Annotated in this window: 79 protein-coding genes and 1 tRNA gene; 40 read left to right on the top strand and 40 right to left on the bottom strand. The window is 73.2% G+C overall.

Features of this window, described 5'->3' with window-relative positions; translation table 11 throughout:
• Positions 1-131 precede the first annotated feature (131 nt).
• Positions 132-1,787, top strand: a complete 1,656-nt coding sequence (locus tag ACFVS6_RS31465) for an amidohydrolase (RefSeq protein WP_389709195.1) — start codon at positions 132-134, stop codon at positions 1,785-1,787.
• A gap of 69 nt (positions 1,788-1,856) precedes the next feature.
• Entirely contained in the window at positions 1,857-2,285 is a 429-nt protein-coding gene (locus ACFVS6_RS31460) for a hypothetical protein (RefSeq protein ID WP_389709193.1), read from the top strand.
• Between the two features lie 19 nt (positions 2,286-2,304).
• On the opposite strand, the gene ACFVS6_RS31455 is transcribed toward ACFVS6_RS31460, so the two are convergent.
• Complete coding sequence (locus tag ACFVS6_RS31455) at positions 2,305-2,967, bottom strand: acetate uptake transporter (RefSeq protein ID WP_389709191.1); 663 nt, start codon at positions 2,965-2,967, stop codon at positions 2,305-2,307.
• Positions 2,964-4,082, bottom strand: coding sequence for a DUF3533 domain-containing protein (locus tag ACFVS6_RS31450; protein WP_389709189.1), 1,119 nt, complete (start codon positions 4,080-4,082; stop codon positions 2,964-2,966). Before ACFVS6_RS31450 ends, ACFVS6_RS31455 begins: the two co-directional genes overlap by 4 nt.
• Positions 4,083-4,240: 158 nt before the next feature.
• Between ACFVS6_RS31450 and ACFVS6_RS31445 the strand changes: the two genes are divergently transcribed.
• Both ACFVS6_RS31445 and ACFVS6_RS31440 read left to right on the top strand, forming a co-directional pair.
• Positions 4,241-7,858: a DNA polymerase III subunit alpha gene (locus ACFVS6_RS31445; protein WP_389709187.1), complete on the top strand. Its 3,618-nt coding sequence runs from the start codon at positions 4,241-4,243 to the stop codon at positions 7,856-7,858.
• Positions 7,855-8,856 carry a hypothetical protein gene (locus ACFVS6_RS31440; protein WP_389709186.1) on the top strand — a complete coding sequence of 334 codons (1,002 nt, stop codon included), beginning with the start codon at positions 7,855-7,857 and terminating at the stop codon, positions 8,854-8,856. The genes ACFVS6_RS31445 and ACFVS6_RS31440 overlap by 4 nt, the downstream gene beginning before the upstream one ends.
• Before the next feature lies 1 nt (position 8,857).
• Here the strand turns inward: ACFVS6_RS31440 and ACFVS6_RS31435 are convergent, their stop codons facing one another.
• On the bottom strand, positions 8,858-9,964 hold the full coding sequence (locus ACFVS6_RS31435; RefSeq protein ID WP_389709184.1) for an acyl-CoA dehydrogenase: 1,107 nt from the start codon (positions 9,962-9,964) through the stop codon (positions 8,858-8,860).
• A 206-nt stretch (positions 9,965-10,170) separates the two neighbouring features.
• On the opposite strand from ACFVS6_RS31435, the gene ACFVS6_RS31430 reads away from it, so the two are divergent.
• The gene (locus tag ACFVS6_RS31430) at positions 10,171-11,031 is read left to right on the top strand and encodes an esterase/lipase family protein (protein WP_389709182.1); all 861 of its coding nucleotides are present in this window, start codon (positions 10,171-10,173) and stop codon (positions 11,029-11,031) included.
• A 101-nt stretch (positions 11,032-11,132) separates the two neighbouring features.
• Here ACFVS6_RS31430 and ACFVS6_RS31425 read toward each other — a convergent pair whose 3' ends face one another.
• The 4 genes from ACFVS6_RS31425 to ACFVS6_RS31410 all read right to left on the bottom strand — a co-directional run bounded on the left by ACFVS6_RS31425 (position 11,133) and on the right by ACFVS6_RS31410 (position 15,222).
• Complete coding sequence (locus ACFVS6_RS31425; protein ID WP_389709180.1) at positions 11,133-12,227, bottom strand: lytic polysaccharide monooxygenase; 1,095 nt, start codon at positions 12,225-12,227, stop codon at positions 11,133-11,135.
• A gap of 235 nt (positions 12,228-12,462) precedes the next feature.
• Positions 12,463-13,701 (bottom strand): serine hydrolase domain-containing protein, encoded by a 1,239-nt coding sequence (locus tag ACFVS6_RS31420; protein ID WP_389709179.1) that lies wholly within the window; start codon positions 13,699-13,701, stop codon positions 12,463-12,465.
• Positions 13,702-13,795: 94 nt separating this feature from the next.
• A complete protein-coding gene (locus ACFVS6_RS31415; RefSeq protein ID WP_389709177.1) occupies positions 13,796-14,281 on the bottom strand; it encodes a DUF402 domain-containing protein in 486 nt (161 codons plus the stop codon).
• Entirely contained in the window at positions 14,278-15,222 is a 945-nt protein-coding gene (locus ACFVS6_RS31410; RefSeq protein ID WP_389709175.1) for a GNAT family N-acetyltransferase, read from the bottom strand. The genes ACFVS6_RS31415 and ACFVS6_RS31410 overlap by 4 nt, the downstream gene beginning before the upstream one ends.
• Before the next feature lie 71 nt (positions 15,223-15,293).
• Between ACFVS6_RS31410 and ACFVS6_RS31405 the strand changes: the two genes are divergently transcribed.
• A complete protein-coding gene (locus tag ACFVS6_RS31405; RefSeq protein ID WP_388903445.1) occupies positions 15,294-15,680 on the top strand; it encodes a GntR family transcriptional regulator in 387 nt (128 codons plus the stop codon).
• 129 nt (positions 15,681-15,809) lie between these two features.
• Here ACFVS6_RS31405 and ACFVS6_RS31400 read toward each other — a convergent pair whose 3' ends face one another.
• Positions 15,810-16,907 carry a DUF5925 domain-containing protein gene (locus ACFVS6_RS31400; protein ID WP_389709173.1) on the bottom strand — a complete coding sequence of 366 codons (1,098 nt, stop codon included), beginning with the start codon at positions 16,905-16,907 and terminating at the stop codon, positions 15,810-15,812.
• 205 nt (positions 16,908-17,112) lie between these two features.
• Between ACFVS6_RS31400 and ACFVS6_RS31395 the strand changes: the two genes are divergently transcribed.
• Positions 17,113-17,916 carry an SGNH/GDSL hydrolase family protein gene (locus ACFVS6_RS31395; RefSeq protein WP_389709210.1) on the top strand — a complete coding sequence of 268 codons (804 nt, stop codon included), beginning with the start codon at positions 17,113-17,115 and terminating at the stop codon, positions 17,914-17,916.
• A gap of 17 nt (positions 17,917-17,933) precedes the next feature.
• On the opposite strand, the gene ACFVS6_RS31390 is transcribed toward ACFVS6_RS31395, so the two are convergent.
• A complete protein-coding gene (locus ACFVS6_RS31390) occupies positions 17,934-19,646 on the bottom strand; it encodes a serine/threonine-protein kinase (protein WP_389709171.1) in 1,713 nt (570 codons plus the stop codon).
• 246 nt (positions 19,647-19,892) lie between these two features.
• Here ACFVS6_RS31390 and ACFVS6_RS31385 point away from each other — a divergent pair, with 246 nt between their 5' ends.
• Positions 19,893-20,162 carry a hypothetical protein gene (locus ACFVS6_RS31385; protein ID WP_281205829.1) on the top strand — a complete coding sequence of 90 codons (270 nt, stop codon included), beginning with the start codon at positions 19,893-19,895 and terminating at the stop codon, positions 20,160-20,162.
• Between the two features lie 48 nt (positions 20,163-20,210).
• Here the strand turns inward: ACFVS6_RS31385 and ACFVS6_RS31380 are convergent, their stop codons facing one another.
• A complete protein-coding gene (locus ACFVS6_RS31380) occupies positions 20,211-21,494 on the bottom strand; it encodes a CaiB/BaiF CoA transferase family protein (protein WP_389709169.1) in 1,284 nt (427 codons plus the stop codon).
• Between the two features lie 103 nt (positions 21,495-21,597).
• Entirely contained in the window at positions 21,598-22,719 is a 1,122-nt protein-coding gene (locus ACFVS6_RS31375; protein WP_389709208.1) for a type ISP restriction/modification enzyme, read from the bottom strand.
• Positions 22,720-22,879: 160 nt separating this feature from the next.
• Between ACFVS6_RS31375 and ACFVS6_RS31370 the strand changes: the two genes are divergently transcribed.
• Positions 22,880-23,044 (top strand): hypothetical protein, encoded by a 165-nt coding sequence (locus ACFVS6_RS31370; protein WP_389709168.1) that lies wholly within the window; start codon positions 22,880-22,882, stop codon positions 23,042-23,044.
• Positions 23,045-23,101: 57 nt separating this feature from the next.
• Here the strand turns inward: ACFVS6_RS31370 and ACFVS6_RS31365 are convergent, their stop codons facing one another.
• Entirely contained in the window at positions 23,102-23,851 is a 750-nt protein-coding gene (locus ACFVS6_RS31365) for a GntR family transcriptional regulator (protein WP_389709166.1), read from the bottom strand.
• Positions 23,852-23,989: 138 nt separating this feature from the next.
• On the bottom strand, positions 23,990-25,312 hold the full coding sequence (hmgA, locus tag ACFVS6_RS31360) for a homogentisate 1,2-dioxygenase (RefSeq protein WP_389709164.1): 1,323 nt from the start codon (positions 25,310-25,312) through the stop codon (positions 23,990-23,992).
• Positions 25,313-25,461: 149 nt separating this feature from the next.
• Here hmgA and ACFVS6_RS31355 point away from each other — a divergent pair, with 149 nt between their 5' ends.
• From ACFVS6_RS31355 to ACFVS6_RS31320, 8 genes are all read left to right on the top strand, one after another.
• Positions 25,462-27,591, top strand: coding sequence for a right-handed parallel beta-helix repeat-containing protein (locus ACFVS6_RS31355; protein ID WP_389709162.1), 2,130 nt, complete (start codon positions 25,462-25,464; stop codon positions 27,589-27,591).
• Between the two features lie 154 nt (positions 27,592-27,745).
• Positions 27,746-28,615 (top strand): hypothetical protein, encoded by an 870-nt coding sequence (locus ACFVS6_RS31350; protein ID WP_389709206.1) that lies wholly within the window; start codon positions 27,746-27,748, stop codon positions 28,613-28,615.
• Positions 28,612-30,156: a hypothetical protein gene (locus ACFVS6_RS31345; protein WP_389709161.1), complete on the top strand. Its 1,545-nt coding sequence runs from the start codon at positions 28,612-28,614 to the stop codon at positions 30,154-30,156. Before ACFVS6_RS31350 ends, ACFVS6_RS31345 begins: the two co-directional genes overlap by 4 nt.
• An 81-nt stretch (positions 30,157-30,237) precedes the next feature.
• Entirely contained in the window at positions 30,238-30,858 is a 621-nt protein-coding gene (locus ACFVS6_RS31340) for a TetR family transcriptional regulator (protein WP_389709205.1), read from the top strand.
• A gap of 303 nt (positions 30,859-31,161) precedes the next feature.
• Positions 31,162-33,489: a molybdopterin-dependent oxidoreductase gene (locus tag ACFVS6_RS31335; protein WP_389709159.1), complete on the top strand. Its 2,328-nt coding sequence runs from the start codon at positions 31,162-31,164 to the stop codon at positions 33,487-33,489.
• A 73-nt stretch (positions 33,490-33,562) separates the two neighbouring features.
• Positions 33,563-35,086, top strand: coding sequence for a CitMHS family transporter (locus tag ACFVS6_RS31330; RefSeq protein WP_389709157.1), 1,524 nt, complete (start codon positions 33,563-33,565; stop codon positions 35,084-35,086).
• Positions 35,087-35,184: 98 nt separating this feature from the next.
• On the top strand, positions 35,185-36,597 hold the full coding sequence (locus ACFVS6_RS31325) for an aldehyde dehydrogenase family protein (protein ID WP_389709155.1): 1,413 nt from the start codon (positions 35,185-35,187) through the stop codon (positions 36,595-36,597).
• 23 nt (positions 36,598-36,620) lie between these two features.
• On the top strand, positions 36,621-37,700 hold the full coding sequence (locus ACFVS6_RS31320; RefSeq protein WP_389709154.1) for a zinc-binding dehydrogenase: 1,080 nt from the start codon (positions 36,621-36,623) through the stop codon (positions 37,698-37,700).
• 266 nt (positions 37,701-37,966) lie between these two features.
• Here ACFVS6_RS31320 and ACFVS6_RS31315 read toward each other — a convergent pair whose 3' ends face one another.
• Positions 37,967-38,611 carry a TetR/AcrR family transcriptional regulator gene (locus ACFVS6_RS31315; RefSeq protein WP_389709152.1) on the bottom strand — a complete coding sequence of 215 codons (645 nt, stop codon included), beginning with the start codon at positions 38,609-38,611 and terminating at the stop codon, positions 37,967-37,969.
• 78 nt (positions 38,612-38,689) lie between these two features.
• On the opposite strand from ACFVS6_RS31315, the gene ACFVS6_RS31310 reads away from it, so the two are divergent.
• The 3 genes from ACFVS6_RS31310 (at position 38,690) to ACFVS6_RS31300 (ending at position 40,986) form a co-directional block, all read left to right on the top strand.
• Positions 38,690-39,841, top strand: a complete 1,152-nt coding sequence (locus tag ACFVS6_RS31310) for an acyl-CoA dehydrogenase family protein (protein WP_389709150.1) — start codon at positions 38,690-38,692, stop codon at positions 39,839-39,841.
• Between the two features lie 59 nt (positions 39,842-39,900).
• Positions 39,901-40,206, top strand: coding sequence for a YiaA/YiaB family inner membrane protein (locus tag ACFVS6_RS31305; protein WP_389709148.1), 306 nt, complete (start codon positions 39,901-39,903; stop codon positions 40,204-40,206).
• A gap of 132 nt (positions 40,207-40,338) precedes the next feature.
• Positions 40,339-40,986: a TetR/AcrR family transcriptional regulator gene (locus ACFVS6_RS31300; RefSeq protein ID WP_389709146.1), complete on the top strand. Its 648-nt coding sequence runs from the start codon at positions 40,339-40,341 to the stop codon at positions 40,984-40,986.
• Here the strand turns inward: ACFVS6_RS31300 and ACFVS6_RS31295 are convergent.
• Positions 40,977-41,438 (bottom strand): MaoC family dehydratase, encoded by a 462-nt coding sequence (locus ACFVS6_RS31295; RefSeq protein ID WP_389709203.1) that lies wholly within the window; start codon positions 41,436-41,438, stop codon positions 40,977-40,979. The two genes, ACFVS6_RS31300 and ACFVS6_RS31295, sit on opposite strands and share 10 nt — an antisense overlap.
• 134 nt (positions 41,439-41,572) lie before the next feature.
• Here ACFVS6_RS31295 and soxR point away from each other — a divergent pair, with 134 nt between their 5' ends.
• Positions 41,573-42,022 (top strand): redox-sensitive transcriptional activator SoxR, encoded by a 450-nt coding sequence (gene soxR / locus ACFVS6_RS31290; RefSeq protein WP_389709144.1) that lies wholly within the window; start codon positions 41,573-41,575, stop codon positions 42,020-42,022.
• Positions 42,023-42,046: 24 nt separating this feature from the next.
• Here soxR and ACFVS6_RS31285 read toward each other — a convergent pair whose 3' ends face one another.
• From ACFVS6_RS31285 to ACFVS6_RS31270, 4 genes are all read right to left on the bottom strand, one after another.
• Positions 42,047-42,883: a 3-keto-5-aminohexanoate cleavage protein gene (locus ACFVS6_RS31285; RefSeq protein WP_389709142.1), complete on the bottom strand. Its 837-nt coding sequence runs from the start codon at positions 42,881-42,883 to the stop codon at positions 42,047-42,049.
• Positions 42,880-43,479, bottom strand: a complete 600-nt coding sequence (locus ACFVS6_RS31280; RefSeq protein WP_389709140.1) for a hypothetical protein — start codon at positions 43,477-43,479, stop codon at positions 42,880-42,882. Before ACFVS6_RS31280 ends, ACFVS6_RS31285 begins: the two co-directional genes overlap by 4 nt.
• Before the next feature lie 147 nt (positions 43,480-43,626).
• Positions 43,627-44,982: a serine-threonine protein kinase gene (locus ACFVS6_RS31275; RefSeq protein ID WP_389709201.1), complete on the bottom strand. Its 1,356-nt coding sequence runs from the start codon at positions 44,980-44,982 to the stop codon at positions 43,627-43,629.
• A gap of 258 nt (positions 44,983-45,240) precedes the next feature.
• A complete protein-coding gene (locus ACFVS6_RS31270; RefSeq protein ID WP_389709138.1) occupies positions 45,241-46,503 on the bottom strand; it encodes an exo-beta-N-acetylmuramidase NamZ domain-containing protein in 1,263 nt (420 codons plus the stop codon).
• Positions 46,504-46,701: 198 nt separating this feature from the next.
• Here ACFVS6_RS31270 and ACFVS6_RS31265 point away from each other — a divergent pair, with 198 nt between their 5' ends.
• From ACFVS6_RS31265 to ACFVS6_RS31255, 3 genes are all read left to right on the top strand, one after another.
• A complete protein-coding gene (locus ACFVS6_RS31265; protein ID WP_389709136.1) occupies positions 46,702-47,475 on the top strand; it encodes an SDR family oxidoreductase in 774 nt (257 codons plus the stop codon).
• Positions 47,476-47,600: 125 nt separating this feature from the next.
• Complete coding sequence (locus ACFVS6_RS31260) at positions 47,601-49,349, top strand: class I adenylate-forming enzyme family protein (RefSeq protein WP_389709199.1); 1,749 nt, start codon at positions 47,601-47,603, stop codon at positions 49,347-49,349.
• Positions 49,350-49,409: 60 nt separating this feature from the next.
• Positions 49,410-50,021 carry a TetR/AcrR family transcriptional regulator gene (locus ACFVS6_RS31255; RefSeq protein WP_389709134.1) on the top strand — a complete coding sequence of 204 codons (612 nt, stop codon included), beginning with the start codon at positions 49,410-49,412 and terminating at the stop codon, positions 50,019-50,021.
• A 13-nt stretch (positions 50,022-50,034) separates the two neighbouring features.
• On the opposite strand, the gene ACFVS6_RS31250 is transcribed toward ACFVS6_RS31255, so the two are convergent.
• Entirely contained in the window at positions 50,035-51,144 is a 1,110-nt protein-coding gene (locus ACFVS6_RS31250) for an alkene reductase (RefSeq protein WP_389709132.1), read from the bottom strand.
• A gap of 60 nt (positions 51,145-51,204) precedes the next feature.
• Here ACFVS6_RS31250 and ACFVS6_RS31245 point away from each other — a divergent pair, with 60 nt between their 5' ends.
• Positions 51,205-51,585 (top strand): MerR family transcriptional regulator, encoded by a 381-nt coding sequence (locus ACFVS6_RS31245; protein ID WP_389709197.1) that lies wholly within the window; start codon positions 51,205-51,207, stop codon positions 51,583-51,585.
• 14 nt (positions 51,586-51,599) lie between these two features.
• On the opposite strand, the gene ACFVS6_RS31240 is transcribed toward ACFVS6_RS31245, so the two are convergent.
• The 9 genes from ACFVS6_RS31240 to ACFVS6_RS31200 form a co-directional block, all read right to left on the bottom strand.
• Positions 51,600-52,253, bottom strand: a complete 654-nt coding sequence (locus tag ACFVS6_RS31240) for an acetate uptake transporter (RefSeq protein ID WP_389709130.1) — start codon at positions 52,251-52,253, stop codon at positions 51,600-51,602.
• A gap of 277 nt (positions 52,254-52,530) precedes the next feature.
• Entirely contained in the window at positions 52,531-53,730 is a 1,200-nt protein-coding gene (locus ACFVS6_RS31235; protein ID WP_389709128.1) for a S8 family serine peptidase, read from the bottom strand.
• A 190-nt stretch (positions 53,731-53,920) separates the two neighbouring features.
• Positions 53,921-55,165, bottom strand: coding sequence for an acyl-CoA dehydrogenase family protein (locus ACFVS6_RS31230; RefSeq protein ID WP_389709125.1), 1,245 nt, complete (start codon positions 55,163-55,165; stop codon positions 53,921-53,923).
• Positions 55,166-55,174: 9 nt separating this feature from the next.
• Positions 55,175-56,215, bottom strand: coding sequence for a phosphotransferase family protein (locus tag ACFVS6_RS31225; protein WP_389709123.1), 1,041 nt, complete (start codon positions 56,213-56,215; stop codon positions 55,175-55,177).
• A gap of 201 nt (positions 56,216-56,416) precedes the next feature.
• Entirely contained in the window at positions 56,417-57,328 is a 912-nt protein-coding gene (locus ACFVS6_RS31220; protein ID WP_389709121.1) for an MBL fold metallo-hydrolase, read from the bottom strand.
• Between the two features lie 87 nt (positions 57,329-57,415).
• On the bottom strand, positions 57,416-57,712 hold the full coding sequence (locus ACFVS6_RS31215; protein ID WP_389709119.1) for a hypothetical protein: 297 nt from the start codon (positions 57,710-57,712) through the stop codon (positions 57,416-57,418).
• A 105-nt stretch (positions 57,713-57,817) separates the two neighbouring features.
• Positions 57,818-58,135 (bottom strand): DUF202 domain-containing protein, encoded by a 318-nt coding sequence (locus tag ACFVS6_RS31210; RefSeq protein WP_389709117.1) that lies wholly within the window; start codon positions 58,133-58,135, stop codon positions 57,818-57,820.
• Positions 58,132-58,530, bottom strand: coding sequence for a YidH family protein (locus ACFVS6_RS31205; RefSeq protein WP_389709115.1), 399 nt, complete (start codon positions 58,528-58,530; stop codon positions 58,132-58,134). The genes ACFVS6_RS31210 and ACFVS6_RS31205 overlap by 4 nt, the downstream gene beginning before the upstream one ends.
• Before the next feature lie 9 nt (positions 58,531-58,539).
• Entirely contained in the window at positions 58,540-59,070 is a 531-nt protein-coding gene (locus tag ACFVS6_RS31200; protein WP_389709113.1) for an NUDIX hydrolase, read from the bottom strand.
• Between the two features lie 78 nt (positions 59,071-59,148).
• Between ACFVS6_RS31200 and ACFVS6_RS31195 the strand changes: the two genes are divergently transcribed.
• Positions 59,149-60,804 (top strand): FAD-binding dehydrogenase, encoded by a 1,656-nt coding sequence (locus ACFVS6_RS31195; RefSeq protein ID WP_389709111.1) that lies wholly within the window; start codon positions 59,149-59,151, stop codon positions 60,802-60,804.
• Positions 60,805-60,814: 10 nt separating this feature from the next.
• Here ACFVS6_RS31195 and ACFVS6_RS31190 read toward each other — a convergent pair whose 3' ends face one another.
• Positions 60,815-61,264 (bottom strand): ASCH domain-containing protein, encoded by a 450-nt coding sequence (locus ACFVS6_RS31190; RefSeq protein WP_389709109.1) that lies wholly within the window; start codon positions 61,262-61,264, stop codon positions 60,815-60,817.
• Between the two features lie 256 nt (positions 61,265-61,520).
• On the opposite strand from ACFVS6_RS31190, the gene ACFVS6_RS31185 reads away from it, so the two are divergent.
• From ACFVS6_RS31185 to ACFVS6_RS31175, 3 genes are all read left to right on the top strand, one after another.
• On the top strand, positions 61,521-62,471 hold the full coding sequence (locus tag ACFVS6_RS31185; protein WP_389709107.1) for a hypothetical protein: 951 nt from the start codon (positions 61,521-61,523) through the stop codon (positions 62,469-62,471).
• A 65-nt stretch (positions 62,472-62,536) separates the two neighbouring features.
• Entirely contained in the window at positions 62,537-64,081 is a 1,545-nt protein-coding gene (locus ACFVS6_RS31180; protein WP_389709105.1) for an APC family permease, read from the top strand.
• Positions 64,082-64,299: 218 nt separating this feature from the next.
• Positions 64,300-65,739 (top strand): amino acid permease, encoded by a 1,440-nt coding sequence (locus tag ACFVS6_RS31175; protein WP_389709103.1) that lies wholly within the window; start codon positions 64,300-64,302, stop codon positions 65,737-65,739.
• A 124-nt stretch (positions 65,740-65,863) separates the two neighbouring features.
• On the opposite strand, the gene ACFVS6_RS31170 is transcribed toward ACFVS6_RS31175, so the two are convergent.
• Positions 65,864-65,948: transfer RNA gene (locus tag ACFVS6_RS31170), tRNA-Leu, on the bottom strand.
• 167 nt (positions 65,949-66,115) lie between these two features.
• Between ACFVS6_RS31170 and ACFVS6_RS31165 the strand changes: the two genes are divergently transcribed.
• The 3 genes from ACFVS6_RS31165 (at position 66,116) to ACFVS6_RS31155 (ending at position 68,873) form a co-directional block, all read left to right on the top strand.
• Entirely contained in the window at positions 66,116-67,441 is a 1,326-nt protein-coding gene (locus ACFVS6_RS31165) for a M20/M25/M40 family metallo-hydrolase (protein WP_281205872.1), read from the top strand.
• Positions 67,442-67,592: 151 nt separating this feature from the next.
• Positions 67,593-67,826, top strand: coding sequence for a chaplin ChpH (chpH, locus tag ACFVS6_RS31160; RefSeq protein ID WP_362877285.1), 234 nt, complete (start codon positions 67,593-67,595; stop codon positions 67,824-67,826).
• A 159-nt stretch (positions 67,827-67,985) separates the two neighbouring features.
• Positions 67,986-68,873: a chaplin gene (locus ACFVS6_RS31155; RefSeq protein ID WP_389709100.1), complete on the top strand. Its 888-nt coding sequence runs from the start codon at positions 67,986-67,988 to the stop codon at positions 68,871-68,873.
• A gap of 39 nt (positions 68,874-68,912) precedes the next feature.
• Here ACFVS6_RS31155 and ACFVS6_RS31150 read toward each other — a convergent pair whose 3' ends face one another.
• Positions 68,913-69,101, bottom strand: coding sequence for a DUF5703 family protein (locus tag ACFVS6_RS31150; RefSeq protein WP_281205875.1), 189 nt, complete (start codon positions 69,099-69,101; stop codon positions 68,913-68,915).
• A 47-nt stretch (positions 69,102-69,148) separates the two neighbouring features.
• Here ACFVS6_RS31150 and ACFVS6_RS31145 point away from each other — a divergent pair, with 47 nt between their 5' ends.
• A complete protein-coding gene (locus ACFVS6_RS31145; protein WP_389709098.1) occupies positions 69,149-69,820 on the top strand; it encodes a hypothetical protein in 672 nt (223 codons plus the stop codon).
• Between the two features lie 71 nt (positions 69,821-69,891).
• Here ACFVS6_RS31145 and ACFVS6_RS31140 read toward each other — a convergent pair whose 3' ends face one another.
• Together ACFVS6_RS31140 and ACFVS6_RS31135 are read right to left on the bottom strand one after the other, a co-directional pair.
• Complete coding sequence (locus ACFVS6_RS31140) at positions 69,892-72,225, bottom strand: ATP-binding domain-containing protein (protein ID WP_389709096.1); 2,334 nt, start codon at positions 72,223-72,225, stop codon at positions 69,892-69,894.
• Positions 72,222-73,205 (bottom strand): aldo/keto reductase, encoded by a 984-nt coding sequence (locus ACFVS6_RS31135; protein WP_389709094.1) that lies wholly within the window; start codon positions 73,203-73,205, stop codon positions 72,222-72,224. The genes ACFVS6_RS31140 and ACFVS6_RS31135 overlap by 4 nt, the downstream gene beginning before the upstream one ends.
• 109 nt (positions 73,206-73,314) lie before the next feature.
• Between ACFVS6_RS31135 and ACFVS6_RS31130 the strand changes: the two genes are divergently transcribed.
• Together ACFVS6_RS31130 and ACFVS6_RS31125 are read left to right on the top strand one after the other, a co-directional pair.
• Positions 73,315-74,364: an LLM class F420-dependent oxidoreductase gene (locus ACFVS6_RS31130; RefSeq protein WP_281205879.1), complete on the top strand. Its 1,050-nt coding sequence runs from the start codon at positions 73,315-73,317 to the stop codon at positions 74,362-74,364.
• A 242-nt stretch (positions 74,365-74,606) separates the two neighbouring features.
• Complete coding sequence (locus ACFVS6_RS31125; RefSeq protein WP_389709092.1) at positions 74,607-75,395, top strand: ferritin-like domain-containing protein; 789 nt, start codon at positions 74,607-74,609, stop codon at positions 75,393-75,395.
• Between the two features lie 21 nt (positions 75,396-75,416).
• Here ACFVS6_RS31125 and ACFVS6_RS31120 read toward each other — a convergent pair whose 3' ends face one another.
• Complete coding sequence (locus ACFVS6_RS31120; RefSeq protein WP_389709091.1) at positions 75,417-76,409, bottom strand: magnesium and cobalt transport protein CorA; 993 nt, start codon at positions 76,407-76,409, stop codon at positions 75,417-75,419.
• 53 nt (positions 76,410-76,462) lie between these two features.
• Between ACFVS6_RS31120 and ACFVS6_RS31115 the strand changes: the two genes are divergently transcribed.
• The 4 genes from ACFVS6_RS31115 to mshC all read left to right on the top strand — a co-directional run bounded on the left by ACFVS6_RS31115 (position 76,463) and on the right by mshC (position 79,976).
• Complete coding sequence (locus ACFVS6_RS31115; RefSeq protein ID WP_389709089.1) at positions 76,463-77,170, top strand: histidine phosphatase family protein; 708 nt, start codon at positions 76,463-76,465, stop codon at positions 77,168-77,170.
• Between the two features lie 75 nt (positions 77,171-77,245).
• Positions 77,246-77,836, top strand: coding sequence for a DUF3090 domain-containing protein (locus ACFVS6_RS31110; RefSeq protein ID WP_281205883.1), 591 nt, complete (start codon positions 77,246-77,248; stop codon positions 77,834-77,836).
• Positions 77,800-78,636: an SCO1664 family protein gene (locus tag ACFVS6_RS31105; protein ID WP_389709087.1), complete on the top strand. Its 837-nt coding sequence runs from the start codon at positions 77,800-77,802 to the stop codon at positions 78,634-78,636. The genes ACFVS6_RS31110 and ACFVS6_RS31105 overlap by 37 nt, the downstream gene beginning before the upstream one ends.
• A gap of 110 nt (positions 78,637-78,746) precedes the next feature.
• On the top strand, positions 78,747-79,976 hold the full coding sequence (gene mshC, locus ACFVS6_RS31100; protein ID WP_389709085.1) for a cysteine--1-D-myo-inosityl 2-amino-2-deoxy-alpha-D-glucopyranoside ligase: 1,230 nt from the start codon (positions 78,747-78,749) through the stop codon (positions 79,974-79,976).
• A gap of 74 nt (positions 79,977-80,050) precedes the next feature.
• Here mshC and ACFVS6_RS31095 read toward each other — a convergent pair whose 3' ends face one another.
• The 5 genes from ACFVS6_RS31095 to ACFVS6_RS31075 form a co-directional block, all read right to left on the bottom strand.
• Complete coding sequence (locus ACFVS6_RS31095) at positions 80,051-81,175, bottom strand: PAC2 family protein (RefSeq protein ID WP_389709083.1); 1,125 nt, start codon at positions 81,173-81,175, stop codon at positions 80,051-80,053.
• Positions 81,176-81,302: 127 nt separating this feature from the next.
• On the bottom strand, positions 81,303-82,910 hold the full coding sequence (locus ACFVS6_RS31090) for an FAD-dependent oxidoreductase (protein WP_389709082.1): 1,608 nt from the start codon (positions 82,908-82,910) through the stop codon (positions 81,303-81,305).
• A 38-nt stretch (positions 82,911-82,948) separates the two neighbouring features.
• Entirely contained in the window at positions 82,949-84,475 is a 1,527-nt protein-coding gene (gene glpK / locus ACFVS6_RS31085; protein ID WP_389709080.1) for a glycerol kinase GlpK, read from the bottom strand.
• 79 nt (positions 84,476-84,554) lie between these two features.
• The gene (locus ACFVS6_RS31080) at positions 84,555-85,337 is read right to left on the bottom strand and encodes an MIP/aquaporin family protein (protein WP_281205888.1); all 783 of its coding nucleotides are present in this window, start codon (positions 85,335-85,337) and stop codon (positions 84,555-84,557) included.
• A 325-nt stretch (positions 85,338-85,662) separates the two neighbouring features.
• Positions 85,663-86,430, bottom strand: a complete 768-nt coding sequence (locus tag ACFVS6_RS31075; RefSeq protein ID WP_389709077.1) for an IclR family transcriptional regulator — start codon at positions 86,428-86,430, stop codon at positions 85,663-85,665.
• 252 nt (positions 86,431-86,682) lie between these two features.
• Here ACFVS6_RS31075 and ACFVS6_RS31070 point away from each other — a divergent pair.
• A partial coding sequence (locus ACFVS6_RS31070; RefSeq protein ID WP_389709076.1) for a homocysteine S-methyltransferase family protein occupies positions 86,683-88,379 on the top strand: 1,697 nt, incomplete at its 3' end.

The following is an 88,379-nucleotide window of genomic DNA, read 5'->3' as shown; positions in this document are numbered from 1 at the left end:
GACCTCACCCTGCTGGGCTCGGTGGTCGCCGGGCTCACCTACTGGGCCATGGCCCGGCGCGTGCCCTCGTACGCCCCGGCCGCCTGACGCGGCCCCCTTCCCTCCCACCCCCTGCACAGGAGCACCACCCCATGGCACAGCAGCCCTTCCCCGCAGACCTGCTGCTCACCGGAGCCCGCATCCACACCGTGGACGCGGAGCTGCCCGAGGCGGAGGCCCTCGCCGTGCACGACGGCCGGATCGTCTGGGTGGGCCCCGACACCGGGGCCGACGCCTGGGCCGGTCCGGACACCGAGCGCATCGACGCCGGCGGGAAGCTGGTCCTGCCCGGCTTCATCGACGCCCACAACCACGTCCGGCTCGGCTCCGACGACGCCTGCGTCCAGCTGGCCGGGGTACGGACCCTGGACGCCATCCTCGACCGCATCGGGACCTGGCACGAGGCCCACCCCGACGCCCCCTGGATCGAGGCCGAGGCCTTCGACTACTCCGCCATCCCCGGCGGCCGGATGCCCTGCGCCGCCGACCTCGACCCGGTCACCGGCGACACCCCCGCGATCGTCCTCTCGTACGACGTGCACACGGCCTGGCTGAACACCGCCGCCATGCGCCGCCTGGGCGTCACCCGCGAACGCACGGACCTGCCGTTCGGCACCGCCGCCGTGGACCCGGCGACCGGCGAGCCCACCGGCTTCGTCAAGGACTTCGCGATCAAGGGACTCTCCCGGGACGGCCACCGCGCGCTGCGCGACCTCGGCGTGCCGTGGGCCTCGCCCGACCGGCAGTACGGGCGCCTCGCCAAGAGCCTCGACGACGCCATCGGCTTCGGCATCACCACCGTCGTGGAACCGCAGAACTCCCTCGACGACCTCGAACTGTACGAGCGGGCCCGCGCCGAGGGCCGGCTGCGCTCGCGGATCGTCGCCGCGCTGTTCCACCCGCGCGGCACCACGGAGGAGGAACTCGACGCCTTCGCGGCCGCCGCCCGCAGGTACGCCGGGGACCGGCTGCGGGTGGGCCCGCTCAAGCTGTACATCGACGACGTGGTGGAGCCCCGCACGGCCGCCCTGCTGGAGCCGTACACCGGCTGCGGCAAGCACCGGGGCGAGACCTTCTACCCGGCCGAGGAGTTCGCGGAGCTGCTGGCCGGGCTGGACGCGCGGGGCTTCCAGTGCTTCGTCCACGCCACCGGCGACCGGGGCATCCGCACGGTCCTCGACGCGGTGGAGCACGCCCGCACGGTCAACGGCCCGCGCGACGCCCGCCACCAGGTCGTGCACGTCGAGTGCCTGGACCCGGCGGACGTGCCCCGCTTCGCGGAGCTGGGCGTGGTCGCCTGCATGCAGCCCCGGCACTGCGCCCCGGAGATCGCGGGCCCCGGCCAGGACTGGGCGGAGAACGTCGGCGAGGACCGCTGGCACAAGGCCTGGCCGATGCGGAGCCTGCACGAGGCGGGAGCCGTGCTGGCCTTCTCCAGCGACTGGAACGTGGCCGAGATGGATCCCATGGTCGGCATCTACACGGCGGTCACCCGCCGCCCGCTGGACGGCGGGGACCCGTGGCAGCCGGCCGAGACGGTGGACGTGCGGACGGCCGTGTACGGCTACACGATGGGCTCCGCCCACGCCAACTTCCTGGAGGCCGACCGGGGTTCACTGACCGTGGGCAAGGCCGCCGACTTCGTCGTCCTGTCCCGCGACATCCTCGCCATCGCCCCGGAACGCATCCCCGGCACGGTCGCCGAGACGGTGGTGGTGGCGGGCGAGGTGGTCCACCGGATCGGCTGACGCCGGTCCCGGGCCCTTCGTAGGGTGGAGCGCTGCCGGCGCGGCAGCGCTCTTCGGGGGGCGGGGACGATGGAATTGTTGATCGAGGCGGCACTGACGGTGCCGCTCATATGCGCCGTGGCACTGGCGGGGTGGCTGACGCGCAGGACGGTGGCCCGCCGGGCCGAGGCGCGGACGGCGTCCGCCGCCGGCGGCGCGGTCGTGCCGATCCCCTGCCGGGCGCGGTGGCGGCAGGGCGCCCGACGGCGGATCTTCGGGTACGGGAAGCTCGGCCCCGGCGCGGACGGCACGGGCGCGGTCTTCAAGGCCCCGCTGCGCAGGGCCGTCGTGCTGCCCTGCGGCGGCCGGGCCGCCGCCCGGACCGGCCTGCGCCCGGGCATGCACATGCTGGAGTACCGGGCCCCCGACGGCCTGCGCATCGACTTTTGGGTCCACGACGCGGAAATCGACCGCGCCGCCCGCATTTTGCGGATCCCGGACCCGGCCGACTTCCACTGACCCGGGGACCGGGCACGGCTCAGGTCTCGGGGTGCTCCTCGGGGGCGAGGAAACGGCCCATCGGCAGCACCTGGCGGCCCCACGTGCTCGCCATGATCTGCCCCGCCAGCAGGTACGTCGCCCCGAGCGCGGCCAGCAGCCCGCTCCAGCCGGTGATCCGGTTCCAGATCACCGAGCCGGTGAAACCGCTGATCGTCATCGCGACGAACACGACGAGGACGCAGGTGAACGTGGACAGCAGCACCAGGTGGATCCGCCAACTGCCGAGCCACAGGACGAACACCACGAACACCCAGGGCAGCGTGAACAGCCCGCTGACGTCCCCGCGCAGCGCCGGATCGGTGGCCGGCAGCACCCACTGGATCAGGCAGGCCTTCGCCATCCAGAAGAGTCCGAAACCGCCGAAGACGGTGGCGTGCCAGGTGTCGCCGCGCTGTGCCTGGAACAGCCCCGCCAGCAGCTGGGCGAGCCCGCCGATGAAGAAGCCGACCAGCGGCAGCACCGAGTGGCCCAGCTCCTCGGGGAAGACGCCCGCGTCGATCCCGGTGGCGATGACGGTGACCACGATGAACCCGGTGAGACCGAGCGCGCCCAGCTGCGCCTGGGCGCTGGGCTCCATCCGTTTGACGGAGACGGCCTGCGCTGCCGGGCCCTGACGGTTGCGGAAGACCGGGGTGTTCACCGCCCCGGGGTTCCGTCGTCGGCGAACCGGGCGACGGAGGGCGAGTCGTCGGGGAGCCCGCTGCCCACGGCGGCTCCCGGCCTGCCCTTGCGGAAGATCGCGCAGGCGAGCGTGACCGCCGAACCGACCACCGCCCAGGCCGCCAGCACCAGCATCGGGGTGCCCGCTCCGTTGCCCTTGAAGTAGGCGATGGAACGCGCGGCGTAGGTGCCCGCGCCCGGTGGCAGGGCCGGACCGATGGTGCTCCAGAACGGCGGGAGCAGCGGGTACGGGTAGGCGCCTCCCGCGCTCGGATTGCCGAACACGACGACCAGCAGGATCGCCAGGCCGATGCCGACGACGCCCGCCAGCCCCTGGAAGGCCAGGGTGATCGCGCCGACCGCGAAGACGACCAGGGTGCCGAGGCCCCACAGGCCCATGAGGGAGCCGGGCAGCGCGTCCAGGACCGGGCCGGCGATGACCGCGCCGAGCAACCCGGCGGCGATCGCGTACGCGAGGAGCGCGCCGAGCCGGATGACGGCGCGGGCGGAGTTCGCGGGCCGGGCGCCGGCGCTGATCGCGAGGATCGCGGCGCACAGGTACCCGCCGACGCACCAGCCGACGACGAGGTAGAAGGAGCTCAGGCCGCGTCCGTCACCCGCGGCGGACGGGGCCACGTCGGTGACCCGGACGGTACGGCCCTGGCTCTTCTCGGCGAGGCCGACGACCTCCTCGATGGCCTGGGAGAGGGCGGCTCCGGCGCCTCCCGCGACGAGCAGCCGGTCGGTGGTGCCCTCGGGGTCGACGACCAGGGCCCCGTCCACGTCGCGGTTCTGGATCAGCCGGACGGCGTCCACCTCGTTCGTGGCCACCCGGGTGTCGAGCGGCTTGCCGGGCAGGCCGTCGAGCTGTTGCGCGGTCCGCTGGGCGAGCGGCGCGGAGGGGGCGGCCACGGCGAGCGGGATCCCGCTGGGTTTCGGGTGGTGGAAGGCCCCGATGTAGGAGGTGATGAAGGCCAGCTGGAGGGCCAGTACGCCCAGGACCAGCAGGGCGGCCCGGGTGGTCACGGCGTCCTTGATCTCGGCGAGGAAGCTGCCGGGCGGGCCCGGGTCGGTGCTCGGGGTGGGCTGGGTCATGCCTCCCACGCTCGGCGTGTCGGGGGCGCGGCGCAGCAGGGGAGGACCGAACGGATGATCGAACAAGTGTTTCGCACGGGTATTCGAATTGCTCTATGGTGGAGAGCGGGGGACAGACCGAAGAGCCGGGGGGCATCGAAGGAAGCAGGAGGCCGCGGGTGCCCGGTTTTACGCATCTGCACACCGTCTCGGGGTTCTCCACGCGCTACGGGGCCTCCCACCCCGAGCGACTGGCGGAACGCGCCGTCGAGCGGGGCATGGACGCCCTCGCCCTGACCGACCGCGACACCCTCGCGGGCGCGGTGCGGTTCGCGAAGGCCGCGGCCGGAGCCGGCATCCGGCCCCTGTTCGGAGTGGACCTGGCGGTGGCCCCCGCGGCGTCGGCCGCCGGCACGTCCCCGGGGCTCCCGGCTTCCTCGGCGCCCGCGCCGTCCGGCCCGTCCCCGGTGTCCGCGTCGGCCGGTGTTCCGGTGGGCGAGGCCTCGTACCGGCGGCGCGTCCCGGTCAAGGGCGGGGCCTTCGTGGACGAGTCCGCCGCGCGCGCCGTCTTCCTGGCCCGGGACGGGGCCGCCGGCTGGGCCGAACTGTGCCGGATGGTCACCGCGGCCCACGCGGCGCACCGCGGCGCCGACCCGGGCGCGTCCGGCGCCGCCGTCGCCCCCGGGATCCGCGGCGACGGAGGCGACGGCGGTGGGGCCGACGGGGGCGCCGGCGTCCCCGTCCGCACCGGAACGCCGCTGCTGCCCTGGGACGCCCTGCGCGGCGACGGGGTGTTCGTCCTGCTCGGCCCCGGCTCCGAGGTCGGCCGGGCCCTCGCCGCGGGCCGCCCCGACCGCGCCGCCCGACTGCTCGCCCCCTGGCGGGAGGTCTACGGGGACTCCCTGCGCCTGGAGGCCGTCCACCACGGCCGCACCGGTACCGGACCGGGCTCGCTGCGGCTGGCCGCCCGTACGGTCGGCTTCGCCGCGCAGCAGGGCGTCCCGGCCGTCCTGACCAACGCCGTCCGGTACGCCGACCCGGGACTGGGCCCGGTCGCCGACGTCCTCGACGCGGCCCGCCGGCTCGTCCCCGTCGACCCCCGCGGCCCCCTCGACACCGGCGAACGGTGGCTCAAGGGCCCCGCCGCGATGGCCGAGGCCGCCGACCGGATCGCCGAGGCCGCCGGGCTGCGCCCCGCCGACGCCCGGCGCCTGCTCGCCCGTACCCGGGAGACCGCCGAGGCCTGCTCCGTCGACCCCGAGGACGACCTCGGCATCGGCTCCGTGCACTTCCCCGAGGCCCGCCTCGTCGGCGCCGCCCACCGCACCGCCCAGCGGGTCCTCGCCTCCCGCGCCGCGGCCGGCATGGTGCTGCGCGGCCATGCCGGCGACCGCGCGTACTGGGACCGGATGCACGAGGAGCTCGACGTCATCGCCCACCACGGCTACGCCTCGTACTTCCTGACGGTCGCCCAGGTCGTGGACGACGTGAGGGACATGGGCATCCGGGTGGCCGCCCGCGGCTCCGGCGCCGGCTCCCTGGTCAACCACCTCATCGGCATCGCGCACGCCGACCCCGTCGCGCACGGCCTGCTGATGGAACGCTTCCTCTCCAAACGCCGCCGGGTCCTGCCCGACATCGACATCGACGTCGAGTCCGCCCGCCGCCTGGAGGTCTACCGCCGGATCATCGCCCGCTTCGGCACCGAACGCGTCGCCACCGTCTCCATGCCCGAGACCTACCGGGTCCGGCACGCCATCCGCGACGTCGGCGCCGCCCTGTCCATGGACCCGGCCGCCGTCGACCGGCTCGCCAAGGCCTTCCCGCACATCCGGGCCCGCGACGCCCGCGCGGCCCTGGAGGAACTGCCCGAACTGCGTTCCGTCCGGGGGGAGTCGTACGGTCGTCTCTGGGACCTCGTCGAGGCGCTGGACGCACTGCCGCGCGGCACCGCCATGCACCCGTGCGGGGTGCTCCTCTCCGACGCCTCGCTGCTCGCCCGCACCCCCGTCGTCCCGACCAGCGGGGAGGGCTTCCCCATGTCCCAGTTCGACAAGGAGGACGTGGAGGACCTCGGCCTGCTCAAGCTCGACGTGCTGGGCGTCCGCATGCAGTCCGCGATGGCGCACGCGGTCGCGGAACTGCGCCGGGGGACCGGACGGGAACTCGACCTGGACGACCCGGCGCAGCTGCCGCCCGGCGACCCGGCGACGTACGAGCTGATCCGCTCCGCCGAGACGCTGGGCTGCTTCCAGATCGAGTCCCCGGGCCAGCGCGACCTGGTGGGGCGGCTGCAGCCCGCCACGTTCCACGACCTCGTGGTCGACATCTCGCTGTTCCGGCCGGGTCCGGTCGCCGCCGACATGGTGCGGCCCTTCATCGAGGCCCGGCACGGGCGGGCCCCCGTCCGCTTCCCCCACCCGGACCTGGCCGACGCGCTGGGGGAGACGTACGGGGTGGTCGTCTTCCACGAGCAGATCATCGAGATCGTGCACGTCATGACCGGCTGCGGCCGCGACGAGGCGGACCGCGTCCGGCGCGGGCTGTCCGACCCCGGCTCGCAGGCCCGGATCAAGGTCTGGTTCGCGGCCGCGGCCGCCGGGCGCGACTACTCGCCCGAGGTGATCGCCCGCACCTGGGAGATCGTGGAGGCCTTCGGCAGCTACGGTTTCTGCAAGGCGCACGCGGTGGCCTTCGCCGTGCCCACCTACCAGTCGGCCTGGCTCAAGACCCACCACCCGGCCGCCTTCTACGCCGGACTGCTGACCCACGACCCCGGGATGTATCCCAAGAGGCTGCTGCTGGCCGACGCCCGGCGCAGGGGGGTGCCCGTGCTCCCGCTCGACGTGAACCGGTCGGCGGCCGCCCACCGAATCGAACTGGTGTCCGGTCCGCCGGAGCGGTGGGGGCTCCGCCTCGCCCTCTCCGACGTCCACGGCATCAGCGGTGCCGAAGTCGGACGCATCGAGGCCGGCCGACCCTACGCCTCCCTGCGCGACTTCTGGGACCGGGCCCGCCCCGGCCGTCCCGTCGCCGAACGCCTCGCCCAGGTCGGCGCCCTGGACTGCTTCGGCGCGAACCGCCGTGACCTGCTGCTGCACTTGACGGAACTGCACGGCGCCCAGCGCGCCCAGCGCACCACGGGCACCCAACTCCCCCTGGAGGGAGGCAGGTCAACCGCCCGGGTCGGCCTGCCCGACCTCACCGACGCCGAACGGCTCAGCGCGGAACTCGGCATCCTCGGCATGGACACCTCGCGCCACCTCATGGGCGACCACCACGCCTTCCTCGCCGAACTCGGCGTCACCCCGGCCCGCCGGCTCCGGGACACCGACCACGGGCGGACCGTCCTGGTCGCCGGCGCCAAGGCCGCCACCCAGACCCCGCCGATCCGCTCCGGCCGCCGCGTCATCTTCACCACCCTCGACGACGGCACCGGCCTGGTCGACCTCGCCTTCTTCGACGACAGTCAGGAAGCCTGCGCGCACACCGTCTTCCACTCTTTCCTGCTCCTCGTACGAGGGGTCGTGCAGCGGCGCGGACCGCAGAGCCTCAGCGTGGTCGGAGCGGCCGCCTGGGACCTCGCCGCCCTCGCCGAACTGCGCGACCGCGGCGGCCTGGAAGCCGTCACCGCCCGGCTCGCCGAACCCCTGACCCGGGGCCCCGGCGACTCGGGCCGCCGCATCCACCTCCCGACCGGCTACGAGATGAACCCGTGGGCCGACCTCCGGCCGCCCGGCGAGGGCCCCGCGACCGGCCGCAAGCTGTGGCACTCCAGCCCGGGGAGCGCCGGATGACCGCGATCCTGCACGTCCGCTGCGCCCCCGGACTCCCCGAGCGGGGCTACCGCGACGTCCTCGACCTGCTCCGCGAGTTCTCCCCCCTCGTGCAGGCGCTGCCGCCGCGCGCCGCCCTGGTCCAGGCGCGCGGCGCCCAGCGGTACTTCGCCGCCGACGCCACCCGCATCGCCGAGGTCGTCCGGCTCCGCGCCGTGGCCCGGCTGGGCACCGACGTGCGCATCGGCGTCTCCGCCACCTGGGCCGTCGCCGCCACGGCCTCCGCGCGGATACCCGGACCCGGCGGGATCCTCGCCGTGCCCGAGGACGAGGTCACCGCGTTCCTCGAACCCCTCCCCGTGGAAGCGCTGCACGGACTCGGGGCCCGGCAGGCCGAAGCGCTCCGCGGGTACGGGCTGCACACGGTCGGGGCGCTCACCCGGGTGCCGTCCGGAGTCATCGAACGGATCCTCGGCAAACGGGCCGGCCGTACGGTCGCCGAACGCTCCCGCGGCGTCGACCCCCGCCCCGTCACCCCGCGCGACCTGCCCGCCTCCGCCGCCGTCCGCACCCGCTTCGCCCGCCAGGAACTCGACGGCCCCCACGCCCGGGCCGCCCTGCTCGCCCTCGTGGTCCGGCTCGGCGCCACCCTGCGCGAACGCCGCCAGGCCGCCCGGTCCCTGGCCCTGACCCTCCACTTCGCGGACGGCACCCGCTGGGAGAAGTCCCGTCGCCTCACCGAACCCTCCGGGCACGACGAGGACCTGCGCACCCTCGCGTACCGCCTGATGTGCGCGGCGGGACTCCAACGGGCCCGGCTGGCCGGCATGACGCTCCGCGCCGAGGACCTCACCTGCGCGGCCGCGGTCACCCGGCAGCTCTCCATGGACCCCGTCCGCGAATCCCGCCTCACCGTCGAGGCCGCCGTCGACCGGGCCAACGCCCGCTTCGGCCCGGGCACGGTCAGGCCGGCGTCCACCTTCGCGGCGGGTCACCTGCCCGGGGCGGTCGCGGCCTGACTCACAGGTCTTCGAGCATCAACCGGGCCGTTTCCGTGCGCAGCGAGGTGGTCTGGGCCTGGATCAGGTGGAACTGGGCCTCCCGGGAGAGCCGGCCCGCGGTGTGCCCGTACTGGATCGCGCGGCCACCCGCCACGGCGACGCAGGTCGCGGCGGCCCGCACGGCCAGGTCCAGCGAGGCCGCCCGCAGGGCGAGGCGCTCCGCCGTTCCCTCGCCCGGCGCGAGCTCGTCCCGCAACCCGTACGCCCGCGCCCGCAGCCGGGCCGTCCGCCGGGCGACCCGCAGCCCGAGGTCCTCGTACGGGGGCGACGCGAGCAGGAAGTCGGCCGTGGCCCGCAACTGGCCGAAGATCGCGGGCTGGGCGTCGGCGTTCTCCAGGTCGTACGCCCGGATCCAGCCGGCCCGCGGTTCCCGGCCCAGCACCCGGGCATCGGGCACGTGGACGTCGCGCAGCTCCACGGAAGCCGTGTGCGTACCGCCCATCGCCCACAGCGGGGCCCCCGCGGCGGCGGTCATGCCCCCGTCCGCAACGCGGTCGACCAGCGCCAGGACCACCTCGTCGGAGGCGGTGACGGCCCCGACGAACAGGGAGTCGGCCAGTTCCCAGCCGGTCACCCACGGCGCCCGGCCGGACAACCGCCAACCACCCGGCACCCGTTCGGCGGTGACGGGCGGGCGCGGGTGCCGCAGGAAGGCGAAGCCGGCCGTCGCCCGCCGCGCGCCCCCGGCCAGCGCCGGCAGCCACTCCTCGCGCAGCGCGCCGCCCACCGGACCGTCCGCCGCGAGCAGGGCCTTGGCCAACGGGACGTGCTGGGTCCACACGAACCAGGTCGACGGATCCACCGCCGCCAACACCTCGTGCACCTCCCGGGCCACCTGACGCGGCGTGAGTCCGCCCTCCGGCGCCGGTTCGTATCCGATCAACCCGTACGCCCCGCAGGCGGTCAGCGCCTCCAGGTGCGCGGCGGGCACCCCCTCCACGGCCGTCCGCTCCGCCTCGGGCCGCAGGACGCGCACCGCGGCCTCCGTGACGGCCGCGACGAGCGGATCGGCCGCCAGGTGCGCGGGAGCCGCGAGTTCGGTACCGGCGCCAGGGGCCCTCTGCATGACCGTGCTCATCTCGACCGGGGGTTCGGGGGCGTCCATTGTTCACGAGCGGTGCTGGAGAAGGGCTCGACACGCGATTTTTTACCGACGCGTAACTTCCCTGTCTTGCTACTCGCCCGTAATTTAGCGGCAGCAGCCCCACCTTGTGATCCGGATCACGGGACGAACCCCCACGCATTCCCCTTGACCCGCAAGGAGATCACACGATGCTGCCCTGGAGACGCCTGCTCCGCCCGCTGGCCGTCCTCACCCTCGCCGCCGCCGCACTCGTCGCCCCCACCGGCACGGCACAGGCCGCGACCACCACCAGCAGCGGCTGGAACAACTGGTCCTGCAAACCGTCCGCCGCGCACCCCCGGCCCGTCGTCCTCGTCCACGGCACCCTCGGCAACTCCGTCGACAACTGGCTCGGGTTCGCGCCGTACCTCGTCCACCGCGGCTACTGCGTCTACTCCCTGGACTACGGGCAGCTCCCCGGCGTGCCCTTCTTCCACGGCCTCGGCCCCATCGACAAGTCCGCAGGCCAGCTCGACGTCTTCGTCGACAAGGTCCTCGCCGCCACCGGCGCCCCCAAGGCCGACATCGTCGGCCACTCCCAGGGCGGCATGATGCCGCGCCACTACCTGAAGTTCCTCGGCGGCGCCGCCAAGGTCAACGCGCTCGTCGGCATCGCCCCCGACAACCACGGCACGACCCTTCTCGGCCTCACCAAGCTCCTCCCGTACTTCCCCGGGGCCGAGGACCTGATCAGCACCGCGACCCCGGGCCTCGCCGACCAGATCGCCGGGTCCCCCTTCCTCACCCGGCTCAACGCGGGCGGCGACACCGTCCCCGGCGTGAAGTACACCGTGATCTCCACCCGGTACGACCAGGTCGTCACCCCGTACCGGAGCCAGTTCCTCGACGGGCCCGACGTCCGCAACGTCGTGCTCCAGGACCTGTGCGCCCTGGACTTCTCCGAGCACGTCACCATCGCCCTGACCGACCGGCTCACCTGGCACGAGGCGCTGAACGCCCTCGACCCGGCCAACGCCGAACGGACCACCTGCGCGTCGGTCTTCGACTGACGCGCAGGCGGTCCGCGGCGGGAGGGCGCCGTTGGGGCGGCGCCGTGGATCAAGACACCCGGTCGGGGCCGACGCCCCGACCGGGAGTTCGACGACGGGTCCTAGCGGCCGTGGCGGCCCGACGCCGCCCGGCGGCGGGCCATGGCGAACAGCACGGCCGCGCCCGCGGCCAGCGCGCCCGCACCGGCGATGGCGATCGTCGGCGTGGCGCTGCTGCCGCCGGTCTCCGCGAGGTTGTCGCCCTTGACGGCCAGTGGGGTGGAGGACGCGAGCGGCGCGGGGCCGGCGGCGTGAGCGTTCGTCTTCGGGTCGTCGTCCCCGTGGCCGTTGTGCTCCACCGAGGACTTGGCCGACCCGTCCGCGATCTGCTGGTCCGTCGGGGCCTGCGGCTTGGGCGCCTCCCCACCGGTGGCGGGCGTCGCGGCGACCGGCGTGCCGGGGGCCGAGGAGCCGGTCCCCGGCTTGGAACCGGGCTTCGTACCCGCCGGCACGCTCGCGGAGGCGCTCGGCCCGCCGCCGGGCGCGGGCGTCGTCGTACCGCCGCCCGCGGAACCGCCGTTGTCCTTGCCGAACACGACGTCGGAGCAGGTGTAGAAGGCCTCCGGGCTGTCCGAGCGCTGCCAGACGCTGTAGACGAGGTGGCGGCCGGTCTTCTTCGGGACCGTTCCGCTGAACACGTAGTCGCCGTTCTGCATCCCCGGGTCGGTGACCTTCGCGAACGGCGCCGCCTCCAGGTCGGACCACTTCAGCGGCTTCGTCGGGTCGTACCCGTCCTTCGTCACGTACAGCTCGAAGGAACCCCGGTGCGGGGCGGTGCCCTTGTAGCGGAAGGTGTGCGCGCCCGCGGTCATCGGGCTCGCCGGCCAGTCGGCGCGCGGCAGGTCCAACCCCTTGTACTTGGCGTTGCCGGCCGAGCACAGCTGTCCGTCGGGGATCAGGGACTTGCTCTGCCCGGCCGCGTTCGCGATGTTCACCGCGTTCCAGTCGTAGAACGCCTGCGCCCCGCTCGCCGCGACGGCGGCCTTGCACGCCGCCGACTTCGGGGACTCCGGCCCCTCCGCGTAGCACGCCGCCACCCGGCTCACCGGGTCCGTCATCGAACCGTGGGCCGCCGCGGGCACGGTGGCGTACGCGGCCACCGCGAGCGGGGCGAGACCGACGGCGGCGATCCGGGTGGCGGTGCGGCGTACGGGCATGGGGGAACTCCTTCGGGCACGGGGCAGGGTGCGCCAGTGGACCCGGACTGCGCGGCGCCGCCCCGAATCGGGGCCCGACGCCGTTCCCGGCCCTCCCTGGCACCGCCAAGCTAGCCCGCCGAACGGGCCGTTCCGCCCCCTCGCCCCCACCGAAGCTGATCCTTAGGCTCCACTTAAGGCAGGGACAAGCGGGGGCTCAGGTAACGGGCCCCGTACCCCGTCCCGGGCCGCGGTCTCAGCCGCGGCGCGGGGCCGTGGGCTTGTGGCCCGGGTAGACGTGGGTGGGGGTGACGATGCTCGTGACGGCCTCGCCGAAGAGGGTGCTGGGTTCCTGGCCCTCGTGCAGGTTGTCCGTGTTGAGGAGGACGACCATCGTGGCCCGCGCCTCGGGCAGGTACACCGGGAGGACCTCGTAGCCGGGGATCGAGCCGTTGTGGCCGATCCAACCCTGGATGTCGAAGATGCCCAGGCCGTAGCCGTCGCCCGGGATTCCCATCGGGGTGGTCCGCAGGCGCTCGGCCTGCGTCGCGGGCTTCAGGAGGGCGCCGGTGGCGAGGGTGTGGGCCCAACTGCGCAGGTCGTCCAGGTCGGAGGCCATCGCGCCGGCCGCCCACGCCCAGGAGGGGTTCCAGTCGGTCGCGTCCACGGTCCGGCCGGAGGGCGTCTGGTCGGTGTAGCCGTGCGCGTACGGGACCGGCAGGGCAGCGCCCGTCGGGAAGACCGTGCCACGCAGGCCGGCCGGTTCGATGACGTCCCGCTGGATGACCTCGTGCAACGGCCGGCCCGTCACCTTCTCCAGCACCAGACCGAGGAGGATCAGGTTGGTGTTGGAGTAGTCGAACCGGGCGCCCGGCGCGAACTGTGCGGGGTGCTTGAACGAGTAGTCGAGCAACTGCCGCGGGGCGATGGGCTTTTCCGGCGCGGATTCGAGCCGCTCGACGAAGTCCGGGTCCAGGCTGTAGTTGAACAGCCCGCTGCGCATGCCCGCGAGTTCGCGCAGGGTGATGCGGTCCCCGTTCGGTACGCCCTCGACGTACCTGCCGATCGGGTCGTCCAGGCGGACCGTGCCCCGGTCGACCTGCCGGAGCAGGGCGGTGACGGTGAACGTCTTCGTCTCACTGCCGATGCGGACGTGCAGCCCGGTCGTCATCGGCGCTCCGCTCGCCCTGTCCGCCACGCCGAAGGTCCTGACGTAGCTCCCCTTGCCCGGCGCCCACAGCCCGACGATCGCGCCCGGCACCCCGGTCTCGCGCATGACCCGACGCAGGGCGGCGTCCAGCCGTGCCGCGACGGCCGGCGTGAGCTGCGGGAAATCGGAGTCGGTCCCCGGCGACGGGGCCGCCGCGGCGGCTGCCGCCGGCCGCGCCGGCTGCTGTGCCCCGTGCGCGGGACCCGTGAGCGTCGGGGCGGCGAGCAGGCCGGCCGCCGCGGCGGTCGCGCAGGCACGGCGGAGCCGGATGTGGGCTGGCGTCACGGCAGTCTCCGGTCGTCCGGGAACCCTGCGAACCACCCCAGCGTAGGCCCGCCCCACCCCGGTCGCGCGGTGAGCCGTCGCCGGCCCCCCGGGGCTACGGGAGCAGCGGGGCGAGGCCCTCGGGGGTCCTGGCCCGGTCCTCAAGGGCGTCCAGGGCCTGCACGGCCCGGGTGGCCGCCGCGGGGTCGCGGGTGCGCAGGCCGCTCGCCTCGAACTCGTCCTCGTCCAGCCGCAGGACCGACGCCCCGTCCGCGGACACCCACAGGTCGAGGTCCAGGTCCTCGACCACGATCTCGCCCTCGCGGACCACCGCCGGGCGCGTGATGTCGCAGTACCAACCCTTGAGGACGCCCCCGCCCGTCCACACCTCCTTCACCGCGTACCAGCGCGTGCGCCAGAAGTGTTCGACGAACACGTCGCCGGGTTCGAAGCGCACGAAGCCGAAGTCCTTGACGGTCGCGGCCGCCCACGGGGCGCGCACGGAGATCCGGTCGCCGTCGTCGGCCACCTCCGTCGCCGGATAGCGGATCTTGGTGCGGCCCGCCTTGGTAAGGGTGACCGTCCATCCGGGTGTGTTCATCGCGCGGCTCCCGCCTTCTTCGTCCAGCGCGTCTCGGACGCGCAGATCTCGTACCCGAACCACCTGTTGATGGCGAGCATCGGTTCGTTCCCGCTGTCGTTGCCGGTGAACGCCTCCCGGTAGCCCGCGGCGCGGGCCCGGTGCAGCGAGTCGGTCTTGGCGAGCTTGGCCAGGCCGCGGCCGCGGAAGGCGCGCAGGGTGCCGGTCATCGCCGAGCCGTACCGGGTGGCGCCGTCGGTGTGCGCCGCGGAGAAGGCCGCCACGACGCCGTCGACGAGGACGACCGTGGTCAGTTCGTGGTCGAGGATCGGGTTCGACCAGACGTCGTTCAGCCACTCCTCGTAGTCGTCCAGCCCGACCTGTACGTCACCCGGCTCGTCGGCCGTCGCCTCGGCGTCGGCCCGGTGCAGCGGGCGCGGATCCGCCGCGAAGGCGCTGCCCGGCCGCAGTTCCACCCCGGCGGGCAGGTCGTCGGGCAGCGGCGGCAGCGTGCCGGCCGTCAGGTCCAGGCGCAGGAAGTGGGCCGAACGGCTCGGCCGGTAACCGCGCCGCTCCGCGAACGCCCGGTTCTCCGACTCGTCCAGCACCCAGGTGTACGTGTCCAGCACGTCCAGCGACGCCAGATGCTCCTCGGCCGCCCGGACGAGCAGGCCACCGGCGCCCAGTCCGCGGTGCTCGGGGTCGACGTACGCGTTGAACCAGGCCTGCCCCGGTTCGGTGCCCCGGTGGGCCACGCCCACCGAGACGGTGCCGACGGGCAGTCCCTCCGGGTTCTCGGCGAGCAGGACGCGGTGGTGGCCGTCGGGGTGCGCGGAGGTCAGTTCGTGGGCCACGCCCGCCGCGGTGGTGATGAGGAAGGGGAGCGCGGAGCGGCGCACCCGGACGACGGCTTCGGCGTCGGCGACGTCGCCCGGACGGAGGTCGCGGATCGTGGGGATCATGTGGCCGACGCTACGTCCGCGAGGCCGGGGGCCGCCTCCGAATTACCCGGCGATGGGGGAGAATCGGCGCTGTGACCCCGACGAACCTGAAGATCACCCTTGACGGCGCGGCGGGCTCGCCCGCCCCCTACGAGCAGCTGCGCGCGCAGATCGCCGACCGGGCCCGGTCCGGGAAGCTGCCGGCCGGCTTCAAGCTGCCCACGGTGCGGGGTCTGGCGGAGGAACTGGGACTTGCCGCCAACACCGTCGCGAAGGCGTACCGGGCCCTGGAGGCCGACGGGGTCATCGAGACGCGGGGCCGCAACGGGACCTTCGTCGCGGCGGCCGGGGAAGGCGCCGCCCGCGAGGCCGCCGGGGCCGCGCAGGCCTACGCGGAACGGGCCCACCGGCTGGGCCTGACCCGGGAGCAGGCCCTGGAAGCGGCCACGGAGGCGCTCCGCGCCCGGTACGGGCAGTAGCGCGGCCGCCGCCGGTCAGGCCCTCCGTGCCCGGTACGGGCAGTGGCGCGGGCGCCGAACAAGGCCTCCGCGCCCGGTACGGGCAGGTGCGTGGCCGCCACCGTTCAGGTTCCCCGGGGCGCCCCGGCGTCAGAGGTAGAGGCCCGCTTCCCTGTCGTGGGTCTGCGCCGGCAGGACGGCGGCCGGGCCCGTGCCGCGCCGGAGGGCGAAGAGCTCGGCCAGGGTGGCGCCCTCGCGGGACACGCCCTCGTCCGTGCCGAGCCAGTCCACGGCCTCCCCGTGGGTCAACCGACCCACCTCGATGCGGGCCAGGCAGCGGCCCGGCCGGACCACCGCCGGGTGGAGCCGCTCCAGGTCCTCGTTGGTGGTGACGCCGACCAGGACGTTGCGGCCCTGCCCCAGCAGACCGTCCGTCAGGTTCAGCAGTCGTGACAGCGCCTGGCCGGCGGTGTGCCGGGCCTCGCCGCGGATCAGCTCGTCGCAGTCCTCCAGGAGCAGCAGCCGCCACCGGCCCTTGGCCGTGCCCTCGTCCTCGCCGATCGCGATGTCCATGAGGTAGCCGACGTCGTTGAACAGCCGCTCCGGGTCGAGGACGCAGTCCACCTGGCACCAGTCCCGCCAGGACCGGGCCAGCGTGCGCAGCGCGGAGGTCTTGCCGGTGCCGGGCGGCCCGTGCAGCAGGAGCAGGCGCCCGGCGATGTCGTCCGGGGTGACCTTCATCAGCCGGTCCATCGCCCCGGCCACCGGGGCCGTGTAGTTGGGGCGGACCTCGTCCCAGGTCCCCGCCGAGATCTGCCGGGTGGTGCGGTAGGGGCCGCGGCGCGGGGAGACGTACCAGAAGCCCATGGTGACGTTCTCCGGCTGCGGTTCGGGCTCGTCCTGCGCCCCCTCGGTGGCCTCTCCGAGGACCCGCTCCGCGACCTCGTCGCTGACCGCCGTCACGGTCACGTCGGCGCCGCGGCTCCAGCGGGAGACCAGCAGCGTCCAGCCCTCGCCCTCGGCGAGGGTCGCGCTGCGGTCGGTGTCGCGCGCGGAGCGAAGGACGGTCGCCCGGGGTGGCAGCAGCGTCGCCTCGGCCTTCACCCGTTCGATCGACACGCTCTGCGAGTAGGGCTGTTCGCCGGACGCGAAGCGGCCCAGGAACAACGCGTCGACCACGTCCGACGGCGAGTCGCTGTCATCGACATTGAGCCGGATCGGCAGCGCGGCATGCGGGTCTGCTGGCATGGCGCCCATGATCCGGCACGAACTGGCCTCCTGCACCTGTGTTTCGCCGGAACGAGTGCCCGAATTCCCTCTTCAAACGCATCGGGAGTAAAGATTCCGGCCGGTTCCCACCCCGAACATTCTTGGCATGAACGCTTCCAGAAAGCCCCGGCTGCTTGTACCACGGACTCAGGAGTAACCCCCACAAGGAGCCGCACACATGAGCATGAGAATGTCGCGCTTCGCAGCACTCGCCTCCTCCCTGGTCCTCGCCGCGGGCGCCGCCCTCTTCGGCGCGGGCCAGGCGGCCGCCGCCCAGGCCGACTTCGGTTACGTCGCCCTCGGCGACTCGTACTCCTCCGGCGTCGGCGCCGGCAACTACGACAGCGGGAGCGGCAACTGCAAGCGCACCAGCCGGGCCTACCCCGCCCTGTGGGCCGCCGCCCACTCCCCGCAGACCTTCTCCTTCACCGCGTGCTCGGGCGCCCGTACCGGTGACGTCCTCGCCAACCAGCTCGCGCCGCTCAACTCCGGCACCGACCTCGTCAGCATCACGATCGGAGGCAACGACGCCGGTTTCGCCGACGTCATGACGACCTGTGTGCTCCAGTCCGAGTCCACCTGCGTCAACCGCGTCAACCAGGCCAAGGGATACGTCGACTCCACCCTGCCCGGCCAACTCGACCAGGTCTACAACTCCATCCGCAGCCGCGCCTCCGGCGCCAAGGTGGTCGTCATCGGCTATCCCCGCTTCTACAAGCTGAACGGCACCTGCACCACCGGCCTCACCGAGGGCGAACGCTCCGCCATCAACGGTGCGGCCGACCACCTCAACGCCGCCATCGCCAAGCGCGCCGCCGACCACGGCTTCACCTACGCCTCGGTCGCCGGAGCCTTCACCGGCCACGAGATCTGCTCCGGCAACGCGTGGCTGCACAGCCTCAACTGGCTCAACATCGGCGAGTCGTACCACCCCACGGCCGCCGGCCAGTCCGGGGGCTACCTGCCCGCCTTCAGCTCCAAGGCCTGACGCCCGCGGGCCGCTCCTCAGGCGGCCGGCTCCGGATCCGACGCCCCCGAGGGCGTCGGATCCGGTGACTCCGACGGGTCCGGCGTCCCGGAGCCCGAGGGCGATCCGCCCGTCGGCGTCGGGGTCGGCGTCGGGGTGGGTGTCGGCGTCGGCGTCGGCGTCGGTGAGGGCGCCGCGCAGGCCACCGAGAACCCCAGCCACGCGGACTCCGTCCGCACCGGCTGCCGCACCTCGATCCGCACCGCGTCGTCCAGCGTCGCCCCCGCCCGGTATCCGGTCGCCGTGTGGAAGAGCTGGCGGGTCCGGGGGCCGCCCTCCTCGTACGCGAGGCTCTGCCACTCCTCGCCCGCGACCGACCCGCCGCGCGTGGTCCAGCGGTACTCCAGCACGGCCGGGGTACGGGTCACTTCGAGGGTGGCGGTGAAGGCGGGCGCCCCCGCCGCCGGCGGCGGGCAGTTCCCGGCCCAGGCCGCGCGCAGGGTGTGGGCGTACACGGTGACGGCCTGCGCGGCGTCCGTTTCCGAAGAGGTCGGCGCGGAGGACGGGACGGAGGGGGCCGCGGAGGTCGGGGCCGACGCCGAGGGGGTCACCGCCCCCGCGCCCCGGCCGTCGTCACCGCCCGGGGAGTCCCTGAGCAGCAACCAGGCCAGCACCCCCAGGGCCGCGAGCAGCACCGCGATGCCGAGGGTCAGCACCACCCCCGCGCCGCCCTCCCGAGGGGCCGGTCCACCGTCCGGCCCGGGTCCGCCCGCGCGGCCCGGCCCGGGTACCGGCATCGGTGGCGTCGCCCCGCCGTACGGACCGCCGCCGCCCTCCTGGCGCAGCACCGCGGTGGCCGCCGTCCCGCCGGGCCCGGCCGTCGGACCGCCGGAGTCCCGTACGGCGCCGCCCGCTCCGATGACGCGGAGCATCCGGGTGGCCTCCGCCGCGTCCAGTCGCAGGTCCGGGTCCTTGCGCAGCAGCCCCTCCAGGACGGGCGCCAGGGGTCCGGCCCGGCGGGGCGGCGGCAACTCGCCGTCCACCACGGCCTGGAGCGTCGACAGCGGGGTGTCCTGCCGGAACGGCGAGACGCCCTCCACGGCCGCGTACAGCAGCACCCCGAGCGACCACAGGTCCGACTCGGGCCCCGGGTCGCGGCCGAGGGCCCGCTCGGGAGCCACGAACTCCGGGGAGCCCACGACCTCGCCCGTCATCGTGATCGCGTTGGAGCCCTCCAGGCTCGCGATGCCGAAGTCGCCCAGCACCACCCGCCCGTCGTTGGCCAGCAGCACGTTGGCCGGCTTGACGTCCCGGTGCAGCACTCCCGCCCCGTGCGCGGCACGCAGCGCCGCGAGGACCTGCTCACCGAGGTGCGCCGCCCGCTGCGGGCTCATCGGCCCCTCGGCCTCCAGCACTTCCGCCAGGGACAGCCCGCGCACCAGCTCCATCACGATCCACGGCCGGCCGTCCTCGGTCGCCACGTCGTAGACCGTGACGACCCCGCGGTGCGAGACCCGGGCCGCCGCCCAGGCCTCCCGCTCCAGGCGCCGGTACATGCGGGCCATCCCGGCCGCGTCCATCCCGGCGGGCGCGCGCACCTCCTTGACGGCGACCTCGCGACCCAGTACCTCGTCGCGGGCCCGCCACACGATGCCCATGCCCCCACGGCCGAGCGGGCCGAGCAGCCGGTACCTTCCGGCGACGACACGCGCGGCGTCATCGCTTTCGTTCCCACTCACGCGTACCCCCATGCGTCACCGGGCGATCACTCCAAGTTAGCGCAGGACGCGTTGCGCGGCCCCTGTCGTGACACCACTCTCCACAAGACCCCCCAAGTCGGCCGATTTGTGCGGAGAGTGACGGTCGACTCCGTTGAGTAATCGTCAACTACCCGTAAGGACAGGGGTAATTCACACCACCGGGATACCCGAGCGCGACGCGGGGGCGATAGGGTTAACCTGCCCGGGCCGGGTGCCCTCGTACGGGTGGGGAGAGACATGGAACAGATAGCAATGCGCAGCAGGCCGCCCCGCGTGCCTGCCATCACCTGCGGCAGCAAGGCGACAAGCTCGCGCCTCGACCGCCACCTCGCGGTATTGGGCGGCCCCGCCGTCCCGCACCACGAGGCCGCCGAGGCGACCCTGCTGATGCGTGAGCTCACGTCCCGCGACCACACGCACGTCCAGCGGAGCCGGAGCGCGCGCGTCGCGCTCTTCGCCCCGCTGCGCAGGCTGCGGCGCACGCTCTTCGGCAGCCGCCGCTCGTAACTGCCCCGCAGTGCAGCCGGCCGCTCCGGCCGCACCCGGCCCACGTCCCTACTCGCCGGCGTCTCCCCGGCCTTCGGCGATCACACCGTCCCGGCGCAGCTCCGCGATCTGCGCGCCCGTCATCCCCAGGGCGCGCAGCAGGGGCTCGTCGTGCCGACCGAGCGCGGGCACCGCTCCCATGCGCGGTGCCGCGCCGCCCGGCAGCCCGATCGGCGGCAGCAGGGCCCGCAGCGGGCCCACCGGAGAGTCCACCTCCCGCCAGCGGTCACGCGCCGCCAGCTGCGGATGCCCTGCCAGTTGCGCCACCGAGTTCAGTCGCGCGCAGGCGATCCCCGCCGCCTCCAACCGCCGGACCGCCTCGTCCGCCCCCAGCCGCCCCAGCGCCCCGGCCACCACCGCGTCGGTCCGCCCGCGCCCCTTGGTGCGTGCCGCGTTGGTCGCGAACGCCGGGTCCTCGGCCAGGTCCGGCCGATCCAGTACCTGCCGCGCCAGCCGCCGCCACTCCCGGTCGTTCTGCACCGACAGCAGCACCCGGTCCCCGTCCGCCGTCGCGTAGGCGTCGTAGGGCGCGATCACCGCGTGTGCGAGGCCCGTCCGCGCGGGCTGCTCCCCGCCGTGCATCGTGTGGTGCAGCGGATGCCCCATCCACTCGGCGAGCGAATCCAGCATCGACACCTCGACGGGGCCGCCGCGCCCGGTGATCCCGCGGCGCACCAGCGCGGCGAGGACGCCCGAGAAGGCGTACATGGCCGCGGCGATGTCCGCGGCCGGGATTCCCGCCTTCACCGGCTCGTCGGGGGTGCCGGTCACCGACACCAGGCCCGCCTCGCACTGCACGAGCATGTCGTAGGCCCGCTTGTGGGCGTACGGGCCCTGCGGGCCGTAGCCGGAGATGTCCACGGCGATCAGCCGCGGGTAGCGGGCGCACAGCGCGGCCGCGTCGAGCCCGAGCCGGGCGGCGGCCCCGTGCGCGAGGTTCTGGACGAAGACGTCGGCCCCGTCGAGCAGCCGGTGCAGCACCTCCAGGCCGCGCGGGTCCTTCAGGTCGAGCGTCAGGGACTCCTTGCCGCGGTTGGCCCAGACGAAGTGCGAGGCCAGGCCGTTGGCGGCGGTGTCGTAGGCGCGGGCGAAGTCCCCGCCGTCGGGACGCTCGACCTTGATCACGCGAGCGCCGAGGTCGGCGAGCTGCCGGGTGGCGAACGGGGCCGAGACGGCCTGCTCGACGGCGACGACGGTGAGGCCGGCGAGGGGCAGCGGCTCCTCGGCGCGCGCGTCGGGCCGGGGGCGGGGGTGGGGTTCGTGCTCGGGCCGGGGGTGCGAGTCGGTGTCCATGACACCGATCCCTATCCCGGGACGCCCCGACCTGTCACCACGAAGGGGCCGCGGCCTCCGCGGTTCGCCCCCGTTCGTACCCGTACGCGAACGGAACGGGAGCTCAGAGCAGGGCGAACTGGCCGCCCGGGCCCTCCTCCTGGTGGTCCAGCACGGAAGCGGGCCGCCGGGCGGAGCGCGGCGGCGGCAACACCCCGCCGGCCACGAGTTCCGCGGCCGGCAGCAGCGGCCCCGGGGTGAACGCGGCCCGCTCCGGGGCGAGCTCGGCCAGCAGCGCCAGGGTCGTCACCAGGGCGAGCAGCTCCGAGGTCCAGGCCTGCGGCCACCGGGCGGGGCCCAGCGCGTCCAGCCCGTCCGCGTCCGGCGTCCGGTGCGCGCACCGGGCGGCGAACCACGCCTCCAGCACGCGGACCCCCTGGGCCTCGTACTCCCAGGCCTCGGCCGGCACGGGGGAGACGACGCCGTCCCCGAGGGTCAGAGTCTGCGTCTGCGGGTCGTACCCGAGGCCGTCCGGCCATCCCGTGACCGCCGCCCGGACGTACGGTCGCCGCCCGCCCGGCAGCCTCGGTGGCTCGCCGCCCCGCGCCCCGCGCAGCTGGACCGACAGCAGCCGGTGTCCCAGCTCCAGCCCGGCCCGCCAGCGCTCCGGATCGGCCGCGAGGGGAATCTCGTACCCCCGGGGCCCCGGGCGGCCCGCCGCGAGGATCCAGCACAGTACGTCCTCCGGGGTGACCCAGCCGCCGTGACGCTCGCCCAGCAGGGGCAGCAGACCCGGCGCGAGATTCGGCTCGGCGCCGCCCGGACGCCGGTGCAGCGGCCGGATCCGGCCGAGCCGGCCCGCCGGGAGGTGCGCCGTGACCAGCAGCTCCGGGGTCTCCACCGCGAACAGCTGGTAGCCGTCCCGGACCCGCCACAGCTCCGGCCGCGCCGCGTCGATGAGCCGCTGGTCGGGCAGCAGCCACTGCTCGTCGAAGGGGGCACGGAGCACCCGTACGGGTTCGGGGAAGGGGCCGGGCGCGTCGGCGAACCGTGCCGTCGCGGAACGCTGCCCCGGTAGCGCGGCGGCGCCGGAGGCGGTCGTACGGCTGCGGGACGGGCGGAACAGCCGCTCCCGCTCGGCCCCTTCGGCGCCCGTCAGGGCCGTCCAGCGGGCCCGCAACGTGGCCGCGTCGGGCGCCGCGATCCAGTCCCGGCCCAGGCGCAGGCCGCCCACGGCCCAGGGCATCAGATCGTCCAGCAGCGGGTTCGGCGGCGGTGTCTCAGCGCTCACCCGGCAGATGGTAGCGACGCCCCACGGGCCCGGGCCCCGTCCTGGCCGAAGCGTTACGCTCCTTATGGGGGTACATGCGGCATGTGTGCCCATCCGCATCGACGGAGGAGCGGCCATGAGTCAGTACGACGAGTACTCGACGCCTTCGCAGGCCGAGGGCGAGCGCCTCGACGAGGACATGGACGAGACCCAGCGCAAGCAGCGCCACCCGCAGACCGTGCGCACCACCCCCTCCCAGGCCGAGGGCGAGCGCACGGCGGACGACGACGACCGGAGGTGACGGCGGGGGCGACGGGGTCCCGGGCGCGTCCGGGGCCGGGGTTCGGGGGCCGGGGGTTCAGGGCGCGTCGACCGTGACCGTGAAGGAGAACCGGTCGCCCCGGTACCGGATGCGGGCCACGTCGGCCACCCGTCCGTCCTGGTCGTAGGTGACGCCCGTGTAGTGCAGGATCGGACTCAGCAGCGGCACCCCGAGCAACTCGGCCGTCACGGGGTCCGCCAGCCGCGCCTCGACCGTGTCCGTGATCCGGCTGATCCGGACGCCGACCACGTCGCGCAGCACCTTGGTCATCGGCCACCGCGCCAGGTCGGCCAGGTCCACCCGCTCGGCGAGGTCCGGGCGCACCGCGTTCTCCGCCCAGTTCGAGGGCTCGTCGTCCTCGCCGTCGTAGCGGAGCCTGCGGTACGTGACCACCTCCGGAGTGTCCGGGAAGTGTTCCAGCAGCTCCCCGGACACCGGGGTGCGCTCGTGGCCGAGGATCGTCGTCCGCTCGCCGGACTGCTGCGCCACGATCGCGTCCACCGAGCCCAGCAGCCGTACCGGGGCGCTGCGCCGCGCACCCGGCTCGATGAAGGTCCCGCGCCGCCGGTGCCGGCTGATCAGGCCCTCGCCCTCCAGCTCCTTGAGCGCCTGGCGCATCGTCAGGACGCTCACCCCGTAGTGCTCGGCGAGCTGTTCCTCGGTCGGCAGCCGCAGCGAGGCGTCCGGGGTGCGGCCGAGTATCGAGGCGCGCAGGGACTGCGACACCTGATACCAGAGCGGCAGCTTCCGGTTCAGTACGAGGGAGTCGGGAGCGAAGGCGGTCACGGGTGGTTCTCCGTACGGCTGGCTGGACGTCATGCGGTGCGCGGCGCGAGCGCGGGCGGGAGCGCGGGCGGTGCCGGGGGACCGGGCTCCCGCCCGTCGCCGCCCCGCCGCCCCCGCTCCTGCTCGCGCATGCGCATGTTAGGCCCGGAAGTGGCGTTCGAGACCCTGCCACACGTCGTCGTACGCACGCTGGAGGTGGTCCGCGTCGGCCGCCTGCGGGGTGGCGGTGATCGGCCAGCGGGTCTCGAACATGAAGGCCAGACCGTCGTCGATCTTCTGCGGCTTCAGCTCCGCGGCGCTCGCCCTGTCGAAGGTCTCCCGGTCCGGGCCGTGCGCCGACATCATGTTGTGCAGCGAGCCGCCGCCGGGGACGAAGCCCTCGGCCTTCGCGTCGTACGCGCCCTCGATCAGGCCCATGTACTCGCTCATCACGTTTCGGTGGAAGTACGGCGGTCGGAACGTGTCCTCGCCGACCAGCCAGCGCGGCGCGAACACCACGAAGTCCACGCCGGCGAGCCCGGGGGTGTCGGAGGGCGAGGTCAGCACGGTGAAGATCGACGGGTCCGGGTGGTCGTAGCTGATCGACCCGATGACGTTGAATCGGCGCAGGTCGTACACGTACGGGACGTGCGTGCCGTGCCAGGCCACCACGTCGAGCGGGGAGTGGTCGTACGTCGCGGACCAGAGGTTGCCGCAGAACTTGTTGATCACCTCGGTCGGGCGCTCGCTGTCCTCGTACGCCGCCACCGGGGCCCGGAAATCGCGCGCGGCGGCGAGGCCGTTGGCGCCGATCGGGCCCAGGTCGGGCAGCTCGAAGGGGCGGCCGTAGTTCTCGCAGACGTACCCGCGGGCGGGCCCGCCCGCGGAGTCCAGCGGTTCGACGCGGAACCGGACCCCGCGCGGGATCAGGGCCACCTCGCCGGGGCCGGCGCTCAGCAGGCCGAACTCGGTGCGCAGCAGCAGGCCGCCGCGCTCCGGGACGATCAGCAGCTCCCCGTCCGAGCTGCTGAACACCCGGTCCGTCATCGGGGCGTCGGCGGCGTAGAGGTGGATGGCCATGCCGCTGCGCTGGGCGGCGTCGCCGTTGCCGCCCAGGGTCCACAGACCGGCCAGGAAGTCGGTGCCGGGCGCCGGGTCGGGCAGCGGGTTCCAGCGCAGCCGGTTGGGGTCGGGGACCGCCTCGGTGAAGGGCGCCGTGCGCAGGGCGCCGTTGTCGACGCGGGCGAAGGACGGGTGCGCGGCGGACGGGCGGATCCGGTAGAGCCACGAGCGGCGGTTGTCGGCGCGCGGCTCGGTGAAGGCGCTGCCGCTGAGCTGCTCGGCGTAGAGGCCGAGGGGGGCGCGCTGGGGCGAGTTCCGGCCGTGCGGGAGAGCGCCGGGCACGGCCTCCGAGCTGTGCTCGTTTCCGAAGCCGGTGAGGTATTCCAGCGCCTCCGCCGTCTTCCTGGCCTGCTCACTCATGTGCTGCTCCCGCTCCGTCGAAGGAATCCTATGCCTGACAGTAGGATTCCGCGACCCCGCCGTCAACGCCCCCTCGCCCGAACAGGGGGTCGGACGGATTCCCGCAGAGGGGGATCCGAAAAGATGAACATTGCTCTACTCTCTCGCGCATGTCGTGGACCCGCAGGTTCCCTGCCGTGCCGGCGGCGCTCCTCGCCGCCCTCCTCGCCTTCCTGTCCCTCCTCGTCGCCGCGCCCGCCGCCCGCGCGCACGAGGAGCGCCCCGTCACCTTCCCCGACGGCACCGGATCCGTTCCGCAGTACCGTTCCGCCGAGCCCGACCTGCTCGTCTGCAAGACCGACCGGGCCGCCTTCGAACGCCGCACGGCCGGCTTCCCCGACGCCCTGCGGCAACGCAACCTGGCCCTGTACGAACGGTGCGAGAAGAGCGGCTACCGCCACCTCCAGGAAGCCGTCGACGCCGTCGACCGCCCCGGCATGAACATCGCGATCCTCCCCGGCCTCTACGAGGAGGAGCCCTCGCTCCCGAAACCGACGGGGGAGTGCGCCACCCTCAAGGCCCCCAACTCCTCCTTCGGCTACCAGATCCTGTCCTACGAGCAGCAGGCCCGGTGCCGCCACAACCAGAACCTCGTCGCGATCCTCGGCAAGACCGACCTGCAGATCGAGGGCACGGGCGCCTCCCGCACGGACGTCGTCATCGACGCCAAGTACCAGAAGCTGAACGGCCTGCGCGCCGACCGCTCCAACGGCATCTACTTCCGCAACTTCACCGCGCAGCGCACCACCTTCAACTCGCTGTACGTCCTCGCGGGCGACGGCTTCGTCATCGACGACGTCCTGACCCGCTGGAACGACGAGTACGGCTTCCTGACCTTCGCCAGCGACCACGGCCTCTACAAGAACTGCGAGTCGTACGGCAACGGGGACTCCGGCATCTACCCCGGCAGCGCCTCCAACATCAACGACGGCCGCGGCTACGACGTCCCCCGCTACTCCATAGAGATCACCGGCTGCCGCAGCCACCACAACATGGTCGGCTACTCCGGCACCGCCGGGGACTCCGTCTGGGTCCACGACAACGAGTTCGACCAGAACATGGGCGGCGCCTCGATGGACAGCGCCTTCCCCGGTCACCCCGGCCTCCCGCAGAACCACGCCCGGTTCGAACGGAACCTGATCCACGACAACAACCAGGACTACTACCGCCACGTCGCCGACGGCACCTGCGCCAAACCGCCCGCCGAACGCGGCTACGAGCAGGGCGTGGTCTGCCCGCAGATCTCCATGCCTCCCGGCACCGGCATCATCACCGCCGGCGGCAACTGGAACCTGTACGAGGACAACTGGGTGTACGGGCACAAGCGCGCGGGCTTCTTCCTCAGCGCCGCCCCCGCCTTCATCCGCGGCGAGGAGGAGTGGTCCAAGCAGACCGACACCTCCCACCACAACCGGTACGCCGGCAACGTCCTCGGCAAGGACAAGTCCGGCGCCTCCCGCCCCAACGGCACGGACGTGTGGTGGGACGGCCAGGGCAGGGGCAACTGCTGGCAGGACGGACCCGACGGCTCCACCCCGGCCACCCTCCCGCAGTGCGGAGCCGCCCGCGGCGAGGTCGACGGAGCCTCGGCCCGGCTGGTCGGCGAACCGGTGAAGCTCGCCCAACTGCTCGTCTGCGCCGACTACAACGTCCAGGCGCGCAAACTCCCGGCGGGCTGCGACTGGTACGGGGCCCGCGGCCTGGAGCGCGTCGAGACCCAGCTCGCGCTGGGAGTGGCCGCCGTCCTGCTGCTGGTCGGCGGGGTGCTGTGGCGGCGTCGGCTGGCCGGCTCCCGACTGGGCTCGGCAGCCTCCCTGCTGGGCTTCGCCGGGCTGGCCCTGGACGTCGCCGGATCCACGATGCCCCTCGTGGACACCTTCGTCCCCGCGCTCGCCCTGCTGCTCCTGGGCCTTTGGTGGACGGGCGCCGGACTGGTCCTGCGCGCGGAGCGCCCCTGGCTGGCGCGCCTGACCCTGCTCCTGGGTGCCCTGACCCTGCTCGACGCGTTCGACAAGGCCGTCCTGATGATCCCCTGGACCCCGCTGAGCCCCGCCTGGGTGCGGGCCCTGGTCGCCGTGGTGTGGGTGCTGTGGGCCGCCGTCGCCTCGGCCCGCCCGGGCCCGCCCACCCCGGCCCGGCCCGCGGGCCCGGGCGACGACCCGGAGGGCGACCGGGCCCCGACCCCGACGACCCCGCCCCCACCCCTCACCACGACAACCGCCCCGACCCCGACCCCGTGACCGCCGGACGGACCCCTCCGCCCCGAACGGGCGGCAGCGGCTCGCGTCCCGTGCGCGGGGCGGGCGGAGGGAAGACCGATACGACCCGTACCAGGACCGGAGGTCCGCAGTGAGCGTCCGCCCCGAAGACCGCGTCCGGTGCGACGCGTGCGGGATACCCGCCCGCGTCGCCCGGCCGCCCCGCCGGGCCACCCGTGTCGCCGCGCTGGTGGCCGTCCTCCTGCTGCTCGCGGGCGGCGCGGTCGCGGGATGCGGGGGGCGGGCCACGACCCACCACAAGCCCGGCACCACCCACGAGGAGGCGTCCGGCGGAGCCGGAACCCTCCTGGAGGCCCAGGACGGTACGGGTCACCGCCTGCGCGAGGTCCCCGCCGAGGGCGCGCCGGAGGTCGGGCTCACCGCACGCCCCGACTCCGAGGACGGCTGGAACCTCCAACTGGCCGTGAAGAACTTCCGCTTCACCCCCGACAGCACCGGCGGCGGCGCCCTCCCGGGCGCCGGCCACGCCCACCTCGAACTCGACGGCCGCAAACTGGCCCGGGTGTACGGCCCCTGGTTCCACCTGCCCGCGGCGCAGGTGCCGCAGGGCCCGCACACCCTGACCGTCCGCCTGTACGCCGACGACCACACCGCCTGGGCCGTCGCCGGCAAGGCGATCCGGGCGACCGTCCCGCTGACCGCTGCCCCCGGGGGCAGCACCGACCACAGCCACCCGGCCGGCACCCCGAGCGGCGCCGCCACACCCTCCGGGGCCCCGCAGGCGGACCGGACCGTCACGCTCGCGGTCCGGGACGGCAAGGTGCACCCCGCACCCGACCGCACCGAGCTCAAGCGCGGCGAGAGCGTTGCCCTGCGCGTCACCAGCGACCGTGCCGACACCCTCCACGTCCATGGCTACGACAAGGAACTCGCCCTCCCCGCGGGCCAGGAGGCGACCCTGGTCCTGACGGTCGACCGCACGGGCCTCTTCGAGGTCGAGACCCACACCTCCGGCCTGCTCCTGACCCAGCTCCTCGTCCGATGAACCCCGGCACCACCGGCACCGGCACGGGCGCCATTGCCATCGGCCCCGGTCCCGGCGCGACAACGCCCGGCCGGTTCACCTCCGGCGTCGGCCGGCCGGGCGGCGGCCCGGCCACGTGGCCCGATCGGTTCGCCGCGGGCGACCCCACCGGAGCGCCCATCGGGATTCCCGCCGGATCCGGTACCGGCCCCGGCGTGAGCCCGGTCGGCTGGTCCGGCCAGGGCGTGGTCCCTCACCCGGCCGACCCGTCGACCCTGCTGGCGCACGGGATCGGGTCCCAGCACGACCTGCCCATCTCCCCCTTCTACGCCTTCGCCGGGGCCTTCACCGCCCTGTTCGTCTCCTTCCTGGCACTCGGCCTGCTCTGGTCCGTGTCCCGCTTCCGCGGCGACCGCTCCGGTCTCGCCGTGCCCGCCGGGCTCCAGCGGGTGGCCGACGCGCCGGCCACCCGCCTCGCCCTGCGCGGACTCGGCCTCGCCGCAGCCCTCGCCGTGCTCCTCCACCTCCTCCTCGGTCCCGACGACCCCGCCCGCAACCCCGCGCCGGGGGCCGTCTACGTCCTGTTCTGGGTCGGTCTCGTGCCCGCCTCCCTCCTCCTCGGTCCCGTCTGGCGCCTGCTCAACCCGCTGCGCACCCTGCACCTCCTCCTCGCCCGGCTCCGGGCCCGGCTCCGGGGCCGCCCGCCCGGCCCCGGGCGCCCCCTGCCCGCCCGGCTGGGCCAATGGCCCGCCGCCGCGGGCCTGTTCGGCTTCACCTGGCTGGAGCTGGTCGCCCCCGATCCCGCATCCACCACCACCCTCCTCGTCGCCCTCACCGGCTACGCGACCGTCCACCTGCTGTTCGCCGCCCGCCACGGCGAGCGCTGGTTCACCGACGCGGACGCCTTCGAGGCCTACTCCGGCCTGCTGGCCCGCCTCGCCGTCCTCGGCCGCCGCGGCGACGGCCGCCTGGTCCTGCGCAACCCCTTCCACGGACTCGACGCGACGCCCGAGCGGCCCGGACTCGTCGCCACCGTCTGCGTCCTCCTCGGTTCCACCGCCTACGACGGCTACAGCGACAACCCCTCCTGGATCAACGCCGTTCAGACCTCCCCCCTCGGCCGCACCGCCACGGCCACCCTCGGACTGCTCGCTTCCGTCGCTCTCGTCGCCACCCTCTACTGCCTGTGCGCGGCGGTCACCCGCCTCGTCGCCGGCCCTCACCCCGGCCCGCTGACCGCCTTCGCGCACTCACTCGTGCCGATCGCCCTCGGCTATCTCATCGCTCACTACTTCTCCCTCCTCGTCACCGAAGGACCACGCACAGTGAGCATCGCATTCGGCACTGACAACGGCTCCGATCCCAGTCCCCCCTTGGATCCCGGCGGGCTCGCCGCCCTCCAGGTCATCGCCGTCATCACCGGACACGTACTCGGAGTGATCGCCGCCCACGACCGCTCCGTACGGCTCTTCCCGCCCGCCAAGGCCGTCGCGGGCCAACTCCCGCTGCTCGCGCTGATGATCGCGTACACCGTCGGCGGGCTCGCCCTCCTGCTCAACTGACCGCACGGGGGAGCGGAGGCATTGCACGCGATCCGCGAAGGCGGGGCCGGAACGCTGGACCGAGGAGCCGGGAGCGGCATGATGGACCCCGTGCCTCCCGCCCATCCCCTGCGCCGGACCCCCGTCCAGCAACGCAGCGCCGACCGCCTCGTGCGGATCCTCGACGCCTGCGCCGAGCTGCTCGACGAGACGGGCTACGAGAACCTCAGCACCCGGGCCGTCGCCCTGCGGGCCGGGGTGCCCATCGGCTCGGTCTACCGCTTCTTCGGCAACAAGCGGGCCATGGCCGTCGCCCTGGCCCACCGCAATCTCGACCGCTACGCCGACGGCATCCAGCGGCGCCTCGCCGAACTGCCCGCCGGACGGTGGCAGCCGGCGGTCGACGCGGTGCTGGACGAGTACCTGGCCATGAAGCGCAGCGTTCCCGGGTTCGCCCTGGTCGACTTCGGCGTGCCCGCGCCGCCCGCCGACGGCCCGGCCTCGGACCCCAACCACCAGGTCGCCGCCCGGCTCACCGAACTGCTCTGCGCACACCTCGGACTGACCCCCGACGACGGCCTCCGCCGGGCGGTCCTGGTCGCCGTCGAGGCGACCGACGCACTGATTCAACTCGCCTTCCGGGCCGACCCGGCCGGAGACCCCGGCATCGTCGCCGAAACCCGGGCGATGATGCGGGCCTACCTGGCGCGCGTCCTCGACTGATCCGGCCCGCCCCCGGCGTTCCCCGCGCCGCCGTCGAGCCGGGACCCCTGCCCCAGGCCTCCGAACCCGGAACTCGGCCCGGGGGCCCCGCTCCGGCAGGCCTCCAGTGCCCCGACCCGAGTCGTCCCCCCGTCCGGCGGCACCTCCCCGCCGTTCCTATCCCTCCCGTTCCAACCCGTCGCCGCAGACCCCTCCCACCCGTCCCTACCGGTCGGTATGCTCGGGGTCGCCCGCAGTCCGGCCGCCCCGTGGCCGGGTCCGGCCCGTGTCCGCGCCGCAGCCTGCCGCCTCCCAGGAGCGCCCATGCCTCGCACCGCCCCGCGCATCTGCCCGCTCTGCGAAGCCACCTGCGGCCTCACCCTCACGATCGAGGGCACCGAGGTGACGGGAGCCCGCGGCGACCGCGACGACGTCTTCAGTCGAGGCTTCATCTGCCCCAAGGGCGCCGCCTTCGGTGCGCTCGACACCGACCCGGACCGGCTGCGCGCACCCCTCGTCCGCCGCGACGGACAGCTGAGGGAGGCCACCTGGGAGGAGGCCTACGACGCCATCGCCGCCGCGGTGCCCGCACTCGTCGCGGAACACGGACCCCGGTCCGTCGGCGTCGTCCTCGGAAACCCCAACGTCCACACCATGGCCGGAGCCCTCTACCCGCCGCTCCTCATCAACGCCCTCGGCACCCGGAACCTGTTCACGGCCAGCACCCTCGACCAGATGCCCAAGCACGTTTCCAGCGGCCTCCTGTTCGGCGACCCCTTCGCCATCCCCGTCCCGGACCTCGACCGCACGGACTTCCTCCTCGTACTCGGCGCCAATCCGGTCGAATCCAACGGATCGCTCTGTACCGCCCCCGACTTCCCCGGCCGCCTCAAGGCACTTCGGGCCCGCGGCGGCACACTCGTGGTCGTCGACCCGCGCCGTACGCGCACCGCCCGGCTGGCCGACCGTCACCTCGCCCCGCGCCCCGGCAGCGACGCCCTGTTGTTGGCCGCCCTCGCCCACACCCTGATCACGGAGAAGCTCGCGGATCCCGGTCCGCTCGCCGAACACGTCGAGGGACTCCGGGAACTCGGGGACGCGCTCGCGAGTTTCACCCCTGAGGCCGTCGCCCCCGCCTGCGACCTTCCGGCCGCCGAGATCCGCGCCCTCGCCCGCGACCTCGCGGCCGCGCCGACCGCCGCCGTCTACGGGCGGATCGGCAGCTGCACCGTCGAGCACGGCACCCTCGCCAGTTGGCTGGTCGACGTACTGAACATCCTCACCGGCAACCTCGACCGTCCGGGCGGCGCCCTCTTCCCGCTCGCCGCGGCCGGCCCGCGGCCCCGCCCCGCCGGGCCGGGTCGGGGGTTCGCCCTCGGTCGCTGGCACAGCCGGGTCAGCGGCCACCCCGAGGTGAAGAGCGAGCTGCCCAGCGCCGCGTTGGCGGAGGAGATCGATACGCCCGGCGAAGGGCGCATCCGCGCCCTGATCTGCGTCGCGGCCAACCCGGTGCTGTCCGCGCCCGACGGCCGTCGGCTCGACACCGCCCTCGCCGGACTCGACTTCATGGTCAGCGTCGACCCGTACCTCAACGAGACCTCGCGCCACGCCCACGTCGTCCTGCCCCCGCCGCCGCCCTCCCGGAGCGCGCACCACGACTTCGCCTTCAACGGCTTCGCCGTCCACAACCAGGTCCGCTACACGCGCCCGGCCGTCCCCCTCGAAGCGGACCGGCTCGACGAGTGCGAGATCCATGCCCGCCTCGTCCTCGCCGTGTCGGGCATGCACGGCGCCGCCGAACCCTCCGCCGTGGACGAGCTCGCCATCCGGACCACCCTCGCCAAGGAGACCTCCGACCGACACTCCCCGCTGCACGGAGCCGACCCCGAACACCTCGCAGGTCTCCTCACCGGCGAGAACGGCCCCGAACGACGACTCGACCTGATGCTCCGACTCGGCCCGTACGGGGACCGCTTCGGGGCGCCCGAAACCGGACCGGCCGACGCCGTACCCGGCCACGCCGTGCCGGCCGACGCCCCGGCCGGCCCCGGCGCGCCGGACCGCGGCTTCGGCGTGACGGCGCACGAGGCCGGGCTCAACCTCGAACGGCTCCTCGCCCACCCGCACGGCATCGACCTCGGCCCGCTGCGGCCACGCCTTCCGGGCGTGCTCAGGACCCGCAGCGGCAGGATCGAGCTGCTCCCGGACCCGATCGCGGCCGAGCTCCCCAGGCTCCGCGCGGCGCTCGCCGAACGCCCCGCCGCCCTGGTGCTCGTGGGCCGCCGCCACCTGCGGTCCAACAACAGCTGGTTGCACAACGTCCCGGCCCTCGTCGGAGGTTCCAACCGCTGCACGCTTCAGGTCCACCCGCAGGACGCCGCGCGCCACGGCCTCACCGACGGCGGTCGCGCCCGGATCAGCGCGGACGGCGGCAGCCTGGACGTACCCGTCGAGGTCACCGACACCGTCCGCGCGGGAGTCGTCAGCCTCCCGCACGGCTGGGGACACGACCGGTCCGGCACCCGGCTGTCGGTGGCCGCCGCCGATCCCGGAGCCAACGTGAACCAGCTGCTCGACGGCACCCGGCTGGACCCCCTGTCGGGCACAGCGGTGCTCAACGCCTTCCCCGTCCAGCTGGCGCCCCTGCCCTGAGCTGGGGTTTTGCTCGTATTGCTCACGCGCGGACATCTTGTTGGGCGTAGCGGGGGGCACCTACGTTCCCTGCATGCTGACCTTCCTCGGCTTCGCCATGATCGCGACCTTCCTGGTCCTGATCATGCTGAAGAAAATGTCGCCCATCGCGGCGCTCGTGCTCATCCCCGCGCTCTTCTGCGTGTTCGCCGGCAAGGGCGCGCATCTCGGGGACTACGTCATCGACGGGGTCGGCAAGCTCGCGCCGACCGCCGCGATGCTGATGTTCGCCATCGTCTACTTCGGCCTGATGATCGACGTCGGCCTCTTCGACCCGATCGTGCGCGGCATCCTGCGCTTCTGCAAGGCCGACCCGATGCGGGTGGTGGTGGGCACGGCCGTGCTCGCCGCCATCGTGTCGCTCGACGGCGACGGTTCGACCACGTTCATGATCACTGTTTCGGCCATGTACCCGCTGTACAAGCGGCTCGGCCTGAGCCTGGTGGTCATGACCGGCGTCGCGGCCACCGCCAACGGAGTCATGAACACCCTTCCCTGGGGCGGCCCCACGGCCCGCGCGGCCACGGCGCTCAAGCTCGACGCCGCCGACATCTTCGTCCCGATGATCCCCGCCCTCGCCGTCGGTCTGCTCTTCGTCTTCGCCCTGGCCTACGTCCTGGGCGTGAAGGAACGCCGCCGGGTCGGTTCCCTGGTGATGCCCGGCGAAGAAGGCGCGGGGCAGGCGGAGGAAGTCACCACGGACGCCATGGTCGGGTCCGGTGCGCGTACCGGCGGTGGCGAGACCGACTCCGGGGCCCGCTCCACCCTCCCGGCCTCCGGTGACGCAGGCGGCGAGCACGGTCCCGGATCCACCGGCTCCACCGCGACCGCCACGACCATGACCACCGAAGCGCCCCCCGGGCCCGCCCGCCCCACCGGAACCGACGCGAGCGACACCTCGCCGGACGCGGACGGATTCCAGGGACTCGACCCCCACCGCCCGACGCTGCGCCCCCGCCTCTACTGGTTCAACGCGGGACTGACGGTCGCCCTGCTGACGGCCATGATCATGGAGCTGCTGCCGATCCCGGTGCTCTTCCTGCTCGGCGCCGCCCTCGCGCTCACCGTGAACTTCCCGCACATGCCCGACCAGAAGGCCCGGATCGCCGCGCACGCCGAGAACGTGCTGAACGTGGCGGGCATGGTCTTCGCCGCCGCCGTCTTCACCGGGGTGCTCACCGGCACCGGCATGGTCAAGGACATGGCCGACTGGCTGGTCGGGGCCATCCCCGAGGGCATGGGACCGCACATGGCCCTGGTCACCGGACTGCTCAGCCTGCCCCTCACGTACTTCATGTCGAACGACGGCTTCTACTTCGGCGTCCTGCCGGTACTCGCCGAAGCGGGCGCCGCCCACGGGGTGTCCCCGCTGGAGATCGCCCGCGCGTCCCTGGTCGGCCAGGCCCTCCACATGTCCAGCCCGCTGGTTCCCGCCGTCTACGTGCTCGTCGGCATGGCCAAGGTCGAGTTCGGCGACCACACCCGCTTCACCGTGAAGTGGGCGGCCCTCACCTCTCTCGTGGTGCTCGCGGCGGGGATGCTTTTCGGCATCATCTGATCCGGGCCACCCCTGGCGCCCGGAAAACTACCGACGCTAGTTTGTAGGGTGTTGGTGACGTCAGGTCTACGCGCTCGTGCGTGCTCGGGAGGAATGCCATGAAGGCCCACGACGGGATGTACATCGGCGGGGCGTGGGTGCCCGCTGCCGGCGCCGGCCGGATCGAGGTCGTCAACCCGGCGGACGAGCAGGTCATCGCCGAGGTTCCGGCCGGCAGCGCCGAGGACGTGGACGCGGCCGTACGGGCCGCCCGCGCGGCGTTCCCCGGCTGGTCGGCCACGGCCCCGGCCGACCGGGCGGCCCTGATCGGCGCACTGCGTGACGTACTGGCCGCCCGGAAGGGCGAGATCGCCGAGACGATCACCGCCGAGCTCGGTTCCCCGCTCGGCTTCGCGGAAGCGGTGCACGTCGGGTCACCGATCGCGGTGGCCGGCTCGTACGCCGAGCTGGGGGCCTCGTACGGCTTCGAGGAGCGGATCGGCAACTCCACCGTGCTGCTGGAGCCGGTCGGCGTCGTCGGGGCGATCACGCCCTGGAACTACCCGCTGCACCAGGTCGTTGCCAAGGTGGCACCCGCACTCGCCGCCGGCTGCACCGTCGTCCTCAAGCCCGCCGAGGACACCCCGCTGACCGCACAGCTCTTCGCCGAAGCCGTGCACGAGGCGGGCATCCCGGCCGGGGTCTTCAACCTGGTGACCGGTACCGGTCCGGTCGCCGGGCAGGCCCTCGCCGAGCACGAAGGGGTGGACCTCGTCTCCTTCACCGGCTCGACCGCCGTCGGCAAGAAGATCGGGGCGATAGCCGGTGCCGCCATCAAGCGCGTCGCCCTCGAACTGGGCGGCAAATCGGCCAATGTCATCCTGCCCGGGGCGGACCTCACCAAGGCGGTCGCGGTGGGCGTCGGCCACGTCATGAACAACTCCGGTCAGAGCTGCAACGCCCTCACGCGCATGCTCGTCCACCGGGACCAGTACGAGGAGGCCGTCACCCTCGCGGCCGCCGCCGTCGCCAAGTACCCCTCCGGCGACCCCCGCGACCCGGGCACCCGCCTCGGCCCGGTCGTCAACGCCACCCAGCGCGACCGCGTCCGCGCGTACATCGCCAAGGGCGTCGAGGAGGGCGCGCGCCTCGTCGCGGGCGGCCTCGACAGCCCCCACGAGCAGGGGTACTTCATCACCCCGACGGTCTTCGCGGACGTCACCCCCGGGATGACCATCGCCCAGGAGGAGATCTTCGGACCCGTGCTGGCGATCCTCCCCTACGAGGACGAGGACGACGCCCTGCGCATCGCCAACGGCACCGTCTACGGCCTGGGCGGCGCGGTGTGGGCCGCCGACGAGGAGACGGCCGTGGCGTTCGCCCGGCGCATGGACACCGGACAGGTGGACATCAACGGGGGCCGCTTCAACGTGCGCGCGCCCTTCGGTGGGTACAAGCAGTCGGGTGTCGGCCGCGAGCTGGGCCCGCACGGCCTGGGGGAGTACCTCCAGACCAAGTCCCTGCAGTTCTGACCGCCCGAGACGGAGAAAAGATCATGGTCCGCGCCGCCGTCCTGCCCGCCGTCGGAGCCCCGCTGGAGATACGGGAGATCGTGCTTCCCGAGCCCGGACCCGGCCAGGTCCGGGTGCGGCTCGCCGCAGCCGGCGTCTGCCACTCCGACCTCTCCCTCACCAACGGCACCATGCGGGTGCCCGTTCCGGCCGTCCTCGGGCACGAGGGCGCGGGAACGGTCCTCGCCGTCGGCGAGGGCGTCACCCACGTCGCCCCGGGAGACGGGGTGGTCCTCAACTGGGCCCCGTCCTGCGGGGAGTGCCACCACTGCCTGATCGGCGAGGTCTGGCTCTGCGCCAAGGCGCTGACGGGTGTCGGGGCCGTTCACGCCCATGACGCCGAGGGGAACGAGCTGCACCCCGGGCTCAACGTCGCCGCCTTCGCCGAGGAGACCGTCGTCGCGGCGAACTGCGTGCTGCCGGCGCCCGCCGGGATCCCGCTCACCGAGGCCGCCCTGCTCGGTTGCGCCGTCCTCACCGGCTACGGCGCCGTCCACCACAGCGCGCAGGTCTTCCCGGGCGAGTCGGTGGTCGTGTTCGGGGTCGGCGGGGTCGGCCTGGCCGCGCTCCAGGCGGCCCGGATCGGCCAGGCGGGGCCGATCGTCGCCGTGGACGTCTCGCCGGCCAAGGAGGAACTCGCCCGGGCCGCCGGAGCCACCGAGTTCGTGCTCGCCTCGGACACCACGGCCAAGGAGGTCCGCGCGGTCACCGGCGGACGGGGCGCGGACGTCGCCATCGAGTGCGTGGGCCGCGCGGAGTCCATCCGCGCCGCCTGGGATTCGACGCGGCGGGGCGGCCGGACGACGGTCGTCGGGATCGGCGGCAAGGAACAGCAGGTCACCTTCCACGCGCTGGAGATCTTCCACTTCGCGCGCACCCTCAGCGGCTGCGTCTACGGCAACAGCGACCCCGCCCGCGACCTGCCGGTGATCGCCGACCACGTCCGTGCCGGCCGCCTCGACCTGGGCAGCCTCGTCACCGACCGCATCACCCTCGACGGCATCCCGGCCGCGTTCGACGCGATGCTCGCGGGCAAGGGGGGCCGCTCGCTGGTCGTCTTCTGACCCGCACGCGACCGGGCCGTTACGTGGTACGGGCCGTTGCATGGTCCGGGCCGTTGCGCGGTCCGGACCCGCACATGGTCCGGACTCCTGCGCGGTCAGGATCCGCACACGGTCGGGCCCTGACGCACCCCATGGCCCGCGCCCGGCCCGCGTCCGGCCCGCGCCCGGCCCGGCCCGCGCCCGGCCCCTGCCCGTCCGGCCACACGGTCCGTGCCCAAACCCCGCCCCGACCCCGCCCTCCCGACCCCGCCCGGCGGGGGCGGGGGTCAGTCGGGGTCGGCCGGGAGGGCTTCGAACTGGAGGGTCAGGCCGTCCAGGAGGGCGGCCAGGCCGGTCTCGAAGGCGCCGTCGTCGACCTCGCGGTGCCGTTCCGCCAGGAGGTGGGCCTGGCCCAGGTGGGGGTAGTCCGCCGGGTCGTAGGCCGTCTCGTCGTCGACGAACCCGCCGGCGAAGGAGGCCACCGCCGAGCCCAGGATGAAGTACCGCATCAGCGCGCCGATCCGGGTCGCGTGCGCCGGGGGCCACCCGGCCTCGGTCATCGCGCCGAACACCGAATCCGCCAGCCGCAGTCCCGCCGGGCGCCGGCCCGGCCCCCGGGCCAGGACCGGCACGATGTTCGGATGGTCCGACAGGGCGTCGCGGTACGAGTGCGCCCAGGCGTGCAGGGCCCGCCGCCAGTCCCGGCAGTCCTCGAACATCGACAGGTCGACCCGCGCGCTCACCGCGTCCGCGACCGCCTCCAGGATCTCGTCCTTCGTACGGAAGTGGTTGTACAGGGACGGCCCGCTGACCCCGAGCGCGGCGGCGAGCCTGCGAGTCGACACCGCCTCCAGACCCTCCGAGTCCACCAGCGCACCCGCCGCCTCGACGATGCGGGCTCGGCTGAGGAGGGGCTTGCGCGGTCTGGCCATGCGCCACATAGTAGGGCCTGCCCGCCATAAACTACCGGTGCTAGTTAAAGGCCGGTCGAGACGTCCCGGAGGTGCCCGGTGAACCTGGAGCCGAGCGAGGAGCAGAGCGCCGTACGCCGGCTGGCCCGCGCGTTCACCGATCGCGAGATCGTCCCGTACGCCGCGGCCTGGGACCGCGCCGAGAGCGTGGACCGGGGCATCGTGAAGAAGCTCGGCGACCTCGGGTTCCTCGGTCTGACGGTGCCCGAGGAGTACGGGGGATCCGGCGGGGACCACATGTCCTACGTCCTGGTCACCGAGGAGCTCGGACGCGGCGACTCCGCCGTGCGCGGCATCGTGTCCGTCTCCCTCGGCCTCGTCGCCAAGACCATCGCGGCCTGGGGTGACGAGGAACAGAAGCGCGACTGGCTGCCCCGTCTGTGCTCCGGCGACGCCCTGGGCTGCTTCGGCCTGACCGAGCCCGGTACCGGCTCCGACGCGGGCAACCTCACCACCCGGGCCGTGCGCGAGGGGGACTCGTACGTCATCGGCGGCAGCAAGATGTTCATCACGAACGGCACCTGGGCCGACGTCGTGCTCCTCTTCGCCCGCACCAACGACACCCCCGGCCACCGCGGGATCTCCGCCTTCCTGGTGCCCGCCGACGCCCCCGGGCTCACCCGGCGCGAGGTCCACGGCAAGCTGGGCCTGCGCGGCCAGGCCACCGCCGAACTCGTCCTCGACGGCGTCCGCGTGCCCGCCTCCGCCATGCTCGGCCCCGAGGGCAAGGGCTTCTCCGTCGCGATGTCCGCCCTGGCCAAGGGCCGCATGTCGGTCGCCGCGGGCTGCGTCGGCATCGCCCAGGCGGCGCTGGAGGCGGCCGTCTCGTACGCCGCCGGGCGCGAGCAGTTCGGCAGGCCGATCGCCCACCACCAGCTCGTCCAGGAGCTCATCGCCGACATCTCGGTGGACGTCGACGCCGCGCGGCTGCTGACCTGGCGGGTCGCCGACCTCATCGACCGCGGACAGCCCTTCGCCACCGAATCCTCCACCGCCAAGCTCTTCGCCTCGGAAGCCGCCGTGCGCGCCGCCGGCAACGCCCTCCAGGTGCACGGCGGCTACGGCTACATCGACGAGTACCCCGTCGGCAAACTGCTGCGCGACGCCCGCGTGATGACGCTCTACGAGGGCACCAGCCAGATCCAGAAGCTGCTGATCGGCCGCGCCCGCACGGGGGTCTCCGCTTTCTGAGTATCCGGCTGAGTACGTGCGCCCATGTGCGCCCGGCCGCCGCGGCCGATGCTGGACCCATGAACGAGACACCGGTCAAGCAGCAGAACACGGGGGCCTATTACGGCCAGGCCGTCGCCTCCTTCGGCGTGGCCATCGCCGCCGTGGCGCTGGGGATCTACAACATGGACGCCGACGGCTGGGTCCGCGCCTTCCTCGGCATCGCGGTGCTCTACCTGACCACCTCGGCGTTCACCCTCGCCAAGGTGATCAGGGACCGTCAGGAGGTGACTCAGATCGTCACCCGCGTCGACCAGGCCCGGATGGAGAAGATCATGACGGGCTACGACCCCTTCGCGCCGAAGCCCCCCACCCGGGACCGCTGAGCGCGCGTCCCGGTGCTCCCCGGGACGCGCCCCACCGGTACGACCCGATCACCCCGCCCGCCCGGAGCGCTAAGCGCTTGCTCACCCTCCGGTAGGGTGTTCCTTCCTACAAGCGGAAGAGGTGGACGGGCCATGGAGAGCGCGGCGGAAACCGGCGGATACCAGCCGTGGTCGGAGGTCACCCCCGACGCCGCGCGGCGGCTGCTCGTCGCCGCCGTCGAGGCCTTCGCCGAGCGGGGCTACCACGCGACCACCACCCGGGACATCGCCGGCCGGGCCGGGATGAGTCCGGCCGCGCTCTACATCCACTACAAGACCAAGGAAGAACTGCTCCACCGCATCAGTCGCATCGGTCACGACAAGGCGCTGGAGATCCTGGAAACCGCCGCCTCCGGTCCGGGCACCGCCGCCGATCGGCTCGACGGCGCCGTCCGCTCCTTCGTGGGGTGGCACGCGGCGCACCACACCACCGCGCGCGTGGTCCAGTACGAGCTCGACGCCCTCGCGCCGGAGCACCGCTCCGAGATCGTCGCCCTGCGCCGGCAGACCGACGCGGCCGTGCGGCGCATCCTCGCCGACGGCGTGCGGGCGGGGGAGTTCGCGGTCCCGGACGTCGCGGGCACCACCCTTGCCGTGCTGTCGCTGTGCATCGACGTGGCCCGCTGGTTCAGCGCCGCCGGCCCGCGCACGCCTGACGAGGTCGGCGCGCTCTACGCCGACCTCGTGCTCCGCATGGTGGGCGCGACGCCCGCCCGGGCGTCCGCCCCCGCTCAGAAGTAGTAGCGGGACACCGACTCCGCCACGCACACCGGCTTCTCGGCGCCCTCGCGCTCCACGGTCACCGTCGCCGCCACCTGCACTCCTTCGCCGACCTCGGTGACCGAGGTGATCAGCGCGGTGGCGCGCAGCCGCGAACCGACGGGCACGGGAGCGGGGAAGCGCACCTTGTCCACGCCGTAGTTGATGCCCATCCGCATGCCCTCGACCATCATGATCTGCGGCACCAGGCTCGGCAGCAGCGACAGGGTCAGGTAGCCGTGCGCGATCGTCGAGCCGAACGGCCCGGAAGCCGCCCGTTCGGGGTCGACGTGGATCCACTGGTGGTCACCGGTCGCGTCGGCGAACAGGTCGATCCGCTTCTGGTCCACCTCCAGCCATCCGCTCGGGCCGAGCGGCTCGCCGATTCCGGCGCGCAGTTCCTCGGCGGATGTGAAGATCCTCGGTCCGGCCATGCCCTGCCCCTGTCTGTCGACGTCCACGCACGCTTTCCCGTGCGTCCACCTGCCCGCCCGGTCGAATAAGCGCTTGCTCAGCATGCTGCGCCGCGTGTGTGAATGTCAACGGACCTCCGGCTAGGCTCGGCCGGGTGCCGCAGATTCCCGAGAAGATCCACGAACTCACCGTCGGTCAGCTGTCCATGCGCAGCGGAGTCGCCGTCTCGGCGCTCCACTTCTACGAGACCAAGGGCCTGATCAGCAGTCGGCGCACCTCCGGCAACCAGCGCCGCTACAGCCGTGACGCGCTGCGCCGGGTCGCGTTCGTGCGCGCCGCGCAGCGCGTGGGCATCCCGCTCGCCGACATCGGCGAGGCGCTGTCCCGACTGCCGGAAGGGCGCACGCCGAACCGCGAGGACTGGGCGCTCCTGTCGGAGGCCTGGCGTTCCGAACTCGACCAGCGCATCGAGCAACTCAGCGACCTGCGGGACCGTTTGACGGACTGCATCGGCTGCGGCTGCCTGTCCATGAAGACCTGCGCGCTGTCGAACCCGGACGACGTCTTCGGCGACCGCATGACCGGCTCCAGGCTCGCGTACTGACACCGCCCCCACCCGGGCCGGGCCTCAACGCCCGGCCCCACCGGCGGGCGCGGACTCCCGCACCCCCGCCGGAGCGGCTCCGGCGGTGATCTCCACGGCGGCCGCCACCAGTTCGGCGTTCGACCCGGCGGGCCGGCCGTCCGGCAGGTGGAGAACCTCTCCTACGCCGATCCGCGCACCGGCACCGCACCGGGAGGCCAGCCGCAGTACGGGCCATGCCGCGCCCTCCCTCCCGTACAGCACGACGGGCACGGGAGGCAGCCACCGCAGCCCCGCCACCAGGGCGGGATCGGCCCGTGCCAGCTCCGCCACCAGCCGCACCCGCCGGTGGTCGGTCGGGGCCCAGGCCAGGAACCGGGCCAGTGGCTCCGGCCCGGCCCCACCGCCCAGCGGCACCACCGCGTCGACCGCCACCCCGCGCGTCAGCAGCGCGGAGCCCAGCTCGCCGGCGTCGGCCTCCGCGAAGGACACCGTCGCCCGGTCCGGCAGCACCACCCAGTCCCGCACCCGCTTCCGGCGCCCCGCCGGATCCGGCTCCGCCGCGATGGAGGCGGGCACCGCCAGGGGTACGCGGACCCCCGCGCCGCGCAGCTCCTCCAGCAGGGGCCCGACCACCCGGGGCGAGAGGCTCTCCCGACCGCACGGGGTCCGCGGGTGCACCAGTACCTCGCCGGCCCCGGCGGCGACCGCGGCCAGTGCCGCCTCCGCGAGGGCCCGCGGGGACATCGGTACGGCCGTCCCGTCGGCGGCGTCCCGCGAACCGTTGAGCCCGACCTGGAGCAGAGCGCCCCGGCCGCCCGACCCCGCGCGCCACCCCGACCCCGCCACCGACGCCCTGCCCGTGCCGCCCGTGCCGCTCATGCCGCGTCCGCCGCGGTCGGATGCACCACCGCCGCGTAGGCGAGGGCCGGTCTGGGAACCACGATTCCGCAGCCCCCGCACACCGGCCCGTCGCACGCCCACGCCCCGCCCCAGTCGCCGTGCCCGGCCTGCGCGGCCGGCCAGCGCAACTCCTCCTCGCCGCACACCGGACACGAGGTGCCCGGTTCCGACTCCAGCACCGTCACCAGCCGCCGCAGCACCTCGGCCAGCGTCCCCTCCGGCCGGACCCACGGGTCGGCGCAGCGCACCACCGCGTCCCCGTTGGCGCCCCAGGCCCACTCCGGCCGGCGCACCCCGTCGTGCTTCTCACGTCTGCGTCGCGCCGCGAACTGCCGCTCGTACTCCAACCAGACCGCCCGCGCCTCTTCCAGTTCCTCCAGCGCCGCGACCAGCCTCAGCGGGTCGGCACCCCGGTCCTCGGGGGCGATCCCGTGCCGGTCGCACAGGTGCCACCACGTCGCGCGGTGCCCGTACGGGGCGAACCGTTCCAGGCAGCGGCGCAGCGAATGGCGCCGCAGGGCCCGGTCGTTGCGCGCGTCGCGCACCTGATAGGCCAGACTTCGAAAACCCGCCATCGCACCTTCACCTCCGCCGTCCCCCCACACCCGTGCCCGTGCCACTCCGTCGAACGAAGCAGCCCGCCCCGACGTGCCCAACATGCCCGCCGGGATGTGGGCGCATGCGGGGGCGGTCGAGGCGTGTGGGTGGCACATGGCCGGAATTCAGCGCCCCATGCGCCCCGCGGACACCACGAGCCGGGCCAGTTCCTCGTGGCAGATGTCACTGTGCGCCCCCGACGGAGCCCCGCCCCGGCGGACCACGGAGCCCGCGTCGACGCTGACGCAGCCGGTCCGAGGCAGTCCGTCGCGCAGCGCGGCGGCGAGGTCCAGCCGGGGCGCGCCCGGCACGGCCCGCACCCCGTCGTGCCCGATCGCGCCCCACCGCTCGTCGAAACCGAGGAGTCCGGCCGAATCCCCCGCCATCCGGGAGGCCAGCGGATAGAACACCCCGAGCGAGGAATCGTGCGCGGAGTGGCAGGCCACCAGGGGCCCGTCGACCCGGCGCTGGAGCCCGCGCAGCGCCCCGCCGCGACTCGGGTCGTGCGGGAGCCGCTCGCTGAAGGCGTAGTGGGAGAAGGCCCCTTGGAGCAGCGTGACCGACTTCAGGTTCCGTGCCCCGTCGGGCAGGGCCCGCAGCGCGAAGGACACCACGCGACCGCCGAAGCTGTGGCCGATGAGGTGGACCCGCAGGGCGGGCCGGCGTCCCGCCAGGTCCGCCAGGACCGGTCCGAGTCCGAGTTCGCCGACCACCCCGGCCCGTTTCTTCATCTCGTAGTACGTAGCCTGCCGCAGCAGTTCCTTGGCCCCGTTCCACAGGGTCCGCAGCCCGCCCCCGAGCGCCAGGCCCGGCGCCCCGCCAGGTGCGGACGCCGCGCCCGTGTCGGCGTCCCGTCCGCCTCCCACCTGCTCCAGCGCGTGCGCGAGGGTCCGGCAGACCGCCAGCACGTCCTCGGCGAAAATGGCCGGTACGTCGTACCGCGCGGCCGCCGCCGCGGCACCCGCCCGGGCCGGCTCCGGCGCGGGCATCGGGCCGAGCAGGTTGACGGGCGTGCCGACCCGGTCCGCCCGCAGCAGTTCCCGTACCAGCGCGCCGAACTCGACGAGGGCCGCCGCGGAGTCCGGGCGCTCCTCCAACAGCTCCGCGATCCGTCCGAGTTCCGCCTCGCGACCCGGCCAGAACTCCCGGAGGGCCCGCCGCGTACCGGGGTCCAACGCCGCCGCGGAGCCCGCCGGGGCCGCCGCGCCGCGTGCCTCGAAATCGGGTATCGGCTCGTCGGAGAACCGGATCGAGGGCCAGACGACGCCCACGTACCCGAGCCGCACCCCCGTCCCCACCAGCTCGGGGAAGGGGGCGAAGAACCGGTCGTAGAGCCGGGTCGCGGTCGAGCGGTCGCTGTTCCAGCCGTGTGCGAAGACCAGCAGGTCCGTGGCCTCGATGCGGGCCAACGTCTCCCGGGTCGCCGGGTCCACGTCGCCCTGCGCGTCGAACGTCAGCTCCCGGTACGGGCCGACGCCGATCCCCGCCGCGACCGCGGCCCCGCCGACCGCCGCGACGCCGGTCGATGCCCGGCCCCCGAACCCGAATCCGGTCAAGCCCCCCGCCCGGGCCCTGAGCGGCAGCTTCGCCCCGCCCCCCGCGCCCCCGGATCCGCCCGGCCGTACACCCGCCATGAGGTCCCCCCTCCGCGCCGCGCCTGTGCTGCTTGCAGCATCCCGCCGCGCGGCCCGCCCGACCAGCCCCGCGACGACCCGGATCGGGGGCGGACCGCCCGGCGGTCAGGGGTAGAGCAGGTACTTCTCCCGTACCGCCGCGAAGCGCGCCAGTCCGGACGACCAATCGTCCACGATCTCCGACACCCCGGCCCCGGCGTCCACCATCGTGCGCACCCGGTCCGAACCCGTCAGCCGGTCGATCCAGTGGTCGGAACGCCAGGCGAATCCGGACCACACCCGGCGCGCGGTGACCAGCAGCCCGATCCCGGTCCGCACCGGATCGAAGGCGTCCCGGTCGTGCACGATCAGCCGGACCCCGCCGCAGACCTTCCCGGAGTGCTTGGAGAAGGACGGGGTGAACCAGGTCTCCCGGAACCACACCCCGGGCAGCCGCAGGCCGTTCGCCGCCTCGGCCCACCGCCGGTCGACGCCCTCCGCGCCCACCACCTCGAAGGGGGTGGTGGTGCCCCGGCCCTCCGACAGGTTGGTCCCCTCGAACAGGCAGGTCCCCGCGTACGCCAGCGCCGTGTCCGGGGTCGGCACGTTCGGGCTCGGCGGCACCCAGGGCAGCCCGGTCGCCCCGAAGAACGAATCCCGGCGCCACCCGGCCATCCGTACCGTCAGCAGTCGCACCGGCCCCTGCGGGAAGGCCGTGCCCCGGAGGAACTCGCCGTTGAACAGCAGAGCCAGCTCGGCCGCGGTCATCCCGTGCGCCAGCGCGATCGGCTCCCGGCCGACGAAGCTCGCGTACGGCCGCTCCAGCACCGGGCCGGCCGCCCGCCGCCCGCCGACCGGGTTCGGCCGGTCCAGCACCACCACCGACTTGCCCGCGAGGGCGGCCGCGCGCATGCAGTCGTAGAGCGTCCAGACGTAGGTGTAGAACCGCGCCCCGACGTCCTGGATGTCGAAGACGACGGTGTCGACGCCCGCCTTGGTGAACAGGTCCGCGAGCTGCTGCCCGCTGGTGGCGTACGTGTCGTACACGGGCAGCCCGGTCGCGGGATCGCGCCCCGCCCCCTCCGAGCCGCCGGCCTGCGCCGTGCCGCGGAAGCCGTGCTCCGGCCCGAACACCGCGACCAGGTCGACCCGTTCGTCCTCGTGCAGCACGTCGACCAGGTGACGGGCGTCCGCGGTGATCCCGGTGGGGTTGGTGACCACCCCGACCCGCTGCCCGGCCAGCGCCGCGTACCCGTCGGCGGCGAGCTGTTCGAACCCGGTACGGACCCGCTCCGACCGGGGGCCGGTTGCCGCGGCGGCCTCCGAGCCCGTCCCCAGGGCCCCTACGGCCCCCGCCAGTCCCAGCACCCCGCGTCGTGACAGCGTCATCCCGCCACGCTAGGCCCTCCCTTTCGGATCCCGCCCGACCCACGCCGTCCGGTGTCGCGCCCGAGCGCGTCGTGGGGATCGCCTGAGTGCGCCGCCCGACCCGCACCGGAACGACCCAATGGGCGCCGTACCCTTCCGGCCGGGCATACCGACTGGTTAGTCTGCCCGGAACCGGCCCCCCCGGGGCAGCGACGAAAGGTGACCCCCGTGAGCGCGTACCAGGATCAGCGAGTCGTCGTCACCGGCGCGGGCGGCGGCATCGGCGCGGCACTCGCGCACCGGTTCGCCGCCGAGGGGGCGACCGTCGTCGTCAACGACCTCGACCCCGCCAAGGCCGCCTCCGTGGCGGGCGCGATCGGCTCCCGGGCCATCGCCGTGCCCGGCGACGCCTCGACGGTGGTGGCCGAGGCCCGGGAGGCCCTGGGCGGCGCCGTGGACGTCTACTGCGCGAACGCCGGTCTCGCCTCGGGCGGGGACGCCTTCGCGGACGAAGCCGTCTGGGAGGCCGCCTGGGACACCAACGTCATGGCCCACGTGCGCGCCGCGCGGACCCTGCTGCCCGACTGGCTGGAGCGGGGCGGCGGCCGTTTCGTGTCCACCGTCTCGGCCGCCGGGCTGCTGACCATGATCGGAGCGGCGCCGTACAGTGTCACCAAGCACGGCGCCCTCGCCTTCGCGGAATGGCTCTCGCTGACCTACCGCCACCGGGGCGTTCGGGTCCACGCCATCTGCCCGCAAGGGGTGCGCACCGACATGCTGACGGCCGCCGGATCGGCGGGCGAGCTGGTCCTGGCGCCGACCGCGATCGAGCCCGACGCGGTCGTGGAGGCACTGTTCGACGGTATGGAGAAGGGCCGGTTCTTGATCCTCCCGCACCCCGAGGTGGCGGACTACTACGCCGCGCGCGCCACGGAACCCGACCGCTGGCTGAACGGCATGAACCACCTCCAGCAGAAGTGGGAGTCCTCGTGACCCCGGCCCACGCCGCCCCGACCACCGAGGCCCCGGCCCACGCCGCCCCGACCACCGAGGCCCCGACCGCTGTCGCCGACCCGACCGCCGCCGCCCCCGGCTCCCGGTACGCCGCCCGTCCCTGGCTGCGGCAGCTGAGTCCCGCCCAGTTGGCCGCCGTCTCGCCGCGGCCCAGCGTGCTGCACGCGTTCCGGGCGGCCGTCGCCCGCGCCCCCGGCCGCCCGGCCCTCGCGTACTTCGACGGCCGGATCTCCTACGCCGAGGCCGACGCCCTCTCCGACTCCCTCGCCGGGCACCTGGCCGCGCGGGGCGTCGGCCGGGGCGACCGGGTGGCCGTCATGCTGCAGAACACCCCGCACTTCGTGCTCGCGGTGCTGGCCGCCTGGAAGGCCGGGGCGGTGGTCGTCCCGCTCAACCCGATGTACAAGTCCGCCGAGGTCCGCCGCGCCCTGCGCGACTCCGGCGCCGTCGCGCTGGTCTGCGAGGAGCGGGCCTGGCCGGCGTACCTGCGGGAGGCCGTGCGCGGGACGGCCGTACGGGACGTCCTGACCGCCCGCGACCGGGACTTCCAGACCCGCGACGACCCCCGCGTCCTGCCCGAGCGGCCCCCGCAGGCCGAGCCCCCGCAGGCCGAATCCCCGCAGGCCGAGCCCCCGCACGCCGAATCCCCGCACGCCGAGCCCCCCGGCGTCGAACCCCCGCACCCCCCGGAGCACGCGCCCGACGCCCCGCGCGGGGCGGACGTCCCCGTCCCCGCCGACCTCGCCGACACGGCCCGCCGGGGCCTGTCGGCGCCGCCCGACCCGCACCTGACGGCCGCCGACGCCGCCCTCATCAGCTACACCTCCGGCACCTCCGGCACCCCCAAGGGCGCGGTGAACCCGCACGGCGCGCTCACCTACAACGCCACCCGCCAGGTCACCGGGCACCCCCTCCCCGAGGGCGCCGGCTACTTCGCCCTCGCCCCGCTCTTCCACATCACCGGCATGGTCTGCGAGCTGGCCGCCTGCTTCACCAACGCCGGCACCCTCGTCCTCGCCCACCGCTTCGACGCCGGGACCGTCCTGGACGCCTTCCTCGAACACCGCCCCGCCTACACCATCGGCCCGGCCACCGCCTTCATCGCGCTCGCCGCCCACCCCGCCGTCACCCGCGACCACTTCGCCTCCTTCCAGGTGGTCTCCTCCGGCGGCGCGCCGCTCCCGCCCGCGCTCGTCGCGCGGCTGCGCACCACCTTCGGCTTCTACCTGCGCAACGGCTACGGCCTCACCGAGTGCACCGCCCCCTGCGCCTCCGTCCCCGCCCACCTCGAAGCCCCGGTAGACCCCGCCTCCGGCACCCTCTCGGTCGGTGTCCCCGGCGCGCAGACCCTCGTACGGATCCTCGACGAGCGGGGCGCCGAGGTCCCCTTCGGCGAGACCGGGGAGATCGCCGTCCGCGGCCCCCAGGTGGTGCCCGGCTACTGGGGGCTGCCCGAGGAGAGCGCGAAGGCCTTCCCGGACGGCGAACTGCGCACCGGCGACGTCGGCTTCATGGACGCCGACGGCTGGCTCTACGTCGTCGACCGGAAGAAGGACATGATCAACGCCGCCGGGTTCAAGGTCTGGCCGCGCGAGGTGGAGGACGTCCTCCACACCCACCCCGCCGTCCGCGAGGCGGCCGTCGTCGGGGTGCCCGACCCGTACCGCGGGGAGAGCGTGAAGGCGTACGTGAGCCTGTGGCCGGGAGCCTCGGCGGAGCCCGCCGAACTGGCCGCCCACTGCGCCGAGCGCATCGCCGCCTACAAGTACCCGCGCATAGTCGAGATCCTGCCTGTTCTTCCCCGGACGACCAGTGGCAAGATCCTGCGACGGGAACTGCGCGAGCGAGGCTGAAAACAGTCGGATGGTCGTACGACGCAGCAGCTGAGACATGAGGAAAGGAAGGCGAGCGCCATGGCAGCCAGGACCACCACGGAGCCGGCGGAGAACAACCGGGAGACCCCGGTGCCGCAGCGGCTGCTGGCCGTGGCCACCAGGCTGTTCGCCGAGCGTGGCTACGACCGCACCTCCGTCCAGGAGATCGTCGAGGCCGCGGGCGTCACCAAGGGCGCGCTGTACCACTACTTCGGGTCGAAGGACGACCTGCTGCACGAGGTGTACGCGCGGATGCTGCGCCTCCAGCAGCAGCGGCTCGACGCGGTGGCCGGATCCGATGCCCCCGTCGAGGAGCGGCTGCGGGCCGCGGCCGCCGACGTGGTGGTCACCACCATCGAGAACCTCGACGACGCGATGATCTTCTTCCGGTCGATGCACCAGCTCAGCCCGGAGAAGTACAAGCAGGTGAGGGCCGAGCGCAGGCGCTACCACGAGCGCTTCCGGGCCCTCGTCGAGGAGGGCCAGCGCACCGGGGTGTTCGCCGCGGCCACCCCCGCCGACCTGGTCGTCGACTTCTACTTCGGGTCCGTCCACCACCTGTCCACCTGGTACCGCACGGACGGCCCGCTCACCCCGCTCCAGGTCGCCGACCACCTGGCCGACCTGCTGCTGCGCTCCCTGCGCCCCTGAGCGGCGGTGCCGCTCACACGCGGGCCAGGGCAGGGTAGTCCGTGTACCCCTCCGCACCCCGTACGTGCATCAGGAACTCCGGCCGGAGCTCGTTGAGCGGGGCCCCGGTGCGCAGCCGCTCCACGAAGTCCGGGTTGGCGAGGAAGCCCCGCCCGAGCGCGATCAGGTCGGCGCCCGCCTCCAGCAGCCGCTCGCCCCGCCGCTTGCCGCCGTCGTCCGCGACCTCCTCGCGGGAGAGCGCGGGGTTGGCGATCAGCGTGCCGGGCCAGGCCGCCCGGAGCCCGGCGAAGACCGGCCCGTCCGGGTCGGCGTACACCTGGTGCAGGTAGACCGGCCCGATCTCGGCGAGGGCCGCGGTGAGCGCCGGGTAGATCTCCTCGGTGTCGCCCTCCTCGATGCCGTTGACCCCCAGTCCGGGGGAGACGCGCACGCCCACCCGGTCCGCGCCGATCGCCTCCACGACGGCCCGGACCACCTCGACGGTGAAGCGGATCCGGTTGCGCACGGGGCCGCCCCAGTCGTCGGTGCGACGGTTCGTGTTCCGCGAGAGGAACTGGTGGAGCAGGTGGCCGTTGGCCGAGTGCACCTCCACACCGGCGAAGCCCGCCTCGACGGCGTTGCGGGCGGCGGTCGCGAAATCGGCGATGGTGGCCCGGATGTCGGCGACGGTCATCTCGCGGGGCGGGAGGGCGTCCTGCAACCCGGAAGGGGTGTGCAGCGGCTCCGGGAAGCGAACCGCGGACGGGGCGAGCGGGACGAGCCCGCTGGTGTCGGGGTGGCCGACCCGCCCGCCGTGCTGGAGCTGGAGGAACATCCGCCCGCCGGCGGCGCGCACCGCGTCGGTGACCCGCTGCCAGCCGGCGATCTGCCCGGGGGAGTGGATGCCGGGGATGTACGGGTACGTCTGCCCGACGGCGTTCGGCGTGGTGCCCTCGGCGATGATCAGACCGGCCGAGGCGCGCTGCGCGTAGTGGGCGGCCATGAGGTCGCCCGGTACGCCGTCGGCGTCGGCCCGGTTGCGCGTCAGCGGCGCCATCACCAGGCGACTGGGCAGCTCCAGGCCGCCGAGGCGGGCGGGTTCGAAGAGGCGGGATCCGGCGGGTACCTGCTCGGTGTGCGTCATGCCGGTACCGTAGAACCTCACATTGGTGTCAGGTTCAAGGTCTCGGGTCGGGGGATGGGCATGCGGATCGGTGAACTGGCGGCGCGCACCGGGGTCGGCGCGCGGTCGCTGCGCTACTACGAGGAGCAGGGGCTGTTGGCGTCCGACCGGACCGCGGGCGGCCACCGGGACTACCCCGAGCGGGCCGTCGACCGGGTGATCCGGATCCAGGAGCTCTACGCGGCCGGACTGCACAGCGAGAGGATCGCCCGGATCCTGCCCTGCATGCGCGACGAGGACGGCGGCCCGTCCGTGCGCGCGACCCCGCTGCTGGTCGCCGAACTGACCGCCGAACGGGAGCGGATCGACCGGATGATCGGAGACCTGGAGCGTTCCCGCGACGTGCTGGACGAGGTCATCGGCACGGCCGCCGGCCTGCTCGCCACCGACGGCCCCGCCTGATCGTCCCCGGGGCCTCAGCCCAGCGGGAGCACCTTGCGGCCCCAGGTCTCCTCGGCCACCACGGCGAAGGAGACGTACCAGGCGATGCCCGCGCACAACAGGCCGAGGAAGCCGCCGACGTGGCCGAGGGCGGTGACCCGGGTGAGGTCGCCCAGGGCCAGGAAGAGGAAGGTCAGGGCGAGCACGGTGAAGAGCAGCCGGTGCGCCAGGTCCAGCTTCAGGGCGGCGACGGCCATGTAGGAGGTGAAGACGAACCAGGCGACGAGGAACCAGCCGGTCGCGATGTGGGCCTGGCCGGCGGGCAGGGTCGGGACGACGAACTTCACGTAACCCGCGAAGGACATCCAGAACGCGCCGTACGAGACGAACGCCGTGGTGGCGAAGGTGTTGCCACGACGGAACTCCATCGCGCCGGCGACGAACTGCGCGAGGCCCCCGTAGAAGAGGGCGAGCGGCAGGACGACCGCGCTCAGTGCCGTGTCCGCGATCAGGCCGGAGTTGAAGAGGCTGAGCACGAAGGTGGTCAGCGCGAACGCGGCCAGGCCCAGGGGACCGGGGTTGGCGACGCTGGGAGCCGGCGCCTGCGGGCCGGCCTGGGGCGCGGCGGGCTGCGGGACGGTCGCGCCGGCCGGGGCGGGGGCGGCCGGGGTCAGGGTGGAGCTGGGCATGGCGATATGCACCTTCGGTGGGGGGATGTTCCGAATATAGCCCACCGTGCGGGACCCCTCCGACCGGTTCGACCGGGACCCGACGGGGCCGAGGTCCCCTCCCGAAGGGGCCGATCGGCCGGGTCGGCCCCGTCGGCCGGACCGGCCGCGGGGGCCCCGCACGACGGACCGGCCCGCCCCCCGGCGCGCCCCTGGTGGGGGCGGCAGGAGGACGGGCCGGTCCGGTTCATCGACTGCGTCCGCTACGTCCGGTGCGTCCGGTGCGTTTGGTCACCCGTTACGGGGCGACCTTCAGCAGCTTGTTCGCCGTGCCGGTGGAGGGGTTGGTGACCGCGCCCGCGGTCGCCGCCGCGGTCAGGGCCGCCGCGGTCTGCGCCGGGGTCGAGGACGGGTGCCCGGACAGGTAGAGGGCGGCGGCGCCCGCCACGTGCGGGGCGGCCATCGAGGTGCCCGAGATGGTCTTCGTGCCGGTGTCGCTGTCGTTCCAGGCCGAGGTGATGTCCGAGCCGGGAGCGTAGAGGTCCACCACGGAGCCGAAGTTGGAGAAGTCGGACTGCGCGTCGTCGATGGTGCTCGACGCCACGGTCAGGGCCTCCGTGACCCGGGAGGGCGAACCCTGACCCGCGTCGCTCGACTCGTTGCCCGCCGCGACGGAGAACGTGACGCCCGCGGCGACGGCACGCCGCACCGCCTCGTCGAGCGCCTCGTCGGCGCCGCCGCCCAGGCTCATGTTGGCGACGGAGGGGCCGGAGTGGTTCTTGGTGACCCAGTCGATGCCGGCGACGACCTGCTCGGTGGTGCCCGAGCCGTTGTCGTCCAGCACCCGCACCGCCACCAGCTTCGCCTTCTTGGCGACGCCGTGCGCGGTCCCCGCGACCGTGCCGGCGACGTGGGTGCCGTGGCCGTTGCCGTCGTCGGCGCTGTCGTCGTTGTCGATGGCGTCGAAGCCGTGCGTGGCACGGCCGCCGAAGTCCTCGTGCGTCACGCGTATGCCGGTGTCGATGACGTACGCCGTGACCCCTTCACCGGCCTTGTCCGGGTAGTCGTACTTCTTGTCACCTTCCTTCGCGGTCTGGTCGATCCGGTCCAGCCCCCAGGACGGCGGGTTGGGCTGACTGGCCTTGATGGTGAACTTCTTGTTCTGCACGACCTTGCCGACGGCCGGGTCCGCGGCGAGCCGCTTGGCCTCCGTCTCGCTCAGTCCGGAGGCCGAGAAGCCGTTGACCTGGGAGCCGTAACTGCGTTGCAGTTCGCCTCCGTACTTGTTGGCGAGCTTCGCCTTGTCCGCGGATTCGTCCAGGATGACGACGTAGCTTCCGCTGATCGCACCAGGGGCGCCCAGTCCGTAGACCGTGCCCTCGGCCGGCGCCGCCGCCCCCGCGAAGGGGGTGGCGATCAGGGTGACGGCGGCCGCGGTGGCGGCTCCCGCACCGATGGCCGCGTAACGGAAACCGCGCGAACGCTTGTGAGTTGCCATGTGGAGGGTTCTCCTCGTGGGTGACGTGTGGGGCGTCGAACCTTCTGGAGAACCCTGTTCCGATTGACAGGCGCAAATCAAGATCGCCCCTGCCTTTCAGCCTTATTCAACAAGGTTTCTTAAAAGACCCCCCGCATCGCCTTCACCGTGCACACACGTTCACCCGAACTCCCGCACGAACGCCCCACTTTCAGGGCCGGCCGCCCGCGTACTTCCTCAGCTCCCGGTGCGCCAACGAGCGCTGGTGCACCTCGTCGGGTCCGTCGGCCAGCTGCAAGGTCCTTGCTGCGGCCCACAGTTCGGCCAGCGGGAAGTCCTGGCTCACCCCGCCCGCGCCGTGCAACTGCACCGCCCGGTCCAGGATCCCCACGACCGTGCGCGGGGTCGCGATCTTGATGGCCTGGATCTCCGTGTGCGCCCCCCGGTTGCCCACCGTGTCCATCAGCCAGGCCGTCTTCAGCACCAGCAGCCGCAACTGCTCGACGGCGACCCGCGCGTCCGCGATCCAGCCCTGCACGACTCCCTGGGCGGCCAACTCCTTGCCGAAGGCGGTACGTCCCACCGCGCGCCGGCACATCAACTCGATGGCCCGCTCCGCCATGCCGATCAGCCGCATGCAGTGGTGGATCCGACCCGGGCCGAGGCGGGCCTGCGCGATGGCGAAACCACCGCCCTCCTCGCCGACCAGGTTCCCCACCGGGACCCGGGCCCCGTCGAAGACCACCTCGGCGTGTCCGCCGTGATCGTGGTCCTCGTACCCGTACACCTTCATCGCCCGGCGGACCTCCACGCCCGGGGTGTCGCGCGGCACCAGGACCATGGACTGCTGGCGGCGCGGATCGGCGCCCTCCGGGTCGGTCTTGCCCATGACGATGAAGACCTTGCAATCCGGGTTCATCGCCCCGGAGATGTACCACTTGCGTCCGGTGACCACGTACTCGTCACCGACCCGCTCGATCCGCGTCTCGACGTTCGTCGCGTCCGAGGAGGCGACGTCGGGCTCGGTCATCGCGAACGCGGAGCGGATCTCCCCCGCCAGCAGCGGCTCCAGCCACTGCTTCCTCTGCGCCTCGTCCCCGAACTGCGCGAGCAGCTCCATGTTCCCCGTGTCCGGGGCCGCGCAGTTCGTCGCCATCGGAGCCAGGTGCGGGCTGCGGCCGGTGATCTCCGCCAGCGGGGCGTACTGGAGGTTGGTCAGCCCCGCGCCGTACTTCGTGCCCGGCCCGCCGTGCTGGTCCACGAAGAACAGGTTCCACAGGCCCTGCCGGCGCGCCTCGGCCTTCAGCTCACCGAAGACGGCCGGGGTGTCCCAGGGCGAGGCCAGCCGTGCGCGCTGCTCGGCGGCGACGGCTTCCGCCGGGTACACGTGCTCCTCCATGAACGCGAGCAGCCGCTCGCGGAGTTCCTCGGTCCGGGTGTCGTATGCGAAGTCCATGGGGAGTCCTCAGCCTTTCTGGAGTTCTTCGAGGGTGGTCAGGCCGTGCTCGATGAAGACCGGGACCAGCTCGCCGATCCGGTCGAAGCCCGCACCGACGGTCTGTCCGAGCGTGTAGCGGTAGTGGATGCCTTCGAGGATCACCGCGAGCTTGAACCAGGCGAAGGCCGTGTACCAGGCGATGGCGCCGGTGTCCCTCCCGGAGCGGACGGCGTAGCGCTCGATCAGCTCGGCGGGCGCCGGATGCCCCGGGGCCCGACTCGTGGTGCTGACCGGTGAATCGGTGAGGCCCAGGTCGGAGCTGTACATCACCAGCAGCCCGAGGTCCGTCAGCGGGTCGCCCAGCGTGGACATCTCCCAGTCCAGCACCGCCCTGATCGTGTCGTCCGGCCCGCCGATCAGCACGTTGTCCAGGCGGAAGTCCCCGTGCACCACAGTCGGCGCGGGGGAGCGTGGCAGGGTCCGGCCCAGGGCGTCTTGCAACTCCTCGATCCCGGCGAGCTCCCGGCCCCGGGAAGCCGCGAGCTGCTTGCCCCAGCGCCGCAACTGCCGTTCCAGGAAGCCGTCGGGCCGGCCGAAGTCGCCCAGGCCCACCGCCTCCGGATCGACCGCGTGCAGGTCGACGAGGGTGTCCACCAGGCCGAGCACCGCCCGCCGGGTGCGCTCGGGCCCGATCCCGGCGAGCTGGTCGGCCGTCCGGTAGGGGACGCCGTCCACGTACTCCATGACGTAGAACGGCGCCCCCAGCACGGAATCGTCCTCGCAGAGCAGCAGAGGCTCCGGCACCGGCACGGCCGTCCCGTGGAGGGCCGCGATCACCCGGTGTTCGCGCCGCATGTCGTGCGCGGTGGCCAGGACGTGGCCGAGCGGCGGGCGGCGCACCACCCAGTGGCCGGAGCCGTCGGTGACCGCGTACGTCAGGTTCGAGCGGCCGCCCTCGATCAGTCGGCCGCTCAGCGGACCGGACACGAGGCCGGGCAGATCGGCGTCGAGGCGGTCGCGCAGCCTTTCCAGGTCGAGGCCTCGCGGATGGTCCGGGGCTGGGGTCATGGTGGGCACCTCCGTACGGAGTGGACGGCAACGGGCTGGACGCCCGGGAGCCATCATGCCGACCAGTCGGTATGCCGTCCAGAGCGTGGCCCCGGGAAACCTCGTCCGGCCGCACCGGATCACCCCGCCCGGGGCACCTCCGCTGTGCTCGCCTCGCGCGTGACACGGGCGGTCGGCTCGCGCGTGACCCGGGCGCTCATCTCACGCGTGACACAGGATCGGCGTCCCGCCGTTCATCACCGTCATGTCCCGCAGCACCGCCAGGATGTCCAGCGGTGCCCCCTCCGGCTCCCCGGCCAGCTCCGCGTACGCCCGGTGGACGTTCGCCACGAGCCGCTCGCTCTCCCGCCAGGAGGCGAACTCGCCCAGGTCGGCCCGGCGCGCCGTCTCCAACGGGGTCAGCCCCCGCGACCGGCCCTCCCGGGCGAGCTCGCCCACGTGGCGCAGGTACCGCTCGGTGGAGTCGTACGCCGACGGGTCGGTCAGCGGTCCGTGGCCCGGAACGACGGTCCGGGCGCCCAACTCCCGCAGCCGCTCCAGCGCGCGCAGCGATCCGGACAGCGAGCCCATCGCCAGGAACGGCGTACCGCCGGCGAAGACCAGGTCCCCCGTGAACACGACCTTCTGCCGGGGCAGCCACACGACCGAGTCCCCGGTGGTGTGCGCGACACCGGGGTGGAGCACCCGCACCTCGATGCCGCCGACGTGCAGGGTCAACCGGTCGGCGTACGTCAGATCGGGCGGGGTGATCTCGACCTTGCCGAAGTCCGTCGCGGGCCAGATCATCTCCAGCTGGTGTCCGGCGGCGAGCTGCTCGGCCCGCGCCGCCTCGTGCCCGAGGATCACCGCCCCGGGGGCGAAGACGCCGTTGCCGTAGGTGTGGTCGCCGTGGTGGTGGGTGTTCACCACCGTCCGGGGCAGCGGCACCCCGGCCGCGAGGACGGCCCCGCGCAGGGCCAGCGCCCGCCGTTCGGTGGCTGCCGTGTCGACGAGCAGGGTCCGCCCGCCGTCGCTCACGAAACCGGCGTTGTTCAGGCACCAGCCGCCGTCCGGCTGGACGTACGCGTACACACCGGGCGCGGGTTGGGCGAGGTACGGCTCTTCGACGGACATCCGGACTCTCCCCGGGTCGCTGTGACGGTCCGTCGGCATCCTGCCACCCGGCGCCCCGCCCGGGGAGGGCGGGTGCCGGTGGCCGGATCAGTGGTCGTCGTAGTGGCCCTCGTGCTCGGCGTGCCGGTGCCCGTCGTGCAGGTAGTCCAGGTGGTCGCCGTGGGGGACCGCGTCGTGCCCGCAGCCCGATCCGTGCGCGTGCGGGTGGGCCTCGTGCGTGGTGTGCCCCGGGGTCTCGCACTCGTCCCAGTGGCCGGAGTGCTCCCGGTGCAGGTGCCCGTCGTGCGCGTAGTCGACGTGGTCCCCGTGCGAGACGGCCTGGTGACCGCAGTCCGGGCCGTGGGTGTGCTCGTGCGTCGGGTGTTCGTGGTGCAGGGTCGTCATGGCGCAGAGGCTAGTGCGATTCACCCCGGAACACCCGGTGTGTCCCGCTTCGTGTCGCGGTCATGGGCACAGGCGGCGGCAGCGGCGCGGGGGCACCCGCGCCGCTCAGAGGATCACCGCGACGGCCAGGACCGCCAGCGCCACCGTGCACGCCACCACCCCCAGGGCCGCCCGCGGCGCCAGCCCCCGGGGTCGGGCGGCCGCCAGCTCCCGCATCCGCCGGTGCGCCACCCACAGGAAGACGACCCAGATCAGGACGGTCACGGCCGCGCCGCCCACCTCGGTCGGACTGCCCGTCCCCCGCATCGCCTGCCGCACGGCCAGCACCGCCACCACGGAGCAGGCAAGCGTCGTGCGCCGCCACGCGAGCCGGGTCCGCTCCGGTTGCAGGCCCGCGTCGCGGACCTCGCCGGAAACGCTCACCGCCCCGTCGTCCAGCCCAGCAGGACCACGGCGACCATCACCACCGCGACCAGCCCGACGCACAGGCTCAGCACCACGGGGAACCGCGACAGCGGCAGGTCCTCGCCCCGCCGCATCGCCCGCTCGCACCGCGTCCAGTGGTTCACCGCGCGCAGGGCGCACGCCGCGCCCACCGCCAGCAGCGCGAAGGCCATCCCGACCCGGACCCCCCACCGCAGGTCCGGCAGGAACTGGTCCACCGCGAACCCACCGCCCACCAGGGCCAGCGAGGTGCGGATCCAGGCCAGGAAGGTCCGCTCGTTGGCCAGCGAGAAGCGGTAGTCGGGGGTCTCGCCCTCGTCCCTCAGCCGCGATGGTGCGAACCAGAGGCGCACGTCCTTGACGAAGTCGATCACCCGACCAATCTACTGGCGCGGCCCCCGGAACTCCCGCAGCCGCCGGTACGCCTCCAGCCCGTCCGGCACCCAGGGCCACCGCGCGTCCGTGACGCGCCGCTCCAGTTCGCCGGGAGTCAGCCAGGCGTGCCAGTCCACCTCCGAGACCTGCGGGGACACCGGCAGCTCGCAGCGCACCTCGTACACCGAGGACCACCAGGCACCGCCCGGACCCTCGTACAGGAACTTGAACAACGGCGCCGGCGGCTCCAGCCCCCGCACCCCGAGTTCCTCCTCGGCCTCCCGCAGGGCGGCGCCCGCGTAGTCCTCCCCGGCGCCCAGCACCCCGCCCACGAACATGTCGTAGTACGAGGGGAAGACCAGCTTCGACGCGGTCCGGCGGTGCACGAAGACCCGCCCCCGCGCGTCCGTCGCCCGGACGAACACGCACCGGTGGATCAGCCCCCGGGCGTACACCTCGCCCCGCGGGGCCCGCCCGGTGACCCGGTCGTCCCGGTCCACCACGTCCAGTACTTCATCAGCGGCACTCACACGATCCATCCAACCACCGCTGTTGACTGGTTACCGCTCCGTAGCCAAGGATCTGCCCCACCACCGACTCCGGAGGACGGGCAACGCATGACGTACGACGCTGACGTGATCGTGATCGGAGCGGGGCTCGCCGGCCTCGTGGCCACCGCCGAGCTCGTCGACGCGGGCCGCAAGGTCATCCTCGTCGACCAGGAACCCGAGCAGTCGATCGGCGGCCAGGCCCACTGGTCCTTCGGCGGCCTGTTCTTCGTGGACTCTCCCGAGCAGCGCCGCATGCGCATCAAGGACACCCACGAACTCGCCCTCCAGGACTGGCTCGGCACGGCCGGGTTCGACCGGGAGGAGGACGCCTGGCCGCGCCGCTGGGCCGAGGCGTACGTCGACTTCGCGGCGGGAGAGAAGCGGCCCTGGCTGCACGCCCAAGGCGTCCGCTTCTTCCCCGTCGTCGGCTGGGCGGAGCGCGGCGGCTACGACGCCAACGGCCACGGGAACTCCGTCCCCCGCTTCCACATCACCTGGGGCACCGGGCCGGGCCTGGTCGCTCCCTTCGAGCGCCGGGTCCGCGCCGGGGTCGCCCGCGGGCTCGTCCGCCTCGCGTTCCGCCACCGCGTCACCGGCCTCGCCTCGACCGCGGGCGTCGTCGACACCGTCACCGGGGAGGTCCTGGCCCCCTCGGACGCCGAACGGGGCACCGCGAGCAGCCGCGAGGCCTCCGGTGCCTTCAGCCTGCGGGCCCAGGCCGTGATCGTGACCAGCGGGGGCATCGGCGGCAACCACGACCTCGTCCGCCGGCAGTGGCCCGCCCGCCTCGGCACCCCGCCCGAGCGGATGCTCTCCGGTGTGCCCGCCCACGTGGACGGGCTGATGCTCGGGATCACCGAGGACGCCGGCGCGAGCCACATCAACAAGGACCGGATGTGGCACTACACCGAGGGCATCGAGAACTGGAACCCGATCTGGTCCCGCCACGGCATCCGGATCCTGCCCGGCCCGTCCTCGCTGTGGCTGGACGCCACCGGCCGACGGCTTCCCGTACCGCTCTTCCCGGGCTTCGACACCCTCGGCACCCTCGAACACATCATGCGGACCGGCCACGACCACACCTGGTTCGTCCTCAACGAGCGCATCATCGGCAAGGAGTTCGCGCTCTCCGGCTCCGAGCAGAACCCGGACCTCACCGGCAAGTCCGTCCGTGACGTCATCACCCGCGCCCGCCAGGCCGTACCCGGCCCCGTGAAGGCCTTCATGGACAACGGCGCCGACTTCGTCGTCGAGCGGGACCTGTCGGCCCTGGTGCGCGGCATGAACGCCGTCACCAAGGAGGACCTGCTCGACGAGGCCACCGTCCGGCGCGAGCTGGTGGCCCGGGACCGGGAGATCGCCAACCCCTTCACCAAGGACCTTCAGGTGACGGCGATCCACGGCGCCCGCCGATACCTCGGCGACAAACTGGTCCGCACCGTCGCCCCGCACCGGATCCTGGACCCCGCGGCGGGCCCGCTGATCGCCGTCCGGCTCTCGATCCTGACCCGCAAGTCGCTCGGCGGCCTGGAGACCGACCTGTCCTCGCGCGTCCTGACCCCCGCCGGCGACCCGCTCCCCGGGGTGTACGCGGCCGGCGAGGCGGCCGGCTTCGGCGGCGGGGGAGTCCACGGCTACCGCGCCCTGGAGGGCACCTTCCTCGGCGGCTGCATCTTCTCGGGCCGCGCCGCGGGCCGCGCCGCGGCGAAGGCGGTGGGCTGACCCGGGACCCCTACCCTTCCGCCGGCCGGGGTTCCCGGACGAGCCGTTCGGTGACCCGGAACCGCTCCGCGACGACCAACGTGTCGTCGTCGACCGTGTACCCCGGGTCGCCGAGCACCGCGCGCACCGGCTCGGAGTGCCAGAACCCCTCGTGCGCCGTGCGCCATTCGGCCACCGACGCGTACCCCTCGCCCTCGTCGAGGGCGTGCCGCAGCGGAACGTCCGCCAGCCGCAGCACCTCCACGCCGGTGACCTCGACCACGGCCAGACCCGCCTCGTCCGAGTCGACCAGGACGGCCCGGTCGCCAGGCGCCGGCAGCGGTTCGCCCTCGGCCTCGTACTCCGCGAGGAGGCCGGTGGTACTGGTCTTCGCGCCGCTCAGCACCGCCGCGACCAGCTGGTCGCGCAGCGGCCCGGGGAAGCCGAGGAGGTAGGGAGGAAGATCGTCGGGGGATGCCATGGACCCAGCCTATGCGCCGCCCCGGGCCGCTCCGAACGATATTCGGGCCGCCCCAACTGGAGTCTCGTCAGCACCAGTTGAAACCCGCCACGCAGTGGACTGGACCTTGACGTGGAGCTGTGCGTACCGCTTAGCTGTATGTGATCATCCGAGTCCTCACCGGCATGATCCAACCCGCACCACCGCACCGCTCACCACCCCGTGCGCTCCCGCGCACGTCGTCCACCCGCGCCCGCGCTCTGGAGGGAACCCGCGGATGTCCCCGCCTCCGCCGCCCCTCGGCCGCGCCCGCAAGCGGGACGCGCAGCTCTTCGACCCGGCCCTGTGCGACACCGAACTCGTCGACGTGCGGACCCAGTTCGCGCAAGGCCGCTGGTCCAGGGCCCGCGCCCTCCTGGTGGGCACCGGCGACGACTGGGACCGCCGCGGCCACCGCGTCGTCGTCCTGGCCGAAACCCCGGCCGCCACCGCCTGGGCCCGTGAATGGCTGCTCGCCGAACCCGACAGCGCCGACGCGGCCACCCTCCTCGCCTGCGCCAGCGTCTTCACGGCCCTGCGGCACAAGGGCACCCCCGAAGCCGCCGAGGAGGCCTGCCGCCGCGCCGCCGTCCTGCTCCCCGCCGACCCCACCCCCTGGCTGGGCCTGCTCATGCTCTCCGGGTCCTTCGGCACCGAGGAGGAATTCAGCCGGCACTTCGACCAGGTCCGGGCCCGCCACCGCGAGCACCACCACGCCCACCACCTGATGGTCGCCCGACTCGCCGAGCGCACCCCCGCCACCGGCCAGGACCCCCTCCACGAGGTCTACGACTTCGCCGCCTGGGCGGCCGAGGAGTCCCCGGCGGACTCACCGCTCGCCGTGCTCCCCGTCATCGCCCACGCCGAGCGCTACCGGGTCCTCGCCGCGGCCCAGGGCCGCACCGCCCCCGGGGCCGCCGCCGAGCACTGGTCCGGCCGCCGCGCCCGCACCGTGCTGCGCTCCGCCTTCGACTGGTGGCTGGAGTGGGAGCGCGAGGACCACCCCCGCAACCGCGTCGACCTCAACTTCCTGGCCCACGCCAAGCTCTGCGAGGGCCGCTCCGCCGAGGCCGCCGCCCTCTTCCACCGCATCGGCGCCCACGCCACCCCGGCTCCCTGGTCCTACCCCGACCGGGACCCGCACAAGGCCTTCCTCGCCGCGCGCAGCGTCGCGCTCGGCACCGCCTAGCCCCAGCGCCCACCGACCGTCCCCGCAGACCGCTCCCGCTCCTGCTCCCGGAAGGAAACCCCGCCATGCCGACGGGCAGATCCACCACGCTCAGCGAACCGACCGAGATACGCACGTACAAGGGCGAGGACCGCGCCCTGCGCGCCGACCGCCTCGGCACCGCCGGGCTGCTGCTCTCCGTACTCGCGGCCAGCGCGCCCCTCATGGTCGTCGCCGGCGTCATGCCCACGATCTTCGGCGTCATGGGCATCGTCGGACAGCCCCTGCTCTTCGTGATCCTCGGCGTCGTCCTCGCGCTCTTCAGCATCGGCTACGCCGAGATGAGCCGGCACGTCCACAACGCAGGCGCCTTCTACGCCTACATCGCCCGCGGCCTCGGCCCGACCGCCGGAGCCTGCGCCTCCCTCGTCGCCCTCGTCGCGTACAGCGCCATGCAGGTCGGCGTCTACGGCATCCTCGGCTTCGAGATCTCCGGCCTCTTCGCCACCTACCTCGACACCGAGGTCGCCTGGTGGATCCCGGCCCTGCTCGCGGTCGCCGCCACCGGAGCGCTCGGCTGGCTGAAGATCGACCTGAACGCCAAGGTGCTCGGCGTCCTGCTCCTCATCGAGTGCGTCCTCGTCGTCATCTTCGACGTGGCCGCCCTCGGCAAGCCCGGACCCGAGGGCCTGTCCCTGAGCGCCTTCGACCCGGGCACCCTCTCCGGCGCCGGCCTCGGCACCGCCCTGTGCTTCTGCATCGCCGCCTTCGTCGGCTTCGAGCAGTCCCCGGTGTACGCCGAGGAGACCAGCAAGCCGCACATCGTCGTCTCCCGCGTGATGTTCCTCGGCGTCGGCTTCGTCGCCCTCTTCTTCGCGTTCAGCGCCTGGGCCCTGACCGTCGCCACCGGCCCCGCCGCGATCACCGACGCCGCCGCGGCATCCGGCCCCGGCCTGCTCTTCGAGCTGACCGAGACCCGCCTCGGCGCCGGCTTCACCGACGTCCTGCACGTGCTCTTCGTCACCGGCATGTTCGCGGCGATGCTGAGCTTCCACAACGTCGTCGCCCGCTACGCCTTCGCCATGGGCCGCGAGGGCCTGCTCCCGGCCCGCTTCGGCCGCACCAACCCCGGCACCGGCGCCCCGGCCACGGGCTCCCTCCTGCAGACCGGCATCGCCGCCCTCGTCGTCGCGGCCTTCGCGCTCACCGACGACCTGCCGACGGGCGACCCGACCGCGCCCGTCCTGCACCTGTTCACCTGGATGGGCAGCGTCGGCGCCCTCGGGGTGACCGTCCTCATGGCCGCGTCCTCCTTCGCCGTCATCGCCTTCTTCGTCCGCCGCGGCACCGCCGGCGCCCAGGTCTGGCGGCTCGTCGCGGCAGGGCTCGCCGGACTGGCCCTCGTCGGGATCGCCCTCTACACCGTCAAGGACTTCGCCGTCCTCGTCGGCGCCGAGAAGGGCTCCGCGCTCAGCTGGGCGCTGCCCGCGATCATCGCCGTCGCGGCCCTGGCCGGTCTGGCCCACGGTCTGTACCTGAAGTCCCGCCGCCCCGAGGCGCACGCCCGCATCGGTCTCGGCAACGAGGCGTTCCGGCTGGACCAGGCGGCGGAGACCACCCCGCACGACTGACCCGCTCCGCCTCGCATTCGTGCCCCCGGGAAGCCCCCGGCGACCGTTTCCATGGTCGCCGGGGGCTTCCGTGCGCAGGGAGCCGATTTTGGCGGGGGGCGGAGCCTCATGGTCTCCTGGGGCGACAAAACCACCGGATCGCGGCACGGGGGACACCACCCAGCTCTCCCGCGCGGCCGTTCCGACCTGCCTGTCCGACCCACGAAGGCGAAGTCCGTATGAGTGACCGCACCTTGACCGAGGCCCCCGCCGAGGCGTCTTCCCGCCCCGTCGACGCCGGTGACGAGGGCTACAGCAAGGACCTCAAGTCCCGCCACATCAACATGATCGCCATCGGCGGGGCGATAGGCACCGGCCTGTTCCTCGGCGCCGGCGGCCGCCTCGCCGGAGCGGGCCCCTCGCTCGCCATCGCCTACGCGGTCTGCGGCGTCTTCGCCTTCTTCGTGGTCCGCGCCCTCGGCGAGCTGGTCCTCTACCGCCCGTCCTCGGGCGCCTTCGTCAGCTACGCGCGCGAGTTCATGGGGGAGAAGGGCGCCTACACGGCGGGCTGGCTCTACTTCCTCAACTGGTCCACCACCACCGTGGCGGACATCACGGCCGCAGCGACCTACGCCCACTTCTGGTCGATGTTCACGGACGTCCCCCAGTGGGTGCTGGCCTTCATCGCCCTGGCCGTCGTCCTCACCGCGAACCTGATCTCGGTGAAGTACTTCGGCGAGATGGAGTTCTGGTTCTCCCTGGTCAAGGTGGCCGCCCTGACGATCTTCCTGCTCGTCGGCATCTACCTCGTCGCCACCAGCCACGACATCGGCGGCAACACCCCGGGCCTCGGCAACATCACCGACAACGGCGGCATCTTCCCGGTCGGCGTCCTGCCCATGCTCCTGGTCATCCAGGGCGTGGTCTTCGCGTACGCCTCCGTCGAGCTCTGCGGGGTCGCCGCGGGCGAGACCGAGAACCCCGAGAAGATCATGCCGAAGGCGATCAACTCGATCATGTGGCGCGTGGGCATCTTCTACGTCGGCTCGGTCGTCCTGCTGGCCCTGCTGCTCCCGTACACCGCCTACTCGGAGGGTCAGAGCCCCTTCGTCACCGTCTTCGACAAGCTCGGCGTCCCGGGCGCCGCGGGCATCATGAACCTGGTCGTCCTGACCGCCGCCCTGTCCAGCCTGAACTCCGGCCTCTACTCCACCGGCCGGATCCTGCGCTCGATGGCCATGTCCGGCTCCGCGCCCAAGTTCACCGGCGTCATGAACAAGGGCAAGGTCCCCTACGGCGGGGTCCTCTTCACCGCCGCCTTCGGCATCGCCGGCGTCGGCCTGAACTACCTGATGCCCGAGGACGCCTTCGAGATCGTCCTGAACTTCGCCTCGCTCGGCATCCTCGGCACCTGGGCGATGGTCATGCTCTGCTCGCTCCACTTCTGGCGGAGGGCGAAGCAGGGCCGCCTGGAGCGCCCGTCCTACCGACTGCCCTGGGCCCCGTACACGCAGATCGTCACGCTGGTCTTCCTCGTCACGGTCCTGGTCCTGATGTGGTGCGACGGCGGCGTCGGCCGCACCACCGTGCTGTTCGTCCCGGTCATCGGCGCCGCCCTGGTCGGCGGCTGGTTCCTGGTCCGTGGCCGGGTGGCGGAGATCGCCGCGTCCCGCCGCTGACCGACGCGCGCACGAAGGGGCCCCGGCCCGGGATCCGATCCCGGGCCGGGGCCCCCTTCCCGTCCACCGCACTCACGGGAAACGAAGAAGGACCCCGCCGAAGCGGGGTCCTTCTCCTTACTTGTGTCCGAGGGGGGACTTGAACCCCCACGCCCGATAAAGGGCACTAGCACCTCAAGCTAGCGCGTCTGCCATTCCGCCACCCGGACAAGGTGTCTGTCTCGCGTCCCTCGCGGGCCGTTCCGACGTGGAAAACATTACCAAACATTCCGGGGGCCCGATCACACCCCCCGGTGACCGGGGAACGCCCTTGGGCGGAGCGCCCGGGCGCGCGAGGATGGGGAGGTAGCCGGTACTGATCAGTGGGAGGAACAGCGTGAGCGAATCGGGCGCGGGCAGGACCGTCTCCGGCCAGGACGAGGTCGTCGACCTCTGCCGGGACCTCATCCGGATCGACACCAGCAACTACGGGGACCACTCGGGCCCGGGCGAGCGCAAGGCGGCCGAGTGGATCGCGGAGCAGCTGGCCGAGGTGGGTCTGGAGCCGCAGATCTTCGAGTCCCACAAGGGCCGCGCCTCGACCGTGGCCCGGATCGAGGGGGAGGACCCGTCGCGGCCGGCCCTGCTGATCCACGGGCACACCGACGTGGTCCCGGCCAACGCCGCCGACTGGACCTACGACCCCTTCTCGGGCGAGATCGCCGACGGGTGCGTGTGGGGCCGCGGCGCGGTCGACATGAAGGACATGGACGCGATGACGCTGGCCGTCGTGCGCGACCGCATGCGCAGCGGGCGCAAGCCCCCGCGCGACATCGTGCTGGCCTTCCTCGCCGACGAGGAGGCGGGCGGCATCTACGGGGCCCGCCACCTCGTCGACAAGCACCCCGGCCTCTTCGAGGGCGTCACGGAGGCGATCGGCGAGGTCGGCGGCTTCTCCTTCACCGTGAACGAGAACCTGCGCCTCTACCTCGTGGAGACCGCGCAGAAGGGCATGCACTGGATGCGGCTCACGGTGGAGGGCACCGCGGGCCACGGTTCGATGACCAACAACGACAACGCCATCACGGAGCTGTGCGAGGCCGTGGGTCGCCTCGGCCGGCACCAGTGGCCCGTGCGCGTCACCAAGACCGTGCGTTCGTTCCTGGACGAGCTCTCGGACGCCCTGGGCACCCCGCTGGACCCCGACAACATGGACGAGACCCTCGCCAAGCTCGGCGGCATCGCCAAGATGGTCGGCGCGACCCTGCGCAACTCGGCCGCCCCGACGATGCTCGGCGCCGGCTACAAGGTCAACGTCATCCCCGGCCAGGCCACGGCGCACGTCGACGGCCGTTTCCTGCCCGGCTACGAGGACGAGTTCTTCGCCGACCTCGACCGGATCCTCGGCCCCCGCGTGAAGTACGAGGACGTGCACGCGGACAAGGCGCTGGAGACGGACTTCGACGGGAAGCTCGTCGACGCCATGCAGGGCGCCCTGAAGGCCGAGGACCCGATCGCGCGGGCCGTCCCGTACATGCTCTCGGGCGGTACGGACGCGAAGTCCTTCGACGACCTCGGCATCCGCTGCTTCGGCTTCGCCCCGCTCCAGCTGCCCCCCGAGCTGGACTTCGCGGGCATGTTCCACGGAGTGGACGAGCGGGTTCCGGTCGACGGCCTCAAGTTCGGCGTCCGGGTCCTCGACCGGTTCATCGACAACGCGTGACGGGTCACTCCTAACGCCCGGGAATCGGGAAGGTGTGCGGATTCCACTGAGAAGAGTGAATGCGCTCATACGCTCGTAGCCCCGGTGGGAACTCCTCGTTACAGGTGGTGCGGTCCGCGGCTGGGACCGCACTTTCCTACTAGGAGGAACAATGCTCAAGAAGGTTGTCGCCGCTGCGGCTGCTACCGGTGGTCTGGTTCTCGCGGGTGCGGGTCTGGCCGTCGCCGACGCGGGTGCCCAGGGTGCGGCCATCGGCTCCCCCGGTGTCCTGTCCGGCAACGTCGTCCAGGTTCCGGTCCACATCCCCGTGAACGTCTGCGGCAACACGATCTCCGTGATCGGCCTGCTGAACCCGGCCTTCGGCAACACCTGCGTCAACGCCTGACGCGTCTGAAGACCCGGCCCCGGAGCGCTTTCCAGCGTTTCGGGGCCGCCGGGCTTTAACGGCCCGATCCATCGACTTTTCGGCGTACCAGGCGGGGGAGCCTGGACGGCCCGGCCGCCGCGCGGCGGCCGTCGACGTACCAACAGGGGACGAGTACAGATGCGACGACCGATCCAGGTCACGAGGAAGACGCTGATCACCATGGCGGCCGCGGGGGGTGTGCTCGCGCTGGCCGGCGGTCAGGCGCAGGCGGCCTCCGGAGCGTCCGGCCATGCCGCGAACTCGCCGGGCGTGCTGTCCGGGAACAACGTGCAGGCCCCGGTGGAAGCGCCGGTGAACGTCTGCGGCAACACCGTCAACGTGATCGCCCTGCTGAATCCGGCCTTCGGGAACGGCTGCGCCAACGAGTCGGGCAAGCACCGCCCGCCGGGCAAGCCGCAGCACCCGGACCACCCGGGCGGCCCCGAGGAGCCGTGCGACGACCACCCGGGGAACCCGGGGGGCGGGAACCCCGGTGGCGGTAACCCGGGCGGCGGCAATCCCGGTGGTGGCAATCCGGGTGGTGGCAACCCTGGCGGTGGGAACCCCGGTGGTGGCAATCCGGGTGGTGAGACCCCCGGTGGTGGGAACCCCGGTGGTGGGAACCCCGGTGGTGGGAATCCCGGTGGTGGCAATCCGGGTGGTGAGACCCCCGGTGGTGGGAACCCCGGTGGTGGGAATCCCGGTGGTGGGAACCCTGGCGGTGGGAACCCCGGTGGCGGTAACCCGGGTGGTGGCAATCCCGGTGGTGGCAACCCTGGCGGTGGGAACCCCGGTGGCGGTAACCCGGGCGGTGGGAACCCCGGTGGTGGGAACCCCGGCGGCGGTAACCCTGGCGGTGAGACCCCCGGTGGTGGCAACCCCGGTACCCCGGGCGGGCAGACGCCCGGCCAGGGTGGACTCGCGGCCACGGGCGCCGGTGACGCGCTCACGGCCGGAGTGCCGCTCGCGGGCGGACTGCTGCTCGCCGGAGCCGTGCTCTACCGCCGCGCCCGCAACGCCGCCTGACCGGCGCTCACGACGCGGGCCCCGTTCCGGGGGCCCGCGTCACCAGGTCGCGCGGACCTGACGGATGATCCGGCGGCGCAACCGCACCCTGCGGCTGCCGTCCCGGTGGAGCGTCAGGCGGTCCAGTTCCCAGTGGCCGTACTCGGCATGGTCGGTCAGTAGTCGGGTCGCCTCCTGGCGGGGGGTCCCGCGAGGCACGTACACGTCGACGAATTCGTATTCCGGCATCGCATCTATTGTGCGGGCAGAGGCCGGCTACGGATAGCGTCTGCACTATGTCTGATGCCGCTCTGCCCACTGTTGCCGAGGTCCGCGCCGCCGCCGAGGCGGTCAAGGCCGCTCTCGACCGCCACCTCGCCGCGGTCGAGAGCAGGATCGGGGACGAGGACCCGGCCGTCTACGCCGCCTTCAACGAACTCGCCGCCGCCGCCGAGGAATACGACGAACTGCTCTACGACCGATACGACGAGGTCACCCCGTTCGAGATCCCCACGCCGGAGGACGGAGTTCCGTACACCGGGCCGGCGGAACCCGCGGCCTTCAGCGTGTTCATCCGCCGTGACTACGCCGTCGTCGAACCGGCCCGGCTGGTCGCCCAGGCGGAACGCGTCGCCGCGCACGACCGCGAATCCGAGTTCGTCGACGACGCCGGCACGGCCGGCGCGCTCGGAGTGCTCTTCGGGGAGTACGAGCCCGACGAGATCGCCTCCCGCTACAAGGAGTTCGGACTGGAGGAGGGCGACTCCACCCTCTGGATCGCAGCGCTCGAAGAGGTCGCGGAACCGGGTGACTGGCTCGACGCGCCCTTCGGGCAGACCGACCCCCAGGACGTGCTGCACCGCTTCGACGTCAGCTCCGTCTTCGACGAGGACCCCGAGGACGCGGAAGACCCCGAAGGGCCGGGGGAGTTCGAGGAAGCGGCCGAGCCCGGCCTGACCCCGGCCTGATCCGGCTCCCCGCGCGACGCCCCCGCCCTTCCCGGACGGGGGCGTTCCGCTGTCGCCCCGTACGTTCACCGCTACTGCGGCGCGGCCTCCTGGGCGGCCGTCAAGGCCCGCAGCAAGCCCGTCAGCCGGGTCGTGCGCGGCTTCGGCAGCACCTGCGCCACCGCGTGCGGCAGCGCCTGGTCGACCCCGTGGACGACGGACAGGTGCCGCTCCGCCCGCCCGAACGCCGTGTACACCCAGTCCCGGGACAGGGCCTGCGCGGCGTCGCCCGGCAGCACGACCACCACGGCGGGCCAGCGCGTCCCGACGGCCTGGTGCGCCGTCACCGCCCAGCCGTGCCGCACCCGGGACTCGACCCGTTCCTGCGGGACGACGACCCGGGTCCCCGCGAGGTCCAGGTGCAGCCCCTGCGCGTCGGCCGACACCACCCGGCCCGGCAGCGCCCGCCCGGGGGAGGGGACGTGGACGATCCGGTCGCCGGGGTCGAACCCGCCGAACCGGCCGGGGCCCGGGTTCAGCCGTTCCTTGAGGGCCCCGTTCAGCGCGCGGGTGCCCGCCGAGCCGCCGTGGCCCGGGGTGATGACCTGCACGGCATCGGCCGGGATCCCGAACGCGCGCGGCACCGACTCGGCGACCAGCTGCACGGTGCGGTGCACCGCCTCTCCGGCGTCCTTCACCGGGACGATGACGACCTCCTTGCCCGGGGCGTGGACCTGGTTCAGCTCCCCGATCCCGACGCCCGAGACCAGCTCGCCGACCGGGCCGGGATCCGGCGTCCGGGACACGACCTGCGGCCAGGCCCGCGCCGCCAGCACATCGGCGAACACCCGGCCGGGACCGGCCGACCCGAGCACCCCCGGGTCCCCGGACAGCACCAGACGGGCCCCGTCCGGGACGGACTCCACCAGGGCGGCGGCCGTCTCCACGTCCAGCTGCGGCGCGTCCAGCACCACCAGGAGGTCCAGCTCGAACCGCCCGTCGGCGTCCCGCCCGGGACCCTGCGTCCCGGCCAGCAGCCCGGCCGGGGTGACCCGGTCGGGGCCCGGAACGTGCGCGGCCAGGACGGCCCGCAGACCCAGCTTCCGGGCCGCCTCCAGCAGTGCCAGGGGTTCGGCGCGGGCGGCCTCGCCGCCGGTGTGGGTCACCACCCCGTGCCCGGCGACGGCCCGGATCAGCTCGCCACCGGTGCCGGTGGCGGCCTGCGACCAGTCGGCGGGATCGGTGACGCCGGCCGCCAGCCGGGCCAGGCCGTCGGCGAGGCTCTCCTCGGCGAGGGCGTACTCCTCCAGCCCGACGAGGACCCGCACGGGCCGCTCGGTCTCCCCGGCCTCCTCGTCGGTGTCCGCGGCGGGGGTCGGCGCGGGACCGTCCAGGGGCTCCTCGAACACGAGCACCGCGCCCTCGCCGACGGCGTGTTCGAGGGCTCCGGCCGGTTCCGGCACCCCGTACTGGGCGAGGGCCTTCTCCAGCACCGGGCTCTCCAGGGCGGTGTGCCCCTTCTCGGCGGCCCGGTCCAGCAGCCAGCCCACCAGGGCCGCGCCGCGGCGCTCGTCCGCGGGACCGGCCTCGGCGCCCAACAGGGCCTGCGCGAAGCCGTCCGCCTGGGCCGGGCGGACGCCGGCGACCGCCAGGAGTCGCCAGGGGTCCTCGACGAGCCGCCCCGCTGCGCCCTCCCCGAGGATCCGGGCGGCCGGCCCGGCCAGCGCCTCGGGGGCGCCGCCGCGGGCCAGCACGGCCCGCACGCCCTCGATCTCGGCCGCGGCGGGCTCGGGGACGGTCGTGACGGGCCGGGGCTGCTGCGGGGGAACGGGGGCGGCCTTGCGGGGGGCGGCCGGGGCCTCGTCGAAGTACACCGGCGCCGGCGCGGCGCCGCTCTCCACGGCCCGTACGGCCGCCAGCAGGTCGGCGGCCTTCCCGCTGAGCTTCGCGCCCGCCTCGACCGGGCCCTCCCGCTCGGCCTTGCGCCGTGCGATGCGTTCCCGCTCGACCTTCTGCGCCGCCAGCTCGGCCTGCGCCTCGGTGAGCGAGGGCGCCGCGGCCTGCGCGTCCCCGCCGGCGGCAGCGGCCCCGTCCGCCGCGGCGTCCGCGGCGGGGTGCCCGTCCCCGTCCGGCTCGTCGGTCGTGGCCTCCCCGTCGGCGGGAGCGGTGTCGTCCGCCGCGTGTCGTTCCTCCGGGTCGCCCGGTGCGGCGTCCTCGTCCGGCGCGTCCTCGTCCTGTGCGTCCCCGACCGGCTCGCCGGCTGCGTCGGATCCGGCCTCCGGAGCGTCCGGCTCGCGCCCGCCCTCCGACGCCTCCGGGGCGGCCTCCGGCGTCGCGGGGTCCTCGGGCGCGGCCTCGCCGGCCCCGGCCCCTTCCTCCGCGGCAGCGGGCGCGGCGGCGGCGGTGGTCTCGGGGTCCGTACTCACAGCGTGCTCCAGTCCTGATCGGGGTAGCGGTGCACCGGGACGGAAACGTCGTCCAGCGCACGGCAGATCTCCTCGGGAAGACTAAGGGCCTCCACCGACAGCGCCGCCCCGAGCTGCGTCGACGTCCGCGCGCCGACGATCGGGGCGACCACCCCCGGCCGGTCCCTCACCCACGCCAGCGCCACGTGCAGCGGCGTCACGCCCAGCCCCTGGGCGGCGGTGACCACGGCGTCGACGATCCGGCCCGCCGGCTCGTCGAGGTACGGGTCCACGAAGCCGGCCAGGGACTCCGAGGCGCCCCGGGAGTCGGCGGGCGTTCCGTCGCGGTACTTGCCCGTCAGCACCCCGCGACCCAGCGGGGACGAGGGCAGCAGGCCCACGCCCAGGTCCAGCGCGGCGGGCAGCACCTCCCGCTCCACGCCCCGCTGGAGGAGCGAGTACTCCATCTGCGTCGAGGCGAGCCGGGTCCGTACCCCCGGCACGGCCAGCTGCCACGTCGCGGCCTTCGCGAGCTGCCAGCCGCTGAAGTTGGACACCCCCGCGTACCGGACCCGGCCGCTGCTGACGGCGAGGTCCAGGGTCTGCAGGGTTTCCTCCAACGGGGTACGGGGATCGAAGGCGTGGACCTGCCACAGGTCCACGTAGTCGGTGCCCAGCCGGTCCAGCGAGTCGTCGAGGGCGGCCAGCAGGTGCCCGCGCGAGCCGTTGAAGCGCCGGTCGGGATCCGGCACGCTGCCCGCCTTCGTGGCGATGACCAGGTCGCGGCGCGGAACCAGCCCGGCCACCAGCTGCCCCAGGATGTACTCGGCCTCGCCGCCCCCGTACACGTCGGCCGTGTCGACGAGCGTGCCGCCCGCCTCCCAGAACGTCTTCAACTGCTCGGCGGCGACTTCCTCGCCGGTGTCGCGGCCCCAGGTCAGGGTGCCGAGGCCGATCCGGGAGACGCGCAGTCCGGTGCGGCCGAGATGCCTCTGCTCCATGAGCGCTGAGACTACTGCGGCGCTGACGCGGGAGACCTTGGCGCGCTACAGTCCCCCGCAGACCCACGTTACTGATCGGTAAATCGGCTTCACCGTTAGGGGACGACACATGCGGCTCGGCATCAATCTCGGCTACTGGGGTGCGGGCATGGACGCCGACAACCTCTCCGTCGCCCAGGAGGCCGACCGGCTCGGCTACGACGTCTGCTGGGCCGCCGAGGCCTACGGCTCCGACGCGGCCACCGTGCTGGCCTGGGTCGCGGCCCAGACGGAGCGGATCGACGTCGGCTCGGCCATCTTCCAGATCCCGGCCCGCCAGCCCGCGATGACGGCGATGACCGCCGCCACCCTGGACTCGCTCACCAAGGGCCGCTTCCGGCTCGGCCTCGGCGTCTCGGGGCCGCAGGTCTCCGAGGGCTGGTACGGCGTCAAGTTCGACAAGCCGCTCGCCCGGACCCGCGAATACGTGGAGATCGTCCGCAAGGCGATGACCCGCGAGCGACTGTCCTACGACGGCGCCCACTGGACCCTCCCGCTGCCCGACGGCCCGGGCAAGCCCCTCAAGCTGACCGTCCACCCGGAGCGCGAGCACATCCCGCTCTACATCGCCGCCATCGGGCCGAAGAACCTGGAGCAGACCGGCGAGATCGCCGACGGCGCCCTGCTGATCTTCCCGGCGGCCGAGCACCTGGAGGAGACGGCCCTGCGCCACATCCGCGCGGGTCGCGAGAAGGCCGGCCTGACCATGGACGGCTTCGACGTCTGCCCGACCGTGCCGCTCGCGCTCGGCGAGGACGTGACGGCCCTCGCCGACATGTTCCGGCCCTACACCGCCCTGTACGTCGGCGGCATGGGCAGCCCGAAGCAGAACTTCTACAACCAGCTCGCCCAGCGGATGGGCTACGAGAAGGAGGCCGCCGAGATCCAGACCAAGTACCTGGGCGGCGACAAGACGGGCGCGGCCGCGGCCGTCCCGCACTCCCTGATCGACTCGACCACCCTGCTGGGCTCCGTGGAGCGGATCGCCGACGGCATGCGCGCCTACGCCGACGCCGGGGTCACCACCCTCACCCTGGCCCCCGCCGGCTTCACCCTGGACGAGCGGATCGCCGCCCTGCGGGCCGGCACCGAGGCCCTGGAGCTCGCCGGCCTCGCCTGACACCGGGCGCCGACGACCCCCGACACGACGACGGAGCCGCGCGGTACGCGCGGCTCCGTCATCAGGTCCTGCGGCCGTGGTGGGGGCTCGGGGGGTCTTCCCCGCCACGGCCGACACAGCCAACAACGCCGCGTCCGGCCCCCGGGTTACGCCCTCGCGCCGAGCCGCCGATTTCGTTCATTCGGCCGAGTCGGCCGGCCCTCTCGGTTGCCCGCCCGATCAATCCGCATTTGACTCGTTCCATGCTCTCTGCCCGCAGCCTGTTCCAGGAGATCGTCGACCACGACGACTCCTTCCAGCTGTTCTGCTCCATCGCCGCCAGCGGGGAGTCCCAGGGCGGCTGGGAGAACGCGCGGATCGCCGCGCTCGTCCCCGAACCGATGCGCGACCTGGCCCCCAAGATCACCCGGCACGGCGCCGACGAGGACAAGCACGGACGGATCTTCCAGGCCCTGCTCCGCAAACGCGGCCTGCAACCCGTACCCGTACCCCCCGAGACCGACTACACGATGCTGCTGGAACGCCGCGGCATCGGCCTCGCCCACGAGAAGCTGCGCGGCGACCGGCCGCTGACCGAGGAGGACATCGTCGTCTACCTCGCGCACAGCCGGGTCACCGAGCAGCGCGCGGCCGACCAGATGGGCATCCTCGTCCGGTACTTCGGCGACCACCCCGAGCTCGGCAGGGCCGTCCGCATGATCAGCGCCGACGAGGACAACCACCTCGCCTACTGCCACGAGGAGCTGCTGCGCCTCGCCCGCCGCGGACACGGCCGCACCATCCACCGGATCCTGCGCCGGAGCGCCCTCGCCGAGATCGGCGTCCACCGGGACGTCAGCCTCGCCGTCATGGCCCGCATGGGCCGCATCCTGAACTGGCCCGCGCCCAAGTCCGCCGCCCTCGCCGCCGGCATCCGCGCCGCGTACGCCTACGAGCGGTTCAGCGGCTGGCACCGGGCGGTCCGCCTGACCCCGCCCGAGCGGGTCGACGCCCTCGGAGGCGCCCCCGTACCCGCACCGGGACTCGCCTGACCGGCCCCCGCCGACCCGCCCTCACAGCCAGCCGCGGCGCTTGAACATCCGGTGCAGGCCCAGACAGACGGCGACCATGAGGGCCACCACGCCCGGATAGCCCCACCCCTGCCGCAACTCCGGCATGTCCTCGAAGTTCATCCCGTAGATGCCCGCGACCATCGTCGGGACCGCCGCCATCGCCGCCCAGGCCGAGATCTTGCGCATGTCGTCGTTCTGCCGGACGCCCATCTGCGCCAGGTGCGCGGCCAGCGCGTCCGACAGCAGCCGGTCCAGGCCCTCGACGTACTCGTTCGCCTTCGTCAGGTGATCGGCGACGTCCCGGAAGAAGGGCTGCGCGTGCTCGTGGACGAACGGCACGCGCCCGAACGCGAGCCGGTCCATCGGCTGGAGCAGCGGGCTCGTCGCCCGACGGAACTCCAGCACCTGCCGCTTGAAGCCGTAGATCCGGGACGCCGTGTTCTTCGAGTCCGGGGCGTTCGGCGCGAACACCTCCGCCTCCAGCTCCTCCAGATCGCCCTGGAGCTCGGCGGCCACCTCGATGTAGTGGTCGACCACCGCGTCGGACACCGCGTAGAGCACCGCCGTCGGGCCGTGCCGCAGCACCTGCGGATCCTGCTCCAACCGGTGGCGCACCGCGGTCAGCGCCGCGCCCTCGCCGTGCCGGACCGTGACCACGAACGAGTCGCCGATGAACACCATCAGCTCGCCCGTCGTCACCGTGTCCGCGTCGTCGTCGTAGAGCACCGGCTTCAGGACGACGAACAGCGAATCGTCGTACACCTCCAACTTCGGCCGCTGGTGCGCCGTCAGCGCGTCCTCCACCGCCAGCGCGTGCAGCCCGAACTCCCGGCTCACGTGCTCGAACTCCGCCTCCGTCGGCTCGTGCATGCCGATCCACACGAAGGCGTCGCCCCGGGCCCGCGCCTCGGCCAGGGCGTCCGAGAAATCGGCGGGCGCCGCGGAACGGCGGCCGTCACGGTACATCGCGCAGTCGACAATCACGCGGCGCATTCTCCCCCGCCGCCGCCCGACCCGCACCAGGGCGACACCCCTACCCTGTACCCATGGCCACGTTGATCCTCGTACGGCACGGGCGTTCCACCGCCAACACCGCGGGCTTGCTCGCCGGATGGACTCCGGGAGTCGGCCTCGACGAACACGGAGCCGGGCAGGCCGCCGCACTGCCCGACCGGCTCGCCGGGGTACCGCTGGCCGCCGCCGTCACCAGCCCCCTGCAGCGCTGCCGGGAAACCCTGGCGCCGCTCCTCGCCGCCCGCCCCGAGCTGCCCCTGCACACCGACGAACGCATCGGCGAGTGCCACTACGGCGACTGGTCGGGCCGCAAACTCTCCGAACTCGCCGGAGAACCCCTCATGAAGATCGTCCAGCAGTACCCCTCCGGCGCCGCCTTCCCCGGCGGCGAGTCCATGCGCGCCATGCAGACCCGCGCCGTGGACGCCGTACGGGAGTGGAACGCCCGGATCGAGGACGAGCACGGCAGCGACGCCGTCTTCCTGATGTGCTCGCACGGCGACATCATCAAATCCCTCGTCGCCGACGCGCTCGGCATGCACCTCGACCTCTTCCAGCGGATCCACGTCGACCCCTGCTCGGTCACCGCCGTCCGCTACACCCCCACCCGCCCCTTCCTGCTGCGCCTCGGCGACACCGGCGACCTCACCCCGCTGATCCCGCGCCCGGCCCCGGTCGCCGAGGGGGAGTCCGAAGGCGACGGGAACGCCGTCGTGGGGGGCGGCGCGGGCGCGGCGTGATCGAACGGCGCAGTAGGGTGGCATGGCCGATACGCGTGCGCGGACCCGCCCACGCCTGAGACTTGGAGACTGGACGTGCCCCGTCAGGTGTTCCTTTACGATCCGCCGGACCGCTTCGTGGCCGGCACGGTCGGTCTGCCTGGGCGCCGTACGTTCTTCCTGCAGGCCTCCGTGGGTACCCGCGTCACCAGCGTCTCCCTGGAGAAGACCCAGGTGGCGGCGCTGGCCGAGCGGATGGACGAGCTGCTGGACGAGGTCGTGCGGCGCACCGGCGGCAACGCCCCCGTCCCGGCCGTCGCCTCCACCGAGGCCGCCGACACCGCCCCGCTCGACGTGCCCGTCGAGGAGGAGTTCCGCGTCGGCACCATGGCCCTCGCCTGGGACGGCGAGGAACAGCGGATGATCGTCGAGGCCCAAGCGCTCGTCGAACTCGACGCCGACTCCGACGAGGACCTCGCCGAAGCCGAGGAACGCCTCCTCCAGGACGAGGAGAACGGCCCGCCCATGCTCCGGGTGCGCCTGTCCGGCGCCCAGGCCCGGGCCTTCGCCAAGCGCGCCCTGGACGTGGTCAACGCCGGCCGCCCGCCGTGCCCCCTGTGCAGCCTCCCGCTCGACCCCGAGGGACACGTGTGCCCCCGCCAGAACGGCTACCGGCGCCAGGCGTGAGCGCCGCGAGCACGATCGAGGAGCTGCTCACCCGGGGTGAGCTCACCGTCCGGGGACGGATCGCCGAGGCCTCCAACGCGGTCCTGCTGTGCACCGTCGCCCACGACGGCCGCACCGCGGACTGCGTCTACAAGCCGGTCAAGGGCGAGCGACCGCTGTGGGACTTCCCCGACGGGAACCTCGCCCGCCGCGAGCGCGCCGCCTACCTCGTCTCCGAGGCCACGGGCTGGGGCCTGGTCCCCGCCACCGTCCTGCGCGACGGACCGTACGGCGAGGGCATGGTCCAGCACTGGATCGACTCCGGGGAGACGCCCGAGGCGGAACTCCTCGCGCTCGTCGAGGGCGAGGAGGCGGCGGACGGCTGGAAGCCCGTCGCCCTCGCCGAGGTCGGCGAGGGCCGCACCGCCCTCCTCGTGCACGCCGACGACCCCCGGCTGCGCCGCCTCGCCGTACTCGACGCCGTGATCAACAACGGCGACCGCAAGGGCGGCCACCTGCTGCCCGCCCCCGACGGCCGGCTGTACGGCATCGACCACGGTGTGACCTTCCACGCGGAGGACAAGCTGCGCACCCTGCTCTGGGGCTGGGCGGGGGAGCCCCTCACCGACGAGGCCCGCGCGGTGCTGCTCACCCTGGAGTCCCAGCTGGCCGCGGGAGAGCCGCTCGCCACCCGGTTGGCCGAACTGATCACCGACACCGAGCTGGACGCCGTCCGGGCCCGCGTGGCCGCCCTGCTGCGCACCGGGACCCATCCGCAGCCCTCGGGACAGTGGCCCGCCATTCCCTGGCCCCCGGTCTGAGCAGGCACGGCACGGGACGCACAGAACCGGCCAGACGGCAAGAGCGCGGTTCAGGCCAAGAGTGACGCTCCGGTTCGTTTCCGGAACACTCGTCCGGTTAGTCTCAAGGCATGCATGCCTGGCCCGCTTCTGAGGTCCCCGCCCTGCCCGGCAAGGGCCGCGACCTCCAGATCCACGACACCGCGACCCAGGGGACGATCACCCTCGCCCCCGGTCCCGTCGCCCGTATCTACGTCTGCGGGATCACTCCGTACGACGCGACCCACATCGGTCACGCGGCGACCTACAACGCGTTCGACCTCGTTCAGCGCGTGTGGCTCGACAACAAGCGGCAGGTCCACTACGTCCAGAACGTCACGGACGTGGACGACCCGCTCCTGGAGCGGGCGCTGCGCGACGGACACGACTGGACCGAACTCGCCGAGCGCGAGACCGCCCTCTTCCGCGAGGACATGACCGCCCTGCGGATGCTGCCCCCGCAGCACTACATCGGAGCGGTCGAGGCCATACCCGGCATCGTGCCGCTGGTCGAGCGGCTCCGCGACGCCGGCGCCGCCTACGAGCTCGACGGCGACGTCTACTTCTCCGTCGAGTCCGACCCGAACTTCGGCGGGGTCTCCCACCTGGACGCCGAGGCGATGCGGCTGCTCTCCGCGGAGCGCGGCGGCGACCCGGACCGCCCGGGGAAGAAGAACCCGCTCGACCCGATGCTGTGGATGGCCGCCCGCGAGGGCGACCCGAGCTGGGACGGCGGCTCGCTGGGCCGCGGCCGGCCCGGCTGGCACATCGAGTGCGTCGCCATCGCCCTGGACCACCTGGGCATGGGCTTCGACATCCAGGGCGGCGGCTCCGACCTGGCGTTCCCGCACCACGAGATGGGTGCCTCGCACGCCCAGGCGCTGACGGGCGAGTTCCCGATGGCCAAGGCCTACGTCCACGCCGGCATGGTCGGCCTGAACGGCGAGAAGATGTCGAAGTCCAAGGGCAACCTGGTCTTCGTCTCGGCGCTGCGCCGCTCCGGGGTCGACCCGGCGGCCATCCGCCTCGCCCTGCTGTCGCACCACTACCGGGCCGACTGGGAGTGGACCGACGCGGTCCTCGCCGAGGCGGTGGCCCGTCTGGAGCGCTGGCGCGCGGCCGTCTCGCGCCCGGACGGCGTACCGGCGGACGCCCTGGTCGAGGAGGTCCGCGAGGCCCTCTCCCGCGACCTGGACGCCCCTGCGGCGCTGGCCGCCGTGGACCGCTGGGTCGAGCTCCAGCTGGCCACCGACGCCGACGACGAGTCGGCGCCGGGCCTGGTCTCCCGCACGGTCGACGCCCTGCTCGGCGTCGCCCTCTAGAGCACGGCCCCCAGGGGCGACGAAACGCCGGGCCCGCCGCGGTTGCGGCCGGCCCGGGGGTGTGGTGCGTCCACCTAGGCGTCGGGGGAGGACCCCCCCGCGCCGGGACCCCCCGGCGGCTCGGGAGCCTCCGGCTTCTCCGGCGACTCGGGCGTCGCGGGCGCACCCGCCGTCCCCGCCGCGTCCTGGCCCCCGGCAGCCCCGGACGCCTCCTCGGCGCCGCTCCCGGTCCCACCGGCGGCCCCGTCGGGCGTCGGCGCGGCGGGCGGCTCCGGCTCGGGCCTGCGCTTCGACGGCCGGCTCAGGCCGCCGGCCGTGTCCCGCAGGTACGAGGCGTCACCCGGATCCGTGGTGGCGGAAGGGTCCCGACGCCGCAGGTACCGTTCGAACTCCCGGGCGATCGCGTCCCCGGAGGCCTCCGGCAGGTCCGCCGTGTCCCGTGCCTCCTCCAGCGTCTGGACGTACTCCGCGACCTCGCTGTCCTCGGCCGCCAGCTGGTCCACGCCCAGCTGCCAGGCCCGCGCGTCCTCGGGCAGCTCGCCCAGCGGGATCCTGATGTCGATCAGGTCCTCCAGCCGGTTGAGCAGCGCCAGCGTGGCCTTCGGGTTCGGCGGCTGCGACACGTAGTGCGGCACCGCCGCCCACAGCGACACCGCGGGAACGCCCGCGTGCGTGCAGGCCTCCTGCAACACGCCCACGATCCCCGTCGGGCCCTCGTACTTCGTCTCCTCCAGGTCCATCGTCCGCGCCAGGTCGGCGTCCGAGGTCACCCCGCTGACGGGCACGGGCCGGGTGTGCGGGGTGTCCCCGAGCAGCGCGCCCAGGATCACCACCATCTCCACGCCGAGCTCGTGCGCGAAGCCGAGCAGCTCGTTGCAGAACGACCGCCACCGCATGGACGGTTCGATGCCCCGCACCAGCACCAGGTCGCGCGGCTTCGCACCGCCGATCCGGACCACGGACAGCCGCGTCGTCGGCCAGGTGATCTTCCTGACCCCGTTGTCCAGCCACACCGTCGGCCGGTTGACCTGGAAGTCGTAGTAGTCCTCGGCGTCCAGAGCCGCGAAGACCTCGCCCTTCCACTCCCGGTCCAGGTGCGCCACCGCACCGGAGGCGGCGTCACCCGCGTCGTTCCAGCCCTCGAACGCGGCCACCATGACCGGGTCGATCAGCTCGGGCACGCCCTCAAGCTCGATCACCCAGGTCTCCTTCCGAAGTTCCCTTGCGTACGTGGGCCAGCCTAAGCCTTGAGGTGGCACCGACCACAGCCCACGACGGAGGGGCGGTTCCCCTCGGAACCGCCCCTCTTCCCCACCTGCGCGGGAGCTATGCCTTGTGACCCAGCATCTCCTCGACCCGGGCGCGCACGGAGGCGTCGTCCAGACCGCGGACCGTCACCGTCGTGCGGCGGCGCAGCACGTCGTCGACCGTCTCGGCCCACTCGTTGTCACGGGCGTAGGCGACCTGCGCCCAGATCTCCGGACCGTCCGGGTGGATGCGCTCGGCCAGCGCCGGGTCCTCGTTCGCGATGCGCGCGATGTCGAAGGCCAACGAGCCGTAGTGCGAGGCCAGGTGGCGGGCCGTCAGCGGGTCCATGCGGGTGCCGGGCTCGCGGTCCACCAGCAGTCGGTGCGCGACCGCGTTCGGGTTCGCGACACCGGGCAGCGGGATCCGGCGCACGAGCGACTTCTGCGGCTCCATGTCCTCGGTCAGCGGGCTGCCCGGGAGCTTGGCCAGCTTGTCCATGACGACACGGCCGATGTGACGGTACGTCGTCCACTTGCCGCCGGCCACCGACAGCATGCCGCCCGCGCCCTCGGAGACGACCGTCTCGCGCTTGGCCTTCTCCACGCCGCCGGGGCCGCCGGGCAGCACCCGCAGGCCTGCGAAGGCGTACGTCATCAGGGAGCGGTCGAGGTCGGCGTCGTTCACGGAGAACGCCGCCTCGTCGAGTATCTGCTGGATGTCGGACTCGGTGGCGCGCACGTCCGCCGGGTCGCCCTCGTAGACCTCGTCGGTCGTACCGAGCAGCAGCTGGTCCTCCCAGGGGAGGGCGAAGGTGATGCGGTACTTGTCGATCGGGGTGGCCATGGCGGCCTTCCACGGCGACTTGCGCTTCATCACGATGTGCGCGCCCTTGGACAGGCGGATCGAGGGCATCGAGTGCTTGTCCTCCATGCGCCGCAGGTGGTCCACCCACGGGCCGGTGGCGTTGAGCACGACACGGGCGTCGACGCCGAACTCGGTGCCGTCCAGACGGTCCTTGAGCTCGGCACCGGTGACCCGGCCGCGCGTCATGCGCAGGCCGGTGACCTCGGCGTGGTTGAGGACGACCGCACCCGACTCGACGGCCGCGCGGACCGTCATGACGGCGACGCGGGAGTCGTTCATCTGGTGGTCGTAGTAGACCGCGACGGCCTTCAGGTTGTCCGTCTTCAGGCCCGGATTGTCGGCGACGGCGCGGGCCGGCGAGATGACCTTGCCGATCCCGTCACCGAAGGCCGAGAGCGCCGAGTACGCGAACACGCCCGCGCCCAGCTTCGCCGCGCCGACCGGACCGCCCTTGTACACGGGCAGGTAGAAGGTCAGCGGGTTGACCAGGTGCGGGGCCACGTCCTTGGCCAGCACCCGGCGCTCGTGGTGGTTCTCCGCGACGAGCTTGACCGCGCCGGTCTGCAGGTAGCGCAGACCGCCGTGGACGAGCTTGGAGGAGGCGGAGGAGGTGGCGCCGGCGAAGTCACCGGCGTCCACCATGGCGACCCGCAGCCCCGACTGCGCGGCGTGCCAGGCCACCGAGGTGCCCAGGATTCCACCGCCGATGACCAGCAGGTCGTACGTGGCCTTGGCCAGCTGCTCACGGGTCTCGGCGCGGCTCGCGTTGGAACCGGCTGTCGGGTGCGTACCCAGAGTGGGGACGCTCTGCAGGCTGCTCATGTCTCTTTAGCTCCTCGTCGATTCGTCAGCCGGTGCGGTCAGCTGGCGTCTTCGTCGTCGACCCAGCCCATGGACCGCTCCACGGCCTTGAGCCAGCTCTTGTACTCGCGGTCCCGCTGTTCGGCGGGCATCCGCGGGGTCCACTCGGCCGCGCGGCGCCAGTTGGCGCGCAGGGCGTCGGTGTCGGGCCAGAAGCCGACGGCCAGGCCGGCGGCGTAGGCGGCGCCGAGGCAGGTGGTCTCGGCGACCATCGGGCGCACCACGGGGGCGTCCAGGAAGTCCGAGAGCGTCTGCATCAGCAGGTTGTTGGAGGTCATACCACCGTCGACCTTGAGGGCCGCCAGCTCGACGCCGGAGTCCTTGGTCATGGCGTCGGTGATCTCGCGGGTCTGCCAGGCGGTGGCCTCCAGGACGGCACGGGCGATGTGCGCCTTGGTGACGTACCGGGTCAGGCCGGTGATCACGCCGCGGGCGTCGGAGCGCCAGTACGGGGCGAACAGGCCGGAGAAGGCCGGCACGAAGTAGGCGCCGCCGTTGTCCTCGACCGAGGAGGCCAGGGTCTCGATCTCGGCGGCCGACTTGATCAGGCCCATCTGGTCGCGCATCCACTGGACGAGCGAGCCGGTGACGGCGATGGAGCCTTCCAGGGCGTAGACCGGCTTCTGGTCGCCGATCTGGTAGCCGACCGTGGTCAGCAGGCCGCTGTAGGAGTTGATGATCTTGTCGCCGGTGTTCATGAGCATGAACGTGCCGGTGCCGTACGTGGACTTGGCCTCGCCCTCGGCGAAACAGGTCTGTCCGAAGAGGGCGGCCTGCTGGTCACCGAGCGCCGAGGCGACCGGGACGCCGGCGAGGACGCCTTCCTTGACGTGGCCGTAGACCTCGGCGGAGGACTTGATCTCGGGGAGGACGTTGAGCGGGACCCCCATCGATTCCGCGATCTTGTCGTCCCAGGCCAGCGTGTGCAGGTTCATCAGCATGGTGCGCGAGGCGTTGGTGACGTCGGTGACGTGCACGCCGCCCTGGGCGCCGCCCGTGAGGTTCCAGATGACCCACGAGTCCATGGTGCCGAAGAGGATGTCGCCCGCCTCGGCGCGCTCGCGCAGGCCCTCGACGTTGTCGAGCAGCCAGCGGACCTTGGGGCCGGCGAAGTAGCTCGCGAGGGGGAGGCCGGTCTCGCGGCGGAAGCGGTCCTGGCCGACGTTGCGACCGAGCTCCTTGCACAGGGCGTCGGTGCGGGTGTCCTGCCAGACCAGCGCGTTGTGCACCGGCTCGCCGGTGTTCTTGTCCCACAGCAGGGTGGTCTCGCGCTGGTTGGTGATGCCGACGGCCTTGACGTCGGCGGCGGTGATCTCCGCCTTGGCGATGGCCCCGGCGACGACCTCCTGGACGTTGGTCCAGATCTCGGCGGCGTCGTGCTCGACCCAGCCCGGCTTCGGGAAGATCTGCTCGTGCTCCTTCTGGTCGACGGCGACGATGCGCCCGTCGCGGTCGAAGACGATGCAGCGGGAGGAGGTGGTGCCCTGGTCGATCGCGGCGATGAAGGGGCCGGTGCTGCTGGTCATGATGGCTGCTCCTGGCAGGTCTGGTGAGTTGGCGGAATCAGGAGTGCGGTGCGGATCTTACGAGCGCTGCAGATGCTGATCAGGCGAACGCGATGTTGTACAGACCGCCGGCGAGTACGGCACCGACGAGCGGGCCGACGACCGGGATCCAGGAGTACCCCCAGTCCGAACCGCCCTTGTTGGGCAGCGGGAGCAGGGCGTGCACGATGCGCGGACCGAGGTCGCGCACCGGGTTGATGGCGTAGCCGGTGGGGCCGCCCAGCGAGAGGCCGATGCCGACGACCACGAACGAGGTGATCAGGACACCGATCACACCGAGTCCCTTGCCGTCGTCCTGGAGGCCCTGGGTCAGGATGGCCAGGACCAGGACGGCGGTGCCGATGATCTCGGTGGCGAGGTTCTGCACGACATTACGGATCTCGGGGCCCGTGGAGAAGATGCCGAGGACCGGGCCGGCCTGGTCGTGCGGGTGCGGGTCCTCGGGACCGAGCTTGGCGTCGCGGATGTGCTCCGGGTCGGACAGGTGCACGCGGAACTGGCCGTAGTACGTGATCCACATCAGCACGGCACCCAGCATGGCACCGAGGAGCTGTCCCGCGAGGTACACGGGGACGTCGCCCCACTCGCCGGTCTTGACGGCGATGCCGAACGTGACGGCCGGGTTCAGGTGGGCCCCGGAGAGCGGAGCGGAGACGTAGGCGGCGATCAGTACGGCGAAACCCCAGCCGAAGGTGATCGCGAGCCAGCCCGCGTTGCGGGCCTTGGAGCTCTTGAGGGTGACGGCGGCGCAGACGCCACCACCGAGAAGAGTGAGCAGGGCGGTACCGATGGTCTCGCCGATGAAGATGTCGGAGCTGGACACCCGCGACTCCTTTGTTCTTACGTCCAGGGGTGGGTGAACACCGGGTCCCTCCGGTGGTCCACACACTCGGTGAGTGCTGCACCGGTCCTTGGCCTCGCCATAGCCTAACGCGTATTGCCGGTAGGTGTTCGACAATGCCGACCGATGAACGGCAGTTTTCCGCCTGGATGAAGAACGCGTCAAGGGTTGGCCAGGTCAAAGAACCGGATCGTTACCACACGGTACGATCGCCCAAATCAGGCCAATGACTGATCCGGAAACGACAAAACCCACCCAAAGAGCGCCTGAAGCGCCCCTCGGGTGGGCCGAACGAATCAAGTCAAGCTCAGAACCGGCCCGCGCCGAGATCGCGCGAAACCGACCGTGCGCAGTCCCGGACCGAGGCCACCAGCGACGCCCGGGGCTCCCCGCCCTCCCCGCAGACCCGCTCCACGGCCCCCGCGACGGCCACCGCGCCGACCGGCATCCGCCGCCGGTCGTGGATGGGCGCCGCCACCGAAGCGATGCCCTCCCACGTCTCCTCCACGTCCGCGGCCCAGCCGCGCGCCCGGGTCAGCGCCAGGACCTCCTCGAAACCCACCGCGTCCGTGACCGTGCGGGGCGTGAACGAGTCCCGCTCCACCTCCACCACCTGCGTGTGCGCGACCGGGTCGTAGGCCGACAGGACCTTGCCCAGGGCCGTGGAGTGCAGCGGCTGCATGGCCCCCACCTCCAGCACCTGACGGCTGTCGTCCGGCCGGAACACGTGGTGCATGATCAGCACCCCGCTCTTGTGCAGCACCCCCACGTACACGCTCTCGCCGCTCGCCCGGGCCAGGTCGTCCGTCCACACCAGGGCGCGGGCGCGCAGCTCGTGCACGTCCAGATAGCTGTTGCCCAGGCGCAGCAGCTCCGCGCCCAGCTGGTAGCGCCCCGACGCCGGGTCCTGCTCGACGAAACCCTCGGCCTGCAGGGTGCGCAGGATCCCGTGCGCCGTGCCCTTGGCCAGGCCCAGGGACGACGCCACATCCGAAAGTCCCAGCCGGCGCTCCCCGCCCGCCAGGAGCCGCAGCATCGCAGCGGCTCGTTCGAGCGACTGGATGTTCCGTGCCATCGCGCAGCCTCCTGCTGACGTAGTTCGACAATGCTGAACACTATCGGTCGATGCCGACCTTGTGCATGGTTGGGCGATTCCCGCAGTCAGTGCACACCGTCACACCCCCGTGCGTAGTCCCGCGCACAGAATGCAGTCCGCCACGTGGGACGCCCCCACCGGGGTTGTTGCCGCACGGTTACCCTGACCGCGTGCACCCTTGACACGAGGGGGTGCAAAGCCGACAGCCGTCGCATCCCAGGGAGCACAACCATGGCCTCGTTGCCGAACCCGCCCGCAGACACCCAGACCCGGGCCGACGCCCTCCGAGAGGCGCTCGCCACCCGCGTGGTCGTCGCCGACGGAGCCATGGGGACGATGCTCCAGGAGCAGGACCCGACGATGGAGGACTTCCAGCAGCTGGAGGGCTGCAACGAGGTCCTGAACGTCACCCGCCCGGACATCGTCCGCTCGGTCCACGAGGCGTACTTCTCCGTGGGCGTCGACTGCGTCGAGACCAACACCTTCGGCGCGAACTTCGCCGCCCTCGCCGAGTACGACATCCCCGAACGGAACTTCGAACTGTCGGAGTCCGGCGCCCGCATCGCCCGCGAGGTCGCCGACGAGTACACCGCCTCCACCGGGCAGCAGCGCTGGGTCCTCGGCTCCATGGGCCCGGGCACCAAGCTCCCCACCCTGGGCCACATCACCTACGCCGAGATCCGCGACGCCTACCAGATCAACGCCGAGGGCCTGATCACCGGCGGCGCCGACGCGCTCCTCGTCGAGACGACCCAGGACCTGCTCCAGACGAAGTCCTCCATCATCGGTGCCCGCCGCGCCATGGAGGCGCTCGGCATCTCCGTCCCGCTGATCTGTTCCGTCACCGTCGAGACCACGGGCACGATGCTGCTGGGTTCGGAGATCGGTGCGGCGTTGACGGCGTTGGAGCCGCTGGGCATCGACATGATCGGTCTGAACTGTGCCACGGGTCCGGCGGAGATGAGTGAGCACCTGCGGTATCTGGCGCGCAATGCCCGGATTCCGTTGTCGTGCATGCCGAACGCGGGTCTGCCGGTGTTGACGAAGCAGGGTGCGCACTATCCGTTGTCGGCCTCCGAGCTCGCGGACGCGCAGGAGACGTTCGTGCGGGAGTACGGGTTGTCGCTGGTCGGCGGTTGCTGCGGCACGACGCCGGAGCATTTGCGGCAGGTCGTGGAGCGGGTCCGCGGGACCGCCGTGACCGAGCGGACCCCGCAACCGGAGCCGGGGGCGGCGTCGCTGTATCAGACGGTGCCGTTCCGGCAGGACACCTCGTACATGGCGATCGGTGAGCGGACGAACGCGAACGGGTCGAAGAAGTTCCGCGAGGCGATGCTGGAGGCCCGTTGGGACGACTGTGTGGAGATGGCCCGGGACCAGATCCGTGAAGGCGCGCACATGCTCGACCTGTGTGTGGACTACGTGGGTCGTGATGGTGTCGCGGACATGCGGGAGCTGGCGGGGCGGTTCGCGACGGCCTCGACGTTGCCGATCGTGCTGGATTCCACCGAGGTTCCGGTCCTTCGGGCGGGGTTGGAGAAGTTGGGTGGGCGGGCGGTCATCAACTCGGTCAACTTCGAGGACGGTGACGGTCCCGAGTCGCGTTTCGCGAAGGTGACCGCGTTGGCCCGGGAGCACGGTGCCGCGTTGATCGCGTTGACCATCGACGAGGAGGGTCAGGCCCGAACGGTCGAGCACAAGGTCGCGATCGCGGAGCGTCTGATCGGTGATCTGACGGGGAGGTGGGGGATTCGTGAGTCGGACATCCTCATCGACACGTTGACGTTCACGATCTGCACGGGTCAGGAGGAGTCCCGCAGGGACGGTATCGCCACGATCGAGTCGATCCGTGAGCTCAAGCGCCGCCATCCCGATGTCCAGACCACGCTGGGTCTCTCCAACATTTCCTTCGGTCTGAATCCGGCCGC

Origin of the sequence: Streptomyces sp. NPDC057939 (genome assembly GCF_042887545.1) — a bacterium.
Lineage (GTDB): Bacteria > Actinomycetota > Actinomycetes > Streptomycetales > Streptomycetaceae > Streptomyces.
The sequence above is the reverse complement of the archived record's forward strand: the minus strand, read 5'-3'. Positions and strand labels throughout refer to the sequence as shown.

Excerpts from the sequence above, each read along its gene's own strand:
- ACFVS6_RS31225 (WP_389709123.1), bottom strand. The coding sequence starts at position 56,215 with ATGACCCCAGCCCCGGACCATCCGCGAGGCCTCGACCTGGAAAGGCTG.
- ACFVS6_RS31295 (WP_389709203.1), bottom strand. The coding sequence starts at position 41,438 with ATGGCCGGACCGAGGATCTTCACATCCGCCGAGGAACTGCGCGCCGGA.
- ACFVS6_RS31150 (WP_281205875.1), bottom strand. The coding sequence starts at position 69,101 with ATGCCGGAATACGAATTCGTCGACGTGTACGTGCCTCGCGGGACCCCC.
- ACFVS6_RS31190 (WP_389709109.1), bottom strand. The coding sequence starts at position 61,264 with ATGGCATCCCCCGACGATCTTCCTCCCTACCTCCTCGGCTTCCCCGGG.
- ACFVS6_RS31330 (WP_389709157.1), top strand. The coding sequence starts at position 33,563 with ATGCTGACCTTCCTCGGCTTCGCCATGATCGCGACCTTCCTGGTCCTG.
- ACFVS6_RS31390 (WP_389709171.1), bottom strand. The coding sequence starts at position 19,646 with ATGGGGGTACGCGTGAGTGGGAACGAAAGCGATGACGCCGCGCGTGTC.
- ACFVS6_RS31415 (WP_389709177.1), bottom strand. The coding sequence starts at position 14,281 with ATGAACACACCCGGATGGACGGTCACCCTTACCAAGGCGGGCCGCACC.
- hmgA (WP_389709164.1), bottom strand. The coding sequence starts at position 25,312 with ATGAGTGAGCAGGCCAGGAAGACGGCGGAGGCGCTGGAATACCTCACC.
- glpK (WP_389709080.1), bottom strand. The coding sequence starts at position 84,475 with ATGACCAGCAGCACCGGCCCCTTCATCGCCGCGATCGACCAGGGCACC.
- ACFVS6_RS31320 (WP_389709154.1), top strand. The coding sequence starts at position 36,621 with ATGGTCCGCGCCGCCGTCCTGCCCGCCGTCGGAGCCCCGCTGGAGATA.
- ACFVS6_RS31130 (WP_281205879.1), top strand. The coding sequence starts at position 73,315 with ATGCGGCTCGGCATCAATCTCGGCTACTGGGGTGCGGGCATGGACGCC.
- ACFVS6_RS31395 (WP_389709210.1), top strand. The coding sequence starts at position 17,113 with ATGAGAATGTCGCGCTTCGCAGCACTCGCCTCCTCCCTGGTCCTCGCC.
- ACFVS6_RS31435 (WP_389709184.1), bottom strand. The coding sequence starts at position 9,964 with ATGCAGAGGGCCCCTGGCGCCGGTACCGAACTCGCGGCTCCCGCGCAC.
- ACFVS6_RS31115 (WP_389709089.1), top strand. The coding sequence starts at position 76,463 with ATGGCCACGTTGATCCTCGTACGGCACGGGCGTTCCACCGCCAACACC.
- ACFVS6_RS31240 (WP_389709130.1), bottom strand. The coding sequence starts at position 52,253 with ATGCCCAGCTCCACCCTGACCCCGGCCGCCCCCGCCCCGGCCGGCGCG.
- ACFVS6_RS31145 (WP_389709098.1), top strand. The coding sequence starts at position 69,149 with ATGTCTGATGCCGCTCTGCCCACTGTTGCCGAGGTCCGCGCCGCCGCC.
- ACFVS6_RS31460 (WP_389709193.1), top strand. The coding sequence starts at position 1,857 with ATGGAATTGTTGATCGAGGCGGCACTGACGGTGCCGCTCATATGCGCC.
- ACFVS6_RS31135 (WP_389709094.1), bottom strand. The coding sequence starts at position 73,205 with ATGGAGCAGAGGCATCTCGGCCGCACCGGACTGCGCGTCTCCCGGATC.
- ACFVS6_RS31385 (WP_281205829.1), top strand. The coding sequence starts at position 19,893 with ATGGAACAGATAGCAATGCGCAGCAGGCCGCCCCGCGTGCCTGCCATC.
- ACFVS6_RS31280 (WP_389709140.1), bottom strand. The coding sequence starts at position 43,479 with ATGGCGGGTTTTCGAAGTCTGGCCTATCAGGTGCGCGACGCGCGCAAC.
- ACFVS6_RS31440 (WP_389709186.1), top strand. The coding sequence starts at position 7,855 with ATGACCGCGATCCTGCACGTCCGCTGCGCCCCCGGACTCCCCGAGCGG.
- ACFVS6_RS31375 (WP_389709208.1), bottom strand. The coding sequence starts at position 22,719 with ATGCCCTGGGCCGTGGGCGGCCTGCGCCTGGGCCGGGACTGGATCGCG.
- mshC (WP_389709085.1), top strand. The coding sequence starts at position 78,747 with ATGCATGCCTGGCCCGCTTCTGAGGTCCCCGCCCTGCCCGGCAAGGGC.
- ACFVS6_RS31370 (WP_389709168.1), top strand. The coding sequence starts at position 22,880 with ATGAGTCAGTACGACGAGTACTCGACGCCTTCGCAGGCCGAGGGCGAG.
- chpH (WP_362877285.1), top strand. The coding sequence starts at position 67,593 with ATGCTCAAGAAGGTTGTCGCCGCTGCGGCTGCTACCGGTGGTCTGGTT.
- ACFVS6_RS31305 (WP_389709148.1), top strand. The coding sequence starts at position 39,901 with ATGAACGAGACACCGGTCAAGCAGCAGAACACGGGGGCCTATTACGGC.
- ACFVS6_RS31425 (WP_389709180.1), bottom strand. The coding sequence starts at position 12,227 with ATGCCCGTACGCCGCACCGCCACCCGGATCGCCGCCGTCGGTCTCGCC.
- ACFVS6_RS31340 (WP_389709205.1), top strand. The coding sequence starts at position 30,238 with ATGGACCCCGTGCCTCCCGCCCATCCCCTGCGCCGGACCCCCGTCCAG.
- ACFVS6_RS31120 (WP_389709091.1), bottom strand. The coding sequence starts at position 76,409 with ATGCGCCGCGTGATTGTCGACTGCGCGATGTACCGTGACGGCCGCCGT.
- ACFVS6_RS31155 (WP_389709100.1), top strand. The coding sequence starts at position 67,986 with ATGCGACGACCGATCCAGGTCACGAGGAAGACGCTGATCACCATGGCG.
- ACFVS6_RS31175 (WP_389709103.1), top strand. The coding sequence starts at position 64,300 with ATGAGTGACCGCACCTTGACCGAGGCCCCCGCCGAGGCGTCTTCCCGC.
- ACFVS6_RS31090 (WP_389709082.1), bottom strand. The coding sequence starts at position 82,910 with ATGAGCAGCCTGCAGAGCGTCCCCACTCTGGGTACGCACCCGACAGCC.
- ACFVS6_RS31125 (WP_389709092.1), top strand. The coding sequence starts at position 74,607 with ATGCTCTCTGCCCGCAGCCTGTTCCAGGAGATCGTCGACCACGACGAC.
- ACFVS6_RS31380 (WP_389709169.1), bottom strand. The coding sequence starts at position 21,494 with ATGGACACCGACTCGCACCCCCGGCCCGAGCACGAACCCCACCCCCGC.
- ACFVS6_RS31250 (WP_389709132.1), bottom strand. The coding sequence starts at position 51,144 with ATGACGCACACCGAGCAGGTACCCGCCGGATCCCGCCTCTTCGAACCC.
- ACFVS6_RS31285 (WP_389709142.1), bottom strand. The coding sequence starts at position 42,883 with ATGAGCGGCACGGGCGGCACGGGCAGGGCGTCGGTGGCGGGGTCGGGG.
- ACFVS6_RS31430 (WP_389709182.1), top strand. The coding sequence starts at position 10,171 with ATGCTGCCCTGGAGACGCCTGCTCCGCCCGCTGGCCGTCCTCACCCTC.
- ACFVS6_RS31315 (WP_389709152.1), bottom strand. The coding sequence starts at position 38,611 with ATGGCCAGACCGCGCAAGCCCCTCCTCAGCCGAGCCCGCATCGTCGAG.
- ACFVS6_RS31255 (WP_389709134.1), top strand. The coding sequence starts at position 49,410 with ATGGCAGCCAGGACCACCACGGAGCCGGCGGAGAACAACCGGGAGACC.
- ACFVS6_RS31230 (WP_389709125.1), bottom strand. The coding sequence starts at position 55,165 with ATGGACTTCGCATACGACACCCGGACCGAGGAACTCCGCGAGCGGCTG.
- ACFVS6_RS31180 (WP_389709105.1), top strand. The coding sequence starts at position 62,537 with ATGCCGACGGGCAGATCCACCACGCTCAGCGAACCGACCGAGATACGC.
- ACFVS6_RS31355 (WP_389709162.1), top strand. The coding sequence starts at position 25,462 with ATGTCGTGGACCCGCAGGTTCCCTGCCGTGCCGGCGGCGCTCCTCGCC.
- ACFVS6_RS31400 (WP_389709173.1), bottom strand. The coding sequence starts at position 16,907 with ATGCCAGCAGACCCGCATGCCGCGCTGCCGATCCGGCTCAATGTCGAT.
- ACFVS6_RS31245 (WP_389709197.1), top strand. The coding sequence starts at position 51,205 with ATGCGGATCGGTGAACTGGCGGCGCGCACCGGGGTCGGCGCGCGGTCG.
- ACFVS6_RS31345 (WP_389709161.1), top strand. The coding sequence starts at position 28,612 with ATGAACCCCGGCACCACCGGCACCGGCACGGGCGCCATTGCCATCGGC.
- ACFVS6_RS31465 (WP_389709195.1), top strand. The coding sequence starts at position 132 with ATGGCACAGCAGCCCTTCCCCGCAGACCTGCTGCTCACCGGAGCCCGC.
- ACFVS6_RS31195 (WP_389709111.1), top strand. The coding sequence starts at position 59,149 with ATGACGTACGACGCTGACGTGATCGTGATCGGAGCGGGGCTCGCCGGC.
- ACFVS6_RS31215 (WP_389709119.1), bottom strand. The coding sequence starts at position 57,712 with ATGACGACCCTGCACCACGAACACCCGACGCACGAGCACACCCACGGC.
- ACFVS6_RS31200 (WP_389709113.1), bottom strand. The coding sequence starts at position 59,070 with ATGGATCGTGTGAGTGCCGCTGATGAAGTACTGGACGTGGTGGACCGG.
- ACFVS6_RS31270 (WP_389709138.1), bottom strand. The coding sequence starts at position 46,503 with ATGACGCTGTCACGACGCGGGGTGCTGGGACTGGCGGGGGCCGTAGGG.
- ACFVS6_RS31300 (WP_389709146.1), top strand. The coding sequence starts at position 40,339 with ATGGAGAGCGCGGCGGAAACCGGCGGATACCAGCCGTGGTCGGAGGTC.
- ACFVS6_RS31335 (WP_389709159.1), top strand. The coding sequence starts at position 31,162 with ATGCCTCGCACCGCCCCGCGCATCTGCCCGCTCTGCGAAGCCACCTGC.
- ACFVS6_RS31075 (WP_389709077.1), bottom strand. The coding sequence starts at position 86,430 with ATGGCACGGAACATCCAGTCGCTCGAACGAGCCGCTGCGATGCTGCGG.
- ACFVS6_RS31410 (WP_389709175.1), bottom strand. The coding sequence starts at position 15,222 with ATGATCCCCACGATCCGCGACCTCCGTCCGGGCGACGTCGCCGACGCC.
- ACFVS6_RS31325 (WP_389709155.1), top strand. The coding sequence starts at position 35,185 with ATGAAGGCCCACGACGGGATGTACATCGGCGGGGCGTGGGTGCCCGCT.
- ACFVS6_RS31450 (WP_389709189.1), bottom strand. The coding sequence starts at position 4,082 with ATGACCCAGCCCACCCCGAGCACCGACCCGGGCCCGCCCGGCAGCTTC.
- ACFVS6_RS31220 (WP_389709121.1), bottom strand. The coding sequence starts at position 57,328 with ATGTCCGTCGAAGAGCCGTACCTCGCCCAACCCGCGCCCGGTGTGTAC.
- ACFVS6_RS31185 (WP_389709107.1), top strand. The coding sequence starts at position 61,521 with ATGTCCCCGCCTCCGCCGCCCCTCGGCCGCGCCCGCAAGCGGGACGCG.
- ACFVS6_RS31235 (WP_389709128.1), bottom strand. The coding sequence starts at position 53,730 with ATGGCAACTCACAAGCGTTCGCGCGGTTTCCGTTACGCGGCCATCGGT.